At 67.1% G+C, this 84,286-nt stretch carries 83 protein-coding genes (1 of these 83 only partly in view); 37 read left to right on the top strand and 46 right to left on the bottom strand.

The window, feature by feature from the left end; translation table 11 throughout:
• Positions 1-1,372 (top strand): hypothetical protein (locus N1F91_RS15485; protein WP_289993650.1); only part of this gene is annotated, 1,372 nt, incomplete at its 5' end.
• A 45-nt stretch (positions 1,373-1,417) separates the two neighbouring features.
• Here the strand turns inward: N1F91_RS15485 and N1F91_RS15480 are convergent.
• On the bottom strand, positions 1,418-1,576 hold the full coding sequence (locus N1F91_RS15480) for a YqaE/Pmp3 family membrane protein (RefSeq protein ID WP_289993649.1): 159 nt from the start codon (positions 1,574-1,576) through the stop codon (positions 1,418-1,420).
• Positions 1,577-1,716: 140 nt separating this feature from the next.
• Entirely contained in the window at positions 1,717-2,493 is a 777-nt protein-coding gene (locus N1F91_RS15475; protein ID WP_289993648.1) for an MBL fold metallo-hydrolase, read from the bottom strand.
• A gap of 344 nt (positions 2,494-2,837) precedes the next feature.
• Between N1F91_RS15475 and N1F91_RS15470 the strand changes: the two genes are divergently transcribed.
• From N1F91_RS15470 to N1F91_RS15460, 3 genes are read left to right on the top strand one after another with little or no spacing between them, the layout of a single operon-like run.
• The gene (locus N1F91_RS15470) at positions 2,838-4,139 is read left to right on the top strand and encodes an efflux RND transporter periplasmic adaptor subunit (protein WP_289993646.1); all 1,302 of its coding nucleotides are present in this window, start codon (positions 2,838-2,840) and stop codon (positions 4,137-4,139) included.
• Positions 4,136-4,840, top strand: coding sequence for an ABC transporter ATP-binding protein (locus N1F91_RS15465; RefSeq protein WP_289993645.1), 705 nt, complete (start codon positions 4,136-4,138; stop codon positions 4,838-4,840). Before N1F91_RS15470 ends, N1F91_RS15465 begins: the two co-directional genes overlap by 4 nt.
• Positions 4,837-6,045, top strand: a complete 1,209-nt coding sequence (locus N1F91_RS15460) for an ABC transporter permease (RefSeq protein WP_289993644.1) — start codon at positions 4,837-4,839, stop codon at positions 6,043-6,045. The genes N1F91_RS15465 and N1F91_RS15460 overlap by 4 nt, the downstream gene beginning before the upstream one ends.
• A gap of 6 nt (positions 6,046-6,051) precedes the next feature.
• On the opposite strand, the gene aztB is transcribed toward N1F91_RS15460, so the two are convergent.
• The 3 genes from aztB to N1F91_RS15445 form a co-directional block, all read right to left on the bottom strand.
• On the bottom strand, positions 6,052-6,915 hold the full coding sequence (gene aztB, locus N1F91_RS15455) for a zinc ABC transporter permease AztB (RefSeq protein ID WP_289993643.1): 864 nt from the start codon (positions 6,913-6,915) through the stop codon (positions 6,052-6,054).
• 8 nt (positions 6,916-6,923) lie between these two features.
• The gene (aztA, locus tag N1F91_RS15450) at positions 6,924-7,766 is read right to left on the bottom strand and encodes a zinc ABC transporter ATP-binding protein AztA (protein ID WP_289993642.1); all 843 of its coding nucleotides are present in this window, start codon (positions 7,764-7,766) and stop codon (positions 6,924-6,926) included.
• A gap of 102 nt (positions 7,767-7,868) precedes the next feature.
• Entirely contained in the window at positions 7,869-9,188 is a 1,320-nt protein-coding gene (locus N1F91_RS15445) for a DNA polymerase IV (RefSeq protein WP_289993641.1), read from the bottom strand.
• Between the two features lie 83 nt (positions 9,189-9,271).
• Between N1F91_RS15445 and N1F91_RS15440 the strand changes: the two genes are divergently transcribed.
• Positions 9,272-9,862: a GNAT family N-acetyltransferase gene (locus tag N1F91_RS15440; protein ID WP_289993640.1), complete on the top strand. Its 591-nt coding sequence runs from the start codon at positions 9,272-9,274 to the stop codon at positions 9,860-9,862.
• Between the two features lie 37 nt (positions 9,863-9,899).
• On the opposite strand, the gene N1F91_RS15435 is transcribed toward N1F91_RS15440, so the two are convergent.
• Together N1F91_RS15435 and N1F91_RS15430 are read right to left on the bottom strand one after the other, a co-directional pair.
• On the bottom strand, positions 9,900-10,553 hold the full coding sequence (locus tag N1F91_RS15435; RefSeq protein WP_289993638.1) for a hypothetical protein: 654 nt from the start codon (positions 10,551-10,553) through the stop codon (positions 9,900-9,902).
• Complete coding sequence (locus tag N1F91_RS15430) at positions 10,550-10,876, bottom strand: DUF3572 domain-containing protein (RefSeq protein WP_289993637.1); 327 nt, start codon at positions 10,874-10,876, stop codon at positions 10,550-10,552. Before N1F91_RS15430 ends, N1F91_RS15435 begins: the two co-directional genes overlap by 4 nt.
• Before the next feature lie 171 nt (positions 10,877-11,047).
• Between N1F91_RS15430 and N1F91_RS15425 the strand changes: the two genes are divergently transcribed.
• Positions 11,048-11,419, top strand: coding sequence for a response regulator (locus tag N1F91_RS15425; RefSeq protein WP_289993635.1), 372 nt, complete (start codon positions 11,048-11,050; stop codon positions 11,417-11,419).
• Between the two features lie 28 nt (positions 11,420-11,447).
• Positions 11,448-12,815 (top strand): PleD family two-component system response regulator, encoded by a 1,368-nt coding sequence (locus N1F91_RS15420; protein WP_289993633.1) that lies wholly within the window; start codon positions 11,448-11,450, stop codon positions 12,813-12,815.
• A 469-nt stretch (positions 12,816-13,284) separates the two neighbouring features.
• Here N1F91_RS15420 and rpmG read toward each other — a convergent pair whose 3' ends face one another.
• From rpmG to topA, 6 genes are all read right to left on the bottom strand, one after another.
• Positions 13,285-13,452, bottom strand: a complete 168-nt coding sequence (gene rpmG, locus N1F91_RS15415) for a 50S ribosomal protein L33 (RefSeq protein ID WP_006201775.1) — start codon at positions 13,450-13,452, stop codon at positions 13,285-13,287.
• A 150-nt stretch (positions 13,453-13,602) separates the two neighbouring features.
• A complete protein-coding gene (locus N1F91_RS15410; RefSeq protein WP_289993306.1) occupies positions 13,603-14,796 on the bottom strand; it encodes an MFS transporter in 1,194 nt (397 codons plus the stop codon).
• A 16-nt stretch (positions 14,797-14,812) separates the two neighbouring features.
• Positions 14,813-15,553 (bottom strand): NUDIX domain-containing protein, encoded by a 741-nt coding sequence (locus N1F91_RS15405; protein WP_289993305.1) that lies wholly within the window; start codon positions 15,551-15,553, stop codon positions 14,813-14,815.
• 33 nt (positions 15,554-15,586) lie between these two features.
• Positions 15,587-16,021, bottom strand: a complete 435-nt coding sequence (locus N1F91_RS15400; protein ID WP_289993304.1) for a DUF983 domain-containing protein — start codon at positions 16,019-16,021, stop codon at positions 15,587-15,589.
• Complete coding sequence (gene rnr, locus N1F91_RS15395; protein ID WP_289993666.1) at positions 16,022-18,331, bottom strand: ribonuclease R; 2,310 nt, start codon at positions 18,329-18,331, stop codon at positions 16,022-16,024.
• A 26-nt stretch (positions 18,332-18,357) separates the two neighbouring features.
• Entirely contained in the window at positions 18,358-21,003 is a 2,646-nt protein-coding gene (topA, locus tag N1F91_RS15390) for a type I DNA topoisomerase (RefSeq protein ID WP_289993303.1), read from the bottom strand.
• Between the two features lie 322 nt (positions 21,004-21,325).
• Here topA and N1F91_RS15385 point away from each other — a divergent pair, with 322 nt between their 5' ends.
• Together N1F91_RS15385 and N1F91_RS15380 are read left to right on the top strand one after the other, a co-directional pair.
• Positions 21,326-21,559, top strand: coding sequence for a hypothetical protein (locus tag N1F91_RS15385; RefSeq protein WP_289993667.1), 234 nt, complete (start codon positions 21,326-21,328; stop codon positions 21,557-21,559).
• A gap of 341 nt (positions 21,560-21,900) precedes the next feature.
• Positions 21,901-22,305, top strand: a complete 405-nt coding sequence (locus tag N1F91_RS15380; protein ID WP_289993302.1) for a DUF6481 family protein — start codon at positions 21,901-21,903, stop codon at positions 22,303-22,305.
• Positions 22,306-22,311: 6 nt separating this feature from the next.
• Here the strand turns inward: N1F91_RS15380 and N1F91_RS15375 are convergent, their stop codons facing one another.
• Positions 22,312-23,514 carry a winged helix-turn-helix domain-containing protein gene (locus N1F91_RS15375; protein ID WP_289993301.1) on the bottom strand — a complete coding sequence of 401 codons (1,203 nt, stop codon included), beginning with the start codon at positions 23,512-23,514 and terminating at the stop codon, positions 22,312-22,314.
• 189 nt (positions 23,515-23,703) lie between these two features.
• Here N1F91_RS15375 and N1F91_RS15370 point away from each other — a divergent pair, with 189 nt between their 5' ends.
• A complete protein-coding gene (locus N1F91_RS15370; RefSeq protein WP_289993300.1) occupies positions 23,704-24,192 on the top strand; it encodes a GyrI-like domain-containing protein in 489 nt (162 codons plus the stop codon).
• A 12-nt stretch (positions 24,193-24,204) separates the two neighbouring features.
• On the opposite strand, the gene N1F91_RS15365 is transcribed toward N1F91_RS15370, so the two are convergent.
• Genes N1F91_RS15365 through N1F91_RS15345 form a run of 5 tightly spaced genes read right to left on the bottom strand, consistent with a single transcriptional unit; the run spans position 24,205 to position 28,095 of the window.
• Positions 24,205-24,564, bottom strand: a complete 360-nt coding sequence (locus tag N1F91_RS15365; protein ID WP_289993298.1) for a hypothetical protein — start codon at positions 24,562-24,564, stop codon at positions 24,205-24,207.
• Between the two features lie 3 nt (positions 24,565-24,567).
• Positions 24,568-25,410, bottom strand: coding sequence for a metal ABC transporter permease (locus N1F91_RS15360; RefSeq protein WP_289993297.1), 843 nt, complete (start codon positions 25,408-25,410; stop codon positions 24,568-24,570).
• Positions 25,407-26,267, bottom strand: coding sequence for a metal ABC transporter permease (locus N1F91_RS15355; protein ID WP_289993665.1), 861 nt, complete (start codon positions 26,265-26,267; stop codon positions 25,407-25,409). The genes N1F91_RS15360 and N1F91_RS15355 overlap by 4 nt, the downstream gene beginning before the upstream one ends.
• Positions 26,267-27,166, bottom strand: coding sequence for a manganese/iron ABC transporter ATP-binding protein (locus tag N1F91_RS15350; RefSeq protein ID WP_289993664.1), 900 nt, complete (start codon positions 27,164-27,166; stop codon positions 26,267-26,269). Before N1F91_RS15350 ends, N1F91_RS15355 begins: the two co-directional genes overlap by 1 nt.
• A 41-nt stretch (positions 27,167-27,207) precedes the next feature.
• Positions 27,208-28,095, bottom strand: a complete 888-nt coding sequence (locus N1F91_RS15345; protein ID WP_289993296.1) for a metal ABC transporter substrate-binding protein — start codon at positions 28,093-28,095, stop codon at positions 27,208-27,210.
• Between the two features lie 166 nt (positions 28,096-28,261).
• On the opposite strand from N1F91_RS15345, the gene N1F91_RS15340 reads away from it, so the two are divergent.
• Together N1F91_RS15340 and N1F91_RS15335 are read left to right on the top strand one after the other, a co-directional pair.
• Positions 28,262-28,693, top strand: a complete 432-nt coding sequence (locus N1F91_RS15340; RefSeq protein ID WP_289993295.1) for a Fur family transcriptional regulator — start codon at positions 28,262-28,264, stop codon at positions 28,691-28,693.
• 122 nt (positions 28,694-28,815) lie between these two features.
• Positions 28,816-29,466: an OmpA family protein gene (locus N1F91_RS15335; RefSeq protein ID WP_289993294.1), complete on the top strand. Its 651-nt coding sequence runs from the start codon at positions 28,816-28,818 to the stop codon at positions 29,464-29,466.
• Positions 29,467-29,548: 82 nt separating this feature from the next.
• On the opposite strand, the gene N1F91_RS15330 is transcribed toward N1F91_RS15335, so the two are convergent.
• Entirely contained in the window at positions 29,549-30,466 is a 918-nt protein-coding gene (locus tag N1F91_RS15330; protein ID WP_289993292.1) for a pseudouridine-5'-phosphate glycosidase, read from the bottom strand.
• 273 nt (positions 30,467-30,739) lie between these two features.
• Here N1F91_RS15330 and recA point away from each other — a divergent pair, with 273 nt between their 5' ends.
• Entirely contained in the window at positions 30,740-31,828 is a 1,089-nt protein-coding gene (gene recA / locus N1F91_RS15325; RefSeq protein ID WP_289993291.1) for a recombinase RecA, read from the top strand.
• A 189-nt stretch (positions 31,829-32,017) separates the two neighbouring features.
• Positions 32,018-34,684: an alanine--tRNA ligase gene (gene alaS, locus N1F91_RS15320; RefSeq protein WP_289993290.1), complete on the top strand. Its 2,667-nt coding sequence runs from the start codon at positions 32,018-32,020 to the stop codon at positions 34,682-34,684.
• 92 nt (positions 34,685-34,776) lie between these two features.
• On the opposite strand, the gene N1F91_RS15315 is transcribed toward alaS, so the two are convergent.
• From N1F91_RS15315 to N1F91_RS15305, 3 genes are all read right to left on the bottom strand, one after another.
• A complete protein-coding gene (locus tag N1F91_RS15315) occupies positions 34,777-35,442 on the bottom strand; it encodes an OmpW family protein (protein ID WP_289993288.1) in 666 nt (221 codons plus the stop codon).
• Between the two features lie 130 nt (positions 35,443-35,572).
• The gene (gene aqpZ, locus N1F91_RS15310) at positions 35,573-36,289 is read right to left on the bottom strand and encodes an aquaporin Z (RefSeq protein ID WP_289993287.1); all 717 of its coding nucleotides are present in this window, start codon (positions 36,287-36,289) and stop codon (positions 35,573-35,575) included.
• 220 nt (positions 36,290-36,509) lie between these two features.
• Complete coding sequence (locus N1F91_RS15305; RefSeq protein WP_289993286.1) at positions 36,510-37,721, bottom strand: NADP-dependent isocitrate dehydrogenase; 1,212 nt, start codon at positions 37,719-37,721, stop codon at positions 36,510-36,512.
• A 215-nt stretch (positions 37,722-37,936) separates the two neighbouring features.
• Here N1F91_RS15305 and N1F91_RS15300 point away from each other — a divergent pair, with 215 nt between their 5' ends.
• Positions 37,937-38,836 carry an alpha/beta hydrolase gene (locus N1F91_RS15300; protein WP_289993285.1) on the top strand — a complete coding sequence of 300 codons (900 nt, stop codon included), beginning with the start codon at positions 37,937-37,939 and terminating at the stop codon, positions 38,834-38,836.
• A 3-nt stretch (positions 38,837-38,839) separates the two neighbouring features.
• Here N1F91_RS15300 and N1F91_RS15295 read toward each other — a convergent pair whose 3' ends face one another.
• A complete protein-coding gene (locus N1F91_RS15295; RefSeq protein WP_289993283.1) occupies positions 38,840-39,220 on the bottom strand; it encodes a TfoX/Sxy family protein in 381 nt (126 codons plus the stop codon).
• 143 nt (positions 39,221-39,363) lie between these two features.
• Between N1F91_RS15295 and N1F91_RS15290 the strand changes: the two genes are divergently transcribed.
• From N1F91_RS15290 to N1F91_RS15260, 7 genes are all read left to right on the top strand, one after another.
• A complete protein-coding gene (locus tag N1F91_RS15290) occupies positions 39,364-40,203 on the top strand; it encodes an RNA methyltransferase (protein WP_289993282.1) in 840 nt (279 codons plus the stop codon).
• On the top strand, positions 40,196-41,017 hold the full coding sequence (murI, locus tag N1F91_RS15285; RefSeq protein ID WP_289993281.1) for a glutamate racemase: 822 nt from the start codon (positions 40,196-40,198) through the stop codon (positions 41,015-41,017). Before N1F91_RS15290 ends, murI begins: the two co-directional genes overlap by 8 nt.
• A gap of 253 nt (positions 41,018-41,270) precedes the next feature.
• Positions 41,271-42,110 (top strand): SH3 domain-containing protein, encoded by an 840-nt coding sequence (locus tag N1F91_RS15280; protein WP_289993280.1) that lies wholly within the window; start codon positions 41,271-41,273, stop codon positions 42,108-42,110.
• 275 nt (positions 42,111-42,385) lie between these two features.
• The gene (rpsD, locus tag N1F91_RS15275) at positions 42,386-43,003 is read left to right on the top strand and encodes a 30S ribosomal protein S4 (RefSeq protein WP_289993279.1); all 618 of its coding nucleotides are present in this window, start codon (positions 42,386-42,388) and stop codon (positions 43,001-43,003) included.
• Between the two features lie 97 nt (positions 43,004-43,100).
• On the top strand, positions 43,101-43,280 hold the full coding sequence (locus N1F91_RS15270; protein WP_289993278.1) for a hypothetical protein: 180 nt from the start codon (positions 43,101-43,103) through the stop codon (positions 43,278-43,280).
• Positions 43,277-44,158, top strand: coding sequence for a tRNA 2-thiocytidine(32) synthetase TtcA (gene ttcA, locus N1F91_RS15265; protein WP_289993277.1), 882 nt, complete (start codon positions 43,277-43,279; stop codon positions 44,156-44,158). The genes N1F91_RS15270 and ttcA overlap by 4 nt, the downstream gene beginning before the upstream one ends.
• The gene (locus tag N1F91_RS15260) at positions 44,148-44,975 is read left to right on the top strand and encodes an inositol monophosphatase family protein (RefSeq protein ID WP_289993276.1); all 828 of its coding nucleotides are present in this window, start codon (positions 44,148-44,150) and stop codon (positions 44,973-44,975) included. The genes ttcA and N1F91_RS15260 overlap by 11 nt, the downstream gene beginning before the upstream one ends.
• Before the next feature lie 18 nt (positions 44,976-44,993).
• On the opposite strand, the gene N1F91_RS15255 is transcribed toward N1F91_RS15260, so the two are convergent.
• From N1F91_RS15255 to N1F91_RS15220, 8 genes are all read right to left on the bottom strand, one after another.
• Entirely contained in the window at positions 44,994-46,241 is a 1,248-nt protein-coding gene (locus tag N1F91_RS15255) for a multidrug effflux MFS transporter (RefSeq protein WP_289993274.1), read from the bottom strand.
• A gap of 128 nt (positions 46,242-46,369) precedes the next feature.
• Entirely contained in the window at positions 46,370-46,705 is a 336-nt protein-coding gene (gene grxD, locus N1F91_RS15250) for a Grx4 family monothiol glutaredoxin (protein ID WP_289993272.1), read from the bottom strand.
• 132 nt (positions 46,706-46,837) lie between these two features.
• On the bottom strand, positions 46,838-47,071 hold the full coding sequence (locus tag N1F91_RS15245; RefSeq protein ID WP_289993270.1) for a BolA family transcriptional regulator: 234 nt from the start codon (positions 47,069-47,071) through the stop codon (positions 46,838-46,840).
• Positions 47,071-49,461: a phosphoribosylformylglycinamidine synthase subunit PurL gene (gene purL / locus N1F91_RS15240; RefSeq protein ID WP_289993269.1), complete on the bottom strand. Its 2,391-nt coding sequence runs from the start codon at positions 49,459-49,461 to the stop codon at positions 47,071-47,073. The genes N1F91_RS15245 and purL overlap by 1 nt, the downstream gene beginning before the upstream one ends.
• Before the next feature lie 121 nt (positions 49,462-49,582).
• A complete protein-coding gene (locus tag N1F91_RS15235; RefSeq protein ID WP_289993268.1) occupies positions 49,583-50,812 on the bottom strand; it encodes a DUF6596 domain-containing protein in 1,230 nt (409 codons plus the stop codon).
• Positions 50,809-51,165: a YciI family protein gene (locus tag N1F91_RS15230; RefSeq protein ID WP_289993267.1), complete on the bottom strand. Its 357-nt coding sequence runs from the start codon at positions 51,163-51,165 to the stop codon at positions 50,809-50,811. Before N1F91_RS15230 ends, N1F91_RS15235 begins: the two co-directional genes overlap by 4 nt.
• Before the next feature lie 18 nt (positions 51,166-51,183).
• On the bottom strand, positions 51,184-51,774 hold the full coding sequence (locus N1F91_RS15225) for a hypothetical protein (RefSeq protein WP_289993266.1): 591 nt from the start codon (positions 51,772-51,774) through the stop codon (positions 51,184-51,186).
• A 127-nt stretch (positions 51,775-51,901) separates the two neighbouring features.
• Positions 51,902-53,311, bottom strand: coding sequence for a PLP-dependent aminotransferase family protein (locus N1F91_RS15220; RefSeq protein WP_289993663.1), 1,410 nt, complete (start codon positions 53,309-53,311; stop codon positions 51,902-51,904).
• Positions 53,312-53,400: 89 nt separating this feature from the next.
• On the opposite strand from N1F91_RS15220, the gene N1F91_RS15215 reads away from it, so the two are divergent.
• Both N1F91_RS15215 and aroA read left to right on the top strand, forming a co-directional pair.
• A complete protein-coding gene (locus N1F91_RS15215) occupies positions 53,401-53,634 on the top strand; it encodes a DUF1127 domain-containing protein (protein WP_289993265.1) in 234 nt (77 codons plus the stop codon).
• 135 nt (positions 53,635-53,769) lie between these two features.
• A complete protein-coding gene (gene aroA / locus N1F91_RS15210; protein WP_289993264.1) occupies positions 53,770-55,029 on the top strand; it encodes a 3-phosphoshikimate 1-carboxyvinyltransferase in 1,260 nt (419 codons plus the stop codon).
• A 7-nt stretch (positions 55,030-55,036) separates the two neighbouring features.
• On the opposite strand, the gene N1F91_RS15205 is transcribed toward aroA, so the two are convergent.
• The 6 genes from N1F91_RS15205 to purC all read right to left on the bottom strand — a co-directional run bounded on the left by N1F91_RS15205 (position 55,037) and on the right by purC (position 58,278).
• Positions 55,037-55,447 (bottom strand): hypothetical protein, encoded by a 411-nt coding sequence (locus N1F91_RS15205; RefSeq protein WP_289993261.1) that lies wholly within the window; start codon positions 55,445-55,447, stop codon positions 55,037-55,039.
• Between the two features lie 127 nt (positions 55,448-55,574).
• A complete protein-coding gene (locus tag N1F91_RS15200) occupies positions 55,575-56,168 on the bottom strand; it encodes a hypothetical protein (protein WP_289993260.1) in 594 nt (197 codons plus the stop codon).
• 44 nt (positions 56,169-56,212) lie between these two features.
• Positions 56,213-56,881, bottom strand: coding sequence for a phosphoribosylformylglycinamidine synthase subunit PurQ (gene purQ / locus N1F91_RS15195; protein ID WP_289993259.1), 669 nt, complete (start codon positions 56,879-56,881; stop codon positions 56,213-56,215).
• 34 nt (positions 56,882-56,915) lie between these two features.
• The gene (locus N1F91_RS15190) at positions 56,916-57,167 is read right to left on the bottom strand and encodes a hypothetical protein (RefSeq protein ID WP_289993257.1); all 252 of its coding nucleotides are present in this window, start codon (positions 57,165-57,167) and stop codon (positions 56,916-56,918) included.
• A 17-nt stretch (positions 57,168-57,184) separates the two neighbouring features.
• The gene (purS, locus tag N1F91_RS15185) at positions 57,185-57,427 is read right to left on the bottom strand and encodes a phosphoribosylformylglycinamidine synthase subunit PurS (RefSeq protein ID WP_289993256.1); all 243 of its coding nucleotides are present in this window, start codon (positions 57,425-57,427) and stop codon (positions 57,185-57,187) included.
• Between the two features lie 53 nt (positions 57,428-57,480).
• Complete coding sequence (gene purC / locus N1F91_RS15180; protein ID WP_289993255.1) at positions 57,481-58,278, bottom strand: phosphoribosylaminoimidazolesuccinocarboxamide synthase; 798 nt, start codon at positions 58,276-58,278, stop codon at positions 57,481-57,483.
• A gap of 255 nt (positions 58,279-58,533) precedes the next feature.
• Between purC and N1F91_RS15175 the strand changes: the two genes are divergently transcribed.
• Complete coding sequence (locus N1F91_RS15175) at positions 58,534-58,854, top strand: DUF1476 domain-containing protein (RefSeq protein ID WP_289993254.1); 321 nt, start codon at positions 58,534-58,536, stop codon at positions 58,852-58,854.
• 93 nt (positions 58,855-58,947) lie between these two features.
• A complete protein-coding gene (locus tag N1F91_RS15170) occupies positions 58,948-59,721 on the top strand; it encodes an HpcH/HpaI aldolase/citrate lyase family protein (protein ID WP_289993251.1) in 774 nt (257 codons plus the stop codon).
• A gap of 15 nt (positions 59,722-59,736) precedes the next feature.
• Here N1F91_RS15170 and N1F91_RS15165 read toward each other — a convergent pair whose 3' ends face one another.
• From N1F91_RS15165 to N1F91_RS15155, 3 genes are all read right to left on the bottom strand, one after another.
• Positions 59,737-60,486 carry a sulfite exporter TauE/SafE family protein gene (locus N1F91_RS15165; RefSeq protein WP_289993248.1) on the bottom strand — a complete coding sequence of 250 codons (750 nt, stop codon included), beginning with the start codon at positions 60,484-60,486 and terminating at the stop codon, positions 59,737-59,739.
• The gene (locus tag N1F91_RS15160; protein ID WP_289993247.1) at positions 60,483-61,091 is read right to left on the bottom strand and encodes an NUDIX domain-containing protein; all 609 of its coding nucleotides are present in this window, start codon (positions 61,089-61,091) and stop codon (positions 60,483-60,485) included. The genes N1F91_RS15165 and N1F91_RS15160 overlap by 4 nt, the downstream gene beginning before the upstream one ends.
• Before the next feature lie 118 nt (positions 61,092-61,209).
• Positions 61,210-63,261, bottom strand: a complete 2,052-nt coding sequence (locus N1F91_RS15155) for an elongation factor G (protein ID WP_289993245.1) — start codon at positions 63,259-63,261, stop codon at positions 61,210-61,212.
• Positions 63,262-63,621: 360 nt separating this feature from the next.
• Between N1F91_RS15155 and N1F91_RS15150 the strand changes: the two genes are divergently transcribed.
• Positions 63,622-65,457, top strand: a complete 1,836-nt coding sequence (locus tag N1F91_RS15150; RefSeq protein ID WP_289993662.1) for a L,D-transpeptidase family protein — start codon at positions 63,622-63,624, stop codon at positions 65,455-65,457.
• A 66-nt stretch (positions 65,458-65,523) separates the two neighbouring features.
• Here the strand turns inward: N1F91_RS15150 and N1F91_RS15145 are convergent, their stop codons facing one another.
• Positions 65,524-66,150 (bottom strand): esterase, encoded by a 627-nt coding sequence (locus N1F91_RS15145; RefSeq protein WP_289993244.1) that lies wholly within the window; start codon positions 66,148-66,150, stop codon positions 65,524-65,526.
• A gap of 257 nt (positions 66,151-66,407) precedes the next feature.
• Between N1F91_RS15145 and N1F91_RS15140 the strand changes: the two genes are divergently transcribed.
• The 5 genes from N1F91_RS15140 (at position 66,408) to N1F91_RS15120 (ending at position 71,604) form a co-directional block, all read left to right on the top strand.
• Positions 66,408-66,674 (top strand): DUF4212 domain-containing protein, encoded by a 267-nt coding sequence (locus N1F91_RS15140; protein WP_289993243.1) that lies wholly within the window; start codon positions 66,408-66,410, stop codon positions 66,672-66,674.
• Positions 66,675-66,687: 13 nt separating this feature from the next.
• Positions 66,688-68,538: a sodium:solute symporter family protein gene (locus N1F91_RS15135; RefSeq protein ID WP_289993242.1), complete on the top strand. Its 1,851-nt coding sequence runs from the start codon at positions 66,688-66,690 to the stop codon at positions 68,536-68,538.
• A 70-nt stretch (positions 68,539-68,608) separates the two neighbouring features.
• Complete coding sequence (locus N1F91_RS15130; RefSeq protein WP_289993241.1) at positions 68,609-69,013, top strand: hypothetical protein; 405 nt, start codon at positions 68,609-68,611, stop codon at positions 69,011-69,013.
• 70 nt (positions 69,014-69,083) lie between these two features.
• Entirely contained in the window at positions 69,084-69,455 is a 372-nt protein-coding gene (locus N1F91_RS15125) for a hypothetical protein (protein WP_289993239.1), read from the top strand.
• Positions 69,456-69,591: 136 nt separating this feature from the next.
• Complete coding sequence (locus N1F91_RS15120; protein WP_289993237.1) at positions 69,592-71,604, top strand: acetyl/propionyl/methylcrotonyl-CoA carboxylase subunit alpha; 2,013 nt, start codon at positions 69,592-69,594, stop codon at positions 71,602-71,604.
• Positions 71,605-71,765: 161 nt separating this feature from the next.
• Here N1F91_RS15120 and N1F91_RS15115 read toward each other — a convergent pair whose 3' ends face one another.
• The gene (locus N1F91_RS15115) at positions 71,766-79,064 is read right to left on the bottom strand and encodes a hypothetical protein (protein ID WP_289993236.1); all 7,299 of its coding nucleotides are present in this window, start codon (positions 79,062-79,064) and stop codon (positions 71,766-71,768) included.
• 305 nt (positions 79,065-79,369) lie between these two features.
• Between N1F91_RS15115 and N1F91_RS15110 the strand changes: the two genes are divergently transcribed.
• Positions 79,370-79,720, top strand: coding sequence for an Hpt domain-containing protein (locus N1F91_RS15110; RefSeq protein ID WP_289993234.1), 351 nt, complete (start codon positions 79,370-79,372; stop codon positions 79,718-79,720).
• 100 nt (positions 79,721-79,820) lie between these two features.
• Entirely contained in the window at positions 79,821-80,141 is a 321-nt protein-coding gene (locus N1F91_RS15105; protein WP_289993232.1) for a 2Fe-2S iron-sulfur cluster-binding protein, read from the top strand.
• 60 nt (positions 80,142-80,201) lie between these two features.
• Here N1F91_RS15105 and N1F91_RS15100 read toward each other — a convergent pair whose 3' ends face one another.
• Positions 80,202-80,819 (bottom strand): DUF922 domain-containing protein, encoded by a 618-nt coding sequence (locus N1F91_RS15100; RefSeq protein WP_289993231.1) that lies wholly within the window; start codon positions 80,817-80,819, stop codon positions 80,202-80,204.
• A gap of 86 nt (positions 80,820-80,905) precedes the next feature.
• Between N1F91_RS15100 and folP the strand changes: the two genes are divergently transcribed.
• Genes folP through folK form a run of 3 tightly spaced genes read left to right on the top strand, consistent with a single transcriptional unit; the run spans position 80,906 to position 82,642 of the window.
• Positions 80,906-81,781, top strand: coding sequence for a dihydropteroate synthase (folP, locus tag N1F91_RS15095; RefSeq protein ID WP_289993230.1), 876 nt, complete (start codon positions 80,906-80,908; stop codon positions 81,779-81,781).
• A 14-nt stretch (positions 81,782-81,795) separates the two neighbouring features.
• The gene (folB, locus tag N1F91_RS15090; RefSeq protein ID WP_289993660.1) at positions 81,796-82,140 is read left to right on the top strand and encodes a dihydroneopterin aldolase; all 345 of its coding nucleotides are present in this window, start codon (positions 81,796-81,798) and stop codon (positions 82,138-82,140) included.
• Complete coding sequence (folK, locus tag N1F91_RS15085; protein ID WP_289993228.1) at positions 82,124-82,642, top strand: 2-amino-4-hydroxy-6-hydroxymethyldihydropteridine diphosphokinase; 519 nt, start codon at positions 82,124-82,126, stop codon at positions 82,640-82,642. The genes folB and folK overlap by 17 nt, the downstream gene beginning before the upstream one ends.
• Before the next feature lie 42 nt (positions 82,643-82,684).
• Here the strand turns inward: folK and N1F91_RS15080 are convergent, their stop codons facing one another.
• Together N1F91_RS15080 and N1F91_RS15075 are read right to left on the bottom strand one after the other, a co-directional pair.
• A complete protein-coding gene (locus tag N1F91_RS15080; RefSeq protein ID WP_289993659.1) occupies positions 82,685-83,194 on the bottom strand; it encodes a hypothetical protein in 510 nt (169 codons plus the stop codon).
• A 145-nt stretch (positions 83,195-83,339) separates the two neighbouring features.
• On the bottom strand, positions 83,340-84,286 hold the 3' portion of the coding sequence (locus N1F91_RS15075) for a TIGR01620 family protein (RefSeq protein WP_289993227.1). Its footprint extends 115 nt past the window's final position; the window shows 947 of its 1,062 coding nt (coding positions 116-1,062); its start codon lies beyond the right edge, outside the window — the gene reads right to left on this strand; it ends in the stop codon at positions 83,340-83,342.

Below are 84,286 nucleotides of genomic sequence, written 5' to 3'. Positions count from 1 at the left end.
CCGCGCCGCCGCCTGCGCCGCCGCCTACGCCGCCGCCGACGCCGCCGCCGCCGACGCCGCCGCCGACGCCGCCTACGCCGCCGCCTGGAGCGAGGTTGTCGCGGATTGCGCTTGGCTGAAGAACCATTCGACCTCGTCGGGGCTGATCAGCGAGCCTCTTAGGCTTATCGATGGGCAAGGTGACGAGGGCTCCCGCGCAAACCTGCCGCCCTGGGCGCGAATGCCCCTCGATGCCTTCGCCGCGAGCGCGAAGGGATCGTCGTGGCACCTGATCGCCGACTGGTACCGGGCGATCCTGCCCTCCGCTCCAGACACGCGGCCCGGAAGCCTGTTCGGCGAGGCTGCCACCGTGGCGCTCGCTACGCAGCCGGGCGAGTTCTGGACGGTGACGGATGAGCGCACGCCCGATAGCATCATGGATGATGTGGCCGGGATCGCGAGCATCGGTCGCGTTGCGTCGCTGTCCCAGGACCCGCTCGGAAACACCTGGAGCGAAATCCAAAGCCAGTTCAAACTTGCGCAGTCCGGAACCGCCGAGGACATCGAGCAAGCTCGAACTCCGATCGTCGGCCAGCTCCACGCAGGAATTCAGCGACGGATTCGCGACTTTGCGCCCATTGCCCGGCGCGTCGAGGACGAGCATGGCTGGGAGAATTTCGTCGCCAGTTTCGACCGCCTATCGGACGCACTTTCCGGATCGATATCGGACATCCCCGGCAGGATCGGAACGGTCTACGATGTGGCGATCGAATTCTCTTCCTATCTCGATCAGGATGACGACCTGAGGAAGTATCCAAAGGGGAACGTATCCTGTCTCGACCCCGAGCGCCGCCGCGCCTTCGAGAACCTTGTGCTGGCGATCGCGCCATGGCTCAGGCGTTTTCCGACGGCCAGGAGTATCGATGATGAGACCGGCAACTTCCTCGGAAAGCTCCCCGACAGGCTGCTCGCGATTGAACTCATCAACGCCGCCGGCGAAGCTTCGCTGATCAGCGAGAGTGACAGGAGGCTCTTGGTCGAAATCCTGACGATCCTGAGGGAACGCGGCCACATCTCGACGAAGGCATCCGTTCGAGGAGCCCACACGGCGCGAAACCTCGCGATTGCCACAATCTCGCTCGTCGGGTCATTCTACTTAGGAGCAGTCTCCTCAAGCTATTCTGGACAATCGGAAATCGTTGAGAAATCGGGCAAATTTCTCGCTGAGAAAGAGAAGTTGATCATCGAACTGATGACCGATGCCCCCTCGGATTTGAAGCGGTCTCTCGCAATACTGTTGGAGCGGATCGGCAAGGAACCTCGGGGACTTCCCCTGAAGGATGGCGCCCCGCCTACGGGCACGCCCGGCGAGGTTCGTCGTAGAAGGGACTGATACGGCTTGTGACTGCTCGGTTGCGTTCTGTCCGCGTTGCCCTGTCTACTTCTTCACCACCACCCAGATCGCGTGAATGATTCCTGGCACATAGCCGAGGATCGTCAACAGGATGTTCAGCCAGAAGTGCAGCCCGAGGCCCACCTGCAGGAAGACGCCGAGCGGGGGCAGGATGATGGCGAACAGGATGCGGATGACGTCCATGGGGCGGGCTCCGGGTGCGGGGCTGAAGGAGCCGGGACAACGAAACGCCGGCCGGATCGGTTCCGGCCGGCGTTCGGGAGAGCGGGACGATGGCTGGCGGCCACGCGATCAGGATCGCGCGGCCGGTGCGTGCGTCGCCGTCAGCCGTACCACGGCCCCATCACCACCTCGGTCTCGGCGTCGGACGCCGCCACCTTGTCGGCGAAGGCCTGGGGGTCGCTGTCGCGGTAGTGGTAGGGATAGACATAGGCCGGCTTGAATTCCGCCACGGCGGAGGCTGCCTGGTCGACGTCCATGGTGAAGGGCAGGTTCATCGGCACGAAGGCGATGAAGATGTCTTCCAGCGCGCGCATCTCCGGAATGTCCTCGGTGTCGCCGGCGATGTAGACGCGGCGGCCGCCGATCGACAGCACGTAGCCGTTGTCGCGGCCCTTCGGATGGTACTTCAGGCGTTCCTCGGTCGTGTTGTAGGCCGGGACCGCCTCGATCTCCATGCCGTCCACCGTCGTGGTCTCGCCATTGGCGATGGCGGTCGCCTTCGCCTTCATCTCGTCGGACAGCATGGCATGGACCGCCGGATTGGTGACGAGCCTGGTGTTCTCGCCGACGAGGGCTGCCAGCGTCTCGGCCTTGTAGTGGTCGCCATGCTCGTGGGTGATCAGGATCAGGTCCGGCGCGGGGTGCGCGGAGTAGGCGGAGGCCTCGCCGACCGGATCGCAGTAGATCGTCATCGACGGCGTGGTCATGACGAAGGAGGCGTGCGCGATCGGGTGGATGGTGATGGTGCCGCCTTCCACCTCGTAGCTGTCGCCGCCGCCCGACTGGGCCTGTGCGGTGAAAGGCATCACCGTGCCGAGGCCGAGGCTCGTGACGGCTGCCAGGCCCAGTCCGAGCGTTTCGCGTCGCGTGATCGTCATGATGTGTTCCTCTTCGAATAGCGGGATGTCCGTCCGCCGCAAAGGCGCCCGGGAACGGCAGAATAGGGCGCAGCCGCCCGGCGACGACCCGCATGCGATCAACTTTTCCGGAGATGCGGCCAAGGAAGAGGCAGTCTCCACCGGCGCGATCTGCCAAGGAGCCCAGACTGTCGCCTTTCGACATCATGGCGGACCGGACAGCGGACTGATCCAGCGCAAAGATGAGCAAGAATTAACTTGTATACGGAAGGGGCTGGCCCGATCTCAGTCCTGAACGGGGCGTTCGGTCCGTTCATCGCCCGGCCGCCGGACCATGGCGACGTCGCGGGGCAGAAAGGCCGGTCATGGACCAGATCGTCGAAAAGCCGAAACTGCCGCGGGCGGCATCGATCGAGCAGACGCTCGGCCTGCAGCCGGATGGCAAGGCGCCGCGGCGCTCGTGGCGCTGGCTCGTCATCGGCGCGGTCGTGCTTGCTGCCGCCATCGGCCTCTATGCGTGGTGGGGCGCGGGGCAGGGGACGCAGATCGTGGCGTTTTCGACGGTACCCGTGTCGCGCGGCAACCTGACCATCGAGGTCTCGGCCACCGGCACGCTGCAGCCGCTGACCCCGGTCGACGTCTCCAGCGAATTGTCGGGCGTCGTCCGCTCCGTGGAGGTCGTCGAGAACCAGGAGATCGCCAGGGGCGACGTGCTCGCCGCGCTGGACACGACCAGTCGCGCCGCGCAGGTGGAGCGTGCGCAGGCGTCGCTGAAGGCCGCCGAGGCACGACTTGCCGACGCCCGGACGACACTTGCCGAAAGCGAGCAGACGCTGACGCGCTCGCAGAGCCTTTTTTCGCGCGGCATGGTGTCGGACCAGACGCTTGAAGGCGCAGTGGCGACACGCGACCGGGCCCGCAGTGCCGTTGCCATCGCCGACGCCAATGTGGCCATCGCCGCCGCCGACCTGAAGATCCAGGAGACCGACCTGGCCAAGAGCACGATCTACGCGCCGATCGACGGCATCGTGCTGACGCGCGACGTCGATCCGGGCCAGACGGTCGCCTCGTCGCTGTCGGCCCCTATCCTGTTCGTCATCGCGGAGGATCTGAAGACGATGGTGCTGGAAGCGGCCATCGACGAGGCCGACATCGGCGCCGTCAGGAAGGGACAGACGGCGCGCTTCACCGTCGACGCCTATCCCGACCGGAGCTTCGACGCGACCATCGCCGACATCTCGTTTGCTTCGGTGACGACCGACAATGTCGTCACCTACGACGCCAAGCTTTCTGTCGACAACCAGGACCTGTCGCTGCGGCCCGGCATGACCGCGACGGTGACGATCGTGACGCGCGAGGCCGAGGGCATCATCACGGTCCCCAGCGCAGCCTTCCGGTTTCGCCCGCCGGTGACCGAGCAGTCCAGCGGCTGGAGCCTCGATCGGCTGTTCGGCGGCCGCCGCATGGGGCGGATGTTCGAACGGCGCAGCCCGACGGTGGCGGGCGACGGCAGCCGCATCCTCTATGTCCTGCGCGACGGCGCGCCGGTCGCAACCCGCGTCCGCACCGGCGCCACGGACGGCGAGGACACCGAAATTCTCTCGGGCCTCGAGGAGGGGGATCCGGTGATCGTCGCAACCCGCACCGGTTCGGGCGCCTCGCGATGACGGCGCCGCTTCTCTCCTTTTCCGACGTCTGGAAGACCTATGGTCATGGCGAGGCGACGGTCAACGCGCTCGCGGGCGTCGATCTCGAGATCGAGCGCGGCGAATTCGTGGCGATCATGGGACCGTCGGGGTCCGGCAAGTCGACGGCCATGAACGTCATCGGCTGCCTCGACACGCCGACGCGCGGTGTCTACGGCTTCGAAGGCATCGATGCCGGGCGGCTCGACCGCCGGCGCCGCGCGATGCTGCGCAATCTCTACATCGGCTTCGTCTTCCAGGGCTACAACCTGCTGGCGCGCACCACTGCGGCCGAAAACGTCGAGCTGCCGCTGATCTATCGCGGCGTGCCGTCGCGTGAACGGCGAACCCGTGCGCTCGCCGCACTGGAGCGGGTGGGCCTCACGGGTCGGGCGAACCACACGCCGGCCGAACTCTCCGGCGGCCAGCAGCAGCGCGTGGCGATCGCGCGGGCGATCGTGTCGGAGCCGACGCTGCTGCTTGCCGACGAGCCGACCGGCAACCTCGACACGGCGCGCAGCCACGAGATCATGGAGCTCCTGATCGAGCTCAACCGCGAGAACGGCCTGACGGTGGTGATGGTGACGCACGAGGCCGATATTGCCGCCTATGCCGAGCGGCAGTTGAAATTCGTCGACGGTCGGGTCGCCTCGGACACGCGTGTCGGGGAGATGGCCACATGATCTGGGAAGCCGTCCGCCTTGCCCTGACCTCGGTGCGGCGCAACGCGCTGCGCTCCTTCCTGACGCTGCTCGGCATCGTGATCGGCGTGGCGGCCGTCATCGCGATGATCACCATCGGCACCGGGACCACGGAGAAGGTGAAGGCCGACATCGGCAAGCTCGGCTCGAACCTGCTGGTGGTGCGATCGGGTGCCGACAGCGGACCGGGGGGCCCGCGCAACCAGGCGCGGCCGTTGTCGCAGAAGGACCATGAGATCCTCGCGACCAAGCTCGACGGCGTCGTGGCGGTGTCTGCCGCGTCGCAGTCGATGGTGCGCGTGGTCTACGGCACGGAAAGCCTTCTCTCCGCCGTGACCGGAACGGACGACGCCTATTTCCCGGCGCGAAACTGGACGCTGAGCTCCGGTCGCGTGTTCAACGATTCCGAACTGCGCGCGGGCTCGAACGTCTGCATCGTCGGCACGACGGTGAGCAGCCAGTTCTTCGGCGCCGGCGATCCCGAGGGCGCGACGATCCGCGTCAGGCAGATGAGCTGCAAGGTGATCGGGCTGCTCGAATCGAAAGGCTTTTCCGGCTTCGGCCAGGACCAGGACAATGTCGTGATGATGCCGCTGGCAGCCTTCCAGCGGCGGATCGCCGGCGATCGCGACATCGAGACGATCTATGTCGCCGGTCGCGACGGCGTCTCCACCTCGCAGATCCAGTCGAACATGGAGGATCTTCTGCGCGAAAGCCGCCGCGTGGCGCCCGATGCCGACGACGATTTCACCGTGCGCGACATGACGCAGGTGGCCGAGGCGATGACCAGCGCCACCACGGCCATGACCGGCATGCTGGGCGCGGTTGCGGGCGTGTCGCTGCTCGTCGGCGGCATCGGCATCATGAACATCATGCTCGTCTCGGTGACCGAGCGGACGCGCGAGATCGGCATCCGGCTCGCCATCGGGGCGCATGAGCAGCACATCCTGCTGCAGTTCCTCGTGGAGGCCACCGTGCTGTCGGCGATCGGCGGATTGACGGGTGTGGTGCTGGGCCTCGGCATCGCCGGCGGCGTCGCCTATGCGCTGTCGATCCCGTTCAGCCCGTCCGCGCTCATCGTGCTGATGGCCTTCGGTTTCTCGACGATGATCGGCTTGGTGTTCGGCTTCTTCCCGGCACTCAGGGGTGCGAGGCTCGACCCGATCGACGCGCTGCGGCACGAATAGATCCGGTCAGGCCGCCTTGTGGCGATGCCGGCTGCGCACGGCCATGATGCCGCGCGTGCCGAACAGGATCGACAGGAGATAGGCCGCCCCGGCCGACAGCACGATCGCCGGCCCGGACGGCAGCGCTGCGTGGTAGGACAGGAGTAGCCCCGAGAGGCTCGACGCCAGTCCGATCGCCACCGCAAGGAAGCACATCGGTCCCACGCGCGTGGTCCAGAACCTTGCGGCGGCCGCGGGCAGCATCATCAGGCCGACCGACAACAGGGTGCCCAAGGCCTGGAAGCCGCCGACCAGATTGAGCACCACGAGCGCCAGGAAGGCGAAGTGCACCACGGTGCCGATGCGGCTCACCGAACGCAGGAAGAGCGGGTCGAGGCATTCGGCCACGAGTCCGCGCCAGAGAATCGTGAGGGTCACCAGCGTGATGCCGCAGATCGCGCCGATCAGCGTCAGCGCCTCGTCGTTGAGGGCGAGCACGGTGCCGAACAGCACGTGCATCAGGTCGACGCTCGACCCCCGCAGCGACACGATCATGACGCCGAGAGCCAGCGATATCAGGTAGAAGGCGGCGAGCGACGCGTCCTCCTTCTGCAGCGTGAAGCGCGATACCGCGCCGGCGCCGAGCGCCACCACGACGCCGGCGATCAGGCCGCCGATGGTCATGGGAATGATGGCCAGTCCGTAGAGCAGGAAGCCGATCGCGGCGCCGGGGAGGATGGCGTGGGCCATCGCGTCGCCGGCAAGGCTCATCCGCCGCAGCATCAGGAAGACGCCGACCGGGCAGGAGGAAATCGACAGCATGACCGCGCCGAGGAGGGCGCGCTGCATGAAGGCGAATTCGAGGAAGGGGGCGACGAGAAGATCGATCATGTGCGGGATCAGGACAGGCTGCGCGGACGCGCGTCGGTTCCGGGGCGCGCCGCATGGCTGTGCGGCTCCTCGCCATGGTGGTGGTGCGCGTGCGGTTCGTCCTCCCCGCCATGCGCATGGTCCGGCTCGCACCAGGGCGCGTCGTCGCTCCAGGCCTCGTCGAAATTGCGGGCGCGGGCGAGGTTTTCCGGGATCAGCACCTCGGAGGTCGGGCCCCAGGCCACCTTGCGCCGCGACAGGATGAGGGTCTGCGGAAAATGGCGTCGGACGAGGTCCAGGTCGTGCGCGACGACGAGGATCGTGCGTTCCTCGCCATGCCAGAGGCGGATGAGCGCGACGAGATCGGCGACGGTGTTGGCGTCGATGGCGTTGAAGGGCTCGTCGAGCAGGATCAGGTCGGCATCCTGGACGAGGACGCGGGCGAACAGGGCGCGCTGCAGCTGGCCGCCGGAAAGCGTGTCGAGCGGGCGTTCCTGGAAGCCGTCCAGCCCGACCGCCTGCAGCGCCTTGCGGCAATTGGCGTGGTCCGTCCTGTCGTAGCGGCCGAGCAGGCCCCGCTTGCCCCAGAGCCCGAGACGCACGAGGTCGATCACGCGGGCGGGAAAGGAGCGGTCGATTTCGGACTGCTGGGCGAGATAGGCGATGCGCGTGCCGGGCGCCACTCCGACTTCGCCGCCCAGCGGCGCAAGCACGCCGACGATGCCCTTCATGAGCGTCGACTTGCCCGAACCGTTCGGCCCGACGACGGCCGTCAGCGAACCGCGCGCCACGTCGCCCGTCAGGTGATGGACGGCGGGGTGGCGATCGTAGCCGAGCGTCAGGTCGCGGAAGGCGAGAACGGGTTCTGTCATGGCATCATCGGCCGGCGAAGCTGCGGCCCGGCATTCGATATGTTATGTTGTTACGTCCGTCAACCGGCGCGCGGAGCAACGCCCTATCCGCAGATGCGCCGCTCAGCCATCGCCGTCGCGCTGCGGGCGGGCGTTGCGGCCTCTGCCGAAGGTATAGCCCGTCTCGACGGCGACCTTGCCGAACTTGTCGCGCAGCCGGTCGATGGCGCCTTCCGCGAGGGCGCGCTTGCGTGCGTTGACGTCGACGAGATCCGGCGGATCGGCGCGGTCGGCGTCGGACAGATCGCTGACGCCGATCCCGATCAGCCGGTAGCGGGTCCCGTCGGTCTCCTTGCGCAGGAGTTCGAGGCCGGTCGAGAAAATCCGGTCTGCCAGCCGTGTCGGGTCGGCAAGCTGGCGGTTGCGCGTGCGGATACGGAAGTCGCTGGTCTTGAGCTTGAGCACGATGGTGCGGCCCGCGATGCCTGCCTTCTTCAGCCGGGACGAGACCTTTTCGGACAGGGCGCGCAGCACCGGAACGAGATCGTCCGGCGAGGCGAGATCGGTATCGAACGTGGTCTCGGCCGACACGCTCTTGGTCTCGTGTTCGGCGTGCACCTTGCGCTCGTCCATTCCGCGCGACAGGTGGTAGAGCCGGTCGCCCATGGAGCCGTAGCGCTTCATCAGGTCCCCGCGCTCCATCGCCTGCAACTGGCCGATCGTCCTGACGCCGTCGCGTTCGAGCACCTCGGCAAAGGCCTTGCCGACGCCCCATATCAGGGTCACCGGCTTGCCGGCGAGAAAGGCCACCGCTTCTTCCTCGCCGATGACCGAAAAGCCGCGTGGCTTCTGGAAATCCGAGGCGATCTTGGCGAGGAACTTGCAGTAGGACAGGCCGATCGATGCCGAGATGCCGATTTCCCGTTCCAGGTCGCGGGAAAACCGCGCGAGCACGAGCGCCGGCGGCATGCCGTGCAGCCGCTCGGTCCCCGACAGGTCGAGAAAGGCCTCGTCGATCGAGATCGGTTCGACCAGCGGTGTCAGCGCCTGCATCATGGCACGGACCTCGCGGCCGACGCGTGCATATTTGTCCATGTCGGGCTTGATGACCACGGCGTCAGGGCAGGCGTCGAGCGCCTTGAACATCGGCATGGCCGAACGGACACCGTTGATGCGCGCGATGTAGCAGGCGGTCGAGACGACGCCGCGCCTGCCGCCACCGATGATGACCGGGCGGTCGCGCAGTTCGGGCCGGTCACGCTTCTCGACCGCGGCGTAGAACGCGTCGCAATCGATATGGGCAAGGGAGAGGGCGTAGAGTTCGGCATGGCGAACGAGGCGCGGGCTGCCGCAATGACCGCAGCGGCGTGCCGCCCGATCCGCCTGCGGGACCAGGCAATCGCGGCAGAAACCGGCCGATGGGTCGTTGACAGCGCGCGGCATGAGGTGCGAACATAAAGAGAACGAACTGCATGATAGTCGAGCTGCGGAACGGGAGCAAGACAGGCCGCCATGGACAGACCGCGATGACCGCCGCTTCACCCGACGCGCAGGTGCAGCCGCTGACCGCCGAGCTCTGGCCGGCGCTGGAGGACCTCTTTGGCCCGCAGGGCGCGTGCTATGGCTGCTGGTGCACCTATTTCCGCCTGCCGCCGGCGCGGCGTCGTGCCGGCACGCGCGAGACCAACAAGGCGCATCTGATGAACCGGGTGGAAGCGGGCCCACCGCCCGGGCTGATCGCGTTCCAGGACGGCGCGCCGGTGGGCTGGATGCAGATCGGGCCGCGCGCGGACGTTCCGGAGTGGAACAATGCGCGCCGGGTCTCGGCGCCGCTCGACGGCGAGGATCTGACAGATCCCGCTTCCTGGGCGATCTCGTGTTTCTTCATCCGCTCGAAGGCACGGGGCAGGGGACTGTCCCACCGCCTCGTGGCGGCCGGCATCGACTTCGCGCGCGGCAACAGCGCGCGGGTGCTGGACGCCTGTCCCATCGACGAGGCGAAGCAGTCGAAATCGGTCGGGCTCTTCGTCGGCTCGACGCGTGTGTTCGAAGCGGCCGGCTTCCGGGCGGTCGCGCTGCGCAAGCCCGGAAGGCCGCTGATGCGGTTGGAGCTGTGAGGCGCGACGTCTGTGGGCGGGAAAGGTCGATCGCGCGTCAGACGCCGAGGGCAGCGGCGATCTTCGGGCCGGCCTCATGCCAGTCCTGCACGACGACGATGCCCTCCGGCGGCGGCGGCAGGAGGTCGCGCAGCGCGTTCTCCGCCATCAGGTGGAAGAGATGGGTATCCGGCACGCTCTCCTTCGCCGAGACGAGATTGCGCGGCTGGTCGTCGACGAAGGCGACGGGGCGGTCCTTCGCGCCGCGCAGGCTGCGGATCGCCGGTCCCTTGGCCATCTCCGTCGTCACCAGCGGGTAGGTCAGGCCGAGCCTGTCGAGATGCAGTCGCCGCGCGTCGCGGTGGCGGTGCGGCATGGCCGTCAGGAGGACGATCTCGACGTCGCGCGTGAAACCCGCCAGCGTCTCGGCGGCGCCGTCGGTCAGCGTCTGCCAGTCCGACTGGGCGACGAAGAAGGCGTCGAGAAGTTCGGTCACCAGCGCCTGTTCGGCCGCGGCGCCGGACTGCATGTGATGGATGTTGCCGGTCAGCCGGAACGAATCGAAGGTCAGCCTGTATCCGAGGCCTTCCAGGTAGCGCGGGAACGGCCGGACGAAATGCAGCAGGACGTCGTCGACGTCGAGCACGAGAAGCGGCCGGTCGTCCTGCGCCAGCTCGGCGATCTGGCGGGCGGTCTCGGGATCGTCGCTCATGTCGAAGCCTCGTAGTCGTCGGTGCCGCCGGGCAGCGCGCGCCGGGCGCGGCCGACGGCGGCCGGATCGGTTCCCGTGGATTCGCAATACGCCATGAGGCTCGGTTCATGCGCCATCAGGAAGGCGAGCACACCGGCCAGAAAGCCGGGCTCGGCTGCAGCACGCCGGATCTGCGCGGCCTCTATCCCGCTCATCGCCAGGAAGCGCGGCATCAGCGCCGGGTCGGAAGCGATGAAGCCGAGCGCATCGATCGCGAGGGCTTCGGCATCGCTGCGGCTGACGGTGGGCGCGGCCGCGCCGGAAGGGATTCTCGTGATCGCCATAGCCCGCTCTTAAGGGGTCGGGAAACCGCACGCAACGCCCGGCCTCGTCGCGGCATTCCGCAAGGCAAAGCGATTTGCCTTTCGTCAATCATATCGCGCTAAGGTCCACGGCAAGATGGGACGAGAACGCGGCAGCCGGCAAGTCCGCCGTCGCGGGCTGGGTGGGACAAGATGGCCAAGAAGGTTATGATCGTCGAGGACAATGAGCTCAACATGAAGCTCTTCCGCGACCTGATCGAGGCCAGCGGCTACGAGACCGTGCGCACGCGCAACGGCCTGGAAGCGCTCGATCTCGCGCGCATGCACCATCCCGACCTGATCCTGATGGACATCCAGCTTCCCGAGGTCTCGGGCCTCGAGGTCACCAAATGGCTGAAGGAAGACGACGACCTCCACTCCATTCCGGTGATCGCCGTGACCGCCTTCGCGATGAAGGGCGACGAGGAACGGATCCGGCAAGGTGGCTGCGAGGCCTACATCTCCAAGCCGATTTCGGTCGGCAAGTTCATCGAGACCATCAAATCCTACCTGGGCGACGCGTGAAACGCGCCCCGAACGACGGAATTCCGGCATGACCGCGCGCATCCTCGTCGTCGACGACGTTCCGGCCAATCTGCGGCTTCTCGAAGCGCGGCTGCTGGCGGAGTATTTCGAAGTCCTGACCGCGACCAGCGGCCGCGAGGCGCTGGAACTCTGCGAAAGCGGGCGCGTCGACGTCGTCCTGCTCGACATCATGATGCCGGGCATGGATGGCTTCGAGGTCTGCAGGCGCATCAAGGGCGACCCGGCGACCGCTCACATCCCGGTCGTCATGGTGACGGCGCTCGACCAGGTCGAGGACCGGGTCCGGGGTCTCGAGGTCGGGGCGGACGATTTTCTCACCAAGCCGGCCAACGACCTGCAGCTGATGACGCGGGTCAAGAGCCTCGTGCGGCTGAAGGTGCTTTCGGACGAACTGCGGCTGCGCGCCTCGACCACCCGGGCCATCGGCGTCGAGGCGCTGTTGACGGGCAAGCGCGGTCCGGAGGGCGGACTGCCCCGTATCCTGCTGGTCGACGGGAAGGCCGAATCGGCGAACGCGATCCGCGCCAGGTTCGGCGAGGCCGCGAAGCTCGACGTGAGCCTCGATCCGCAGGACGGGCTGTTCAGAGCCGCGGAGGGCGCCTACGACACCATCGTCGTGACGACCGGCTTCGAGGCATTCGATCCGCTGCGTCTCTGCTCGCAACTGCGATCGCTCGACCGTACGCGGTTCCTGCCGATCATCCTCGTCGTCGAACAGGGCGAGGACCAGCGCATCGCCCGGGCGCTGGAACTCGGCGTCAACGACTACATCGTGCGTCCGCTCGATGGCCAGGAACTCATCGCCCGCATGCGCACGCAGGTGAAGCGGAAGCGCTACAACGACCATCTGCGGGCCTCGGTGACGGAAACGATCGAACTGGCCGTCACGGACGGCCTGACCGGTCTGCACAACCGCCGCTATCTCGACAGTCATCTCGACACGCTGGTGGGCCGCGCCAAGACGCGTCGGATGCCGCTGTCGCTGATGATCACGGACCTCGACCGCTTCAAGACCATCAACGACACCTGGGGCCATGATGGCGGCGACGCCGTCCTGCACCAGTTCGCCGCACGGCTCCGGCGCAGCGTGCGCGGCGCCGATCTCGCCTGCCGCTTCGGCGGCGAGGAATTCGTCATCGTCATGCCGGACACCGACGGACGGACGGCCGAGAAGATCGCGGAGCGACTGCGCCACGAGGTCGCCAGCGTGCCGTTCGACGTGGGCGGGCAACCGGTGCCCGTCACCATCAGCGTCGGCGTGGCACAGATGCTGCACATCCACGACGATGCGGCCGCGCTGCTCAAGCGCGCCGATCGCGCCCTCTACGACGCCAAGAACGGCGGCCGAAACCGCGTCGTCGGCCGGGCCGCGTGAGGCTGGAGGCCGCCGAACCGGCGGTCTCCGACCCAAAACGATACATTTTCCGGGGTGCTGCGGCGGAAGTTTACCTTAACGTCACGTAAAACGCGCGCATGATTAAGAAACTGTTGATTTTTATCTGAGGTTGCGCAAATCTCGCGCCATAAGAACGCAATCGCGGGGTGGCGAAACCCCTGATGGTGCGTCCTATGCAGATACCCCATGATGCTCAGGTCCGCCGCATCTCCTGGGTTCCGTGGGGTTGGCCGGCCGGCACTGACATATAGTGGCCTCCTCGTACCGCTGTCAGTTGCCGGCCGGCCCCCTTCTTTTCCCTTTGTCTGAAAACCGATCCATGCCGCTCGTCGCTCCTCGCGGTGAGACCTGCCCGCTCGTGCGCGTCAGGCGCGGCGACGCACCGGATCCCCGAAACGCAAAACGCCGCCCGGAGGCGGCGTTCGGATCGATCGACCGGACGGCCCGGTTACTTGATCTTCGTTTCCTTGAACTCGACGTGCTTCTTGGCGACCGGGTCGTACTTGCGGAACGACAGCTTGTCGGTCTTCGTGCGGCTGTTCTTGCTCGTCACGTAGAAGAAGCCGGTGTCGGCGGTGGAGAGCAGCTTGATCTTGATGTTCGCGGCTTTGGCCATGGCAGATGTCCATCCTGAATGTTGGAGCTTCCGATCTCGCGCCAGGAAGGCGCGCGACGGTCCGACCGTCCGCGGAAAGTTCGCCGTGACATAAACGAGCCCGCTCGAATGTCAAGGGCGTCGACCGGCGAAACGGTCGACGGGTGCGGTTCAGGGAGCACGCCGCAGCATGCGGCCGAAGGCCAGGACGAGGTAGGCGGCGAAGAAGAAGGCCAGCGACCAGGCGAAACCGTGCATGCCCACCAGATCCATGCCTGCGCCGATGACCTGGGGACCCAGGATCATGCCGAGGCCGTAGCAGAAGACGAAGGCTGCATTGGCCGAGGCGAGGTCGCGACCGCTGAGTCGCGATCCGAGATGGGCGAGACCGATCGTATAGAGGCCCGCGACCACGCCGCCCCAGACGAACAGGACGCCGGCCGTCGCATGCCAGTTCGAGGCGAGCCAGGGCAGGGCCAGCATGCCCGCAAGCCCGACGAAGGCGCATCCAGCGAGGATGGTCCGCCGGTCGCGGATCCTGTCGCTGATCATGCCAAGCGGGACCTGCAGGAGGACGTTGCCCAGCCCGATGGCCGTCAGCAGCAGCGCCGAATCAGCCTCGGTGTAGCCGAGCCGCGCGCCGTAGACCGGAAACAGCGCGAAGCCGCCGGTCTCCACCGCGCCGAACACCAGGACGGCGGCAGTCGCCGTCGGCACGAGCAGGATGTAGTGCGAGAAGCGCCGGCCGCCCGTCCCGCCCGAGTGGCTGGAGATATCCGGGCTCTCGCGCCAGGCGGCGATCACGGGCAGGGCGGCGAGAAGGGTGATGGCGACGCCGGCGCCGAAGGGAGCGAAGCCATCGCTGCCGATCCGCGCGAAGAGCCAGGGGCCGAAGGCGAATCCGAGCGAGAGAACGGTAGCGTAGATGCCGAGCACCAGCCCGCGCCGGTGCGGCGGCGCCGACGCGCTGATCCAGAATTCCGAGAGGATGAAGAGCAGCGTGATGCCGATGTGCATCAGGGCGCGCAGGATGATCCACATCCAGTAGTCCTGGGTGAAGTAGAACCCGGCGAAGCAGCTGGCGCCCAGCGCTATGGCGATCAGCATGGTCAGGGCGACGCCCAGACGCGCGGCGATGGGAATGGCCAGTGGCGCCACGGCGATGGAAGCGAGGCCCGCGACAGCCGTGTTGAAACCGATGGCGGTGGCGGAATGGCCGCGCTGCTCGAGGATGATCGACAGCAGCGGAACGCCGAGACCGATCGCGACGCCGACCGCGGAAATCGACGCGATGGCGGCGGCAAGCGACAGCCACCTGACGCCCTCGGGCGCAGCGCCACGATCGACCGGAAGAACGCCCGTCATGTGTTGTGACCCACCCTCAGACGAGATCGCGCAGGAAGCGGTTGCGCGTCATCCTGTAGAAGGGAACGGGATGACCGGGCTTCAGGTCCGGATCGACTTCGAGGCGGCTCTTCAGTTCCTCGAGCACGGTGCGGGTGATCGCCGGGATCTCCGCCTTCTTGGCATCCTCGATCGACAGCCAGCAGAGCTCTTCCAGCTCGTTGGTGGGGCCGCCGTCGGGCAGTTCCACCGCCACGTCGTCGCGCCAGGCAGCGAGGAAGCGCGTGTCGTAGCGGCGCACCCGTCCGGGCGGCGTGATGGCGCGCGCGACGAAGCGCAGGCGGTCGAGCGCGGGCGTGACGCCATGTTCGACGAAGCCCTGCCAGCCGGGTCGCGTCGTCTTGTAGGGGGCGGCGCGGCCGATCAGCAGTCCGGCTTCCTCATAGGTCTCGCGGATCGCCGAAAGCGCGATGGCGCGCGCCCGGGCGGCCGAAGCGCGGGTGCCCGTGCCGGCGATGCGCATCTCCTCTTCGGCAAGCAGCGCGGTCGCGGTCGGCACGCGGCTGTCGTGCGGATCGGTCCGGCCGCCCGGAAAGACGAAGCGGCCCGGCATGAAGGCATGGCTGCGATGGCGCCGGCCGATCAGAACCTTCACCTCGCTGCCCGATCGATCGAGAAGGATGAGCGTGGCGGCGTCGCGCGGACGCATCGGCCGGCCGCCAAGCGCAAAATCCTTGTTCTCGGCCTTGTCGACCTCGGCTCGCGTCATGCCCTCCATGGAGAGCCTCCTCCCTCGTCTGTGCGGCCGCCGTCAGGCTTCCGGATGCGTCTCGAGTTCCTCGGCGTCACCGCCGAAGCCGTGCATGTACAACGCCCATTGCAACCCCACAACGGCTCCCTTGACCGGTTGGAGAAGGGCGATCGACGAGACGATGGTGATCGGTACCCAGATCGCCAGATGGGTCCACATCGACAGATCCGAGGTCGCCTCCGCGCCCATGAAGGCGGCGACGACCACATGCCCGACGATGAAGATCACCAGATAGGCCGGCAGGTCGTCGGCGCGGTGGTGATGGAAGGGTTCGTCGCAGACCTGGCAGCTTTCGGCCGTGCGGGCGAAGCCGGAAAAGAGCCGGCCCTCGCCGCAATGCGGGCAGCGTCCCATGAAGCCCCGCTTCATCGACTGCCAGAGGTTGCGCTGCGGCCGGCCGGAGTGGCCTTCGCCGCCGAATTCGTGTCGCTGCATCTACTTGCTCCTTGCGCGACCGGAATGTCCCCGTCGCGGTGCCTTGGACTGCAGCCGCCGCGTCTGGCCCTTCGCCTTGTGGAAGGACCGCGTCGCCGTCGGCAGCGGTCGAGGTTCGCTCAGCATCTCGAAGCGTATGGCTCCGGCAAGAGGCGCGATCTCGACCAGCTTCACCTCCACCGGATCGCCGAGACGAAAGCCCTTGCCTTGCCGCTCGCCGACCAGCGAGTGTGCCGCTTCGTCGTAGATATAGTAGTCATTGCCGAGCGTTGACACCGGTACGAAGCCATCGGCACCGAACTGCGGCAATCTGACAAACAGCCCGGCCTTGGTGACGCCGCCGATGCGGGCCTCGAAGGTCTCGCCCTTGCGGGCGGCGAGGTGTTCGGCGATCAGGCGGTCGACCGTGTCGCGCTCCGCGGCCATGGCACGGCGCTCGGCGGCGGAGATCAGCGCGGCGGTGTCTTCCAGCCGCGCCTCCTCGCCGGGGGTGAGGCCGTCCCTGCCGAGGCCGAGAGCGGCGATCAGGGCGCGGTGCACGATCAGGTCGGCATAGCGGCGGATCGGCGAGGTGAAGTGGGCATAACGGCGCAGGTTCAGGCCGAAATGGCCGATGTTGCCGGGAGAATACTCCGCCTGGCTCTGCGAGCGCAGCACGACCTCGTTGATCAGCGTCTCGTTCTCCTCGCCGCGGGCGCGCTGCAGGATGGCGTTGAACTGCGAGGGACGCAGCTGCGCGCCGCGGGCGAGCGACAGCCCGACGGTCTGCAGGAATTCACGCAGCGATTCCTGCTTGGCGAGCGAGGGGGCGTCATGGATCCGGTAGACCAGCGCCTGCTTCTTCGCTTCCAGCGTCTCGGCCGCCGCGACGTTGGCCTGGATCATGAACTCCTCGATCAGGCGATGGGCGGCGAGCCGCTCCGGCACCGTCACGCGGTCGACGGTGCCGTCCGGCTTGAGCAGGATCTTGCGCTCTGGCAGGTCGAGTTCCAGCGGGGCGCGCTGGTCGCGACCGCGCGAGAGCACCGCGTAGGCGTCCCAGAGGGGCTTCAGCACGCCGTCGAGAAGCGGCGCGGTCTTGTCGTCGGGCGCGCCGTCGACCGCCGCCTGCGCCTGCGGGTAGGCGAGCTTGGCGACCGAGCGCATCATGATGCGATGGAAGGAATGGCGCAGCTTGCGACCGTCGGACGCGAAGGTCATGCGCACGGCGAGGGCAGGGCGGTCTTCACCCTCCCTGAGCGAGCAGAGATCGTTGGAGATGCGCTCCGGCAACATCGGCACGACGCGGTCGGGGAAATAGACCGAATTGCCGCGCTTCACCGCCTCGCGGTCGAGCGCGGAGCCCGGCCGGACGTAGGCGGCGACGTCGGCGATGGCGACCGTGACGATGACCCCGCCCGGATTGGCCTCGTCGGAGTCGGGCTCGGCGAAGACGGCGTCGTCATGGTCCTTGGCGTCGGCGGGATCGATCGTGACGAGCGGGACCTTGCGCCAGTCCTCGCGGCCGTCCATCGCTGCTGGCTGTGCGGCTTCGGCCTCGCCGAGCACGTCGCGCGGGAAGACGTGCGGGATTTCGTGCGCGTGGATGGCGATCATCGAGACCGCCTTCTCGCTCGTCAGCGAGCCGATGACGGCGACGACCTTGCCGCGCGGCAGGCCGTAGCGGGTGGGGCGGAGCGGCTCCAGTTCGACGAGATCGCCTACCTTGCCGTCGCCCAGGAACTCGGCATCGACCAGCATCTCGGGCTGGCGCCGGTCGACCGCCTCGGTGCGCAGCGTTCCGTCCGCAAGCCTGCGGATCACGCCGAGCACGGTATCGCGGCGCTTGTCGATGAGCTTCATCACCCTGGCGGTGTAGTCCGGGCCGTCGGCGTCCTCGCCGGGGAAGACGCGGGCGAGCACGCGGTCGCCGATGCCGGCCGTCGGACCCTTGCCGAGCTTTGACGCGCGGATCGCGACCACGACGTCCGAATCGACCTCGACTCGGGCTTCGGCCGGCCGCGCGAGCAGGCCGCCGTCCGGGTCGCGCCCGTAGATGTCGAGCACGGTGACATGCGGGAGCGCGCCGGGCTTGTGCAGCCGCTTCGCCCGCTTTTCCAGCAGGCCCTCGTCCTGCAATTCGCGCAGCAGGTCCTTCAGCCAGATGCGGTCGTCGCCGCGCAGGTTGAAGGCCTTGGCGATGTCGCGCTTGGAGGCGCGGTCCGGATTCTCCGCGACGAAGGTCAGGACCTGGTCGCGCGTCGGTCGGAAGGCGTTCGCTTCATGCTCCTCGGCGGACGCCTTCCCGCCCTTTGCGCGGGAGGTCTTGATGCCGGGAATCCGTTTTGCCAATGGCTTCAGCCCTTCTTTCCGGCGCTCGCTGCCGCTGGTTTCTTCGGCGCGGCCTTGGCCTTGGCCGGGGCCTTCTTGGCGGCTGCCTTCTTCGGCGCGGCCTTTCTGGCCGTCGCAGTCTTGCCGCCGCCGGACTTGCCGGCCTTCTCCGCGATCAGCGCCAGCGCCTCCTCGACAGTGACGGCCAGTGGCTCGGTGCCTTTCGGAAGCGTCGCGTTGACCTTGCCGTAATTGACGTAGGGGCCGTACTTGCCGTCGCGCACGGTGATCTTGCCGCCGCCGTCGGGATGGTCGCCGAGGTCCTTCAGCGCCGCCGGCGTGCCGCCGCGGCGTCCGCCGCTCGCCCTGGACGCGATCTTCTCGGCCAGCACCGAGACGGCACGGTTGATGCCCACGGAGAACACGTCCTCGATGGACTCGAGATTGGCATAGACGCCGTCATGCAGGAGGAACGGGCCGTAGCGCCCCAGGCCGGCGGAGATCATCTTGCCGCTTTCGGGGTGCTGGCCGACATTGCGCGGCAGCGAGAGCAGCGCCAGCGCCTTCTCGTGATCGATCGTGTCCGGCGTCCAGCCCTTCGGCAGGCTGGCACGCTTGGCCTCCTTGCCTTCGCCGCGCTGGACGTAGGGACCGAAGCGGCCGCTCTTCAGGGCGATCTCCTCGCCGGTATGCGGGTCGGTTCCGAGCGCCTTGTCGCCGCCGTCGGCGGACTGCTCGCCATTGCCGTTCGCTTCGCCGAGCTGGCGGGTGAAGCCGCATTCGGGATAGTTGGAACAGCCGACGAAGGCGCCGTATCGGCCGAGCTTGAGCGACAGCTGGCCCTCGCCGCATTTCGGGCAGGAGCGCGGCTCGCTGCCGTCCTCGCGGGCCGGGAACACCAGCGGCGCCAGTTCCTCGTTCAGCGCCTCCAGGACGTCGGTGACGCGCAGTTCCTTGATCTCCTCGACGGAGCCCGAGAACTGGCGCCAGAAATCGCGCAGCACGTCCTTCCAGGCGAGGCGCCCGTCGGAAATCTCGTCGAGCTTTTCCTCGAGCGCGGCAGTGAAGTCGTATTCGACGTAGCGCCGGAAGAAGCTCTCGAGAAAGGCCGTCACCAGCCGTCCCTTGGCCTCCGGTATGAGCTTGCGCTTGTCGACCTTGACGTATTCGCGGTCCTCCAGCGTCTTCAGCGTCGCCGCATAGGTCGATGGCCGGCCGATGCCGAGCTCTTCCATCTTCTTGATCAGGGAGGCTTCCGAATAGCGCGGGGGCGGCTCGGTCGAGTGCCTGACGGCGTCGATCTTCTCGCGCTTCAGCATCTCGCCGGCCCGGACCTCGGGCAGGCGGCGCTCGTCCTCGTCGTCGGCGTCCTCTTCCTTCTGTTCCGTATAGGCGGCGATGAAGCCGTCGAAGCGGACCACCGAGCCGACGGCGCGCAGGTTGGCCGTCCGTCCGGCATTGGTCGCCTCGATCTCGACGGTTGTACGCTCGATCTCGGCCGGCTGCATCTGGCTGGCGATGGCGCGCTTCCAGATCAGCTCGTAGAGGCGGGCCTGGTCGGAATCGAGATGACTTTTCACGGAAGCGGGGGTGCGCGAAAAGTCGGTCGGCCGGACCGCCTCATGTGCTTCCTGGGCGTTCTTGGCCTTGGCCGTGTACTGGCGCGGCTTGTCGGGCAGGTAGCGATCACCGAATTCCTTGGCGATGGTGACGCGGGCCGCCGCCAGGGCTTCAGGCGCCATCTGCACGCCGTCGGTCCGCATGTAGGTGATCAGACCGGTCGTCTCGCCGCCGATGTCGATGCCTTCGTAGAGCCGCTGCGCGACCTGCATGGTGCGGGATGCGGAGAAGCCGAGACGCGAGGATGCGGCCTGCTGCAGCGTCGACGTCGTGAAGGGGGGCGCAGGGTTGCGCTTGGTGGGCTTGGCTTCGACGGTAAGGGCCTTGAAGCTCGCTACGTCGAGCATGGCCTTGATGGCGGTGGCCTGCTCCTCGTTCTGGATGTCGAGCTTCTGCAGCTTCTTGCCGTCGAAGGCGGTCAGTCGCGCTTCGAAGCTTTCCGAACGCGGGGTGCCGAGAACTGCGCCGATCAGCCAGTATTCCTCGCGGATGAAGCGTTCGATCTCGGCTTCGCGGTCGCAGACCAGCCTGAGCGCCACGGACTGGACGCGGCCGGCCGACCGGGCGCCCGGCAGCTTGCGCCACAGGACGGGCGACAGGGTGAAGCCGACGAGATAGTCCAGCGCGCGCCGCGCCAGGTAGGCATCCACCAGCGGCACGTCGATGGCGCGCGGATTGGCCATGGCGTCGAGCACGGACTGCTTGGTGATGGCGTTGAAGACGACGCGGCTGACGGACTTGTCCTTGATCGCCTTCTTCTGGCGAAGCACTTCCAGCACGTGCCAGGAAATCGCCTCGCCCTCCCTGTCCGGATCGGTGGCGAGGATGAGGCCGTCGGCGTCCTTCATCGCCTTGACGATATCGCCGAGGCGTTTCGACGAAGGCCCGTCCACTTCCCAGGACATCGCGAAGTCCTCGTCGGGCCGCACCGAGCCGTCCTTGGCCGGCAGGTCGCGGACATGGCCGAAGGATGCGAGAACCTTGTAGTTCTTGCCGAGATACTTGTTGATGGTCTTCGCCTTTGCGGGCGATTCGACGACGACAACGTCCATGTGGTCTGGTGCTTCCCTGTGCGCCGGAAAGCCGGATCCGATCCGTACCCGCCGCCAATGTTGGAATTCTTCCGTCACATGGCGGGCGAAATCGCCATGGTCAAGCCCTTGGCCGGGAATAGGCCGTCGTCGTGCACAACCTGAGATTGGTTGTTGCTGACAGATGATGCAACTATAAATATGTCAACGCCTGAGGCGCAGGGTTGTAGCTGCATCGGCGGGACGACTGGCGGCCGCGTCGCCGGACCACTTCGAGAGCATGCGCAGGGCAGAGGGAAGGAGCCGGCCAGCAGCGCCGGTTCGGGGAGACGCCGCAGACGCCATGAACCAGTCCCACAGCAAGCAGACCCAGCCAGCACAGTCCGGCCACGCGGATCGCGAAGCCATGCTGGACTACATCCACGCCATGCTCGGCCAGCTGCGCGGCATGGCGGAGGCCGAGAAGCTCGACATGCTGGCCTACCTGATCGACATGGCCAGGGTCGAGGTCAGCGAGATCCTGCGCTCGCAGCTGCCGCCGAGGACGCGACCACGGCGGGGGAGCGTTCACCGCTGATCCGGTCGATCCGGGTGATGATCTTCGCCACCCGCGGGCGCCGGCGAACGGGCGTCGGTGAACTTGCGGCATCGATCCGCGCTTCTTCGAAGGCGAAGACTTGACCTTGGGGCGCGCAACCATTAGATCGCGAGCGTCGCTCGTGCGATTCATCCGTATTGTCGGCGCGGATCGCTTTTCTGCAAGGGAAATCCCTGCAAAACGGAATGCGACTGTTTCCAATGCGGCTCGACAGGGCCGCTCCCATAACGGCGCCTGCCGACGTCGGCCCTGCGCCGACCGGCTCAAGTCCCGGTCCGTGCGACCGATGCATACGCATTGAAAAAGGTTGAAGGTCAGAATTGAAGTACCGCGATAACTTTGCCGACAGGCGTCAGGACGCCATGGCCGCGAAGGCCGCCCTCCTGGAAAAATTCAAGCAGCGTCCGGACGAGAGCGATCCCGAGTATCAGGCTCGCATTGCCGAGCGCCGCGCCATCGCCGAGGCCCGTGCCGAACGCGAGAAGGAAAAGGAAGCCCGCCGCCAGGCGAAGCTTGCCGAGGAAGCCCGGCTGAAGGCCGAGCGCGACGCCCAGCGCGAAGCCGAGCGGCTGCTGCGCGAGGAAGAAGAGCGTCGGGCGGCGGAACTGCGGGCGCAGGAAGAAGAAGCGCGGATTGCCGCCGAGATCGCCGAGGATGCCGCCCGCAAGGCGCGCCGCGACGCTCGCTACGCGGCCCGCAAGGCCCGCGTCCGCAAGATCGGCTGACGCGAGTCAGCCCGTCTTCAGCGCCTCGGCCAGCGCCGGGGCGAAGTCGCCCTTGTCGGTGACGATGATGTCGTTCAGGCCCAGCCAGCCGGCCATGATCCGCAGGTCGCCCGCCAGCGCCTGCGCGGCGTCTGGCCGCGCGCCTCCTTCGGCGAAGGCGGCGTTGACCCGCAGGATCCCTTCAGCGCGGTCCGCCTTGAGGTCGAGCCGCGCCACGATCGCCTCGTCCAGCAGCCATGGCATGACGTAGTAGCCGTGCGTGCGCTTGTGCGCAGGCGTGTAGATCTCGATGCGGTAGCGGAAGCCGAACAGCCGCTCGGTACGGCCCCGTTCCCAGACGAGCGGGTCGAAGGGCGCGAGCAGCGCGCTGCCGGTCACCTTGCGCGGCGTTCTGGCGCCGGCCGCCAGAAACGCCTTCTGGCTCCATCCCTCCACCTTCATCGGCAGGAGTTCGCCGCTCTCCACCAGTTCGGCGATGCGGGCGTCGGCCTCGCGCGGCGACAGGCGGAAGTAGTCGCGAAGGTCGGCAGCCGTCGCTATCCCCAGCGCGCGGGCGGCGATCCGCAGGAGTTCCCGGATCGCGTCGGCCGGCGCGGGAATGGGCCGGTCATGGATCGCCTTCGGTATCACCCGCTCGGGCAGGTCGTAGAGCCGCTCGAAGCCGCGCCGGCTGGCGGTGGTGATCCGTCCTGCCCAGAACAGCCATTCGAAGGCATGCTTGGCGTCACTCCAGCCCCACCATCCGCCTTCGCCCTTCTGGCCCTCGATTGCCGAGGCGGCGATCGGCCCCTCCGCCTCGACCCGCCTGTAGATCTCCTCGATATAGGCCGCCCGCTCGCGACCGAACGCGGCGAGCCTTCCGTAGATGCCGCGGTTGTCGCGCGCGTTCTGCATGCGCCATTGCACCAGGGGCCAGGTTTCGATCGGGAGGAAGGAGGCTTCGTGCGCCCAGTACTCGAAGATTCGGCGCGGCCTGCGCGTGGCGGCATCGTCGATCAGCGGCATCGGATAGGCGCCGAGGCGCGAAAAGGCCGGCATGTAGTGTGCGCGGACCACCGCGCTCACCGAATCGATCTGGAACAGCCCGGTGCGGGCGAGCACCGCGCCGACGTGCCTCCAGGTGCGGGGGATATCCGACCGTTTCTCGCCGAAACCCTGCGCGGCGAGTGCGATGCGGCGGGCAGCCGCGAGCGAGATCGCGTCCGTCATGGGTGCGCCGTCCGGTCAGTCGCGATGTGGGGCTCGAACCGGAACGATAAGTCGTGGCGGACCGGCCGCGTCAACCCGAAAGCGCCGCCGCTCCTGACGGTCTGTGACGGTATCCCCGTGCGGGAGGCTGGTCATTCACGCTGCCGATGCAGTAGGCAGAGGAGTGTCGGTCTCGGCGGAAGATAATTGATGTGCCAGCTTTGTGACGAGAACGTCCGGACTCTTGCGGATTTCGCCGTGATCGAGCGGCCGGCGGAGACGCTGCTCGGTCTCGACTGGGAGGGCAGCTACGGGCAGGCCGCGGCGGGCTCGGTGCGCGCGACGCTCAAAACGCTGCAGGCCCGGCTCGGCCGGGGCGATCTGTGGAGCGGGCCGCTCGTCGGCTTGTCCTTCAACGACAGGGCGGCCGGTTTCCGCTACTTCGTGGGCGCGGCGGCAGGGGAGGTCGGGGACACGGACGGTCTCGTCCGGATCGACCTGCCGGCCCGCCGCCATGTCGCCTCCTGGCACGGCGAGGCCGACGGCGACGTGGTCGGGCATTACGGCCGCATGATCGGCTGGCTCGCTTCGCAGGGGCTGACGCGGGCGGCGGCGGGGCCGCACCACCGCGAGGAATATCCCCGCGACGGCGATTTCGACGGCCCGCCGATCCTCAGGCTGATGCTTCCGCTGGAGTGATGCCGCGGGGCCCTACCGACAGTTCGACGCGTTGCTGCTTCCGCGGGTCGACGAGGAGCATGACGGCTTCATCACGGGTACGTCGAGCTCTTCCGGGCGATAGCGCGTGGCGTTGCGGTCCTGCTGCCGCTGGAGCTGCTGCAGCTGCTGATAGGCCTCGCGCCGGGCGATGCTCTCCTGGATTTGGTTGTCGACGAGAGGTGCGGTCACCCGCGGCGCGGCGTCTGTGATCGCGGGAGCCTTAACGGTCTGGGCGAACCCGGCACCGGCAAGGCCGAAGGGCGCCGACGCGGCGAGGACGATCATGGCGGCCAGGCGGGACTGAGTGTTTCGCATCCGGCCGATATAGGAATTCGAGGCGGGCACCGCCATGCCTCAGGACGCCGCGGCGCTCGCAGCCGTCCGGGCGGCGGCGAACCGCGCGCGGATGAAGGCCAGCACGAAGGCGGCAGTCATGAGAAGGACGATGGTCGGCGCCGGCGCGCTGTCGATGAAGAAGGACAGGTAGACGCCGAGGAAGGAGGCCGCGAGCGAGACGGCGAGCGAGATCGCCATCATCGTCTCGAACCGCCGGGCGATGAGGAAGGCGGTCGCGCCTGGCGTGATCAGCATGGCGATGGCGAGGATGATGCCGACGGCCTTGAGCGCGCCCACGATCGTCAGCGACAGGATTGCCAGCAGGCCATAGTGCAGCAGCCGGACCGGCAGCCCGATCGCGCGGGCGTGCTGGGGATCGAAGGCAAGGACGAGCAGGTCTCGCCGGCGCAGCAGGAGGAGGCCCGACACGAGGGCGGCGATGACGCCGCTCTCGGCGACGTCGCGCCATGTGACGCCCAGCATGTCGCCGAACAGGATGTGGTCGAGATGGACGGAGGTCTGGATGCCGACATAGAGCACGAGCCCGAGCCCGAACATGCCCGAAAAGACGACGCCCATCACCGTGTCTTCCTTGACTCGGCTGTTTTCCTTCAGGAAACCGGTCCCCAGGGCGCAGATCATCCCGGCCGCGAAGGCACCGACCGCAAGCGGGATGCCGATGATGTAGGCGATGACGATGCCCGGAAGCACGGCGTGACTGATGGCATCGCCCATCAGCGACCAGCCCTTCAGCACCAGGAAGGTCGACAGCAGTGCCATCGGCGCCGCGACCAGCAGCGCGATGGCGAAGGCCTGCTGCATGAAGGGAAAGGCGAAGGGCAGCAGCAACTGGTCGATCATGTGCCCTCCGCGATGGCCGCACGCGCCTTTCGGCGGGAAGCCAGCATGCCGTGCTTCGGCGCAAAGACGAAGGCCGTGAGAAACACCAGCGTCTGCAGCACCACGATGATGCCGCCGGTGGCGCCGTCGAGAAAATAGGAGAGATAGGCGCCGGCGAAGCTCGACAGCGATCCGACCGCCACCGACACCACGATCAGCCGCGGAAACCGGTCGGTCAGGAGGTAGGCCGTCGCGCCCGGCGTCACCACCATCGCTATGACGAGGAAGGCGCCAACGGTCTGGAGCGCGGCGACGGTGCAGGCCGACAGAAGCGTGAAGAAGACGGCCTTGAGCACGAAGGGGTTGAGGCCGATGGACCGCGCGTGCGTCTCGTCGAAGAAGACCACCATCAGGTCCTTCCACTTGGCGAGCAGCACGACCAGCGAGACGCCGGAGATGATGACGAGCTGCAGCGTATCCTCGGGCGTGATCGCCAGGATGTTGCCGAGCACGATGGTCTGGATGTTCACCGAGGTCGGCGAAAGCGACACCATGAACAGGCCGAGGCCGAAGAAGGACGTGAAGATCAGGCCGATGACGGCGTCCTCGCGCAGCTTGGTGCGCTGGTTCAGGAACAGCATGGCGCCGGCAGCCAGTCCGCCCGAGATGAAGGCACCGAGCGAGAAAGGCAGGCCCAGCATGTAGGCGCCCGCGACACCGGGCACGATGGAATGGGAGAGCGCATCGCCGATGAGCGACCAGCCCTTGAGCATCAGATAGGCCGACAGGAAGGCGCAGACCCCGCCGACGAGCGCGCTGACCCAGATCGCGTTGACCATGTAGCTGTAGGAGAAAGGCTCGAGCAGCAGGTCCATGATCAATCCCGCCGGGCCGGCGCTGGCGGCCTCGGCTCGCCCTCGGCCGGGACCTGCGCCGACCGGCTTGCCGCCGCGCCGTCGACACCTTCCTCGCCATAGAAGACGAACGGGCGTTCGTCGTCCGTGATGACGGTGACCTGGCGCCTGTCGGCGTCGTCGTGCAGATCGGCGCCGCCGAGCACGAAGTGGCGCAGCACGCCGCCGAAGGCGACTTCGAGATTGGCGCGGGTGAAGACCTCGCCGGTCGGGCCGGCCGCCAGGATGGTGCGGTTGATGAGGATCGCGCGGTCGCAGAACTCCGGCACGCTGCCCAGATTGTGCGTCGAGACCAGCATGACGCGCCCCTCGGCGCGCAGGTCGCGCAGCAGCGTGACGATCGCTTCCTCGGTGGTGACGTCGACGCCGGTGAAAGGCTCGTCGAGAAGGATGACACGGCCTTCCTGCGCCAGTGCGCGGGCAAGGAAGACGCGCTTCTTCTGCCCGCCCGAGAGCTCGCCGATCTGGCGCTTGCGGAAGTCCGTCATGCCGACGCGGTCGAGCGCCGCGGCGACCTTCTCCCTGTCGGCGCGGCCGGGAATGCGCAGGAAGTTCATGTGGCCGTAGCGGCCCATCATCACCACGTCCTCGACCAGGACGGGGAAGTTCCAGTCGACTTCCTCGGCCTGGGGAACGTAGGCGACCGCATTGCGGTCGCGCGCGCGGCCGGCCGGCTGTCCGAGGATCGAGACGGAGCCCCGCGCCAGCGGCACGAATCCCATGATGGCCTTGAAAAGGGTGGATTTCCCGCTGCCGTTCACCCCGACGAGGGCGGTAATCGATCCCTGGGGGATGGAGAAACTGACATCGGAGAGCGCCGCGTGCCCGTTCCGGTAGGTCACGGCGATGTCGCTGGCTACGATCCCGGGCGGCGCTTCGCCTGCCTGGACCTTGGCTGGTGCGTTCACTCGGTCAGGCCTTTCGCGATGGTTTGGGAGGTGATGCGCAGCAGGTCGAGATAGGTCGGCACCGGGCCGTCGGCATCGGAAAGCGAATCGACGTAGAGCACGCCGCCGTAAGCCGCGCCGGTCTCGCGGGCGACCTGCCGTGCGGGCTTGTCGGACACCGTGTTCTCGCTGAAGATCGCCGGCACGCGCTCGGCGCGCATCACGTCGATGACGCGGCGGATCTGCTGCGGCGTGCCCTGGCTGTCGGCATTGATCGGCCAGAGGTAGAGTTCCTTCAGCCCGAAATCGCGCGCCAGATAGCTGAACGCGCCCTCGCTGGTGGCGAGCCAGCGGCGCTCCTCGGGGATGGCCGCCAGCTGCTCGCGGATCGGCGCGATGGCGGCCTCGATCCGGGCACGGTAGGCCGCCGCATTCTCCTGATAGATCGCGGCATTGGCCGGATCGGCACCGGAAAGCGCCTTGGCGATGTTGTCGACGTAGATCAATGCGTCCTCAGGCGACATCCACGCGTGCGGGTTCGGCTTGCCGGTGTAGGGACCGTCGCCTATCGACATCGGCACCACGCCGTCGGACACCACGGCCGAGGGCACGTCGCGCAGGTTGGCAAAGAAGCGCTCGAACCAGAGTTCCAGGTTGAGCCCGTTCCAGAGGATGAGATCGGCATCCTGCGCCTTCAGGATGTCGCCCGGCGTCGGCTGGTAGTTGTGGATCTCCGCACCGGGCCGGGTAATCGACGCGACCGTTGCCGCGTCGCCCGCGACGTTGCGCGCCATGTCGGCGATGACGGTGAAGGTGGTCACGACCTTGAGCTTTCCATCCGCCGCGACCGCCGTTCCGGCAGTTGCGACGATGGCGACGACGATCAGGGCAAGCGTTCTCAGCATGGGTCTCGCAATCCGTTGCTTGACGGCGGCAGATCCGCCGCGTGGCGCTTCAGATAACGAAGATAAGGCGATTTGTGCCGATGTCAACGCAAATGCAAATCATTTGCAAATAGCCGGCGAACCCCGGCCATTTGCAACTCGTTGTCATCTGGACCATAGTCCGCTCATGACGACGGAGCAGAAGCAGAAGGTGGACTACGAGGCCGAACTCCGCCGTGCGGGGGTTCGAATCACGCGTCCGCGACGGATCATCCTGGAGATCATCTCCGGCACCGAGGACCACCCGGATGCCTACGAGATCTTTCGCCGCGCCACGGTGGTGGACGCGAGCATCTCGCTGTCGACCGTCTACCGGACGATGAAACTGCTGGAGGAGCATGGCGCCATCCAGCGGCATGCCTTCGCCGGCGGCCCGTCGCGCTTCGAACATGTCGGCGAAGAGCATCACGACCATCTCATCGACGTGGAAACCGGCGACGTGATCGAGTTCCGCTCCGACAAGATCGAGAAGCTGCAGGACGAGATCGCCCGCGAACTCGGCTACGACATCCTCCACCATCGGCTCGAGCTCTACGGCCGCAAGCGACGCAAGAATTGAGACCGGCCACGCGACCGCATTGTGACGGCGTGTTCCGCATTTCGCCGCAATTCCCGACAATAGACGGCGATGAAGGCGCTACGCGCGGGTTGCGCACCCGTGCACCAAGGAGAGGGATCCCTATGAAGAAGACCATGATCGTCGCCGTCGGCGTCGCCAGCTTCGCGCTCGCCGCCTGCACGACCGACCCCTATACCGGGCAGCAGAAGATTTCGAACACGGCCGGCGGTGCAGCACTCGGCGCGCTGGCGGGTGCCGGCCTCGGCACGCTGGCGGGCGGCAACGACCGTCGCAACGCCCTGATCGGCGCCGGCATCGGTGCGCTCGCCGGCGGCGCGATCGGCGGCTACATGGACCAGCAGGAGGCGCAGCTGCGCCAGCAGCTGCAGGGAACCGGCGTCAGCGTCACGCGCCAGGGCGACCAGATCATCCTGAACATGCCGTCCAACATCACCTTCGACACCGATCAGGACGCGATCAAGGGCTCCTTCTACGGCACGCTCAATTCCGTGGCGCTGGTCCTGACGAAGTTCAACCGCACCATCGTCGACGTCTACGGCCACACCGATTCCACCGGCGACGACAACTACAATCTCGGCCTGTCGCAGCGCCGCGCACTTTCGGTCGCCAACTATCTCGGCGCGCAGGGCGTCGACCAGCGCCGCTTCTCCATCCTCGGCCTCGGCGAAACCCAGCCGATCGCCTCGAATGCGACGCCCGACGGACGTGCCGCCAACCGCCGCGTCGAGATCAGGCTCGCGCCGGTCACCTGATCCGGACATCTCCTTCCCGACTCGAAATCCCGCCCCCTCCGGCGGGATTTTTCGTTGAGGACGTTTCGTTGCCGGTCGCGTGTCAGGCGAGGGCGGCTGCGATGCGGGCAGCCAGGCGGGCGTTGTTCTCCACGAGGGCGATGTTGGTCTCGAGACTGCGGCCACCCGTCAGTTCGAGAATGCGGGCAAGCAGGAAGGGCGTGACCGCCTTGCCGGTGACGCGCCTGTCCACCGCCTCGCGCTGTGCGGTCTGAATGTGGCCCGCCATCTCGGCTTCCGGGATTTCCGCTGCGGCCGGGACCGGGTTGGCGACGAGCATGCCGCCCGTGACGCCGAGAGCCGCCCGCGTCTTCTGGAAACGGGCGATCGCCGCGGCGCTGTCGAGGCGAAGGGGCGCGGCAAACGGCGATCGGCTCGACCAGAAGGCCGGCATGACGTCCGTGCCGTAGCCAACCACCGGCACGCCGCGCGTCTCCAGCACCTCCAGCGTCTTCTCGATGTCCAGGATCGCCTTGGCGCCCGCGCAGACGACGATGACCGGCGTGCGCGCCAGTTCGTCGAGATCTGCCGAGATGTCGAAACTCGTTTCCGCGCCCTTGTGCACGCCGCCAATGCCGCCGGTGGCAAAGACGCCGATGCCGGCGGCGGCGGCCGCGATCATGGTGGCGGCGACCGTCGTCCCGCCGGTGCGTCCTTCGGCGATGGCGAAGGCGAGGTCGGCGCGCGACAGCTTCATGGCGCCCCCCGCCTGCGCCAGGGCCTCCAGCTCGGCGTCGGAGAGGCCGACCTTGAGTCGGCCGTCAACGACCGCGATGGTCGCCGGCACGGCGCCTTCCTCGCGGATGATCGCCTCCACGCGCGCGGCCATCCGCGCGTTCTGTGGAAAGGGCATGCCGTGGGTGACGATGGTGCTTTCGAGCGCGACGACGGGGCGCCCCTCGGCGAGGGCGGCAGCGACGGGCGGAAAGACGTCGGTGAAGGGCCGGGCGATCTCGGTCATGAGCCTGCAACTCCGTTGTGCGGCGGCGTCTTGCCACCCCCCGGGCGGTGCACGCAAGAGCGTGCCGCCGATTCGTCCCGGTCTGCTGCCGCCTTCCGGCGACGAGCGGCGGATGGTTCCGCGTCACGCAGCCGGAACATCAAGCGAACATTTAACGCAAGTGGCTGAAATCACGCGATCGGGAGGCACTTGCAAAATGAGAACAAAACAGGTACATATCATGTCAGGCGGCAAAGCGGCCGGACTTCATTGACGATCGAGGGGTAATGTATCATGGCTCAGAACTCATTGCGGCTGGTCGAGGAAAAATCGGTGGACAAAAGCAAGGCTCTGGACGCGGCGCTGTCGCAGATCGAGCGCGCCTTCGGGAAGGGCTCGATCATGCGGCTCGGCCGCAACGAGCAGATCGTGGAGATCGAGACGGTGTCGACGGGGTCGCTCAGCCTCGACATCGCGCTCGGTGTCGGCGGGCTCCCCAAGGGACGCATCATCGAGATCTATGGCCCGGAAAGCTCGGGCAAGACGACGCTTGCGCTGCACACGGTGGCCGAGGCGCAGAAGAAGGGCGGCATCTGCGCCTTCGTCGATGCCGAACACGCGCTCGACCCGATCTATGCCCGCAAGCTCGGCGTCGATCTCGAAAACCTCCTGATCTCGCAGCCCGACACGGGCGAGCAGGCGCTGGAGATCTGCGACACGCTGGTGCGTTCCGGCGCGATCGACGTGCTGGTCGTCGATTCGGTGGCGGCGCTGACGCCGCGCGCCGAGATCGAGGGCGAGATGGGCGATTCGCTGCCGGGTCTGCAGGCCCGCCTGATGAGCCAGGCGCTACGCAAGCTCACCGCCTCGATCTCGCGCTCCAACACGATGGTCATCTTCATCAACCAGATCCGCATGAAGATCGGCGTCATGTTCGGCTCGCCCGAGACGACCACCGGCGGCAACGCGCTCAAGTTCTACGCCTCGGTGCGCCTCGACATCCGCCGCATCGGCTCGGTCAAGGAGCGCGGTGAGGTGACCGGCAACCAGACCCGCGTCAAGGTGGTCAAGAACAAGCTCGCGCCGCCCTTCAAGCAGGTCGAGTTCGACATCGTCTACGGGTCTGGCATTTCCAAGACCGGCGAACTGGTCGATCTCGGCGTCACCTCGGGCATCGTCGAGAAATCGGGCGCGTGGTTCTCCTACAATTCGCAGCGTCTCGGCCAGGGGCGCGAGAACGCCAAGCAGTTCCTGAAGGACAATCCGGAACTCGCCAACGAGATCGAATTGGCGCTGCGGCAGAGTGCGGGCCTGATCGCCGAGAAGCTGCTCGACGGGGGGCCGGAAGACGACGATGGCGGAGACATGGCCGAAGAGGCCTGATCCGCGAGACGAGCCTTCATCGCAGGTTTCGAGGCCGCCGGTCGCCCACCGGCGGCCGTTTTCGTTTGCCGGCGGCATGCGAAACGGACGCGGCGGCGCTCTCCTTGTCTTTCTGGACAGTCGCGCGGCCAGCCGATAAGAAGCCGTTCGGCTGCCGGGCATCCCGGTTTTCCTTGAGAAGGCATCGAAATGAGTGGCGTCAACGCAATCCGGTCGGCTTTTCTCGACTATTTCCGGAAGAACGGTCACGAGATCGTCGCGTCGAGCCCGCTGGTGCCACGCAACGACCCGACGCTGATGTTCACGAACGCCGGCATGGTGCAGTTCAAGAACGTCTTCACCGGCATCGAGCAGCGGCCCTATTCGCGCGCCACGACGTCGCAGAAATGCGTGCGCGCCGGCGGCAAGCACAATGACCTCGACAATGTCGGCTACACGGCGCGCCATCACACCTTCTTCGAGATGCTTGGCAACTTCTCCTTCGGCGACTATTTCAAGGACGTCGCGATCGAGCTCGCCTGGAACCTCATCACGAAGGAGTTCGGCCTCGACGCCAGGCGCCTGCTGGTCACCGTCTACCACACCGACGACGAGGCGGCCGGGCACTGGAAGAAGATCGCGGGCCTGTCCGACGACCGCATCATCCGCATCGCCACCTCGGACAATTTCTGGGCGATGGGCGATACCGGCCCCTGCGGTCCGTGCTCGGAGATCTTCTACGACCATGGCGAGGGTATCCCCGGCGGTCCTCCCGGCAGCCCGGACGAGGACGGCGACCGCTTCATCGAGATCTGGAACCTCGTCTTCATGCAGTTCGAGCAGATGACGAAGGAGGAGCGCGTGGCGCTGCCACGGCCCTCGATCGACACCGGCATGGGGCTCGAACGCGTCGCGGCGGTGCTGCAGGGCGAGCACGACAATTACGACATCGACCTCTTCAAGGCGCTGATCCGGGCTTCCGTCGAGGCGACGGGCGTGCCGGCCGAGGGCAAGAACCGGGCGAGCCACCGCGTCATCGCCGATCACCTGCGCGCCACGAGCTTCCTCATCGCCGATGGCGTGCTGCCCTCCAACGAGGGGCGCGGCTACGTCCTCAGGCGCATCATGCGCCGCGCCATGCGCCATGCCCAGCTGCTCGGGGCGGCGGAGCCGCTGATGTGGCGGCTGGTGCCGGCGCTGGTGCGCGAGATGGGCCAGGCCTATCCCGAACTCGTGCGCGGCGAGGCGCTGATCACCGAGACGCTGAAGCTCGAGGAGAAGCGCTTCCGCACGACGCTGACGCGCGGCCTCGGCCTCCTGTCCGACGCCACGGATGGCATGGGCGAGGGCGCCCGGCTCGACGGCGAGACGGCTTTCAAGCTCTACGACACCTATGGTTTCCCGCTCGACCTGACGCAGGACGCGCTGCGCCAGCGCGGCATCTCGGTCGACACCGACGGTTTCAACGCCGCCATGGAGCGCCAGAAGGCCGAAGCCCGCGCCAGCTGGGCGGGATCCGGCGAGGCGGCCGCCGAGACGATCTGGTTTTCGGTGAAGGACAAGGCGGGCGCCACCGAGTTTCTCGGATACGATACCGAAAAGGCCGAAGGCGTGATCGCTGCCATTGTTCGCGAAGGGGCGCCGGTCGATAGCGCGACCGCGGGCGAAACGGTGCAGATCGTCGTAAACCAGACGCCGTTCTATGGCGAATCCGGTGGCCAGCAGGGCGACACCGGCACTTTCCACGGCGAGGGGTTCTCCGTCACGATCACCGACACGCAGAAGAAGGTCGACGGTCTCTTCGTGCATTCGGGCATCGTGCGCAGCGGTACCGTGCGCCCTGGCGCGGCCGTTTCTATGGAAGTCGATCATGCCCGGCGCGCCAGGCTGCGGGCCAACCACTCGGCGACGCATCTCCTGCACGAGGCGCTGCGCGAAAAGCTCGGCACCCACATCGCCCAGAAGGGCTCGCTCGTCGCGCCGGACCGCCTCCGCTTCGATTTCTCGCACCCGAAGCCGATCGCGCCGGAGGAACTCGAGGCTGTCGAGGCGCTGGCCAATGCGATCGTGTTCCAGAACAGTCCCGTGACGACGCGCCTGATGGCCGTCGACGACGCGATTGCCGAGGGTGCCATGGCGCTTTTCGGCGAGAAGTACGGCGACGAGGTCCGGGTCGTGTCGATGGGGACGGCGATCGACGGCGAGAAGGCCGGAAAATCCTATTCGACCGAACTCTGCGGCGGCACGCATGTCGGCGCGACCGGCGAAATCGGCCTGGTGCGCGTGGTCTCCGAAGGCGCGGTCGCGGCCGGCGTGCGCCGTCTGGAAGCGCTGACCGGCGAGGCGGCGCGGCGCCATCTCGACGAGCAGGATCGCCGGCTGAAGGCGATCGCCTCGGCGTTGAAGGTATCTCCGTCCGACGCGGCGGCTCGTGTCGAGGCCCTGGTCGAGGAGCGTCGCAAACTCGAGAAGGAACTGGCGGACGCCCGAAAGAAGCTGGCCCTCGGGGGCGGTTCGGGCGATGGCGCCGGGCAGGGCGCCGAAACCGTCAACGGCATCGGCTTCCTGGGCAAGGTGGTCAACGGCGTGGGCGCCCGCGATCTCAAGCCTCTCGCCGACGAGGCGAGGACATCGCTCGGCTCGGGCGTGGTCGTCTTCGTCAGCACCGACGACGAGGGCAAGGCCAGCGTCGTGGTCGGCCTGACGCCGGATCTGACCGATCGCTTCAGCGCCGTCGACCTGGTTCGCTTGGCATCGGAGGCGCTCGGCGGCAAGGGCGGCGGCGGCCGGCCCGACATGGCGCAGGCCGGCGGCCCCGATGCCTCTAAGGGCGCCGACGCCATCGCCGCGGTGAAGGCCGCGGTGAAGGCGGCGTAACGGCTGAGGGACGGCCCCGCCGGACAGCCCGACGCAAGAAGGCCCGGCACCGCCTGCGGTGCCGGGCCTTCTTGCGTTTCGGTTGGGTCCGCTCAGAAGCGGTAGGTCAGCCCGGTGCCGATCAGCCAGGGATCGAGCTTCGCCTTGCCGGTCAGCGTGCCGTCATTGGCGCTCCAGTCGGGCTCCAGGAACAGCTTCTTCACGTCGAGGTTGAGCCCCCAGTGCTCGTCGAGCATGTAGTCGAAGCCCACCTGCGCGGCGAGGCCGAAACTGTCCTCCACGTCGATGTCGGTCAGCGCGCCATGGCCCGCCTGGTTGTAGAAGATCGTGTAGTTCACGCCCGCCCCGACATAGGGCTTGAAGGCGCCGAACTGGGTGAAGTGATATTGCAGCGTCAGCGTCGGCGGCAGCAGCCAGGTCTTGCCGACCGTGCCGAGCGCCGCAGCCGAATCGGTGCCGTGGATACCGGCTCGGGTCGTGCCGAGGATCAGCTCCAGCGCTACATTGTCCGTGAAGTAGTAGGAGATGTCGAGTTCGGGCACCACCGTGTCGCCATAGCCGAGGCCGGAGCCCGCCACCTGGTCGATGCTGCCTTGGTCGTTCGTCACGACGCCCAGCGCGCGCAGGCGCACCTGCCACGGGCTCTGCGCGCCTATCTGCTCGGCGATGTCGGCGGCGGCTGCCGGGGGAAGGGCGGTGAACAGGGTGATGGCCGCCAGCGCGGTCGCGCTCGAAAGGGCCGGGATACGAATCGTCATGGGACTATGCCTCGCCACGCTTGGTTGAACGGGCGGCACGCTAGCCGGCCCGGCGCGCGGCAGGTTGATCCAGGTCAAGTGGGCGGTCGGAGCCGCCACCGCTTCCAGGTGGCGGCCGGTCGGGCGGCGGCTATTGCGCAGCCACGAGGCCCGGCGTGTCGCTGCGCGCGGTGAACAGCGTCTTCCAGGCCAGTGCACCGATCGCCGCCCCGGCGATCGGCGCGACCCAGAACAGCCAGAGCTGGCCCGCCGCCGCCGTGTCGGCGAAGAAGGCGACGCCCGTCGAGCGCGCCGGGTTGACCGAGGTGTTGGTCACCGGGATCGAGACCAGGTGGATCAGCGCCAGCGTCAGCCCGATCGGGATCGGCGCGAAGCCCACCGGCGCGCCGGGCGCCGTCACGGCCAGGATGATGAACAGGAAGAAGCCGGTCATCACCACCTCCATCAGCAGCGCCGCAAACAGCGAGTAGCCGCCCGGCGACAGTGCGCCATAGCCGTTGGAGGCAAAGCCCCCGGCCGCGAAGCCTGCCGTGCCCGACGCGATCGCATAAAGCACCAACCCGGCCGCGAGCGCCGCCACCACCTGCGTCGCCACGTAATAGGCGAGGTCGCCGGCCGGCATCCGCCCCGCCACCACCATGCCCACCGAGACGGCCGGGTTGAAGTGCCCGCCCGAAATCCCGCCCACCGCATAGGCCATGGTCAGCACGGTCAGTCCGAAGGCCAGCGATACGCCGAGGAGCCCGATCCCCACCTCGGGGAACGCCGCCGCGAGCACGGCGCTGCCGCATCCGCAAAAGACGAGCCAGAACGTACCCAGGAATTCGGCGGCGATCTTCTTCTGCATCGTCAAGTCCCCTCAAAGGATGTCCTAAGGGAAGCTAGCGCGTTGCCCTGTCGCTGTGAAGTCGGATTACATGACGGCAAAGTCGTGGCGTGCGTCGGAAAAGTAGAGTGCGATTATCTCTAATTTAGGCATGGAGAATATACTCCAGCCGAATCCGGACGAAAAAAGGGGCCGCGGCGTTTGCCGCGGCCCCTTGTCGTCGCGCGTCCGTCGCGCAGGATCAGGCCATCGCCTTCTGCAGGTTCTCGTCGATCTTGTCCAAGAACCCGGTGGTCGAGAGCCAGGGCTGGTCGGGGCCGATCAGCAGCGCCAGGTCCTTGGTCATGAAGCCCGATTCCACCGTCTGGATGCACACCTTCTCAAGCGTGTCGGCGAAGCGCTTCAGCGCGTCGTTGTCGTCGAGCTTGGCGCGGTGGGCGAGACCCCTGGTCCAGGCGAAGATCGAGGCGATCGAGTTGGTCGAGGTCTCCTCGCCCTTCTGGTGCTGGCGATAGTGGCGCGTGACGGTGCCGTGCGCGGCTTCCGCCTCCACGGTCTTGCCGTCCGGCGTCATCAGCACCGAGGTCATCAGGCCGAGCGAGCCGAAGCCCTGCGCCACGGTGTCCGACTGCACGTCGCCGTCATAGTTCTTGCAGGCCCAGATGTAGCCGCCCGACCACTTCAGGCTCGCCGCCACCATGTCGTCGATCAGCCGGTGCTCGTACCAGATCTTCTTGGCCTTGAAGTCGGCCTCGAATTCCTTCTCGTAGATCTCCTGGAAGATGTCCTTGAAGCGGCCGTCATAGGCCTTGAGGATGGTGTTCTTGGTCGAGAGGTAGACCGGCCAGCCGCGCAGCAGGCCGTAGTTCAGCGAGGCGCGGGCGAAGTCGCGGATCGAATCGTCGAGGTTGTACATCGCCATCGCGACGCCAGAACCCGGTGCGTCGAATACCTCGTGCTCGATCGTCGTGCCGTCGTCGCCGACGAACTTGATCGTCAGCTTGCCCTTGCCGGGGAAGCGGAAGTCGGTGGCGCGGTACTGGTCGCCGAAGGCATGGCGGCCCACCACGATCGGCTTGGTCCAGCCCGGCACCAGCCGCGGCACGTTCTTCATGATGATCGGCTCGCGGAAGATGGTGCCGCCGAGGATGTTGCGGATCGTGCCGTTGGGCGAGCGCCACATCTTCTTGAGCCCGAATTCCTCGACGCGCGCCTCGTCGGGGGTGATCGTCGCGCACTTCACGCCCACGCCGTACTGCGCGATCGCATTGGCCGAATCGATCGTCACCTGGTCGTTGGTCGCGTCGCGATGCTCGATGCCGAGGTCGTAATACTTCAGGTCGACGTCGAGGTAGGGGTGGATCAGCTTGTCCTTGATGTACTGCCAGATGATGCGGGTCATCTCGTCGCCGTCGAGTTCGACGACGGGATTGGCCACCTTGATTTTCGACATCGGGAAAAGCCTCGTGTTCGGGGAGGCGGGACGGTCGTCGAGCCCCGCGGTTGAAGGAATGGGCACGCTATAGCAAAGCCGACCGGGGGGCGCAAACGCTACCAAAAGTGAAGCGGCACAAGCCTTTCGACCGCATTGGACAGGCAGTCCGGCGCTGCGCATAGTGGCCTCGAGGGCGAGCCGGCGGCGGATTCGGCCGCACGGGAGGACGATCCATGGCAGACTTCGATTTCGGGTTCTTCGACGTGGGCGAGGGGCGCCTGCACTATGCCTCCGCCGGCGATCCGTCGCGGCCGCTGATCCTGTGCCTGCACGGCTTTCCCGAGTACTGGGCGGCATGGAGCGGCGTGATGACCGAACTCGCGGACGCATTCTTCCTGGTGGCGCCGGACCAGCGCGGTTTCAACCTCTCCTTCAAGCCGCAGGGCGAAGAGGCCTATCGCACCCGCAGGACGGTCGCGGATCTGGCAGCGCTCGTCGATCATCTGTCACCCCGGAGGCCCTTCATCCTCGCTGGCCACGACTGGGGCGCCTCCGTCGCCTATGCCTACGCCTTTTCGCATGCCGACCGTCTCTCCCACCTCGTCATCGCCAATGGCGCGCATCCGGTCTGCTTCCAGCGTGCCATTCTGGAGGACCAGGGGCAGCGCTCCGCGAGCCAGTATTTCCATACGCTGCGCGCCCCGGGCGCGGCCGCGCGGATGGCGGAGAACGATTTCGCCCGCACCATGAAGATGCTCGCCGGCTTTTCGCGCACCGACTGGCTGACGCCGGAGATCGCGGCCGGATACCGTGCCGCCTGGGCGCAGCCGGGCGCGATGGAGGCGATGCTGCACTGGTACAAGTCCTCGCCGATCGTGGTGCCGAAGCCCGGCGATGTCGTCGACGACGCGCCGCTGCTTGCCGTCGCTCCCGAGCGCGTGACGGTGGCCATGCCCCATCTGGTGCTCTGGGGCGAGGCGGACGAGGCGTTGCGACCGGCCTGCCTGGAGGGGCTCGACGACTTCGCTCCCGACCTGACCGTCGAGCGCGTGCCGGGCGCCGGGCACTGGATCCTGCACGAGAAACCCGCGGCGGTGGCCGCGGCAATCCGCACGTTCCTCGGGCAGGGCTGACGTTCAGCCGGCTCGGGCTCGTCGCGCCTTCGCAGGTTTCGCAGGCTTGGCCGCCTTCACCTTCTGCGGCAGCGGGCCGACATAGTCGGTGGCCAGCGCGATCCAGCCGCCGAGGGCGTCGTCCTCGGCGACCGCTTCGTTCGCCACCACGACGAAACCCTTCATCTCGCGGCCCGTGAACGCCATCCGCGCGGCGCCGGGGCGGGCGAGGGCGTCGGCCTCCCGCTCCGTCCCGACCCTCACGAGGAGATCGCCGCGGTTCATCGAACCGACCAGCATGTTGCCGTTGAGGGTGAAGCAGACGCCGCCGAACATGCGGATCTCACCGACGTTGGGGTCTTCGCTGAGGATCGAGCGGATGCGTTCGGCAAGTTCGTTCGTCATGGCGGGTTCGCGCAAAGCTTCATTTTCGGTCCGGAATATGGCAGGGACGCGGGATCGCCGCAAACGCGCATCGACGGCCAGCCTTGCGGTTCGGGCCGCATGCCGACGCCTCCTGCCATTCCACGAGCCCGCCGAAGAGACGCATGAACCAGGACGACAGCGGCCATACGCCCACCTCCGCCGGACCGGCCATCATCCTCGTCGAGCCGCAACTCGGCGAGAACATCGGCATGGTCGCGCGTGCCATGGCCAATTTCGGGCTGAGCAACCTGCGGCTGGTCAGTCCGCGCGACGGCTGGCCCAACGAGAAGGCGATCGCGACGGCGAGCCGCGCCGACCACGTCATCCGCGCGACGCAGGTGTTCGACAAGCTCGAACACGCGATCGGCGACCTGTCCTTCCTCTACGCGACCACGGCGCGGCCGCGCGACGGCTTCAAGCCGGTACACGGGCCGGTGGAGGCCGGGCGCGAGCTTCGCGGACGCGAGCGGATCGGACAGCGCACCGGCATCCTTTTCGGCCGCGAAAAATTCGGCCTGTCGAACGAGGAGGTGGCGCTTGCGGACGTCATCGTGACATTCCCGGTCGATCCGGGCTTCTCGTCGCTGAACATCGCGCAGGCCGTCCTGCTGATGTCCTACGAATGGATGAAGGCCGGGCTCGATCGCGAGACCGACACCAACTTCCGCGGACCGGAGATGGAGCCGGCGTCCAAGGAGCATCTCAACTCCTTCATGGGCCATCTCGAGCGGGCGCTCGACGATCGCGGCTACTTCCGTCCGCCGGAAAAGAAGCCAAGGATGCTCGACGGCCTGCGTTCCGTCTTCACCCGGCCGGCCTTCGCCGAAGCGGAGATCAAGGTCCTGCGCGGGGTCCTGTCCTCTCTCGACTACTTCTCGCCAAAGGAGCCGCGCGGCGCCGGCTATCCGGACCGCAAGGCCGAGGCCGATCGCGCGGCCCGGTCGGAAGACGCGGATGAATAGCCGTCCGGTCCTGGTTTTCGATTCGGGCATCGGCGGGCTCACCGTGCTGCGCGAAGCGCGCGTGCTGATGCCGGACCGGCGTTTCGTCTATGTCGCCGACGATGCCGGCTTTCCCTACGGCGCCTGGGAAGAGCGCGCGCTCCGCGCACGGATCGTCGAACTGTTCGGACGACTGCTTTGCGAGCACGATCCGGAGATCGTTGTGGTCGCCTGCAACACGGCCTCGACGCTGGTGCTGCCCGACCTGCGGGCCGCCTATCCGGGAACGCCCTTCGTCGGCACCGTCCCGGCCATCAAGCCGGCGGCCGAGCGAACCGCCAGCGGCCTCGTTTCCGTGCTGGCGACGCCGGGCACGGTGAAGCGCCAGTATACCCGCGATCTGATCCGCGAATGGGCGACGAAATGCCATGTCCGCCTCGTGGGCAGCGACCGTCTGGCTTCTCTGGCCGAGGCCTACATGCGCGAGGGCTTCGTGGACGAGGATGCGGTACGCGCCGAGATCGAACCCTGCTTCGTCGAGCAGAACGGCCGGCGCACCGACATCGTCGTGCTCGCCTGCACGCACTATCCCTTCCTCGTCAACCGCATGCGCAAGACGGCGCCCTGGCCGGTGGACTGGCTCGACCCTGCCGAAGCGATCGCCCGTCGGGCGCTGTCGCTCCTGTCCCGCGACCCGGAGCGGGCCGAATCGGGCGGAGAGGACGAACCTCAGGATGAAGACGTGGCCGTCTTCACGTCGGGCACGCCCGATCATGCATTGCGACGCCTCATGCAAGGCTTCGGTCTGGCGGCCAGGCGAGTACATCCAGCTTAAGCGACTGGTTTGGCTCTCCTTTTCACGACACATCACAATCCGACACAATAAGTGTTGGCCGTAACCTTCGAAAGACGGAACGGTGTGGCCTGCGGCTGCACGTTAACAAATCATCGCCACATTCGGCTCCCAGACAGGTAGCCGACATGGCGGCCTTTCGTCATGTCATCCGGCGGGGGCCGGACATCAACCTGACGACGCTGGCTGGGGCGCTGCGGATCGGAGTGTCGACAAGCTTGCCTGGAGAGGGCACGTGACTGGTCAAACAGACGAACGAGGCGACCGCGGTCGCCAGGTTTTCATGACGGAACAGGAAAAACCTGTTGCGATCTTCCTGCCGCAGCACCGGCCCGGAAGGAGCATCGGTCCGTCGAAACCCGCCATCGCGGCTGTGATGGCCACAGTCGCCATCCTGGGCGGCAGCCTCTTCTTCATGACGCCGCGCGGCGAAGTCGCCCTGGCGCCTGTGGCGGCCGCCGCCATGGACGGCGCCGCGCCGGTGCGCAACGTTCCGCTCGACAATAGCGCGCAGGACGATGCCGTCGCGGCGATCGCGCCGGACACGGCGGCTGCGGCTGCGGCAGGCGCACCCGGGGCGGCCGAGCCCGCCGCTACTGCTGCTCCCGCGCCGGTTCCGGCGACGAAGGCGGCCAAAGTGGTCGACATCCCGCGGAAGGACGATCCCCGCTGGGCGCGGACCGAAACGAGGCAGGGATCCGCCGCTCTCGAGGCGATGCGCAAGCTGATCGTCGAGAAGGCAGCGCAGGTCGACGAGAGCGATTCGGGGCTTCTCGCCTATGCCGGCGGCGAAGGGAGTTCCGATTTTACCGGTTCGGATGCGGGGTCGCGCCGCCCGATGCAGATCGTGCTGCCGGCCGAACTGCCCGAGCAGCCCGATGCGTCGACGCGCACCGCATCGGTGAAAGCCCCCGTCAACATGCGCAAGGGTCCCGGCAGCAAGCATGGCGTCATGATGGTGATCCCGCGCCGCGCCAAGATCGAGGTCTTCGACTGTGACCTCTGGTGCAAGGTCGGCTACGAGGGCCGCACGGGATACATCTACAAGAGCTTCGTCGCGGGACGCACATCCTGAACGTGATGGGTGGTTGCAGGTGGTTTCCTCGCACGGGAGCACGACCGCCCCGCAATTCCGTCGTATCGCGCGCCGTTGACACCATCCGGCAATCGGCCTAAAGACCCGCCAGCACCGGTCCGCGAGGGCCGGTGTCTTTATTGACGTGTCCCGTGGATCGCCCGCATCGCTGCGCGGTGATCCTGTCAGGCTCCGAAAACGGGAGCCAGAGGAGGGCGCGTTTCCTTCGTCCGGCACGGCGACGTTCCGGACTGTTTCATTCGAAAGGGAATGCGATGAGCAAGCGCGAATCCGCAAAGTACAAGATCGACCGCCGTCTCGGCGAAAACATCTGGGGCCGCCCGAAGTCGCCGGTCAACAAGCGCGAATACGGTCCCGGCCAGCATGGCCAGCGCCGCAAGGGCAAGATGTCGGACTTCGGTCTGCAGCTGCGCGCCAAGCAGAAGCTCAAGGGCCATTACGGCGACATTTCGGAAAAGCAGTTCCGCAAGGTCTACGAGGAAGCCAACCGCATGCGCGGCGACACCTCCGAGAACCTGATCGGCCTGCTCGAGTCGCGTCTCGACGCGGTGGTGTACCGCGCCAAGTTCGTGCCGACGATCTTCGCGGCGCGCCAGTTCATCAACCATGGCCACGTCAACGTGAACGGCCGTCGTGTCAACATCGGCTCCTACCGCTGCCGTCCGGGCGACGTGGTCGAGGTTCGCGAGAAGTCCAAGCAGCTCGTCATCGTGCTCGAGGCCGTCCAGCTCGCCGAGCGCGACGTTCCGGACTATGTCGAGGCCGATCACTCCAAGATGACCGCCAAGTTCGCGCGCGTGCCTGGTCTCGGCGACGTGCCCTACGCGGTGCAGATGGAACCGAACCTGGTCGTCGAGTTCTACTCGCGCTGAGGTGTCGGCAGCATCGGATCTACAGACGCCCGGCCATGTGCCGGGCGTTTTGTTTTCTGCTATCGAAGAGACGCGACGGCGAAAGGGAAACGCATCCGTGGTCCGATTCATATATCCTGACGACACATTCTGCTTCCGGCCGCTTCACACCGTCCTGGCCATCTTTTTCGACGACGCCGGCGCGCTGGTCGCGCGCGTCCTGAAAGCGGACGGCAGCCCCTACGTGTTCGAGATCAAGGGCTTCGAGTTGATCGAAGCCGGAAAAGTCTATCCATGAACTCCCATGTCGGACGGGCAGAGCCAGCCGAGACCGCGGATGGATGCCATCCGATGTTCCGCGAGACGCCGGCATCGGTCGAGTTCAACCGGCTGCGCAAGCGCCTCCTGCGCAATGCGCGCCAGGCGCTGGAGGATTTCGCCATGGTGCGGCCAGGCGAGCGCTGGCTGGTGGCGCTGTCGGGCGGCAAGGATTCCTACGGGCTGCTCGCCCTGCTGCTCGACATGAAGTGGCGCGGCCTTTTGCCGGTCGAGCTGCTCGCCTGCAATCTCGATCAGGGCCAGCCCAACTTTCCGAAGCACGTGCTGCCGGACTATCTCGCCGCGCTGGGGGTTCCGCACCGCATCGAGTACCGCGATACCTACTCGATCGTGACGGACAAGATCGCCGAGGGCAGGACCTACTGCTCGCTGTGCTCGCGGCTGCGGCGCGGCCACCTGTACCGGATCGCACGCGAGGAGGGCTGCGCGGCGCTGGTGCTCGGCCATCACCGCGACGACATCCTCGAGACCTTCTTCATGAACCTGTTCCATGGCGGGCGGCTGGCCGCCATGCCGCCGAAGCTGCTCAACGACGAGGGCGACGTGATGGTGCTGCGCCCGCTCGCCTATTGCGACGAGGCGGATCTGACGAAGTTTTCCGAGGCGATGCGCTTTCCGATCATCCCGTGCGACCTGTGCGGCAGCCAGGACGGCCTGCAGCGCAACGCCATGAAGGCGATGCTCGACGGGATGGAAAGCAAGATGCCCGGGCGCAAGGACACGATGATCCGTGCGCTGGCCAACGCGCGGCCGAGCCATCTGCTCGATACGGCGCTGTTCGATTTCGCCGGTCTCGACGACAGGCGTGGCAAGGGGGAGCCCGGCATTGCGCTTTGACGACAGGGACGTCGACTGGCTTGCCGATCTTCTCGACGAGGCGGCGCAGCGCGAGATCATGCCGCGGTTCCGGCGGCTCGGTTCCGGCGAGGTTCGGCGCAAGACGAGCGCGATCGACCTCGTGACGGATGCCGACGTGGAGGCCGAGCGCTTCCTGACGGCGCGCCTGAGCCTGCGCTATCCGGGCGCCCTGGTGATCGGCGAGGAAGCCTGCGCGGAGGATCCCCGGCTGCTCGACGGCCTGGCGAAGGCTGATCTCGCCTTCGTGCTCGATCCCGTGGACGGCACCTACAACTTCGCCTCCGGCGTGCCGCTCTTCGGCGTGATCCTGGCGGTGGTGGCCAGGGGCGAAACGGTCGCCGGCCTGATCCACGACCCGCTCGGACGCGACTGCATGATCGCCGTCAGGGGCGGAGGAAGCCGGCTTCGGCACGAGGGCGGGCGCGAGACGGCCGTCCGCGTGGCGGCCGCCGCCCCCCTGACGGAGATGACCGGCAGCGCGTCTTGGCAGTATTTCGCGGAACCGGACCGGTCGCGGCTCGCGCGCAACCAGGCCAAGGCACTGTCGCAGATCGCCTATCGCTGCTCGGCACACGAGTATCGCCTGATCGCGAGCGGCCACGCGCATTTCGTCGTCTACAACAAGCTGATGCCGTGGGACCACCTGGCCGGGACGCTGATCCAGATCGAGGCGGGCGGCCATGTCGCGCGGCTGGACGGCAGCGCCTACCTGCCCGAGCATCTCGACGGCGGGCTGCTCGTGGCGCCCGACCGGGAGAGCTGGGCGGAACTGCGCCGCGAGCTCTGGGCCGACTGAGGCTCAGGCCGGTCCGGCTCAGACCGGCTGGTTCTGCGACCGGAAGAGGCGGCCCTTCTCGGCGATCAGCGTCATGATCAGGGCGATGACGGCGGCGACGAAGTAGCCGCCGGCCAGCGGCGCCACGGTGCCGTCGAAGGCCTGTCCGATCAACGCGCCGACCACGCCGCCGCCCACGGTCTGCAGGAAGCCCTGCACCGAGGAAGCCGTTCCGGCGACATGGCCGAGCGGCTCCATCGCGAGCGCGTTGAAGTTCGACCCGATCCAGGCGAACTGCACCATCGCGATCGCGAACAGGGTCAGGAACAGCCAGAACGGAATGGGCCCGGCCAGCGCCAGGACGAAGGAGATGGCGGTGACCGCGAGGAAGCCCAGGAGCGCTCCATGGGCCAGCCGCCGCATGCCGAAGCGTCCGACCATCCGGGCGTTGAGGAAGGACGACACGGCCATGAGACCGGCCACCAGCGCGAAGTAGAACGGAAACATCTCGCCGACGCCGTAGATGTCGACATAGACCTGCTGGGCGGAGTTGATGAAGCCGAACAGCGCGCCGAAGATGGCCGTCATCGCAATCGTGTAGCAGATCGCGACACGCTCGGTGAGGACGATGCGGAAGGCCTCGAAGATGACGGTGGCGGTAAACGGCCGGCGCTGGCTCATCGGCAACGTTTCGGGCAGGCGCAGCCCGGTCCAGACGGTGAAGGCGAGCGACATCACGCCGATGAAGATGAAGATCATCGGCCATTCCGAGAACAGCATGATGAACTGGCCGATGCCGGGTGCGATCACCGGAATGACCATGAACACCATGAAGACCAGCGACATGACCTCGGCCATGGCACGTCCGCCGTAGACGTCGCGCACGAGCGAGACGGCGATCACGCGTGTGGAGGCCGCGCCGAGACCCTGGATGAAACGCAGGACCAGCAGGATCGTGAACGAAGGCGCGAAGGCGCAGGCGAAGGCTGCGACGACATAGATGCCGAGCCCGACCAGCAGCGGGATGCGGCGGCCATAGCGGTCGGAAACGGGACCGAACACCAGCTGCGTCAGCCCGAAGCCGATGACATAGGCGGTGACGACCAGTTGTCTCGAGTTCTCGTCCTCGACGGCGAGGCTCATGCCGATCTGCTGCAGGGCGACCAGCATGATGTCGATCGCCAGGGCGTTCAGCGCCATGAGGCCCGCGGCGATCGCGATGAATTCCCAGCGGGGAATCGTCAGCAACGGCGCCTTTCGCGGCGAAGGGGTGACCGTCTGGTCCATGGCAATGCGTCCGAACTACACACAAACAAAAAGAAAAACGCGCCGGGGACGGCGCATTTCCGGCAATTGGTCCCGGGTGATGGTCCCGGGATCGCTTCTTTTCAGATCGCGGCGGTGCCGCGGACGTCTCAGGCGGCGCCCTTGACGCTCACGCCCTTCTCGTCGAGGAAGGTCTGCAGTTCGCCGGCCTGGAACATCTCGCGGATGATGTCGCAGCCGCCCACGAATTCGCCCTTGACGTAGAGCTGCGGGATCGTCGGCCACTGCGAGAATTCCTTGATCCCCTGGCGCAGCTCGTCGGACGTCAGCACGTTGATGCCCTTGTAGTCGACGCCGACATAGTCGAGAATCTGCACGACCTGACCGGAGAATCCGCACTGCGGGAAGCCGGGCGTGCCCTTCATGAACAGGACCACGTCGTTGCCCTTGACTTCGCTGGCGATGAAATCGGTGATGGCGCTCATGGCTGTCTTTCCTTCTTCGTCCGGTTCAAGGCCGGAGATGAAATGCGTGAATTGGCTAGGCCTTAGATAGAATATCGTCCGGTTCTTGTCGAGGCTGGGAGCGGCGTCGGCGCTTCGGGAGAGAGCCGACGATCAGTCCGGCACGCTGGTCTGCAGCGCGAGCGCGTGCAGGACGCCGCCCATGTTGCCCTTCAGCGCGTTGTAGACCATCTGGTGCTGCTGCACGCGCGATTTGCCGCGGAAGCTCTCGGCCACGACCTCGGCCGCGTAGTGGTCGCCGTCGCCGGCCAGATCGCGGATCGTGACCCGTGCGTCCGGGATCGATTCCTTGATGAGCTTCTCGATGTCGCGGGCATCCATTGGCATCAGTTTGCTCCATCCATGAATTTCGGGAACCAGCCTTCGTGGGCGGCGGCAAGATCGACGAGCGGAACGGCCCGGCCGTCGCCGAGCTTGAGGGAATCACCACCGGTCGTGCCCACCCAGGGCGCGAATATATCGAGCGAATTCGCTTCGTTCCACAACTCGGTCATCTCCTCGCCCTGCGGATCGAGGTCGATCTCCACCAGGTAGCGCCCCTGGTCCTCGCCGAAGAAGAAGGGGATCGGGTCGACATCGGCCGGACCGGGCAGCTCGCCGCCGATGCCGCCCGCCATCGCCATCTCGGCGAAGGCGATCGCGACGCCGCCGTCCGAGACGTCGTGGACCGCGGCCGCCGTGCCGCGCCGGATCAGCGACCGGACGAAGTCGCCGACGCGACGCTCGGCCGCCAGATCGACCGGCGGCGGCGTGCCGTCGGCAGCGCCGAAGACGTTCCGCAGATAGGCGGACTGGCCGAGATGCCCGTTGGCGAAGTCCCTGCGCGATCCGACGAGCAGCACGGCCCGCCCGGGCGTCTTGAAGCCGACGGTCGCCATCTTCGTCCAGTCGTCGATCAGGCCGACGCCGGCGATGGTGGGCGTGGGCAGGATCGCCTTGCCGTTCGTCTCGTTGTAGAGCGAGACGTTGCCGGACACGATCGGAAAGTCGAGCGCGCGGCACGCCTCGCCGATACCCCGGATCGCCTGGACGAGCTGGCCCATGATCTCGGGGCGTTCGGGATTGCCGAAATTCAGGTTGTCGGTCGCCGCCAGCGGCAGCGCTCCGGTCGCCGTGATGTTGCGCCAGCATTCCGCCACTGCCTGCTTGCCGCCCTCGAACGGATCGGCCTGACAGTAGCGCGGGTTGACGTCGGAGGAGAAGGCGAGTGCCTTGGACGGATGGGTGTCGATGCGAACGACGCCGGCGTCGCCGCCCGGCCGCTGCAGCGAATTGCCCTGGATCAGCGTGTCGTACTGCTCCCAGACCCAGCGGCGCGAGGACAGGTCCGGCGAGCCCAGAAGCGCCAGCAGCGCATCGGCGGGATCGAACGGATCGCCCGGGTATCCGGCGACCGGCGAGCGGCCTGCCAGCCAGGGCTTGTCGAAGGCGCGGCTCGCCTCGTTCAGCTCCGTCATCCGTTCGGCGGCGGTCGTGTCGCCGTCCAGCACGCGGGAGACGAGGTCGAGCATCTCTTCGCCCGGCTCGGGCGATGGTTCGGCCTGGGCCAACGGGGCAGGAACCGTTGGAACGACCCAGGGGCGGTCGTACTCCGGCGCCTGGTCGCCGAGGTCCTTGATCGGCAGGTTCGCGACCTCTTCGCCCTGGTGGAAGACGCGGAACCGAAGGTCGTCCGTGGTTTCGCCGACGATTGCGAAGTCGAGCCCCCACTTGCGGAAGATCGCCTCGGCTACGTCGCGCAGTTCCGGCTTGAGCACCATGAGCATGCGCTCCTGGCTCTCCGACAGCATCATCTCGTAGGCCGACATGCGTTCCTCGCGCACGGGCACCCTGTCGAGGTCGAGACGGATGCCGAGGTCGCCCTTGGCGCCCATCTCCACGGCGGAGCAGGTCAGTCCGGCCGCGCCCATGTCCTGGATGGCGATGACGGCGCCCGACGCCATTAGTTCCAGACAGGCTTCCAGCAGGCACTTTTCGGTGAACGGATCTCCCACCTGCACCGTCGGGCGCTTCTCCTCGATCTGATCGTCGAACTCGGCCGAGGCCATGGTGGCGCCGCCGACGCCGTCGCGGCCGGTCTTGGCGCCGAGATAGACGACCGGCAGGCCGACGCCCTTGGCCTGCGACAGGAAGATGCCGTCCGTCCTGGCGATACCCGCAGCAAAGGCGTTGACGAGAATGTTGCCGTTGTAGGCCGCGTCGAACTGGACCTCGCCGCCGACCGTCGGCACGCCGAAGGAATTGCCGTACCCGCCGACGCCTGCCACGACGCCCGACACGAGGTGGCGCGTCTTCGGGTGGTCCGGCTCGCCGAAACGCAGCGCGTTCATCGCCGCGATCGGCCGCGCGCCCATCGTGAAGACGTCGCGCAGGATGCCGCCGACGCCGGTCGCCGCGCCCTGGTAGGGCTCGATGTAGGAGGGATGGTTGTGGCTTTCCATCTTGAAGACCACGCAGTCGCCGTCGCCGATGTCGACCACGCCGGCATTCTCGCCCGGCCCCTGGATGACCCGGGGGCCGGTGGTCGGCAAGGTGCGCAGCCACTTCTTCGAGGACTTGTAAGAGCAGTGCTCGTTCCACATCGCCGAGAAGATGCCGAGTTCCGTGAACGAGGGCTCGCGCCCGATCAGGGTCAGGATCCGCTGGTACTCATCCGGCTTCAGCCCGTGCGCGGCGACGAGCTCGGGCGTGATCGGAACGATGTTGGGAATGGTCATGGCGGGCCCTGTCGTGCGATGGCGCGGTGTGTGCGCTCCATAGCGCAAGCCGGCGGCGGATGACACGGGGGGCGGTGCGGAAAATCGGCTGCTTGCCGCCTCGTCCTGAGGCCGTGTGGCATCAGGTCGACTGCATCTGCGCCTTGCGCTGCGACAGGAAGGCGCGGATGGACGGATCGGAAGCGAGAGCGATGGCGCGGTCATAGGCCATCGATGCGGCCGCACGGTCGCCCCTGCCGCGAAGCAGGTGAGCCCGCACCGCCCAACAGGGCTGGTAGCGTGCCGTCCGCTCCGGGGGGATGTCGCCGAGAATCGCGAGCGCTTCCTCTGCCTGTCCCGTCTCGCCCAGCGCAGCCGCCAGACCGGTCACAGCGCCGATGCTCGGGTGCAGCGCCACCAGGCCACGATAGAGCGCGGCGATCGCTGTCCAGTCCGTCGCGTATCCTCGTCCGCGGTTGGCGTGTGCGGCCTGGATCGCGGCTTCGATCTGGTATCGCCCGAGCGAAGCATTGGGGATGGCGAGCCGCATGGCGAGATCGGCGTCGTCCAGCATCTTCCGATTCCAGAGAGCCGGGTCCTGCTCGTCGAGGGGGATGAAGGCACCATCGGATCCGGAGCGTGCGGGGCGCCGCGCTTCGGCGTAGAGCATCAGGGCCAGCAGCGCCTGGGCCTCCGGTTCCCGCGGCATCCGGCTCGCCAGCACACTGCCGAGCCAGATCGCCTCGCGGGCAAGCGGCGCGCCCTTCGCGTCTCCCGCGGCGTGTCCGTCGGCACCCACCGTGTAGGCGGCATAGATGGCGTCGAGCACGTGTCCGAGCCGGGGCTTCAGGTCGTCAGGCGAGGGCAGTGCGAAACCGATGCCGGCCGTCTCGATCTTTGCGCGGGCGCGCGTCAGCCGCTGCCCCAGCGTGCCGGGCGAAACGAGGAACGCGCCGGACATGCGCTTTGCGTCGAGGCCGAGCACGACCTGCAGCATCAGAGGCGTGCGAACGGGTGCGGCGATTGCCGGGTGCGCGCAGACAAAGAGCAGGTTGAGCATGTGGTCCGGCATTGCGCCGTCATTGCTCGCGGCGCGCTCCTCTTCCAGGCGGACCAGATGCGCCTGCGCTGCGGCGGCCACGCGATCATGGCGCCTCGTATCGCTGTGACGGTTTTTCGCCGCAGCGATCAGCCAGGCTTCCGGCTTCTCCGGGACGCCGCGACGCGGCCATGTCTCCAGCGCACGCAGCAGTGCATCCGACAGGGCGTCGGCGGCAGCCTGGACGCTGCCGGTGCGAATGGCGAGAGTGGCGACGAGCCTGCCGTGGGACAGGCGCGCCACCTTCTCGATTTCGGCCGCTGCCTCGCTCACGCAGCCCCGCGCATGACGACCGGGCGAACCTCGACGGCACCCGAAGATGCGGCCGGATTGCGCGCGGCCCATTCCAGCGCCGTGTCGAGGTCCGGCACGTCGATGACGTAGTAGCCTCCGAGATGCTCCTTGCTGGCGGCGTAGGGGCCATCCTGGATATCGCGCGCCTCGCCGCGGATGCGCAGCGTGGTGGCGGTGTGGGGTGGGTGGAGGGCATTGCCGCCGACGAGGATGCCGGCCTGGACCAGCGCCTGCGTGTAGGCGCCCCAGAGCTCGCCGTCGGCGGCCGCACGCGCGGCATCGGCATCGGCGTAGTCGGCGGGGGAGGTGTAGTTGAGGATGATGTACTGCATGATCCGGTTCCTTCGCTGTCAGCGGGCAACGACGGCGGGCAACAGCGCCGTCGGCGTCCGGTCTGCACTGCACATGTCGTTGTCCGCCGGGCGGACGCCGAAGTGCAGCCCCTGCGCGGACATGGCCAGGATGTCATGGTCCTGTGCGCAGTCCGCCACCGGCTTCCAGGCGGCACAACCGCTCGCGGAGATGTCCGTCTCGAGATTGACGGTCAGACCGCACGCCGCCATGCCCATGCCCGCGACGATCTCCGGCACGTCGGTGAGCAGAGTGACATGCTTCCAGTCTTCGTTGAAGACGGTCCGGAACGCGCCGGGCGCGTCGTTCGAGGGCTCGCCGACCCGATAGGCGCCGCCGGTACGGAACTGGAAGGTGCGCATCGTCATCTGCGGGTCGAGCGCATGGGTGAAGATCAGGCTCCACTGGCCATCACGGAACACGAATTCGCGCGTCCCGAAGCCCCCATACCAGGGTTCGGCGGACGGGCTGACGAAGGTGCCGCGCAGGGATTGCAGCGCATCGCGCGCGTCGGCATCGGCGGCCCCCGAGGCGAACGTCAGCACGAGCAGTGCGGCCGCGGAAGACAGCGTGACAAGCAGGCTTTTCATGAGCATTTCTCCATCCTGGGACGGCGCCGGGATTGGCGCCGATACCCCAAGACGATTCGTGCCCTGCCGATTCCTACACGCTTGTCTGGAGCGCTCGAAAAAAGGCCGTCAGGCATTTCCGGACGCGTCAGCCGAAGCTGTCGTGGCCGGCGATGCCGCCTTCGAGGACGCGGCGGATGGTGTCGAAGCCGCGCGCCACGTCGTCGCGCGATGCGACGGAGGAAAAGCCGACGCGGATGCGGTGGTGGTTACGCTCGGTCCGGACCGGCTTGTACTCGTCCTCCTCGTCGACGAGCACGCCCTCGTCGGCGACGGCGCGGCGGAAAAGACCGGAGAGCCAGGGCTCGGGCAGCTTCATCCAGAGGAACGGGATGTCGGGCCGCGACGCGAAGTCGCTTCCGGCGAGGATCGTCTTGGCCATGGCCTCGCGGGCGGCTGTCTCGGCGCGGACGGTCCGGCGGATCGCTTCGGCCTCTCCCGACAGCACCAGCCGTGCGGCCGTCTCCGACATCAGGAACGTCGGCAGGCTGCCCGCGACCATCCGGCTCGCGATGTGCACGCGCTGGGCCGTGTGGGGCGGGCAGGCGACCCAGCCCGTGCGCAGGCCGGCCGCGACGCTCTTCGACAGGCTGCCGACATGGAAGGTGCGCTCGGGTGCCAGCGAAACCAGCAGTCCCGGCGCGCCCTCGACAAGGTTGCCGAAGACCATGTCCTCGATGAGCCAGACATTGTGTCGGCGCGCGATGCCGACGATCTCGGTCAGGCGCCTTTCCGGCAGCGTGGCCAGCGTCGGGTTGTGCAGGCTGGGCATCAGGAAGGCGAGCTTCGGGTGCTGCTGGGCGCAGACATGCTCGAAATCCTCGGGGATCATGCCGTCCGCGTCGATCTCGACCATGACCGGGCGCCTCCCGATCAGCGCGGCGCTGCGCGCGATCGAGGAGTAGGTGAGCGCTTCGAAGACGATACGGTCGCCCGGGGCCGTCATCGCGGCGATCACGGCCATGATGGCCGCATGCGCGCCCGCGGTCGGCACGATCGAGTCGGACGATGGCTGCCAGCCGGTGCGCGACAGCCAGGCGCGCCCCGCTTCGAGCCAGGCGGGCAGGGGCTGGCGGACATAGTCGAGCATGTCGGCTGCATGATCGCGCGCGATCCGCGCGGCCAGTTCGGAGATCTGGCGTGCCTGGCCCACGTCAGGTGCGGCAGTCGAGTCCATCCTGAGCTTCCCGGGCGTCGGCGCGAAGCGGGTGCCGCCGAATACCTCCTGCTGCGGCTGCCGCGCGGGCTCGTCGCCGCTGCCGAGCACGAATGTGCCGCGGCCGACCTCGCCAGAGACGAGGCCCCGCTCGCGAACCAGGGCATAGGCGCGGCCGATCGTGCCGATTGTCACGCCGAGGTCGAAAGCGAGATTGCGCTGGGGCGGCAACTTCATGCCAGCCGCGAGCGCACCGGCGGCAATGTCGGCTTCGATCCGGTCCGCGAGCCGCACGTAGATCGGTCCTTCGCCTTCCGACAGGGTGGGTAGCCAATTTGTCATCATGACAATTCCCTAGATTGTCACCGTATTCATGTCAATGCATACAGCCGCGGCGGGTGGTGGAACGAACCACACCAACGGGATTGACGATGATGGGTACAATAGACACATCCGCCGGTCGAGCGGAACCTGCTCCGGCTCGGCCGAGCGCGCGCACGGCCATCGCCGCCGCGTGGTCGGGGCTCGGCCACCGGTTTCGTCTGGTCGCGGAGCGCTGGCGCCAGAGGCGGGACCTGAGCGAACTCACCGACCATCAGCTGCGCGACATCGGCGTGACGCGGGAAGAAGCCCGCAGGGAAGCCGCCCGCCGGTTCTGGGACTGACGCACCGGTCGATCCTGCGGATCGGTCCCAGAGCTCCGCGGTGCCCGCCGTCTTGCCAAGGTGACGTGCCGTGCGCTACCGGACCCGCGCACGACGCTTCAAACGGCAAGTGGGGCAGCGCCCCGGCAGGACCGCATGTCGACCAAGGACAGACTGACCATCCACCCGGCCGCCGGCGCCTTGCGGGGGCGCGTGGCGCCGCCCGGATCGAAGTCGATCACCAACCGCGCCCTTCTTCTGGCCGGGCTCGCGCGCGGCGTGAGCCGTCTGACCGGGGCACTGAAGAGCGACGACACGCGCTACATGGCGGACGCGCTGCGCGCGATGGGCGTCACGGTCGAAGAGCCCGGCGAAACGAGCTTCGAGGTCACGTCCACCGGCGTCCTCAATCCGCCGGCAGGGCCGCTCTTCCTCGGCAATGCCGGAACGGCAACGCGCTTCCTCACGGCTGCGGTCTCGCTGGGGCAGGGCCGCTACGTGATCGACGGCGACCAGCACATGCGCAAGCGGCCGATCCAGCCGCTCGTCGACGCGATGCGCCACCTCGGCGTCGCCGTCGAGGCGCCGACGGGCTGCCCGCCGGTGACCGTCGACGCGACCGGTCGTTTCTCCACCGGCCGGGTGGTCATCGATGCGGGGCTGTCCAGCCAGTATGTCTCGGCGCTGCTGATGGTCGGCGCCTGCGGCCGGGAACCCTTCGAGATCGAACTCGCCGGGGCCGAGATCGGCGCGCGCGGCTATGTCGACCTGACGCTCGCCGCCATGCGCGCCTTCGGGGCGCGGGTCGGTCAGCCGTCGTCGTCCGTCTGGCGCGTGGAGCCTACGGGCTACGTCGCGACCGACTTCCACATCGAACCCGATGCGTCGGCGGCAACCTATCTGTGGGGTGCGGAGGTGCTGACGGGCGGGGCGATCGACATCGGAACGCCTGCCGCGTCCTTCACGCAGCCCGACGCCATGGCGCATGCCGTCATTTCGTCCTTCCCGCGCATGCCGGCCGTCATCGACGGGTCGCAGATGCAGGATGCCGTACCGACGCTCGCCGTGCTCGCCGCCTTCAACGAGACGCCCGTGCGGTTCGTCGGGATCGCCAATCTGCGCGTCAAGGAATGCGACCGCATCCGCGCGCTCTCGATCGGACTGAACGCCATCCGGTCCGGACTGGCAACGGAACTGGGCGACGATCTCCTCGTCGCGTCCGACCCGGCGCTCGCCGGGCAGCGTCTTCCGGTCGCCATCGACACCTTCGCCGACCATCGCATCGCGATGAGCTTCGCCCTGGTAGGGCTCAGGATCGACGGGATCACGATCCTCGATCCCGATTGCGTGGCGAAGACCTATCCCGGGTACTGGGACGCCCTGTCCTCGCTCGGCGTGTCTCTGGATCGCAGCTGAAGCCGGATCAGGCGGTGCAGCTCGTCGAGCCCGCCGCCCAGCGCGCGACATCCTTCTCGATGCGCGGTGCGAGCGGCGACGCGGCGAGCGGGCCATAGACCTGGGGCGATGAGCCCGCCACCGTGACAACCAGCTGCGGCAGGGATTGCGGCTTCCCGCGCGGGATGACGAGCAGCCGGGGCGTGCCCGTCGTGTTGAGCTCTGGAACGATGCCGTAGGCCTTGAACTCCGAATCGGGCAGCCAGCACCGATGCGCCTGCGTGTTGATCCTCTGCAGGGTCGACACCATCACCGAGCCGCCGCTGGCCGGAACCGGCTTTTCGGTCGCGGTGCAGGCGGCCGCGAGGATACCCGCGGCAAAGATTGCCAGGACGCGGGTCACGACCGGCGCGCGGCGCCGAGGCAATGCGGGAGACATGGTTCGCTTCCATCCGTTGGCTGATGCAGGGACCGATCCGGCCCCTCGCAGACGAAATGTATCTAGTGAGCCGAGGTTGCGCGGACCTGTCCGCTCGCAGCCGGTCCGGGCACCTGCGCGAAAAATTCTACTGGCGACGGCCGACCTGCCTGCGGATCGCCGACAGGATCTCCTTCTGAAGCGCCTTGTTGGCCGTCACCGTCCAGTGGTCGTCGCCGGCTCCGGCGATGTCTTTGCGCTTCGAGATGTCGATGTTGGTTATGCGCTTGCCGAGTTTCGGCGACGTGAGGGGAACCCCGAGGTTGTTGCCCGCGAAGTGGTAGTTCACGTAGCGCCGGACGTTGGGCGTCAGCGGCCCGTCAACGGTCGGATCGATGGTGATGACCAGATCCACCGGAATACCATCTGCTGCAAGGAGCGACGATACGGAGAGAGCCGCGTTGGCGCCGAAGGAATGGCCGACGATGACGACCGGGTTGGGGAGCTTTCCCGTCTTCTTGCGGTCTGCGATCAGCTGCGCGCGTACGGCACTGCCGGACAGATGGCCATGGACGATCGACTTCACACCGGCCCGCGCCAGTTGCGCCGACATGTCGTCGAGACCGGTCGAAAAGACGTTCAGGAAGCCGCGGATGAAGTAGACATGGGTGACGGGATCGGCCTTCGCCCTGGACGCGACCGCTGTCTGCGCCCAGGCCGGCGGGGCGCCAAGCAGTGCCAATGCAAACGCAAGGATCCATCCTGCGCGTGCAAAGGCTGCTCGTGTCACGCGGCGATCCCCAGTACGCTTTCGAAGATCGGCCGACCGTCGGCACCGCCATGCGCGGCCTCGATGAGGTTCTCGGGGTGCGGCATCAGGCCGAGAACGTTGCCCTCCCTGGACACGATCCCGGCGATGTCGTTGATCGAACCGTTGGGGTTGGTGCCTTCGGCATAGCGGAAGGCGACCTGGCGCTCGCCCTCGATGCGCGCCAGCGTCTCGGCATCGGCGAAATAGTTGCCGTCGTGGTGGGCGACGGGGCAGCGGATGATCTGGCCAGGCCGATAGTTGCGGGTGAAGGCGGTGTCGGTGTTCGACACTTCGAGCTTCACCTCGCGGCAGACGAATTTGAGCGAGGTGTTGCGCATCAGCGCACCCGGCAGCAGGCCGGCCTCGAGCAGGATCTGGAAACCGTTGCAGACGCCGAGAACCTTCACGCCCTTGCGCGCCTTCTCGGCGACCGCGCGCATCACCGGCATGCGCGCCGCGATGGCCCCGCAGCGCAGATAATCGCCATAGGAGAAGCCGCCCGGAATGACGATCAGGTCGACATCGGGGATGTCCGTCTCGGTCTGCCAGACGGTGAGCGGCGCCGTCCCCGAAATCTTGGTCAGCGCCGCGATCATGTCGCGGTCGCGGTTGAGGCCGGGGAGGAGGACGACGGCTGATTTCATGGGCGATGGATCCTCGAAGGAGTGCGGCGGACGGTCAGGGCTGGATCGGCCGCTGCGGCTCGGCGAACTCGCGCAGATCGAGGCGCCGCTCGATGCGGTCGAACCGTTCGTCGTGGCGGGCCAGCATGCCGTAGATGTTGTGGATGTCGGTCTGAACACCCATCATCGACAGGCGGACGGAGGTTATCTCCTGTTTCACCTCCGACAACGTCGCGTCGAAGCGATCCATCCTCTGGTGGATCGACTTCAGCAGCTCATACATCAGTTCGTTCGTCGCTTCAGCCATGCCCATCGACCGCAGTGTCAGATGATGGCGATACTATAGTTCTCGATGACCGTGTTCGCCAGAAGCTTTTCGCACATCGCCTTCAAGTCTGCCTCTGCCTTGACCCGGTCTGAACTCTGGATCTCGACGTCGAAGACCTTGCCCTGGCGCACGGAGCCGACGCCTTCGAAGCCGAGGGCGCCGAGCGCGCCCTCGATTGCCTTGCCCTGCGGATCGAGAACGCCGTTCTTCAGCGTCACGGTGATTCGCGCCCTGATCACGAGGCGGTACTCCTGTTCGATGAACTCAGCGATGAACCCGGTGCGGCGGCCGCTCAGTGCGGCTTACCGCGACCCTTGCCGTTGCCGGAGGTGACGAGCACGGGCCCGCTCGGCTTCTGCGGCTCGTTCTCGTTCATGATGCCCAGCCGGCGCGCAACCTCCTGGTAGGCTTCCACCAGGCCGCCCATGTCGCGGCGGAAGCGGTCCTTGTCGAGCTTGTCGTTGGTGGCGATGTCCCACAGACGGCAGGAGTCGGGAGAGATCTCGTCGGCCACGACGACGCGCATCATGTCGCCCTCGAACAGGCGGCCGCACTCCATCTTGAAGTCGACGAGCTGGATGCCGACGCCGAGGAAGAGACCGGAGAGGAAGTCGTTGACGCGGATGGCGAGCGCCATGATGTCGTCGATTTCCTGCGGCGAAGCCCAGCCGAAGGCCGTGATATGCTCCTCGGACACCATCGGATCGTCCAGCGCATCGGCCTTGTAGTAGAATTCGATGATCGAGCGGGGGAGGACGGTGCCTTCCTCGAGACCGAGCCGCTTGGACAGCGAGCCGGCGGCGATGTTGCGCACCACCACCTCGAGCGGGATGATCTCGACTTCCTTGATCAGCTGCTCGCGCATGTTGAGCCGGCGGATGAAGTGAGTCGGGATGCCGATCCGGTTCAGATGCGTGAAGATGTGCTCCGAGATGCGGTTGTTGATGACGCCCTTGCCATCGATCACCTCGTGCTTCTTCTTGTTGAAGGCGGTGGCGTCGTCCTTGAAGAACTGCACGAGCGTGCCGGGTTCCGGCCCTTCGTACAGGATCTTGGCCTTTCCTTCGTAGATGCGGCGGCGGCGGTTCATCTGGTTTGGAGGTCCTTGCGAAAGGAGGGGACCGGGTCGGGAGCGACGGCAGCGGCCGAATACGGTGTCTATGCCGCGGTCTGTATCGCAACTGCGCCATCTTCTCAACGTGCAATCGCGGGCCCTGCAACGCTTTGCGGCGATCGTGGCGCGACAGTTTGCTCGTGCGTGCGCTCCGACACCCGATTCCCTTTGATTTCACAGCTGAGCCACCATATTGAACCACCGGGATTCCACTTTGCCGGAGGCGACGCCATGACCAACATGAACGACCGCAGGGACGCGTTCGAGAGCAAGTTCGCGCATGACGAGGAACTGAAGTTCAAGGCGACCGCGCGGCGCAACAAGCTGCTCGGCCTCTGGGCCGCCGAAAAGCTCGGCAAGACGGGCGATGCGGCCGATGCCTATGCGAAGGAGGTCATCGCGTCCGATTTCGAGGAGGCCGGCGACAACGACGTGTTCCGCAAGATCCGCAGGGATTTCGATGCCGCTGGCGTCGAGCAGTCCGACCACCAGATCCGGCGGACCATGGACGAACTCCTGGCGGTTGCGGCCGAACAGCTCACCAAGGGCTAGGGACGTTAGGGTCGAGGCGGGCGAGGCGCCGCAGGCGGCCTCGCTCCGGAACGGGACGTTGAAGGCGCACGCGCCGGTCGGGGAGACGACGACATGACCACGCTTATCTCGCGGCTCGCCGCCGGTGAAACCCTTTTCACGGCCTGGTCGAGCATCCCCGACGCGTTGACGGTCGAGGTGATGGCCGGACAGGGCTACGATGCCGTCACGCTCGACATGCAGCATGGCGGCCATCACGAGGACAGCGTGCTGCGGTCGATTCCCGGCATCCTGCGCTCAGGTGCGCATCCGGTCGTGCGCATCCCGGTCGGGCGCTTCGACATGGCCAGCCGCGCGCTCGACTTCGGCGCCGAGGCGGTTATCGCGCCGATGATCAATTCGGTCGCCGATGCGCGCGCCTTCGGGGCCGCGATGAAGTACCCGCCGCTCGGCGAGCGCTCATGGGGCCCCACCTTCGCGCTGCCGCGCAGCGGCAACCGCGACACCCAGGACTGGCTCGTCAATTCCAACGGTCGGACGCTTGCCTTCGCCATGGTCGAGACACGGGCGGCGCTCGATGCCCTCGACGGCATTCTGGAAGCACCCGGCATCGACGGTATCTTCGTCGGCCCGGCCGATTTCTCGATCGCCTGGACGGGCGGCACCGCAGTCGATCCGGTGCGCGAGGACATGATGGACGTGATCGCCGACATCGCCAGCCGCACCCTGGCGGCCGGGAAGGTCGGCGGCATCTATCTCACCAACGTCGCCATGGCCGGCCGCTTCGCAGCGATGGGCTACCGTTTCCAGGCGGTGGCATCCGAGATTCGCGCCATCGCCACCGGTTCCGCTGCCTTGCTGGGCGAGGCGCGCGGAAGCCTGAAATAGCGCGCGGCGACCCTTTCAGAACAGGGCTTCCACGAGCAGTTTCGCCGACAGGACCGCCAGGATCGCCAGGATGACGCGGTCCAGCACCTGCGGCGACACCCTCGATGCAAGGGCTGCGCCCAGCGGCATGGCGAGCGACACCGGGACCAGGGCGAACAGGCTGTAGAAGATCTCGTTCTCGCGAATGAGACCGTTCGTCGAAGCGATCGCCAGCTGGACCACGGTGAACGTCACGAACAGCACCGAAATCGTCGCGATGAAGCTCTCGCGCGGCAGCCGAAGCGCGTTGAGAAAGGTGATGCTCACCGGAGCCGAGAGACCGGCTCCGCCCTGCAGCATGCCGGCCAGCAGTCCCGCCGGTGCCGACAGCCAGTGCGCCGGTCCCATCGGCAGGATCCAGTGCGGTCGCGACAGCCGCAGGACCACGTAGAGCAGGGCCGCGACTGCCACGCACAGCGACAGGAGATCCGGGTCGAAGGTCTTGAGCGCCATGGTCCCCAGCCCGGCGCCGACGAAGCCGCCGGCCAGCAGCGGCAACATGAACGGCCAGCGAAGCAGATGCGCGCGAAACCGCACCGCCTGCCACAGGTTGGTGAGGAGGTTCGGAACGAGCATCACGATGACGGCGAAACGCACGTCGAAGAAGGTGGCGAGCGCCGGGACGGCCAGGACGGGCGCACCTGCTCCGGTCGCGCCCTTGAGGAGGCCGCCGCCGGCGAGGCAGACCACGATGACGGCGATCTCGGCGAGGAGCGTCGCGCTCATGCCGCCGGCACCGGCGGGGCGGCCCGGCCGGGCGCTGCCGCGGCGAGCATGAGGTGCTGCAGCAGCATGATGGTCTTGGCGTCGATGATCCGGCCATCCCCGACCGCAGCGAAGGCGTCTTCGAGGGAAAGCTCCACGACTTCGATGTCCTCGCCTTCGCTCGCCGCGCCGCCGCCTGCGGATATGCGGTCGGTCGGCGAATACTGCGCCGTGAAGCACCAGAGCCGTTCGCTGACGCTGCCCGGGCTCATGTAGGGAGAGAATGCCAGCGTGACGCGGTCCAGCCGATAGCCGAGTTCTTCTTCGGCCTCCTTGCGGATGCAGGTCTCGGGATCGTCCGCGTCGAGGAGCCCGGCGCAGACTTCGAGCAGGGGGTCGCGATGCCCGGTCAGAAAGGCCGGCAGCCGGAACTGCCGGACGAGAAGCACCGTGCCGCGGGCGGGATCGTGGGGCAGGATCGCCGCACCGTGGCCACGGTCGTAGACCTCGCGCGTCTGCCGCTCCCACGCGCCGTCGCGGCGCCGGTAGTCGAAGACGTGTTTCGTCAGGACACCCCAGTTGTCCGAGAGCAGTTCCTCGCTGACGAGGCGGACAGGATCGTTCACGCTTGCGCTCCCATGCGGTTCGCGCAGAGCAGTAGTCGGCCTGCCGGCTGCTCGCAATGGTGCAGCCGGCACTGCCGCCGGGCCAGCCGATGGCGCCCGGCGGTGCGTGCCGCGACCATCAGGCGGCCTTGCTGGCCCTGGCGTTCGCGACCTCGTCGGCCTGCCGTCCCGTGAGTTCGGCCATGTGATCGAAGGTTGCGCGGTAGGTTGCGACGCCGGCCGTGGCCGAGCGCAGCTCGACGATCAGGTCGCCGATCTCGGCCTGCGGCATCATCGCCTCCACCACGTCCCAGCCGTTCCAGCCGGGGCGGGCGTCGAAACCGAGGATCTGGCCGCGCCGCTGCGGCAGGATGGCGGTGACGCGGGCCGTGGCGTCGGACGGCGTGAAGACTTCGATGCGCATGATCGGCTCCAGAATCACCGGCGCGCAGGAGGATATCGCCTCGCGCATGGCCAGCCGCGCCGCCATCTGGAACGCCATGTCGGAGGAATCGACGGCATGGAAGGAACCGTCGGAGAGGTTCACGGCAAGGTCGACCAGCGGAAAGCCCAAGGACCCGGCCTTGAGAAAGTCGCGGACGCCGGCCTCCACCGACGGGATGTACTGCTTGGGCACGACGCCGCCGGTGATGGTGTCGGTGAATTCGAAGCCGGCACCGCGGGGCAGGGGCCTTATCTCCAGCACGACGTCGCCGAACTGCCCGTGACCGCCCGACTGCTTCTTGTGACGGCCGCGCTGGGTGGCGGACTTGCGGATGGTTTCGGCATAGGGAACGCCGGGCCGGGCGGTCTCCGCCACGATCTGATACTTGCTTTCGAGCCGCTCGACCGTGACGCGCAGATGCATCTCGCCATGGCCGGAGATCACGGTCTCGCCGGTTTCCTTGTGCTCGATCGAAAGCGACGGATCCTCCTCGGCGATCCGGTGGAGGGCGACCGACATCTTCACCTCGTCCTTGCGCTCCCGCGGTCGCAGCGCCAGCGCGTAGACGGGCTCGGAAGCCGGGCGCGGCCGCAGGGCCGTCGCAGGCGGCGCCTTGCCCGCCGCCGCGGTGTCGCCGGTGCGCAGATCGTCGAGCTTGCCCAGCGCCACCGTCGTCCCTTCGTCGGCCGACGCGATCCTGGTCTGGTCGCGGCCAAGCAGCCGGTACAGCCCCGAGACGCGACCGCTGCGCCCGTCGGTCGCGGTGATGTCGGTGCCATCGGCGACCGAGCCCGCCATCACCCGCGCCACGGAGAGCTTGCCGCCATGGGGCGTGTGAATGGTCTTCATGACCTGCAGGTGGGAGCCGGCGTCTTCCAGGCCCAGGCGTCTGCGGGTTACGGAGACGTCGGGGGCGTCGTGGCGGATCGCCTTCAGCAGACGCAGGATGCCGTTGCCGTGCTCGGCCGAGCCGATCAGCACCGGAACGACCGCACCCTCGCGCAGGTCGGCCGAAAGGTCGTCGAAGATTTCGTCGCGGGGCGGGTCGATCTCCTCGAGGAGTTGCTCCATCAGCAGGTCGTCATGGTCGGCGAGGCGCTCCAGCATCGAGAAGCGGGCCTCGATCTCGCGCGCCCGGTCGTCGTCCGGGATCGGCGCGATCTCGCTCTCGGCATGCTCCCGCCAGACATAGGCGCGCTCCAGCGCGAGGTCGATCGACCCCACCACGATGCCGTTCTTCCGCAGCGGTATCTGGCGCAGCAGCAGCGGCGCGGTGCTGGCGGGCTGCAGCATCTTCAGCGTGTCCCGGACGCCTTCGGCCGACTTGTCCACCTTGTTGAGGAAGAGCATGCGCGGGAGGCCGATCTCGTCCAGCCTGCGCATGATGAGCTGCAGCGCGGGGATCTTCTTCGGGTCGGGCTCGGCGACCACGACGGCCAGATCGCAGGCCGCCAGCACGGGATCGGCCTCGTGCGCGAATTCGATCGAGCCCGGGCAGTCGACGAATGTCATGCTCTCGCCCATGAACTCGGTCGCGGCGAACGTCGCCTCGACGCTCATCTGGTGGGCGCGCGCTTCCGGCGATGCGTCACCGACCGTGCTGCCGGACGTGATTGTGGACTGGCGCTGGATCGCCCCGGTTCGGGCCAGCAATGCTTCCAGAAGTGTCGTCTTGCCGCTGGCGAAGGGACCGACAATGGCGATGCATTTCGGTCCCGTGCGTCTTCCTCCGGCGCGATTTCCCATGGTGAACGGCCTCCTCCTCACACTTTTCTGTGAGCGGCGGCCGGCCTCCCGGCCGTCGCGCGCCGGGCCGTATTGCCCGGCTGAGAGGCATCGTCCCACGGCTTTTGCGCAGTGGCAAGACGATTCGGTCGTCCGGACCGGTCGCGGCGCCGCCCGGGAGGAGGTGCCGGCAGGGGCCCCCGGTCGCGATTGCCTTTATGAAAACTTAACCTCGGAGCATCAATTCATTATAGTGTCGAGCATGGACCTTCCGGCCATGTGCCTGTCGCGTCAGCGGCGGCTCGACATGATGGCAGGCCGGGACCGAGGATGCCGCACGGCGGCGGAAACGATGGACATTCGATGACCCCTACATCCCGCATGACGATCGTCCCGGCGCTCATTCTCGGTACCCTGATCGGGGGCGCCGCGACGCCCGCCCACGCCGAGAACCTGTTCAAGATGCTGTTCGGCGGCGGCATCCAGCAGCGCGAGCGCGAGCGTCGCGCCGACGAGGTGCTCCGGCCTCAGGCGGCTCCCGCGCCGGTGGTGAAGATTTCGGCACCGAGCTACCGCGCCTACAAGGCCGATCCGCTCGTGTCGGTATCGTTCCGGACCCTGCTGGAAGCGCCTCGCAGCATCTCCTTCGAGCCCTCCCTGGACGGCGGCTCCTTCGTCGAGGCGCTCCAGGGTCTGGACGGCTTCGAGCTTGCTGCCGAAAAGCCGGTCGCCAAGGCGATCGAGGCCTATTATGCGGCGCACGAGGACTTCATCTGGGTCAGCGGCACCAGCGTCAACACCCGGGCGGTCGAGGTCCTGCGCGTGCTCGGGGAAGCGGCGAGCTACGGTCTCGATCCGGCCGACTACGCCGTCAGGCCGCCTTCGCCGGGCTTCGACATGACCGACATGCCGGCACGTCACCGCGACCTCATCCGCTTCGAGATGGCGCTGTCGGCGCGCGTGCTGCGTTATGTCCGCGACGCGTTCGGCGGCAGGATCGATCCGAACCGCATCTCCGGCTACTACGACTTTCCCGAGAAGCCGCTCGATCTCGAGGCGGTGCTGGGCACGCTTGCGCGCACGCAGGACGTCCGCCCCTACCTGGAGTCGCGTCATCCGCAGAACGAGCGCTACCAGGCGCTGCGGGCGGAACTCGAGGTCCTGCGGGCCGGCCGCGAAAACGACATCGTGGTCGATGCAAAGCTGTTCCTGAAGCCCGGCGGCACCAGCCCGGAACTGCCCAAGCTGTTGCAACTGTTCAGCCGCGAGACCGACGACGCGTTCCGCGCCGAACATGCCGCGGTTCTTTCGGCTAATGCGGCGACGGAAGCCTACGGGCCGGAGCTCGTCGCCGTCGTGAAGGCCGCGCAGGCCTTCAAGGGGCTGTCTGCCGACGGCATCATCGGACCGCGCACCGTCTCGGCCTTCGCCGGGGTTTCGAAGGCCGACCGCATCGCCAAGGTGGAGGTCGCGCTCGAGCAGCTTCGCTGGCATCCGTCGGATCTCGGCAGCCCGCGCGTCTTCATCAACCAGCCGGCCTATACCGCGACCTACAACGAAGGTGGCGAAGACCGGCTGTCGATGCGGGTGGTGGTCGGCAAGGTCTCCAACCAGACGAGTTTCTTCTTCGACGAGATCGAGCAGATCGACTACAATCCCTACTGGGGCGTGCCGCAGTCGATCCTCGTCAACGAGATGCTGCCGAGGCTGCGCCAGGATCCGGGCTATCTCGATCGCTCCGGCTATGAGATCACCGACGCGAAGGGACGGCGCATCTCGTCCTCGTCGATCAACTGGTACCAGTATGGCGGCAAGGTCCCCTACAATGTGCGCCAGACGCCGAGCGAGGCGAACGCGCTTGGCGAACTGAAGATCCTGTTCCCCAACAAGCACGCCATCTACATGCACGACACACCATCGAAGAGCCTGTTCCAGCGCGACGCGCGCGCCTTCAGCCACGGCTGCGTGCGCCTGTCTGATCCCCGGGCCATGGCGGCCGCCGTGCTGGGCAAGCCCGTGGAGCACGTTGCGGACAAGATCCGCCAGGGCCATTCCACCGAGAAGGTGACGCGCAAGATTCCGGTCTATGTCGCCTATTTCACGGCCTGGCCCGACCAGAGCGGCACGGTCGAGTATTTCGACGACGTCTACGACCGGGATTCGCGCCTCCTGAAGGCGCTGGAGGCGACCGCCGAGGTGCGCGCGCCGACAAGCTGACCGGCACACCGGCGGCGCGCGATCCGCGTCGCCGGCCGCCGCCGGCCCTGCCATGCGGCGTGACCGTCAGCTCGCTGCGGTCATCCGCTTCGTCAGTTCGGACGCGAAGGCGGCGAGATCGAGACGCTTGCGCAGCGTCGCCTGGCAGTCGATGAAGCGGAACGCGACGTTGTTGACCACCATCATCTTGTCGGCCTCGCGCACGCCGTCGTCGATCGGCGCATGTTCGAGGATGGCGAGCGCCGTGGCGATCGAAATCGCATCCGGCTTGAGGGGCGGCTTCTCCATGTAGACGGCCAGCCGCGCGTCGAAGCCTGCCATGACATCGTCCCAGCCCTTCGTCGCGCGATGCTCGGGCATGTCCTCGCTGGCGAGAACTTCGCGATAGAGTGCGGACAGTCCGCGGGCGCGCAGGCCCGCATCGGCGGGCAGGGCGGGACGCATCTCGGCCTCCAGGATGAGAATCAGGTCCTGCACGGCGACGGCGAAGGCTTCCCATTTGCAGATCTGCAGCGCGAAGCCGAAGTCGGGATCGCTGAACAGCTTCGGCCCCGCCAGAAGCGTGCGCGCACGCAGATAGGAAAAGCTCGAACCCTGCGCCAGAAAAGCCGCTCCGGCGCGAATCGCCTCGACCGCCGCAGGCCAGTCCGATGTTCGCCGCTTGGGCAGAATCGATCCAATAAGGTCAAGCACGTATCCACTCCCATCGCCGGTGCCTCGCGCTCCGACCTACGACTAAGCCTTTAGGATTAAGGCATCCATTCACATTTGACTAAACAGGTCCTCTGCGCAACTATCCCTTCGGAGCATTTCCTCGTGATACCTTTGCAGACAAGTTTGCGAAGGCCGACCTCTTTTGAGCCGGCCTTGTGGGGAGGCTGTTCCTACTGATGTTCGTGTCCGCGATGTCAGTATTCGGATATCGGTTTGCTTTTTTGGGAGGGAAGGAAGTGTCCGACAAACTGCCACGAGAAGTGGCGGAAGCGCACTGGGGCAAGACGCGCAATCTCATGATTGTGACGCTCGTCATCTGGGCGATCTTCAGCTTCTTCATCCACATGTTCGTGACGGCGTTGAATAATGTCGTCATCCTGGGATTCCCGCTCGGCTTCTACATGGCCGCGCAGGGCTCGCTCATCATCTTCGTCGTGCTGATCTTCTGGTTCGCCTATCGCCAGAACGCCATCGACGAGGAATTCGGCGTGGCCGAGGATTGAGGGGAGAATCACCATGGCAATGACTATGAAAGGTGACTTCACCGACAACCTCGGCAAGATCTATTCGGTCTATGTCGGCGGCTTTGCCGGTTTCGTCGTTCTGATGGCGGTTCTCGACCAGCTCGGTGTTCCGGACCGCTTCATCCTGTGGTCCTACATGGCGGCCACGATCGCCATTTATGCCTTCATCGGCATCATGTCGCGGACGGCGCAGGTGTCGGAGTATTACGTCGCAGGACGCTCCGTTCCGGCCGTGTACAACGGCATGGCGACCGGCGCGGACTGGATGTCGGGCGCGAGCTTCGTCGGCATGGCCGGCACGCTCTTCGTGCTCGGCTATGACGGCCTTGCCTTCGTGCTGGGCTGGACGGGCGGCTACGTCCTGGTGGCTGTGCTTCTCGCACCCTACCTGCGCAAGTTCGGCGCCTACACCGTGCCCGACTTCCTCGGCACCCGCTACGGCGGCAATGCCGCGCGTCTCGTCGGCATCATCGTGTTGTTCGCCTGCTCGTTCACCTACATCACCGCACAGGTCTACGCTTCCGGCATCATCGCCTCGCAGTTCCTCGGCATCGATTTCGAGTGGGCCGTGTTCGCGGGGCTTGCCGGCATCCTCGTCTGTTCGATGCTCGGCGGCATGAAGGCCGTCACCTGGACCCAGGTGGCGCAGTACATCGTTCTGATCGTCGCCTACCTGCTGCCGGCCATCTGGATGTCGACCGTGCAGTTCGGGATCCCGATCCCGCAGCTGACCTATGGCGGCGCGCTGAGCCAGATCGCCCAGTACGAACAGCTCCTTGGCGTGGTGAAGAGCCATGTGGTGCCGTTCCAGAACTACAGCCCGATGGACTATTTCTTCCTCATCTTCTGCCTGATGGTCGGCACCGCTTCGCTGCCGCACATCCTGATGCGCTTCTTCACGACCCCCACGGTCCGTGAGGCACGCAAGTCGGTCGGCTGGTCGCTGTTCTTCATCTTCCTGCTGTACTTCACGGCGCCGGCCTATGCGGCGTTCTCGAAGATGAACCTGATGAGCCTGTTTGCCGGAGCCGAGGGCAACCTGCTCGCCTACAGTGCCATTCCGCAGTGGATGATCAACTGGGGTTCCATCGCCGGCCACCAGCTGGTGACGATCTGCGGCGTCAAGGCCGAGACCGTGGCCGCCGTCCAGGCCGCCTGCGAGGCCAAGGGCTTCGCGGCCGGTTTCCCCTATGCCGAACTCAGGCTAAACAACGACATGATCGTGCTGTCGACCCCGTCGATTGCCGGGATGCCGATCTGGGTCGTGGGTCTGGTCGGCGCGGGCGGCTTCGCCGCGGCGCTCTCGACGGCCGACGGTCTGCTGCTGGCCATCGCCAACGCGCTGTCGCACGACGTCTACTACAAGATGGTCGATCCCAAGGCCGACGCCAAGCGTCGTCTCCTCGTGTCGAAGATCCTTCTTGTGGTGGTCGCTCTGGCGGCTGCGTTCCTCGCGCGCACCAAGCCTTCGGACATCCTGTCGATGGTCTCCTGGGCCTTCTCGATCGCCGCGGCCGGCCTGTTTGCGCCGCTGGTGCTCGGCGTGTGGTGGAAGCGCGCGACCAACATGGGCGGTATCGCCGGCATGGCGGCGGGCTTCCTGGTGACGATGTACTACCTGATCGGCAACGTCTACGGCTTCGACTTCGTCAAGGGCACCGGCGACGAGATCTCGTGGTTCGGCGTCCAGTCGATCTCGTCCGGCATCTTCGGCGTCCCGGTCGCTTTCGTCGTCACCTACGTGGTGTCGATGCTGACACCGGCACCGAGTGCGGAAATGCAGGACTTCGTCGACCGTCTGCGACTGCCCAAGGGCGGCACGATGATGGTCGCGGGTCACTGACGAAACCGCTATGCAATGAACGCAGGGCCTCCGGGCCCTGCGTTTCGTTTCGGCTCCACGGACATCGCACATGAATCAGGCTTCAGCCCTTACCGGGCTTCTCATACTGGTGGCGACCTATCTCGTCGCCGTCGTCACGTTCATCCTCGGCGGCGCACCCCAGGCCGTGGCGATCTATCTCGGCGGCACCTACGCACTGACGGCCCTGGCGGCATTCCTTTTCTCGCGCGGGGTTCTGGAATTCCTCGTCGGGGTGGACCGCGACATCGTGTTCTTCGTCGTCCTCAAGCGCGTGACCGACCCGCTGCTGGCGCTGACCGCGCCGATCACGCCGGGCTTCCTTTTGCCCTTCGCGGTCTCGCTCTACGCCGCGTTCCTCTTCTTCTTCCTCAAGCTTTTCCTGTTCGGGGATGCGTTCCTCGGCGTGCCGCCGCTCTTCATCCCGATCTACCTGTCGGTCGTCACGCTGTTTTGAATGGCCGGATTTCGCGGGCTTCCGCACGCCATGCTATCCTGTCGCGTCGGGGGCATGCCGGAGACTGCCTGTGGAAAAGATCACGCATCTGGCGCGGTTCGCGGTTCTCCGTGCGTCCGGGTTCACCGGCATCGCCATTCTCATGGTGATGATGGGAACCGCGCACGACATGGCGCTCAGCCTTCGCCTCGGGGCGGCGGGCTTCTTCATCCTGTCCTTCGCCATGGCGACCTGCGCCCGGCTGTATCATCGGCGCCGGCGCGTCGAGGAGACCGAGGTCTGGATCATGCTCGCGGAGGCGGACCGGCCGGCCAAGCCGGTCGCCAGGACGCTCATCGTCGATGCCATGCGCCAGCAGCTCGCCCAGAAAGCCATGTGGTGGCTTGGCACGGCGATTGCTCTCTGGGCCACGTCGGCGATCATCGCCATCGCGCGGGGCTGACGTCCCGCACCGGGTTTCGTCTGTATGCCCGAGAGCCTGTGCACACCGGTCGCCGTCGGCGCGCGATGCGATGCCACCTTGAGCCATGCCGCTGATATCCATAAGAAGAGTCTCAATCGTCCCGGGGGAGCAGTCCATGTTCAAGAAGATCCTCATCGCCAACCGCGGCGAGATCGCCTGCCGCGTCATCAAGACCGCCCGCCGGATGGGAATCGCCACCGTTGCAGTCTATTCGGATGCGGATCGCGACGCCGTCCATGTCGAGATGGCGGACGAGGCCGTCCACATCGGCCCGCCGGCGGCCGCCCAGAGCTATCTTCTCCCCGAGCGCATCATCGCGGCCTGCAAGCAGACCGGTGCCGAAGCCGTGCATCCCGGCTACGGCTTCCTGTCGGAGCGCGCGTCCTTCTGCGCGGCGCTCGAGAAGGAGGGCATCGTCTTCATAGGCCCGAAGCCGAGGGCGATCGAGGCGATGGGCGACAAGATCGAATCGAAGAAATTCGCCAATGCCGCGCAGGTCTCCACGGTGCCTGGCTATCTCGGCGTCATCGACGATGCCGATCATGCCGTCCGGATCGCCTCGGAGATCGGCTACCCGGTCATGATCAAGGCCTCGGCCGGCGGTGGCGGAAAGGGCATGCGCATCGCGTGGAACGAGGCGGAAACGCGCGAGGGGTTCCAGTCGTCGAAGAACGAGGCCAAGTCCTCCTTCGGCGACGACCGCGTCTTCATCGAGAAGTTCGTGGTGGATCCGCGCCACATCGAGATCCAGGTGCTCGGCGACGCGCACGGCAACGTCATCTATCTCGGCGAGCGCGAATGCTCGATCCAGCGGCGCAACCAGAAGGTCGTGGAGGAGGCGCCGTCGCCGTTCCTCGACGCGGCGACCCGGCGCGCCATGGGCGAGCAGTCTGTGGCGCTGGCGAAGGCCGTCGACTACCAGAGCGCCGGCACCGTCGAGTTCATCGTCGACAAGGACCGCAACTTCTACTTCCTCGAGATGAACACGCGGCTGCAGGTCGAACATCCGGTGACGGAACTCGTCACCGGGATCGACCTCGTCGAGCAGATGATCCGGGTGGCTGCCGGCGAGACGCTCGCCATTCGCCAGGACGACGTGACGCTCGGCGGCTGGGCGGTCGAGAGCCGGCTCTATGCCGAAGATCCCTACCGCAACTTCCTGCCCTCGATCGGCCGTCTCTCCCGCTATCGGCCGCCGGCGGAGGGCCGGTTCGGCGACATCGTCATCCGCAACGATACCGGCGTCACCGAGGGTGCCGAGATCTCGATGTACTACGATCCGATGATCGCCAAGCTGTGCACCTGGGCGCCGACCCGGCTCCAGGCGATCGACGCCATGTCGGATGCGCTCGACAGCTTCGTGGTGGACGGGATCGAGCACAACATCCCCTTCCTCGCCGCGCTGATGCAGCACCCGCGCTGGCGTGAAGGCCGGCTGTCGACGGCCTTCATCGCGGAAGAATATCCCGACGGCTTCGCGCCGATCGCGCCGTCGCGCGAGGACAGGCAGGTGCTGGCAGCGCTGGCGCTGTCCATCGAGCTGCTGCGCAAGGACCGCCTGGACCGCCTGCCCGGGCGGCTGGCGCCGCATTCGGGCGCGCTGAAGCCGAACTGGGTGGTGCGGATCGGCGACGATTATCTCCAGATGACCGTGACGGCCGGCATGATCTCGATCCCGCTGGAGATGGACGTCGCGGTGGACGGCGCCGAACCCATCACCGTCGCCTCCGACTGGAGGCCGGGTGAACCCGTCTGGAAGGGAACGATCGGCGGGCGGGCGGTGTCGGCACAGCTTCGTCCCGTCACCAACGCCATCCGGATCGCCTGGAAGGGCATGTCGGTCACCGCCCGCGCAATGCTGCCCGACACGGCGGCGCTCGACCGGCTGATGCCCGTGAAGGTGCCGCCCGACACGTCGAGGCTTCTGCTCTGCCCCATGCCCGGAATGGTGGTCTCCATCGCGGTGGTGGAGGGCCAGGAGGTCAAGGCGGGCGAGACGCTCGCCGTCGTCGAGGCCATGAAGATGGAGAACGTGCTGCGCGCCGAACGCGACCTCACGGTCTCCAGGATCAATGCCAAGCCGGGCGAGAGCCTCGCGGTCGACGCGGTGATCATGGAGTTTGCCTGACCCGGCAGCGCCGCTGCCGCGCCGGCGGCTCCTCCTGTCGTCAGCGGCGCCGTCAACCCGTCAGCCACTCCCTCCGACGCAACGACAAACCCCGGGTCATTCGCCCGGGGTTTTTCTTTACCGCGCGCGGCCAGGGCCGCCCTGTCGTCCTTCCGGTCGCGTCAGCGCAGGCGCCCGCTGGCATGAGCCAGCATGGTGTAGACCTTGCCCGTGTCCGAGGTCAGGTAGGTCTGCGTCACCGTCTGGTCGCGGTCGTTGCGGGCCACGTCCTGAAGCAGCTTCTCGAAGTCCTCGCAGTAGCGGTCGACGGCGGTCCGGAAATCCGCGTCCGACTGATACTTGCGACGGATCTCGTCGAAGGTCTGCTGGCCCTTCAGCGTGTACAGCCGGCGGGTGAAGACGTTGCGCTCGCCGCGGCGGTATCGCTGCCAAAGCTCGACCGAAGCGTCATGGTCGATTGCCTTGGCGATGTCGCCCGAAAGCGAGTTCAGCGATTCCACGACGCTGGACTGCGGACGCCGGGGCTGTGCGGGAGCGGCGGGTGCCGGCTGCGACGCTGCTGGCGCCTCGTCCTGCGATGCCCTGCGGAGCAGGTTCTGCACCCAGCCGTCCTGCTGTCCGGCGTCCCGGGTTGCGGGTGCCGGAGCCGGTTCGACCGTGCCGCGCAGCGCCGGCGCAGCCGCAGCCGCGGGCTGCGGCTCGGGTGCGCGGGCCTGCGGCTCCGGCGCCTGCCGTACGGGCTGCTGCGGCTGCGGCGCCGGACGGGCCGGCTGCGTGGCCACTGCGGCCGGCTGCGGGGCAGGGGCGGCCGATCGCGGAGCCGGCGTCGCGTCGTACATGCGGCCGGACTTGGCGACGATGTCGGCGAGCTCCTTCAGCGCGGCGATCTGCTCGCCGACCGCCCGACGGATGGCGCCCGTCGATTCGCGCGCCTCTTCGGGCAGCTGCAGGACGCCACGCTTCAGTTCGGAGCGCGTGTCCTCGAGTTCGCTGCGGATGGCGCCGGCGGTACGGCGGATCTCCTCGGTCGCGCCCGCGAACCGATCCGTCGCCGATTCGATGACCTCGGAGATGGCGTCGCGGATCTGCTGCGTCGACGCCATGGTACGGCCCTCGACCTTCTCCATCGCCTTGCCGACGATGCCCTCGAAGGACCGCATCATGCGCTCGATGTCCTCGGACTTCTTGACCAGGCCGACCGAGAGCTGCTCGAGTGCCGCCTGCCTCTCTTCCATGGTGGTGGAGAGACTGGACTGGGCCGAGCCGAGCATGTCGCGCGCCTGGGCCAGCAGGCGGCCGTGCTCGTCGAAGCGGTTGGCGATGGCTGCCACCTCGCGGAGCGTCTGCGAGGAGATGTCCGACAGACGGCTGGCGTTGGTGTCGATCATCCGGGCCGAGCTGCTGAAGGTTTCGGACGCCTTCTCGGCCGATGCGCTGAAGCTGCGCGTCGTATCGACGAGGCGGCTGTCGATCGCGCCGAGGTTCTTCTCGGCGAGACCCACAAGATCGCCCAGCTGGGCGTTCGACCGGGTGAGCCTGTCGAGCAGTTCGTTGACATTGCCCGACAGGGAGACACGCGCCCCTTCCATGGCGGCGAGCGTCTCGGCGGTGCGCGATGCGAGCGCGTTGACGAGCGCCGCGTTCTCGGCCCGCAGCGTGTCGGTGGCTTTCTGGGTGGCGGCCTCGAGGCCCTTCTGCAGATCGCCGCCGCTCTCCACGAACCTCTCGATCAGCGGGCGTCCCTTTTCGTCGATGACGCGCCCGATGTCGGATGCGCGGCTGGCCAGCATCTCGTTGAACTCGCGGGTGCGGCCGTCGAGGGTCGCCGCCGCATCCGAGGTGCTCTGCTCGATGTGCTGGTTCACCGCAGAGAAGGTCTCGGCGATGACGTTGGCGCGCGAGACCAGCTGGGTCTCAGTCCTGGCGACCTGCTCCACGAGCGCCTGGCCCATCCGCTCCGAGCTTGCTGCCAGCAGGCCTTCGACATTCGCGACCTGCTCGTTGAAGCGGCCTGCAACCACGTCGGCGCTGGCTTCGAGGCGGGCTTCGACGTTGGACATCGACGCCTCGATCTGGGCCGCGCGTTCGCGCAGTTCCTCGGCGCTGAGCTGTGCGCGGACGGCGATACGCCGATCGGCGTCCGCAAAGACATCGGCCACGGCCCCGGCGCGCTGAGCGAGCGAATCCACCGTCGCTTCCGCACGCTGAACCACGAGGCGGCTGGATTCGTCGAAGATGCCGGCGAGCGCGCTGGCCCGTTCGGTGAGCGAATCGACCGACGCTTCCACCCGCTGGATCACGGTTCGGCCGGACTCGTCGAAGACGCCGGCAAGCGCGTTGGCGCGCTCGGTGAGCGCTTCGGCCGACGTCTCCGCCCGCTGAACGACGATGCGGCTGGACTCGTCGAAGACGCCGGCGATGGCGTTGGCGCGCTCGGTCAGCGCACCGGCGGTCGTCTCCGCGCGCTGGACGACGACGCGGCTGGACTCGTCGAAGATGCCGGCAATCGCGCTGGCACGCTCGGTGAGCGCCTCGACGGTGGTCTCCGCGCGCTGGACGACGACGCGGCTGGACTCGTCGAAGATGCCGGCAATCGCGCTGGCACGCTCGGTGAGCGCCTCGACGGTGGTCTCCGCGCGCTGGACGACGACGCGGCTGGACTCGTCGAAGATGCCGGCGATCGCGCTGGCCCGTTCGGTGAGCGCCTCGACGGTGGTCTCCGCCCGCTGCATCACGACGCGGCTGGATTCGTCGAAGATGTCCGCCACCGCGCCGGCCCGCTCGGTGAGCGCGTCGACCGTGGTCTGCGCCCGCTGGAACAGCACGCGGCTGGAATCGTCGAAAACGCCCGTCACGGCCTTGGTGCGGTCGATCAGGTTCGTTGCGGTCTGGTCGACCTTCACCGCCAGCTCTTCCTCGGCCTGTGCATAGGCCTCAATGATCTCCTTGGACCGGTCGATCAGCGTGCCCGTCGTGCGGTCGGCCCGCTTGATCAGGCTGTCCTCGACCTCGGAGAACGCATAGACGACCTCCTTGGCCTTCTCGGAGAGGGCGGCGGACGTCTCGCCGACCCGCGCCACAAGGCGCTCCTCTGCCTCGTCGAACACGCCGACGATGTCGCGCGAGCGGGCGGCGATCGTGCCTGCGCTCTCTTCGGCGCGCGAGAACATCCGGCTCTCCGCTTCCTCGAAGGTCACGGCGATGGTTGTGGAGCGTTCCGCCAGGCGGGCGGCGGTCTCGTCGGCACGTTCGATCATGCGCCGCTCGGCCTGCTCGTAGGCCCCGGCGATGCCCTTGGAATGTTCGAGCAGCGACTGGGTCGTCTCCTCGGCGCGCGCGTAGATCCGGCGTTCCGCGTCGTCGAAGGCGTTGGCGATGCCCTGCGAGCGTTCCTCGAGTGTACGTGCGGTGTCCTCGGCGCGGGCGAGCAGGCGATGGTCGGCCTCCTCGAAGCTGCGTGCGATCTCCTCGGCGCGGGAGGTGAGCACGATCGCCGTCTGGCCGGCACGATCGGCGAGCTTGCGGTCTGCCTCGTCGAACACGCCCGAGAGCTCCGACGCACGCTGCGAAAGGTGCTCGCCGGTCAGGTTGACGCGCTCGGCCAGGCGGCGCTCGGCCTCGTCGAAGGTCGAGGCGAAGTCGGTCGCCCGCTCGGCCAGAACGTTGGAGGTGAGATCGATCCGGTTCGCGAACTGCTGGTCGGCATCGGAGAAGATGCGCCCGGCCTCGTCGGTGAGCCTGGACGTGACCTCGGCCATCTTGTCGCGCAGCGAGCCGGCAACGACGATCGCGCTGTTCTCGATCGCGCTGCGCACGTTATCGATGCCCGCATTGAGCGCCCGCTGCATCGTCTCGGTGCGCTCCTCGATGACGCCGGTCTGCCGGCGGAACGCTTCGTCGATGCGCTCGACGTCGTTCGACAGCGCCTCGGTGAGTTCGCCGCGGCTCGATGCCAGGAGGCCCAGATGCGCCTGGAGCGCCGCGTCGATCGCCGCGCGGGTTTCGCCGAGCTTCAGCATGTCCTGTTCGAGCGCGCGCGTCATGATGTTGCGGGCTTCCGCCAGCTTGCTCACCTGGGTCGTCACGGAGCCGTCGATGGCCTCGCTCGCGCCGGTGATCTGGGCCAGGTCCGCGCCCAGCGCCGCAGTCAGTTCCTGCCTGCGGTTGGCGAAGGTGTCCATGTGCTCGCGCACGACCGAATCGATCATCGAGCGGGTTTCGGCAAGCTTGGCCAGATCCTCGTCCAGTGCTCCGGTCAGGATGCCTCGGCTGTCGGCGAGGCGGCCGATCTGCTCGGCCACGGCGCGGTCCAGCAGGTCCCGGGTCTCGCCCAGCCGGTTGAGATCGGCTTCCATCGCACGGGTCAGTTCGTCGCGTCCCTGCGAGATGCGCGCGAGCTGGTCGGAAACGATGGACTCGATGCCGGAGCGGGCATCGTGGATCTGGCGCATGTCGGTGTCGAGGGCTTCCAACAGCGTCGAGCGTCCCTCGGCCAGCTTGGCCACGTGCCCGACGACCACGTCGTCGATCTCGGCGCGGGCGCCGGCGAGCCGGCCCAGATCCTCGTCGAGCGCCTTCTTGAAGAGCTTGCGCCCCTCCGCCAGCTTGCCGATGTGGCCGATGACCAGCCCGTCGAGCTCGGAGCGAGCCTGCTCCAGGCGTTCCATGTCCTCGCTCAAGGCGCCCTTGAGCATGCCGCGGCCCTCGGCGATCTTGTCGACGTGCTGCGACAGCGCCGCCGAGATGCTGGAGAGGTCGCCTTCGAGCGCCTGGGTCAGCAGGCTGCGGTTCTCCGTCAGCTTGCCGATCTGGCGGTCCACGGACCCCTCGATCTCGGCGATGCTGCCGGAGATCGATTCGTTCAGCGTGGAACGGGCGTCGGACATGCGGTCGAGATGCTGCGCAATGGCGCCGGCCACCTGCGACAGGTCGCTCTGCAGCGCGTCGGCCAGCGTGATGCGGCCCTCGGAGATCTTCTCGATCTGCCGCGCCACGACCTCCTCGATGGTGGAGATGTCCTCCTTGACGGAGGACGAGAGGCTCGTGCGGCCGTCCGCCATCCGATCGAGATGGTCGGCGACGGACTGGGCGACTTCCGCCAGCTCGCCCTTCAGCGCCTGCGTGAGCGATCCGCGGCTCGCCGCGAGACGCTCCAGATGCGCGGCGGCTGCCGCGTCGATCTCGGCGCGGGTCTCGCCGAGGCGGCGCAGATCTTCCTGGTAGGCCGCGTTCAGCGTCGTGCGGCCTTCGTCGAGCTTGGCGATCTGGTTCGCGACGAAGTCGCCCACCGTCGCCAGATCCTTCTCGAGCGCCGTCGTGAGCGTCGTGCGCCCGTCGGCCAGCTTGCCGACGTGGTTGGCGATGACCTCGTCGATCTCCGACCGTGTCTGGGCGAGGTGGCCGAGATCCTCCTCGAGCGCCTTGCGGAAGAGCTTGCGGCCTTCGGCGAGCTTGCCGATGTGGCCGACGACGGAATCGTCGATCTCGCCGCGCGCGGTCTGCAGGTTCTGGAGGTCGTCGTTGAGCGCCGAGGTGAGGGCGCTGCGGCCCTCGACGAGCTTGTTGAGGCTGGCCGAGAAGGCCTCCTCGACATTGGAGATCTCGCCCTGCATCGCCTTCACCACGTTGCCACGGCCCTGCGAAAGCCGGTCGAGGCTCGAGGCCACCAGCGTGTCGATGCCGGCGAGTTCACGCTCCAGCGACCGGGAGAAGGCTTCACGGCTGACGGAGAGCTTGTCGACCTGCGTGGTCAGCGCGCTGTCGAGGGCGTTGATGTCGCCTTCCAGCGTCCGGGTCAGTTCGCCGCGTGCGTCCTGCAGGTGGCGCAGGTCGACGTCGAGCTGCTCGGTGAGACGGCTGCGGCCTTCTTCCAGGCGGTCGCCGAACTCGTTGGCGCGCGCCTCCAGGATCGTCGAGGTCGACGTGACCAGGTCGCTCATCTGCGACTCGATCCTGGTACGGCTGTTGTCGGCGGCGGTGGAAATCTCGTGGACGCCCGAGCGGAACACGTCGGCGATCTCGCGGGTGCGTTCGGCGAGCGCCTCGTTGATCTGCCGCGACCTCGCCTCGAGCGCGGCGTTGAGCTTTTCGGTGCCCGTGTCGAGCGCTTCGGCGCGCGTCTCGAACTCGCTGATCAGCGACTGGCCGCGCTCGGCCAGCGTGCGCTCGATGGCGTCGATGCGCACGTCGAAGGCGCGGGTGAAGGTCTCCGTCGCGCCACCGAGCAGGGACACCATGCCCCGCGTGCGCTGGTCGAGAAGCTGCGACAGCGTTCCGGTGGCCGAATCGGTGCTCTCGACGAGCTTGGCGATGCGGGTGTCGAGCAGGCTGGCGAAAGCTTCGCCGGACGTCGACAGGCGGCCGGTGATGCTCTCGACGCGTTCGTCGATCGCCCCGTAGATCGCGCTGCCGCTTTCGTTGAAGCGCTCGATCAGCGATTCGCCGGCATTGGTGATCGTGTAGGTCAGGTGGCCGGACGCGCCCGTCACCATCTCCTGGATCACGCCGGTCGCCGAGTTCAGTTCGTCGCGGATCAGCTCGTGCGCGCCGGCGATCGAGGCGCGGACGCGCTCGGCGTGGCTCACCACGGCTTCGCGCTCGCTGCCCAGGCCGTCCACCAGCGTGCGGATGCGGCGCTCGTTTTCCGTGTAGGCGCGTTCGAGTTCGTTGACCTCCGAATGCACCAGCGTCTCGAGCTCGACGGCGCGTGCGAGCGTGCGTTCGATGCCTTCGCCCATGGCGTTGACCTCGCGCCGCACGGCCTGGCCGATCGACATCACGCGGTCCTGGGCGATGACCTCGGGTTCGCTGAGATGATAGGCGATCGCCGTCATGGACTGGGCCGCGAGGCGCATTTCCTGCGCGCGGCGAATCATCAGCGCGAAGGCCCAGAAGAGGATCACGGGAATGACGACGCCGGCCGTTATGCCAAGGATGCCGGGCGTGGTGATGATCTCGGCGAACGACACCGCACGTGCGATCGCCGGTCCATAGAGACCGTTGGCCAGGACGAGGCCGCCGATGATCCACACCACCGAGGCGACCGCGACGAGCCAGTAGATCGAGTTCGATCCGCCGCGGTTCAGCGCGGCGAGCAGGGCACCGAAGTCCTTCTGGCGATCGTCGTTGGCGGGCGCGAAGGCCGGCGAGCCGCCACGCGGGGCGGCGTCGTTGGAGGCGGGACGGAATTCCGACTTCCGTTCCGGCGCAGGCTTGGCCGGGCGGGCGGCAGCGGCGGCACGCGGGTCCGGCCGGGCGGCCTGCGGCTGCCTCGTGCGAGCCTGTGTGCCGCGACCCTCGCGCGCCAGTTCGTCGGCGGCGAGCGAAATCTGCGCCTCGAGTTCTTCCATCGAGGACGTCAGATCGATTTCCCCGTCGCTGAAGGATACGTCGAGGGCCTCTTCGAGCTCCTTGTCGACGTCTGTTTCGAGGTTCCTGGTCGTCGTCGGTTTGCGAGCCATGCCTTCAAAACCCTGTACTAACGCGTCGTTCAGACTCTAACGGAGCCACATGCGAAGACCGCCACTTGAGCGGCGCATTCCCGGTTCGCGTATCGTAGTGACACACCCAGGTAAAGGAAACATGCATTCGGCGAGATGCGTAAAAGTTTAAACACAAGGTTAACGTCCGTTGAGAATTTGCGCCCGAATTCCGCCACATAGCAGGGATTTCCGTTAACTCGCCGTCCACCCGGTTCGGGTATCGGTGGTACGGCAGGCATTTTGAAGGCGAGTGCAGCGTGATGGCGTCGATGAGTGTGGAAAACATGGCTTTCGCCATGCCCGGTGGCGAAACCTGCGGTCATTCGCGCGCCCGCCCTGTCGATCTGGCACACCTGTCGCGGCAGACCATGGGCGACCGGGATCTCGAGCGGGAGGTGCTGTCGCTTTTCCTGCACCAGGCTCAGGTCGTCGGCGACCGCCTGGAAGGTGCCAGCCCCCAGGAGCGGGTGCTGCTCGCGCACGGCCTCAAGGGGTCGGCCCGCGGCATCGGCGCTTTCCGGGTCGCCGACATTGCCGACGCGGTCGAATCCGATCCGGCGAGCGGCAAGCATCTGCGAAGCCTCGCAGAGGCGATCGTCGACGTCCGCGACTTCGTCTCCGCCATCAGCCGCTGAACGCCGGCCGACGCCTGCGTGCCGGGGTCGCAGGCGCGGCCAGACGGTTGACTCGCGCGTCGGAACGGATAATTCGGCAGGACAATCCGAGGCGCTCCGAATGACCAAGATCACCTACATCGCTTTCGACGGCACCAGGTTCGAGGTGAATGCCGAGAACGGCTCGACCGTGATGGAGAATGCGATCCGCAATTCCGTCCCGGGCATCGAGGCCGAGTGCGGCGGAGCCTGCGCCTGCGCGACATGCCATGTCTACGTGGACGAGGCCTGGAGTGCGCTGACCGGAGAGCCGGAGGCGATGGAGGAGGACATGCTCGATTTCGCCTTCGACGTGCAGCCGACCTCGCGTCTGTCCTGCCAGATCAAGGTGCGGGACGAACTGGACGGCCTCGTCGTCCGGGTTCCGGAACGCCAGGCCTGACGATCGGCTCCTGGCGACGGCGCTTGTCCGGCGAAGGCCGGCCAGCGCAATGCTCCTGCCCTAGTTCGGAATTCGCCCCGTCTCGATCTGCTGCATGCGGTAGGTCAGGAGCCGCGTGATCCGGCTCTCGAAGTTGATGCTTTCGATGCGGTCGAAGCGGTCCTGCGCGGCGTCGTGCTCGGCAAGGATGCGGGCGCTGACGGTGCCGGCCGCGGCCTTCACGGCCTCGCAGTCGCCGCGCCGGCCGATCGCCTCCAGCGCATCCTCCAGCTTGCGGGCGTGGCTCTTGGCGATCTGGACATGCGATTCCTCGTGACGGCGGATGTCGGAACTCAGCGTGTCCCAGATCAGGCGCGTGTCGGGGTCCGAACGACCGCGGGCGCGCCAGCGCGGCAGGATCATCGTCGCCTTGACGTCGACCACTGCCTTCTGGATCCGGCACCAGTCCGTCGTGCTGGCAAAGGTGTAGCGGGTGGAGAACTGCATCTGCGTCGCGCCCGGATGCCGCTTGCCGGTGGAAGACACTTTCGGCCCGCGCCGCGACAGTTCCTCGTCGATCTCCTGGAGCGTGACGCCGCCGATCGTGAAGTAGGAATAGCTGCGCGACACGGTCTGGGCAGGACTTGCTCCCGCCGACACGACAAGGCCCGCGCAGACGAAAAGAAGCGTTCTCTTCATGGCCGTTTCCCGTTAAGGCCAGCATGCGCCAGGCGAGGGAAAGCCGCAACCGCAATCGCGCTCGCGCGCATGACAGAGAACCGGGAATGACGAAGAGTGGAATGCGCAGGCGGGAGCGGACGTGGCGGCTCGCCCATGGCCGGAGCCTCGACCTCGGCGCGCGCGCCGTCGTGATGGGCATTCTCAACGTGACGCCGGACAGTTTTTCCGACGGTGGCCGCTTCCTCGATGCCGACCGCGCCTGCGCGCGGGCCATGTCCATGCTGGAGGAGGGCGCCCACATCGTCGACATCGGCGGGGAATCGACGCGGCCCGGCGGGCCGCCCGTCACCGCTGCGGAAGAGCAGGCGCGCATCCTTCCCGTCATTGCCGCGCTGGCTGCGCGAACCGGCGCGCTGATTTCGGTCGACACCTACCGCGCGCAGACCGCCCGCCTGGCGATCGAGGCCGGCGCCCATATCGTCAACGACGTGTGGGGGCTTCAGCGCGATCCGGACATGGCCGGCGTGGTGGCGCGGACCGGCGCCGGCGTCGTCGTCATGCATACCAGCCGCGGTCGTGACGTCGATCCCGATCCTGTCCGCGACCAGCAGGTCTTCCTCGGCCGGTCTCTCGAAATCGCGCGCGCATCGGCTGTCGCCGACGACGCGATCGTCCTCGATCCGGGTTTCGGTTTCGGCAAGGAGAGCGCGGACCTGAACTTCGCGCTGATGCGGCGGTTCGGGGAACTGCATGCGCTCGGCTATCCGTTGCTCGTCGGGACGTCGCGCAAGCGCTTCATCGGCCATGCGACGGGACGCGACGCGCAGGATCGCGATGCCGGCACGGCGGCGACGAGCGTGATCCTGCGATTGAGCGGGGCCGACATATTTCGCGTCCACGATGTCGCTTTGAACGCCGACGCGCTCAAGGTGGTCGATGCTATGGTCGCCGGTGGAATGGCAGAGGAGACCGTGTCGTGACGTACCAGATCCGAATGAAGAACTGCGCCTTCTTCGCGCGTCACGGCGTGCTCGACGAGGAGGAGACCCTCGGGCAGCGGTTCTATGTCGATGCGGTGCTGACCGTGGAGCCCGCCAAGGCGCTGGAGACCGACTCGATCGAGTCGACCGTCGACTATGGCGTCGCCTTCAAGGTCATCGAGCGGATCGTCACCGGCGAGCGGCGCTACCTCATCGAGGCGCTGGCCCTCGAGGTCGCCAAGGCGCTCGCCGACCGATTTCCGCAGATCCGCCGGGCCGAGATCACCGTGCGCAAGCCGAACGCGCCCGTCGCCGGCGTGCTCGATCATGTGGAGGTCACGGTTGCCTGGCCCGCATGAGGCAACCGCCTATCTCGGTCTCGGCGGGAATCTCGGCGATCCGAGGGCGGCGATGGCGGCTGCGCTGCGAATCATCGACGGCGATGCGCGCTGCCGCGTGGCCGCGGTGTCGTCGATCTATCGCACACCGCCCTGGGGCGAGGTGGTCCAGCCCGACTTCCTGAACTGCGTCGCCGGGATCCGCACGTCCCTGCCGCCGAAGGACCTGCTCGACCTCTGCCTTGCGACCGAGAATGTGCTGAAGCGCGTGCGCAAGGAGCCCGGCGGGCCGCGGGTAATCGACGTCGACGTCCTCACCTATGCGGAACTGACGCTGAAGGAGCCGGGGCTGGAGATACCTCATCCGCGCATGAGGCTGCGGGCTTTTGTGCTCCTGCCGCTGCGCGAGATCGCGCCCGATTTCACGCTCGCCGGCCTGACGCTCGAGACGCTGCTGAACGATGTCGATCGGGAGGGAATATCCGTCGTGGAGCCTGCAGGCGACTGGTGGCGGACGGCCTGAGCGGCGCTTCCGGCGCCGCCTTCGTCTTTCGCCCCGGGCCGGTTAGTCGCGCGCGATGGCGCCCACTGCCGCGGTGTCGACGCGCTTGAGGTTCATGCCGATGACCGGCACGAGCTCCTTGTTGACGCGCACCGAGACGGTGACGCTCATGGTGTCGTCGCCCTTCATGCTGGCCAGCATCGCACCGTTGAGGTCGTTGCGGTTGAGCGCCATGACGACCTTGGACTTGCTGACGTTGCCCGACACGATGTCCAAGCCCTCGCCGGTCGCGCCGTCGAGGAACGTGCCCTTGTAGGAGCGGCCCTTGCGCTCGATGCGGGCCGACATCTTCTGCGAGAACAGGCCGACCCGGCAGCTGCCCTCGAGCGCCATGCCGATTTTTCCCGTCGGGGTGTCGCCGGTCAGCGAACAGGTGAACTTGGTCCCCTTGTACTTGCCGGCGACGATCTCGCCAGGCCCGGACCACTCGCCGCGCACGCTCTGGAAAAACTGCTGGTCGCCATCCGCTGCGAAGGCCGCTGGCACGTCCGAAACGAACGGCACGCTTGCCATCAGCGGCAGGATTGCGGAACGACATACACTCTTGATCATGGCACCGACCGATAAGCTCTATCTGCCCGACCTTGTAGAAGATTGGTTAATGCTTCGTCTAGATGCGGCGTCGGCTCTCCCGTAAAACCGGAGCTGTCGCCGACGTTCACCTGGAAGGTGTGTCCTTTTGGCCATCCTGCGCGCCCGCGAATCGGGCCAGCGCACCGACGAAGTCCCCCATACGCGGCTTGCGGACCGCGTCGAAGGGCAGGGGACGGACGGTATCCATCGCCGCCATCCCGATACGCACCGTCATCATCCCGTTGACCACGCCTTCTCCGAGCTTTGCCGAGAGGCGGGCGGCCAGGCCGTGGCCGACGAGTTGCTGCACCAGCGTGTCGCCGGCAGCCATCGATCCCGTCACCGCGAGATGCGCCAGCACGCCGCGGGCCAGGCGCAGGAAGCCGAGGGTGCCCGGGCGGGCGCCGTAGAGCTCGGCCAGCCGCCGGATCAGCCGGCTCGCCTCGTAGAGGACATAGACCAGGTCCACCGCCGCGCGCGGGCTGACGGCGGTGACCATGGAGACGCGCTTGCCCGCGTCAAGGATCAGGCGCCGTGCCTCCGCGTCCAGAGGGGCGAGAAGCTCGGTTTCGGCCAGCCGGATCAGGTCGGGACCGTCGATCACGTCGTGCCGAAGCTCGTCCAGCGTCCGGCGCCCCTTCGCCGTCTGCGGGCGCGATGCGAGGAACCCCGACAGGTCGTCGACCAGCGCGCGCGCCGCCTTCGGATCGTTGCGTTCGAGGGCATCGACCGCCCGGCGGCTCAGATTCTCCACCGACGACAGCCGCGTAAGTGCCGCGGCCTCGCGAATCAGGATGGCGAGGAGGGCGGCCGTCGCAACCGCCGCGAGGCCCGCACCCAGCCAGCCCAGCCAGTCGGCGCGGGCAAACAGGGAGCGGATCAGTTCGTCGATGGACAGTCCTATCGCCAGAGACACGAGAATGCCGGCGGCGCCGAAGAAGATCGTCCCCAGCCGGGATCGCCGCCTTGCTGCGGGCGGCGGCGGCGGGGCGGTCTCGGCCGTGTCGTTCTCGAAGACGTCGACGGCTGCCG

This window comes from Aquibium sp. ELW1220, assembly GCF_030398385.1.
GTDB lineage: Bacteria > Pseudomonadota > Alphaproteobacteria > Rhizobiales > Rhizobiaceae > Aquibium.
The sequence above is the reverse complement of the archived record's forward strand: the minus strand, read 5'-3'. Positions and strand labels throughout refer to the sequence as shown.

What these genes read in the sequence shown, in the direction of transcription:
- N1F91_RS15480 (WP_289993649.1), bottom strand. Translation starts at nt 1,576, where the DNA reads ATGGACGTCATCCGCATCCTGTTCGCCATCATCCTGCCCCCGCTCGGC.
- N1F91_RS15475 (WP_289993648.1), bottom strand. Translation starts at nt 2,493, where the DNA reads ATGACGATCACGCGACGCGAAACGCTCGGACTGGGCCTGGCAGCCGTC.
- N1F91_RS15470 (WP_289993646.1), top strand. Translation starts at nt 2,838, where the DNA reads ATGGACCAGATCGTCGAAAAGCCGAAACTGCCGCGGGCGGCATCGATC.
- N1F91_RS15465 (WP_289993645.1), top strand. Translation starts at nt 4,136, where the DNA reads ATGACGGCGCCGCTTCTCTCCTTTTCCGACGTCTGGAAGACCTATGGT.
- N1F91_RS15460 (WP_289993644.1), top strand. Translation starts at nt 4,837, where the DNA reads ATGATCTGGGAAGCCGTCCGCCTTGCCCTGACCTCGGTGCGGCGCAAC.
- aztB (WP_289993643.1), bottom strand. Translation starts at nt 6,915, where the DNA reads ATGATCGATCTTCTCGTCGCCCCCTTCCTCGAATTCGCCTTCATGCAG.
- aztA (WP_289993642.1), bottom strand. Translation starts at nt 7,766, where the DNA reads ATGACAGAACCCGTTCTCGCCTTCCGCGACCTGACGCTCGGCTACGAT.
- N1F91_RS15445 (WP_289993641.1), bottom strand. Translation starts at nt 9,188, where the DNA reads ATGCCGCGCGCTGTCAACGACCCATCGGCCGGTTTCTGCCGCGATTGC.
- N1F91_RS15440 (WP_289993640.1), top strand. Translation starts at nt 9,272, where the DNA reads ATGACCGCCGCTTCACCCGACGCGCAGGTGCAGCCGCTGACCGCCGAG.
- N1F91_RS15435 (WP_289993638.1), bottom strand. Translation starts at nt 10,553, where the DNA reads ATGAGCGACGATCCCGAGACCGCCCGCCAGATCGCCGAGCTGGCGCAG.
- N1F91_RS15430 (WP_289993637.1), bottom strand. Translation starts at nt 10,876, where the DNA reads ATGGCGATCACGAGAATCCCTTCCGGCGCGGCCGCGCCCACCGTCAGC.
- N1F91_RS15425 (WP_289993635.1), top strand. Translation starts at nt 11,048, where the DNA reads ATGGCCAAGAAGGTTATGATCGTCGAGGACAATGAGCTCAACATGAAG.
- N1F91_RS15420 (WP_289993633.1), top strand. Translation starts at nt 11,448, where the DNA reads ATGACCGCGCGCATCCTCGTCGTCGACGACGTTCCGGCCAATCTGCGG.
- rpmG (WP_006201775.1), bottom strand. Translation starts at nt 13,452, where the DNA reads ATGGCCAAAGCCGCGAACATCAAGATCAAGCTGCTCTCCACCGCCGAC.
- N1F91_RS15410 (WP_289993306.1), bottom strand. Translation starts at nt 14,796, where the DNA reads ATGACGGGCGTTCTTCCGGTCGATCGTGGCGCTGCGCCCGAGGGCGTC.
- N1F91_RS15405 (WP_289993305.1), bottom strand. Translation starts at nt 15,553, where the DNA reads ATGGAGGGCATGACGCGAGCCGAGGTCGACAAGGCCGAGAACAAGGAT.
- N1F91_RS15400 (WP_289993304.1), bottom strand. Translation starts at nt 16,021, where the DNA reads ATGCAGCGACACGAATTCGGCGGCGAAGGCCACTCCGGCCGGCCGCAG.
- topA (WP_289993303.1), bottom strand. Translation starts at nt 21,003, where the DNA reads ATGGACGTTGTCGTCGTCGAATCGCCCGCAAAGGCGAAGACCATCAAC.
- N1F91_RS15385 (WP_289993667.1), top strand. Translation starts at nt 21,326, where the DNA reads ATGAACCAGTCCCACAGCAAGCAGACCCAGCCAGCACAGTCCGGCCAC.
- N1F91_RS15375 (WP_289993301.1), bottom strand. Translation starts at nt 23,514, where the DNA reads ATGACGGACGCGATCTCGCTCGCGGCTGCCCGCCGCATCGCACTCGCC.
- N1F91_RS15370 (WP_289993300.1), top strand. Translation starts at nt 23,704, where the DNA reads ATGTGCCAGCTTTGTGACGAGAACGTCCGGACTCTTGCGGATTTCGCC.
- N1F91_RS15365 (WP_289993298.1), bottom strand. Translation starts at nt 24,564, where the DNA reads ATGGCGGTGCCCGCCTCGAATTCCTATATCGGCCGGATGCGAAACACT.
- N1F91_RS15360 (WP_289993297.1), bottom strand. Translation starts at nt 25,410, where the DNA reads ATGATCGACCAGTTGCTGCTGCCCTTCGCCTTTCCCTTCATGCAGCAG.
- N1F91_RS15345 (WP_289993296.1), bottom strand. Translation starts at nt 28,095, where the DNA reads ATGCTGAGAACGCTTGCCCTGATCGTCGTCGCCATCGTCGCAACTGCC.
- N1F91_RS15340 (WP_289993295.1), top strand. Translation starts at nt 28,262, where the DNA reads ATGACGACGGAGCAGAAGCAGAAGGTGGACTACGAGGCCGAACTCCGC.
- N1F91_RS15335 (WP_289993294.1), top strand. Translation starts at nt 28,816, where the DNA reads ATGAAGAAGACCATGATCGTCGCCGTCGGCGTCGCCAGCTTCGCGCTC.
- N1F91_RS15330 (WP_289993292.1), bottom strand. Translation starts at nt 30,466, where the DNA reads ATGACCGAGATCGCCCGGCCCTTCACCGACGTCTTTCCGCCCGTCGCT.
- recA (WP_289993291.1), top strand. Translation starts at nt 30,740, where the DNA reads ATGGCTCAGAACTCATTGCGGCTGGTCGAGGAAAAATCGGTGGACAAA.
- alaS (WP_289993290.1), top strand. Translation starts at nt 32,018, where the DNA reads ATGAGTGGCGTCAACGCAATCCGGTCGGCTTTTCTCGACTATTTCCGG.
- N1F91_RS15315 (WP_289993288.1), bottom strand. Translation starts at nt 35,442, where the DNA reads ATGACGATTCGTATCCCGGCCCTTTCGAGCGCGACCGCGCTGGCGGCC.
- aqpZ (WP_289993287.1), bottom strand. Translation starts at nt 36,289, where the DNA reads ATGCAGAAGAAGATCGCCGCCGAATTCCTGGGTACGTTCTGGCTCGTC.
- N1F91_RS15305 (WP_289993286.1), bottom strand. Translation starts at nt 37,721, where the DNA reads ATGTCGAAAATCAAGGTGGCCAATCCCGTCGTCGAACTCGACGGCGAC.
- N1F91_RS15300 (WP_289993285.1), top strand. Translation starts at nt 37,937, where the DNA reads ATGGCAGACTTCGATTTCGGGTTCTTCGACGTGGGCGAGGGGCGCCTG.
- N1F91_RS15295 (WP_289993283.1), bottom strand. Translation starts at nt 39,220, where the DNA reads ATGACGAACGAACTTGCCGAACGCATCCGCTCGATCCTCAGCGAAGAC.
- N1F91_RS15290 (WP_289993282.1), top strand. Translation starts at nt 39,364, where the DNA reads ATGAACCAGGACGACAGCGGCCATACGCCCACCTCCGCCGGACCGGCC.
- murI (WP_289993281.1), top strand. Translation starts at nt 40,196, where the DNA reads ATGAATAGCCGTCCGGTCCTGGTTTTCGATTCGGGCATCGGCGGGCTC.
- rpsD (WP_289993279.1), top strand. Translation starts at nt 42,386, where the DNA reads ATGAGCAAGCGCGAATCCGCAAAGTACAAGATCGACCGCCGTCTCGGC.
- ttcA (WP_289993277.1), top strand. Translation starts at nt 43,277, where the DNA reads ATGAACTCCCATGTCGGACGGGCAGAGCCAGCCGAGACCGCGGATGGA.
- N1F91_RS15255 (WP_289993274.1), bottom strand. Translation starts at nt 46,241, where the DNA reads ATGGACCAGACGGTCACCCCTTCGCCGCGAAAGGCGCCGTTGCTGACG.
- grxD (WP_289993272.1), bottom strand. Translation starts at nt 46,705, where the DNA reads ATGAGCGCCATCACCGATTTCATCGCCAGCGAAGTCAAGGGCAACGAC.
- N1F91_RS15245 (WP_289993270.1), bottom strand. Translation starts at nt 47,071, where the DNA reads ATGCCAATGGATGCCCGCGACATCGAGAAGCTCATCAAGGAATCGATC.
- purL (WP_289993269.1), bottom strand. Translation starts at nt 49,461, where the DNA reads ATGACCATTCCCAACATCGTTCCGATCACGCCCGAGCTCGTCGCCGCG.
- N1F91_RS15230 (WP_289993267.1), bottom strand. Translation starts at nt 51,165, where the DNA reads ATGCAGTACATCATCCTCAACTACACCTCCCCCGCCGACTACGCCGAT.
- N1F91_RS15225 (WP_289993266.1), bottom strand. Translation starts at nt 51,774, where the DNA reads ATGAAAAGCCTGCTTGTCACGCTGTCTTCCGCGGCCGCACTGCTCGTG.
- N1F91_RS15220 (WP_289993663.1), bottom strand. Translation starts at nt 53,311, where the DNA reads ATGACAAATTGGCTACCCACCCTGTCGGAAGGCGAAGGACCGATCTAC.
- N1F91_RS15215 (WP_289993265.1), top strand. Translation starts at nt 53,401, where the DNA reads ATGATGGGTACAATAGACACATCCGCCGGTCGAGCGGAACCTGCTCCG.
- aroA (WP_289993264.1), top strand. Translation starts at nt 53,770, where the DNA reads ATGTCGACCAAGGACAGACTGACCATCCACCCGGCCGCCGGCGCCTTG.
- N1F91_RS15205 (WP_289993261.1), bottom strand. Translation starts at nt 55,447, where the DNA reads ATGTCTCCCGCATTGCCTCGGCGCCGCGCGCCGGTCGTGACCCGCGTC.
- purQ (WP_289993259.1), bottom strand. Translation starts at nt 56,881, where the DNA reads ATGAAATCAGCCGTCGTCCTCCTCCCCGGCCTCAACCGCGACCGCGAC.
- N1F91_RS15190 (WP_289993257.1), bottom strand. Translation starts at nt 57,167, where the DNA reads ATGGCTGAAGCGACGAACGAACTGATGTATGAGCTGCTGAAGTCGATC.
- purC (WP_289993255.1), bottom strand. Translation starts at nt 58,278, where the DNA reads ATGAACCGCCGCCGCCGCATCTACGAAGGAAAGGCCAAGATCCTGTAC.
- N1F91_RS15175 (WP_289993254.1), top strand. Translation starts at nt 58,534, where the DNA reads ATGACCAACATGAACGACCGCAGGGACGCGTTCGAGAGCAAGTTCGCG.
- N1F91_RS15170 (WP_289993251.1), top strand. Translation starts at nt 58,948, where the DNA reads ATGACCACGCTTATCTCGCGGCTCGCCGCCGGTGAAACCCTTTTCACG.
- N1F91_RS15165 (WP_289993248.1), bottom strand. Translation starts at nt 60,486, where the DNA reads ATGAGCGCGACGCTCCTCGCCGAGATCGCCGTCATCGTGGTCTGCCTC.
- N1F91_RS15155 (WP_289993245.1), bottom strand. Translation starts at nt 63,261, where the DNA reads ATGGGAAATCGCGCCGGAGGAAGACGCACGGGACCGAAATGCATCGCC.
- N1F91_RS15150 (WP_289993662.1), top strand. Translation starts at nt 63,622, where the DNA reads ATGACGATCGTCCCGGCGCTCATTCTCGGTACCCTGATCGGGGGCGCC.
- N1F91_RS15135 (WP_289993242.1), top strand. Translation starts at nt 66,688, where the DNA reads ATGGCAATGACTATGAAAGGTGACTTCACCGACAACCTCGGCAAGATC.
- N1F91_RS15130 (WP_289993241.1), top strand. Translation starts at nt 68,609, where the DNA reads ATGAATCAGGCTTCAGCCCTTACCGGGCTTCTCATACTGGTGGCGACC.
- N1F91_RS15120 (WP_289993237.1), top strand. Translation starts at nt 69,592, where the DNA reads ATGTTCAAGAAGATCCTCATCGCCAACCGCGGCGAGATCGCCTGCCGC.
- N1F91_RS15115 (WP_289993236.1), bottom strand. Translation starts at nt 79,064, where the DNA reads ATGGCTCGCAAACCGACGACGACCAGGAACCTCGAAACAGACGTCGAC.
- N1F91_RS15110 (WP_289993234.1), top strand. Translation starts at nt 79,370, where the DNA reads ATGGCTTTCGCCATGCCCGGTGGCGAAACCTGCGGTCATTCGCGCGCC.
- N1F91_RS15105 (WP_289993232.1), top strand. Translation starts at nt 79,821, where the DNA reads ATGACCAAGATCACCTACATCGCTTTCGACGGCACCAGGTTCGAGGTG.
- N1F91_RS15100 (WP_289993231.1), bottom strand. Translation starts at nt 80,819, where the DNA reads ATGAAGAGAACGCTTCTTTTCGTCTGCGCGGGCCTTGTCGTGTCGGCG.
- folP (WP_289993230.1), top strand. Translation starts at nt 80,906, where the DNA reads ATGACGAAGAGTGGAATGCGCAGGCGGGAGCGGACGTGGCGGCTCGCC.
- folB (WP_289993660.1), top strand. Translation starts at nt 81,796, where the DNA reads ATGAAGAACTGCGCCTTCTTCGCGCGTCACGGCGTGCTCGACGAGGAG.
- N1F91_RS15080 (WP_289993659.1), bottom strand. Translation starts at nt 83,194, where the DNA reads ATGGCAAGCGTGCCGTTCGTTTCGGACGTGCCAGCGGCCTTCGCAGCG.